At 72.0% G+C, this 115,343-nt stretch carries 96 protein-coding genes, 2 tRNA genes and 3 pseudogenes (2 of these 101 running past the window's edge); 37 read left to right on the top strand and 64 right to left on the bottom strand.

The window, feature by feature from the left end; translation table 11 throughout:
- Positions 1-140: the 5' portion of a coiled-coil domain-containing protein gene (locus tag J5Y05_RS12330; protein WP_210871579.1), read on the bottom strand. 1,312 nt of this gene lie to the left of the window's left edge; only the first 140 of its 1,452 coding nucleotides appear in the window; its start codon is at positions 138-140; its stop codon lies beyond the left edge, outside the window.
- Positions 141-463: 323 nt separating this feature from the next.
- The gene (locus J5Y05_RS12335) at positions 464-1,606 is read right to left on the bottom strand and encodes an alpha/beta hydrolase (protein WP_210871581.1); all 1,143 of its coding nucleotides are present in this window, start codon (positions 1,604-1,606) and stop codon (positions 464-466) included.
- A gap of 233 nt (positions 1,607-1,839) precedes the next feature.
- Here J5Y05_RS12335 and J5Y05_RS12340 point away from each other — a divergent pair, with 233 nt between their 5' ends.
- The 6 genes from J5Y05_RS12340 to J5Y05_RS12365 all read left to right on the top strand — a co-directional run bounded on the left by J5Y05_RS12340 (position 1,840) and on the right by J5Y05_RS12365 (position 7,028).
- Complete coding sequence (locus tag J5Y05_RS12340; RefSeq protein WP_210871583.1) at positions 1,840-3,705, top strand: phosphatidylglycerol lysyltransferase domain-containing protein; 1,866 nt, start codon at positions 1,840-1,842, stop codon at positions 3,703-3,705.
- Positions 3,706-3,791: 86 nt separating this feature from the next.
- Positions 3,792-4,682 (top strand): dihydropteroate synthase, encoded by an 891-nt coding sequence (gene folP / locus J5Y05_RS12345; RefSeq protein WP_210871585.1) that lies wholly within the window; start codon positions 3,792-3,794, stop codon positions 4,680-4,682.
- Positions 4,679-5,182 (top strand): nuclear transport factor 2 family protein, encoded by a 504-nt coding sequence (locus tag J5Y05_RS12350; protein WP_210871587.1) that lies wholly within the window; start codon positions 4,679-4,681, stop codon positions 5,180-5,182. The genes folP and J5Y05_RS12350 overlap by 4 nt, the downstream gene beginning before the upstream one ends.
- Before the next feature lie 299 nt (positions 5,183-5,481).
- Positions 5,482-5,841 (top strand): dihydroneopterin aldolase, encoded by a 360-nt coding sequence (folB, locus tag J5Y05_RS12355; RefSeq protein WP_210871589.1) that lies wholly within the window; start codon positions 5,482-5,484, stop codon positions 5,839-5,841.
- Entirely contained in the window at positions 5,838-6,449 is a 612-nt protein-coding gene (gene folK, locus J5Y05_RS12360) for a 2-amino-4-hydroxy-6-hydroxymethyldihydropteridine diphosphokinase (protein ID WP_210871591.1), read from the top strand. The genes folB and folK overlap by 4 nt, the downstream gene beginning before the upstream one ends.
- 87 nt (positions 6,450-6,536) lie before the next feature.
- Entirely contained in the window at positions 6,537-7,028 is a 492-nt protein-coding gene (locus J5Y05_RS12365) for a DUF3180 domain-containing protein (RefSeq protein WP_210871593.1), read from the top strand.
- A 70-nt stretch (positions 7,029-7,098) separates the two neighbouring features.
- On the opposite strand, the gene folE is transcribed toward J5Y05_RS12365, so the two are convergent.
- The 6 genes from folE to dacB all read right to left on the bottom strand — a co-directional run bounded on the left by folE (position 7,099) and on the right by dacB (position 14,812).
- Positions 7,099-7,704, bottom strand: coding sequence for a GTP cyclohydrolase I FolE (gene folE / locus J5Y05_RS12370; RefSeq protein WP_210871595.1), 606 nt, complete (start codon positions 7,702-7,704; stop codon positions 7,099-7,101).
- 109 nt (positions 7,705-7,813) lie between these two features.
- Positions 7,814-9,853, bottom strand: a complete 2,040-nt coding sequence (gene ftsH / locus J5Y05_RS12375; protein WP_210871597.1) for an ATP-dependent zinc metalloprotease FtsH — start codon at positions 9,851-9,853, stop codon at positions 7,814-7,816.
- A gap of 195 nt (positions 9,854-10,048) precedes the next feature.
- Entirely contained in the window at positions 10,049-10,588 is a 540-nt protein-coding gene (gene hpt / locus J5Y05_RS12380) for a hypoxanthine phosphoribosyltransferase (RefSeq protein WP_247614611.1), read from the bottom strand.
- Between the two features lie 90 nt (positions 10,589-10,678).
- A complete protein-coding gene (gene tilS, locus J5Y05_RS12385) occupies positions 10,679-11,764 on the bottom strand; it encodes a tRNA lysidine(34) synthetase TilS (RefSeq protein ID WP_210871599.1) in 1,086 nt (361 codons plus the stop codon).
- Positions 11,765-11,954: 190 nt separating this feature from the next.
- On the bottom strand, positions 11,955-13,082 hold the full coding sequence (locus J5Y05_RS12390) for an Rv3626c family coenzyme F420 biosynthesis-associated protein (RefSeq protein ID WP_210871601.1): 1,128 nt from the start codon (positions 13,080-13,082) through the stop codon (positions 11,955-11,957).
- Positions 13,083-13,183: 101 nt separating this feature from the next.
- Positions 13,184-14,812, bottom strand: a complete 1,629-nt coding sequence (gene dacB, locus J5Y05_RS12395) for a D-alanyl-D-alanine carboxypeptidase/D-alanyl-D-alanine endopeptidase (protein ID WP_210871603.1) — start codon at positions 14,810-14,812, stop codon at positions 13,184-13,186.
- Between the two features lie 79 nt (positions 14,813-14,891).
- Here dacB and J5Y05_RS12400 point away from each other — a divergent pair, with 79 nt between their 5' ends.
- Together J5Y05_RS12400 and J5Y05_RS12405 are read left to right on the top strand one after the other, a co-directional pair.
- On the top strand, positions 14,892-15,383 hold the full coding sequence (locus tag J5Y05_RS12400) for an inorganic diphosphatase (protein ID WP_210872717.1): 492 nt from the start codon (positions 14,892-14,894) through the stop codon (positions 15,381-15,383).
- 114 nt (positions 15,384-15,497) lie between these two features.
- Positions 15,498-17,198 carry a threonine/serine exporter family protein gene (locus tag J5Y05_RS12405; RefSeq protein WP_210871604.1) on the top strand — a complete coding sequence of 567 codons (1,701 nt, stop codon included), beginning with the start codon at positions 15,498-15,500 and terminating at the stop codon, positions 17,196-17,198.
- A gap of 45 nt (positions 17,199-17,243) precedes the next feature.
- On the opposite strand, the gene J5Y05_RS12410 is transcribed toward J5Y05_RS12405, so the two are convergent.
- On the bottom strand, positions 17,244-18,266 hold the full coding sequence (locus J5Y05_RS12410; protein ID WP_210871606.1) for a DedA family protein: 1,023 nt from the start codon (positions 18,264-18,266) through the stop codon (positions 17,244-17,246).
- 137 nt (positions 18,267-18,403) lie between these two features.
- Between J5Y05_RS12410 and J5Y05_RS12415 the strand changes: the two genes are divergently transcribed.
- The gene (locus J5Y05_RS12415) at positions 18,404-18,778 is read left to right on the top strand and encodes a YbjQ family protein (RefSeq protein ID WP_030422722.1); all 375 of its coding nucleotides are present in this window, start codon (positions 18,404-18,406) and stop codon (positions 18,776-18,778) included.
- 16 nt (positions 18,779-18,794) lie between these two features.
- Here J5Y05_RS12415 and J5Y05_RS12420 read toward each other — a convergent pair whose 3' ends face one another.
- From J5Y05_RS12420 to J5Y05_RS12460, 9 genes are all read right to left on the bottom strand, one after another.
- On the bottom strand, positions 18,795-19,679 hold the full coding sequence (locus J5Y05_RS12420) for an HTTM domain-containing protein (protein WP_210871608.1): 885 nt from the start codon (positions 19,677-19,679) through the stop codon (positions 18,795-18,797).
- A gap of 143 nt (positions 19,680-19,822) precedes the next feature.
- Positions 19,823-20,005 (bottom strand): linaridin family RiPP, encoded by a 183-nt coding sequence (locus J5Y05_RS12425; RefSeq protein WP_210871610.1) that lies wholly within the window; start codon positions 20,003-20,005, stop codon positions 19,823-19,825.
- 226 nt (positions 20,006-20,231) lie between these two features.
- Positions 20,232-20,819: a hypothetical protein gene (locus tag J5Y05_RS12430; RefSeq protein ID WP_307853873.1), complete on the bottom strand. Its 588-nt coding sequence runs from the start codon at positions 20,817-20,819 to the stop codon at positions 20,232-20,234.
- Positions 20,816-21,844: an alpha/beta fold hydrolase gene (locus J5Y05_RS12435; protein ID WP_210871612.1), complete on the bottom strand. Its 1,029-nt coding sequence runs from the start codon at positions 21,842-21,844 to the stop codon at positions 20,816-20,818. The genes J5Y05_RS12430 and J5Y05_RS12435 overlap by 4 nt, the downstream gene beginning before the upstream one ends.
- A 73-nt stretch (positions 21,845-21,917) precedes the next feature.
- Positions 21,918-22,265: a transposase gene (locus tag J5Y05_RS12440; RefSeq protein WP_210871614.1), complete on the bottom strand. Its 348-nt coding sequence runs from the start codon at positions 22,263-22,265 to the stop codon at positions 21,918-21,920.
- A 39-nt stretch (positions 22,266-22,304) separates the two neighbouring features.
- On the bottom strand, positions 22,305-23,096 hold the full coding sequence (locus tag J5Y05_RS12445; RefSeq protein WP_210871616.1) for a class I SAM-dependent methyltransferase: 792 nt from the start codon (positions 23,094-23,096) through the stop codon (positions 22,305-22,307).
- Positions 23,097-23,359: 263 nt separating this feature from the next.
- The gene (locus J5Y05_RS12450) at positions 23,360-24,844 is read right to left on the bottom strand and encodes a phytoene desaturase family protein (RefSeq protein ID WP_210871618.1); all 1,485 of its coding nucleotides are present in this window, start codon (positions 24,842-24,844) and stop codon (positions 23,360-23,362) included.
- A gap of 76 nt (positions 24,845-24,920) precedes the next feature.
- Complete coding sequence (locus J5Y05_RS12455; protein WP_307853876.1) at positions 24,921-26,747, bottom strand: ABC transporter ATP-binding protein; 1,827 nt, start codon at positions 26,745-26,747, stop codon at positions 24,921-24,923.
- 276 nt (positions 26,748-27,023) lie between these two features.
- Entirely contained in the window at positions 27,024-27,785 is a 762-nt protein-coding gene (locus tag J5Y05_RS12460) for a MerR family transcriptional regulator (protein WP_210871619.1), read from the bottom strand.
- Positions 27,786-27,904: 119 nt separating this feature from the next.
- On the opposite strand from J5Y05_RS12460, the gene gad reads away from it, so the two are divergent.
- Positions 27,905-29,323 (top strand): glutamate decarboxylase, encoded by a 1,419-nt coding sequence (gene gad, locus J5Y05_RS12465; protein ID WP_210871621.1) that lies wholly within the window; start codon positions 27,905-27,907, stop codon positions 29,321-29,323.
- A 28-nt stretch (positions 29,324-29,351) separates the two neighbouring features.
- Here gad and J5Y05_RS12470 read toward each other — a convergent pair whose 3' ends face one another.
- From J5Y05_RS12470 to J5Y05_RS12480, 3 genes are all read right to left on the bottom strand, one after another.
- Positions 29,352-29,900 (bottom strand): DinB family protein, encoded by a 549-nt coding sequence (locus J5Y05_RS12470; RefSeq protein ID WP_210871623.1) that lies wholly within the window; start codon positions 29,898-29,900, stop codon positions 29,352-29,354.
- A gap of 240 nt (positions 29,901-30,140) precedes the next feature.
- Positions 30,141-31,601 (bottom strand): aldehyde dehydrogenase family protein, encoded by a 1,461-nt coding sequence (locus tag J5Y05_RS12475; protein WP_210871625.1) that lies wholly within the window; start codon positions 31,599-31,601, stop codon positions 30,141-30,143.
- Between the two features lie 99 nt (positions 31,602-31,700).
- Entirely contained in the window at positions 31,701-32,537 is an 837-nt protein-coding gene (locus tag J5Y05_RS12480) for a Sco1979 family transcriptional regulator (protein ID WP_504740151.1), read from the bottom strand.
- 407 nt (positions 32,538-32,944) lie between these two features.
- On the opposite strand from J5Y05_RS12480, the gene J5Y05_RS12485 reads away from it, so the two are divergent.
- Complete coding sequence (locus J5Y05_RS12485; RefSeq protein WP_247614616.1) at positions 32,945-33,424, top strand: ATP-binding protein; 480 nt, start codon at positions 32,945-32,947, stop codon at positions 33,422-33,424.
- A 135-nt stretch (positions 33,425-33,559) separates the two neighbouring features.
- Here J5Y05_RS12485 and J5Y05_RS12490 read toward each other — a convergent pair whose 3' ends face one another.
- Both J5Y05_RS12490 and J5Y05_RS31780 read right to left on the bottom strand, forming a co-directional pair.
- Positions 33,560-33,829: a DUF397 domain-containing protein gene (locus J5Y05_RS12490; RefSeq protein WP_030422715.1), complete on the bottom strand. Its 270-nt coding sequence runs from the start codon at positions 33,827-33,829 to the stop codon at positions 33,560-33,562.
- A 417-nt stretch (positions 33,830-34,246) separates the two neighbouring features.
- Positions 34,247-34,521 (bottom strand): annotated as a pseudogene (locus J5Y05_RS31780) (CobW C-terminal domain-containing protein); the annotation flags it as partial.
- A gap of 368 nt (positions 34,522-34,889) precedes the next feature.
- Between J5Y05_RS31780 and J5Y05_RS12495 the strand changes: the two are divergent.
- Together J5Y05_RS12495 and J5Y05_RS12500 are read left to right on the top strand one after the other, a co-directional pair.
- Entirely contained in the window at positions 34,890-35,450 is a 561-nt protein-coding gene (locus tag J5Y05_RS12495; protein WP_307853877.1) for a hypothetical protein, read from the top strand.
- A gap of 29 nt (positions 35,451-35,479) precedes the next feature.
- Positions 35,480-36,034, top strand: a complete 555-nt coding sequence (locus J5Y05_RS12500; RefSeq protein WP_210871629.1) for a DUF4232 domain-containing protein — start codon at positions 35,480-35,482, stop codon at positions 36,032-36,034.
- A 676-nt stretch (positions 36,035-36,710) separates the two neighbouring features.
- Here the strand turns inward: J5Y05_RS12500 and J5Y05_RS12505 are convergent.
- Positions 36,711-37,856 carry a DUF2786 domain-containing protein gene (locus J5Y05_RS12505; protein ID WP_210871631.1) on the bottom strand — a complete coding sequence of 382 codons (1,146 nt, stop codon included), beginning with the start codon at positions 37,854-37,856 and terminating at the stop codon, positions 36,711-36,713.
- A gap of 86 nt (positions 37,857-37,942) precedes the next feature.
- Here J5Y05_RS12505 and J5Y05_RS12510 point away from each other — a divergent pair, with 86 nt between their 5' ends.
- On the top strand, positions 37,943-38,716 hold the full coding sequence (locus tag J5Y05_RS12510; protein WP_210871633.1) for a Clp protease N-terminal domain-containing protein: 774 nt from the start codon (positions 37,943-37,945) through the stop codon (positions 38,714-38,716).
- 52 nt (positions 38,717-38,768) lie between these two features.
- Positions 38,769-40,442, top strand: a complete 1,674-nt coding sequence (locus tag J5Y05_RS12515) for a bifunctional 3'-5' exonuclease/DNA polymerase (protein ID WP_210871635.1) — start codon at positions 38,769-38,771, stop codon at positions 40,440-40,442.
- Positions 40,443-41,707: 1,265 nt separating this feature from the next.
- Here the strand turns inward: J5Y05_RS12515 and J5Y05_RS12520 are convergent.
- The 7 genes from J5Y05_RS12520 to J5Y05_RS31785 are packed head-to-tail and all read right to left on the bottom strand — an operon-like array spanning position 41,708 to position 48,309.
- Complete coding sequence (locus tag J5Y05_RS12520; protein WP_210871637.1) at positions 41,708-42,877, bottom strand: GNAT family N-acetyltransferase; 1,170 nt, start codon at positions 42,875-42,877, stop codon at positions 41,708-41,710.
- 17 nt (positions 42,878-42,894) lie between these two features.
- The gene (locus J5Y05_RS12525; protein WP_210871638.1) at positions 42,895-43,431 is read right to left on the bottom strand and encodes a MaoC family dehydratase; all 537 of its coding nucleotides are present in this window, start codon (positions 43,429-43,431) and stop codon (positions 42,895-42,897) included.
- Positions 43,428-44,237, bottom strand: a complete 810-nt coding sequence (locus tag J5Y05_RS12530) for an HpcH/HpaI aldolase/citrate lyase family protein (RefSeq protein ID WP_247614617.1) — start codon at positions 44,235-44,237, stop codon at positions 43,428-43,430. The genes J5Y05_RS12525 and J5Y05_RS12530 overlap by 4 nt, the downstream gene beginning before the upstream one ends.
- A gap of 47 nt (positions 44,238-44,284) precedes the next feature.
- Complete coding sequence (dmpG, locus tag J5Y05_RS12535; protein ID WP_210871642.1) at positions 44,285-45,307, bottom strand: 4-hydroxy-2-oxovalerate aldolase; 1,023 nt, start codon at positions 45,305-45,307, stop codon at positions 44,285-44,287.
- Positions 45,304-46,179: an acetylating acetaldehyde dehydrogenase gene (locus J5Y05_RS12540; protein WP_210871644.1), complete on the bottom strand. Its 876-nt coding sequence runs from the start codon at positions 46,177-46,179 to the stop codon at positions 45,304-45,306. The genes dmpG and J5Y05_RS12540 overlap by 4 nt, the downstream gene beginning before the upstream one ends.
- Before the next feature lie 15 nt (positions 46,180-46,194).
- A complete protein-coding gene (locus J5Y05_RS12545; protein WP_210871646.1) occupies positions 46,195-47,025 on the bottom strand; it encodes a 2-keto-4-pentenoate hydratase in 831 nt (276 codons plus the stop codon).
- Positions 47,026-47,028: 3 nt separating this feature from the next.
- Positions 47,029-48,309, bottom strand: coding sequence for an ATP-binding protein (locus J5Y05_RS31785; protein WP_307853878.1), 1,281 nt, complete (start codon positions 48,307-48,309; stop codon positions 47,029-47,031).
- A 173-nt stretch (positions 48,310-48,482) separates the two neighbouring features.
- On the opposite strand from J5Y05_RS31785, the gene J5Y05_RS12560 reads away from it, so the two are divergent.
- The 3 genes and pseudogenes from J5Y05_RS12560 to J5Y05_RS12570 form a co-directional block, all read left to right on the top strand.
- Positions 48,483-49,754: an NsdA family TPR-like regulatory protein gene (locus J5Y05_RS12560; protein ID WP_210871648.1), complete on the top strand. Its 1,272-nt coding sequence runs from the start codon at positions 48,483-48,485 to the stop codon at positions 49,752-49,754.
- Between the two features lies 1 nt (position 49,755).
- Positions 49,756-50,310, top strand: coding sequence for a GNAT family N-acetyltransferase (locus J5Y05_RS12565; protein ID WP_210871650.1), 555 nt, complete (start codon positions 49,756-49,758; stop codon positions 50,308-50,310).
- Positions 50,311-50,419: 109 nt separating this feature from the next.
- Positions 50,420-50,812, top strand: a pseudogene (locus J5Y05_RS12570) (tyrosine-type recombinase/integrase); the annotation flags it as partial.
- A gap of 113 nt (positions 50,813-50,925) precedes the next feature.
- Here the strand turns inward: J5Y05_RS12570 and J5Y05_RS12575 are convergent.
- The 11 genes from J5Y05_RS12575 to bldG all read right to left on the bottom strand — a co-directional run bounded on the left by J5Y05_RS12575 (position 50,926) and on the right by bldG (position 68,116).
- Positions 50,926-51,002 (bottom strand) — tRNA-Thr (locus J5Y05_RS12575).
- 107 nt (positions 51,003-51,109) lie between these two features.
- A complete protein-coding gene (locus tag J5Y05_RS12580; RefSeq protein ID WP_210871652.1) occupies positions 51,110-52,726 on the bottom strand; it encodes an alpha/beta hydrolase in 1,617 nt (538 codons plus the stop codon).
- Positions 52,727-52,845: 119 nt separating this feature from the next.
- Complete coding sequence (locus J5Y05_RS12585) at positions 52,846-54,051, bottom strand: DNA polymerase III subunit delta' (RefSeq protein WP_210871654.1); 1,206 nt, start codon at positions 54,049-54,051, stop codon at positions 52,846-52,848.
- 276 nt (positions 54,052-54,327) lie between these two features.
- On the bottom strand, positions 54,328-57,648 hold the full coding sequence (gene tmk / locus J5Y05_RS12590) for a dTMP kinase (protein WP_210871656.1): 3,321 nt from the start codon (positions 57,646-57,648) through the stop codon (positions 54,328-54,330).
- Between the two features lie 234 nt (positions 57,649-57,882).
- A complete protein-coding gene (gene topA, locus J5Y05_RS12595) occupies positions 57,883-60,735 on the bottom strand; it encodes a type I DNA topoisomerase (protein ID WP_210871658.1) in 2,853 nt (950 codons plus the stop codon).
- Positions 60,736-61,005: 270 nt separating this feature from the next.
- Positions 61,006-61,203: a hypothetical protein gene (locus J5Y05_RS12600; protein WP_210871660.1), complete on the bottom strand. Its 198-nt coding sequence runs from the start codon at positions 61,201-61,203 to the stop codon at positions 61,006-61,008.
- Between the two features lie 193 nt (positions 61,204-61,396).
- Complete coding sequence (locus J5Y05_RS12605) at positions 61,397-62,911, bottom strand: DUF7059 domain-containing protein (protein ID WP_210871662.1); 1,515 nt, start codon at positions 62,909-62,911, stop codon at positions 61,397-61,399.
- 226 nt (positions 62,912-63,137) lie between these two features.
- Complete coding sequence (locus J5Y05_RS12610) at positions 63,138-63,722, bottom strand: small secreted protein (protein ID WP_210871664.1); 585 nt, start codon at positions 63,720-63,722, stop codon at positions 63,138-63,140.
- A gap of 242 nt (positions 63,723-63,964) precedes the next feature.
- A complete protein-coding gene (locus tag J5Y05_RS12615; RefSeq protein WP_210871666.1) occupies positions 63,965-66,370 on the bottom strand; it encodes a sodium-translocating pyrophosphatase in 2,406 nt (801 codons plus the stop codon).
- Between the two features lie 867 nt (positions 66,371-67,237).
- Positions 67,238-67,666: an ATP-binding protein gene (locus J5Y05_RS12620; protein ID WP_210871668.1), complete on the bottom strand. Its 429-nt coding sequence runs from the start codon at positions 67,664-67,666 to the stop codon at positions 67,238-67,240.
- Positions 67,667-67,774: 108 nt separating this feature from the next.
- Complete coding sequence (bldG, locus tag J5Y05_RS12625) at positions 67,775-68,116, bottom strand: anti-sigma factor antagonist BldG (RefSeq protein ID WP_003975386.1); 342 nt, start codon at positions 68,114-68,116, stop codon at positions 67,775-67,777.
- A gap of 80 nt (positions 68,117-68,196) precedes the next feature.
- Between bldG and sftH the strand changes: the two genes are divergently transcribed.
- On the top strand, positions 68,197-70,743 hold the full coding sequence (sftH, locus tag J5Y05_RS12630) for a DEAD/DEAH box helicase (RefSeq protein WP_210871670.1): 2,547 nt from the start codon (positions 68,197-68,199) through the stop codon (positions 70,741-70,743).
- Between the two features lie 325 nt (positions 70,744-71,068).
- Here the strand turns inward: sftH and J5Y05_RS12635 are convergent.
- The 7 genes and pseudogenes from J5Y05_RS12635 to ssd form a co-directional block, all read right to left on the bottom strand.
- A pseudogene (locus J5Y05_RS12635) lies at positions 71,069-71,464 on the bottom strand (Rv3654c family TadE-like protein); the annotation flags it as partial.
- Positions 71,465-71,658: 194 nt separating this feature from the next.
- Positions 71,659-71,988 carry a TadE family type IV pilus minor pilin gene (locus J5Y05_RS12640; RefSeq protein WP_372450491.1) on the bottom strand — a complete coding sequence of 110 codons (330 nt, stop codon included), beginning with the start codon at positions 71,986-71,988 and terminating at the stop codon, positions 71,659-71,661.
- A 154-nt stretch (positions 71,989-72,142) separates the two neighbouring features.
- Positions 72,143-72,355 carry a DUF4244 domain-containing protein gene (locus J5Y05_RS12645; RefSeq protein ID WP_210871674.1) on the bottom strand — a complete coding sequence of 71 codons (213 nt, stop codon included), beginning with the start codon at positions 72,353-72,355 and terminating at the stop codon, positions 72,143-72,145.
- Positions 72,356-72,458: 103 nt separating this feature from the next.
- A complete protein-coding gene (locus J5Y05_RS12650) occupies positions 72,459-73,253 on the bottom strand; it encodes a type II secretion system F family protein (protein WP_210871676.1) in 795 nt (264 codons plus the stop codon).
- Complete coding sequence (locus J5Y05_RS12655; protein ID WP_210871678.1) at positions 73,250-74,125, bottom strand: type II secretion system F family protein; 876 nt, start codon at positions 74,123-74,125, stop codon at positions 73,250-73,252. Before J5Y05_RS12655 ends, J5Y05_RS12650 begins: the two co-directional genes overlap by 4 nt.
- Positions 74,109-75,308 (bottom strand): TadA family conjugal transfer-associated ATPase, encoded by a 1,200-nt coding sequence (locus J5Y05_RS12660; RefSeq protein ID WP_307853881.1) that lies wholly within the window; start codon positions 75,306-75,308, stop codon positions 74,109-74,111. Before J5Y05_RS12660 ends, J5Y05_RS12655 begins: the two co-directional genes overlap by 17 nt.
- Before the next feature lie 431 nt (positions 75,309-75,739).
- The gene (gene ssd, locus J5Y05_RS12665; protein ID WP_210871680.1) at positions 75,740-76,867 is read right to left on the bottom strand and encodes a septum site-determining protein Ssd; all 1,128 of its coding nucleotides are present in this window, start codon (positions 76,865-76,867) and stop codon (positions 75,740-75,742) included.
- Positions 76,868-77,606: 739 nt separating this feature from the next.
- Here ssd and J5Y05_RS12670 point away from each other — a divergent pair.
- The gene (locus J5Y05_RS12670; RefSeq protein WP_210871682.1) at positions 77,607-78,440 is read left to right on the top strand and encodes an HAD family hydrolase; all 834 of its coding nucleotides are present in this window, start codon (positions 77,607-77,609) and stop codon (positions 78,438-78,440) included.
- Positions 78,441-78,969: 529 nt separating this feature from the next.
- Here the strand turns inward: J5Y05_RS12670 and J5Y05_RS12675 are convergent.
- Positions 78,970-79,794 carry a Fic family protein gene (locus J5Y05_RS12675; RefSeq protein ID WP_210871684.1) on the bottom strand — a complete coding sequence of 275 codons (825 nt, stop codon included), beginning with the start codon at positions 79,792-79,794 and terminating at the stop codon, positions 78,970-78,972.
- Between the two features lie 111 nt (positions 79,795-79,905).
- Between J5Y05_RS12675 and J5Y05_RS12680 the strand changes: the two genes are divergently transcribed.
- The gene (locus J5Y05_RS12680; protein ID WP_210871686.1) at positions 79,906-80,886 is read left to right on the top strand and encodes an ATP-binding protein; all 981 of its coding nucleotides are present in this window, start codon (positions 79,906-79,908) and stop codon (positions 80,884-80,886) included.
- A gap of 25 nt (positions 80,887-80,911) precedes the next feature.
- Here J5Y05_RS12680 and J5Y05_RS12685 read toward each other — a convergent pair whose 3' ends face one another.
- Positions 80,912-82,186, bottom strand: coding sequence for a polysaccharide deacetylase family protein (locus J5Y05_RS12685; RefSeq protein WP_210871688.1), 1,275 nt, complete (start codon positions 82,184-82,186; stop codon positions 80,912-80,914).
- Between the two features lie 489 nt (positions 82,187-82,675).
- Here J5Y05_RS12685 and J5Y05_RS12690 point away from each other — a divergent pair, with 489 nt between their 5' ends.
- From J5Y05_RS12690 to J5Y05_RS31790, 6 genes are all read left to right on the top strand, one after another.
- On the top strand, positions 82,676-85,072 hold the full coding sequence (locus J5Y05_RS12690; RefSeq protein WP_210871690.1) for a bifunctional SulP family inorganic anion transporter/carbonic anhydrase: 2,397 nt from the start codon (positions 82,676-82,678) through the stop codon (positions 85,070-85,072).
- A 432-nt stretch (positions 85,073-85,504) separates the two neighbouring features.
- On the top strand, positions 85,505-87,460 hold the full coding sequence (acs, locus tag J5Y05_RS12695) for an acetate--CoA ligase (RefSeq protein ID WP_210871693.1): 1,956 nt from the start codon (positions 85,505-85,507) through the stop codon (positions 87,458-87,460).
- Positions 87,461-87,905: 445 nt separating this feature from the next.
- Positions 87,906-89,336 (top strand): Na+/H+ antiporter NhaA, encoded by a 1,431-nt coding sequence (nhaA, locus tag J5Y05_RS12700; protein WP_210871695.1) that lies wholly within the window; start codon positions 87,906-87,908, stop codon positions 89,334-89,336.
- 102 nt (positions 89,337-89,438) lie between these two features.
- Positions 89,439-89,927, top strand: coding sequence for a phage holin family protein (locus J5Y05_RS12705; RefSeq protein WP_210871697.1), 489 nt, complete (start codon positions 89,439-89,441; stop codon positions 89,925-89,927).
- A complete protein-coding gene (locus J5Y05_RS12710) occupies positions 89,924-90,874 on the top strand; it encodes an alpha/beta fold hydrolase (RefSeq protein WP_210871699.1) in 951 nt (316 codons plus the stop codon). Before J5Y05_RS12705 ends, J5Y05_RS12710 begins: the two co-directional genes overlap by 4 nt.
- A gap of 128 nt (positions 90,875-91,002) precedes the next feature.
- A complete protein-coding gene (locus J5Y05_RS31790; RefSeq protein WP_078856191.1) occupies positions 91,003-91,191 on the top strand; it encodes a hypothetical protein in 189 nt (62 codons plus the stop codon).
- Positions 91,192-91,240: 49 nt separating this feature from the next.
- Here J5Y05_RS31790 and J5Y05_RS12715 read toward each other — a convergent pair whose 3' ends face one another.
- The 3 genes from J5Y05_RS12715 to nth form a co-directional block, all read right to left on the bottom strand.
- Complete coding sequence (locus J5Y05_RS12715; protein ID WP_210871701.1) at positions 91,241-92,440, bottom strand: MarP family serine protease; 1,200 nt, start codon at positions 92,438-92,440, stop codon at positions 91,241-91,243.
- A gap of 118 nt (positions 92,441-92,558) precedes the next feature.
- The gene (locus tag J5Y05_RS12720) at positions 92,559-93,272 is read right to left on the bottom strand and encodes an NUDIX hydrolase (protein ID WP_210871703.1); all 714 of its coding nucleotides are present in this window, start codon (positions 93,270-93,272) and stop codon (positions 92,559-92,561) included.
- A gap of 55 nt (positions 93,273-93,327) precedes the next feature.
- Positions 93,328-94,440 carry an endonuclease III gene (gene nth, locus J5Y05_RS12725; RefSeq protein WP_210871705.1) on the bottom strand — a complete coding sequence of 371 codons (1,113 nt, stop codon included), beginning with the start codon at positions 94,438-94,440 and terminating at the stop codon, positions 93,328-93,330.
- 478 nt (positions 94,441-94,918) lie between these two features.
- On the opposite strand from nth, the gene J5Y05_RS12730 reads away from it, so the two are divergent.
- Positions 94,919-95,593, top strand: a complete 675-nt coding sequence (locus J5Y05_RS12730; protein ID WP_030422469.1) for a Crp/Fnr family transcriptional regulator — start codon at positions 94,919-94,921, stop codon at positions 95,591-95,593.
- A 298-nt stretch (positions 95,594-95,891) separates the two neighbouring features.
- Here J5Y05_RS12730 and J5Y05_RS12735 read toward each other — a convergent pair whose 3' ends face one another.
- From J5Y05_RS12735 to sp36, 4 genes are all read right to left on the bottom strand, one after another.
- Positions 95,892-96,722 carry an MBL fold metallo-hydrolase gene (locus tag J5Y05_RS12735; protein WP_210871707.1) on the bottom strand — a complete coding sequence of 277 codons (831 nt, stop codon included), beginning with the start codon at positions 96,720-96,722 and terminating at the stop codon, positions 95,892-95,894.
- The gene (locus tag J5Y05_RS12740; RefSeq protein ID WP_210871708.1) at positions 96,719-97,630 is read right to left on the bottom strand and encodes an NUDIX hydrolase; all 912 of its coding nucleotides are present in this window, start codon (positions 97,628-97,630) and stop codon (positions 96,719-96,721) included. Before J5Y05_RS12740 ends, J5Y05_RS12735 begins: the two co-directional genes overlap by 4 nt.
- Before the next feature lie 199 nt (positions 97,631-97,829).
- Positions 97,830-98,297, bottom strand: a complete 468-nt coding sequence (locus tag J5Y05_RS12745; RefSeq protein WP_210871710.1) for a RidA family protein — start codon at positions 98,295-98,297, stop codon at positions 97,830-97,832.
- On the bottom strand, positions 98,294-98,452 hold the full coding sequence (gene sp36 / locus J5Y05_RS12750; protein ID WP_210871712.1) for a Sp36 family protein: 159 nt from the start codon (positions 98,450-98,452) through the stop codon (positions 98,294-98,296). Before sp36 ends, J5Y05_RS12745 begins: the two co-directional genes overlap by 4 nt.
- 106 nt (positions 98,453-98,558) lie before the next feature.
- Here sp36 and bagA point away from each other — a divergent pair, with 106 nt between their 5' ends.
- Together bagA and bagB are read left to right on the top strand one after the other, a co-directional pair.
- On the top strand, positions 98,559-99,536 hold the full coding sequence (gene bagA / locus J5Y05_RS12755; RefSeq protein ID WP_210871714.1) for an ATPase BagA: 978 nt from the start codon (positions 98,559-98,561) through the stop codon (positions 99,534-99,536).
- Positions 99,533-101,176, top strand: coding sequence for an ATPase BagB (gene bagB / locus J5Y05_RS12760; RefSeq protein WP_247614618.1), 1,644 nt, complete (start codon positions 99,533-99,535; stop codon positions 101,174-101,176). The genes bagA and bagB overlap by 4 nt, the downstream gene beginning before the upstream one ends.
- A gap of 275 nt (positions 101,177-101,451) precedes the next feature.
- Here bagB and wblA read toward each other — a convergent pair whose 3' ends face one another.
- Positions 101,452-101,787 carry a transcriptional regulator WblA gene (gene wblA / locus J5Y05_RS12765; protein ID WP_030422463.1) on the bottom strand — a complete coding sequence of 112 codons (336 nt, stop codon included), beginning with the start codon at positions 101,785-101,787 and terminating at the stop codon, positions 101,452-101,454.
- A 777-nt stretch (positions 101,788-102,564) separates the two neighbouring features.
- On the opposite strand from wblA, the gene J5Y05_RS12770 reads away from it, so the two are divergent.
- Entirely contained in the window at positions 102,565-104,868 is a 2,304-nt protein-coding gene (locus J5Y05_RS12770; RefSeq protein WP_210871716.1) for a transglycosylase domain-containing protein, read from the top strand.
- Between the two features lie 169 nt (positions 104,869-105,037).
- On the opposite strand, the gene J5Y05_RS12775 is transcribed toward J5Y05_RS12770, so the two are convergent.
- Entirely contained in the window at positions 105,038-105,502 is a 465-nt protein-coding gene (locus tag J5Y05_RS12775; protein WP_210871717.1) for a GatB/YqeY domain-containing protein, read from the bottom strand.
- 109 nt (positions 105,503-105,611) lie between these two features.
- On the opposite strand from J5Y05_RS12775, the gene J5Y05_RS12780 reads away from it, so the two are divergent.
- From J5Y05_RS12780 to J5Y05_RS12790, 3 genes are all read left to right on the top strand, one after another.
- Positions 105,612-106,535, top strand: a complete 924-nt coding sequence (locus tag J5Y05_RS12780; RefSeq protein ID WP_210871719.1) for a metallophosphoesterase — start codon at positions 105,612-105,614, stop codon at positions 106,533-106,535.
- Between the two features lie 297 nt (positions 106,536-106,832).
- Positions 106,833-107,621: a Pr6Pr family membrane protein gene (locus tag J5Y05_RS12785; protein ID WP_210871721.1), complete on the top strand. Its 789-nt coding sequence runs from the start codon at positions 106,833-106,835 to the stop codon at positions 107,619-107,621.
- A gap of 33 nt (positions 107,622-107,654) precedes the next feature.
- Positions 107,655-107,728, top strand: a tRNA-Pro gene (locus J5Y05_RS12790).
- Between the two features lie 370 nt (positions 107,729-108,098).
- On the opposite strand, the gene J5Y05_RS12795 is transcribed toward J5Y05_RS12790, so the two are convergent.
- Entirely contained in the window at positions 108,099-108,395 is a 297-nt protein-coding gene (locus tag J5Y05_RS12795; RefSeq protein WP_210871723.1) for a hypothetical protein, read from the bottom strand.
- Between J5Y05_RS12795 and J5Y05_RS12800 the strand changes: the two genes are divergently transcribed.
- Complete coding sequence (locus J5Y05_RS12800; protein ID WP_210871725.1) at positions 108,394-108,930, top strand: hypothetical protein; 537 nt, start codon at positions 108,394-108,396, stop codon at positions 108,928-108,930. The two genes, J5Y05_RS12795 and J5Y05_RS12800, sit on opposite strands and share 2 nt — an antisense overlap.
- Positions 108,890-109,822 (top strand): toll/interleukin-1 receptor domain-containing protein, encoded by a 933-nt coding sequence (locus J5Y05_RS12805; RefSeq protein WP_210871727.1) that lies wholly within the window; start codon positions 108,890-108,892, stop codon positions 109,820-109,822. Before J5Y05_RS12800 ends, J5Y05_RS12805 begins: the two co-directional genes overlap by 41 nt.
- Positions 109,823-109,838: 16 nt before the next feature.
- Here J5Y05_RS12805 and J5Y05_RS12810 read toward each other — a convergent pair whose 3' ends face one another.
- Positions 109,839-110,720: a ParB N-terminal domain-containing protein gene (locus J5Y05_RS12810; RefSeq protein WP_210871729.1), complete on the bottom strand. Its 882-nt coding sequence runs from the start codon at positions 110,718-110,720 to the stop codon at positions 109,839-109,841.
- 236 nt (positions 110,721-110,956) lie between these two features.
- A complete protein-coding gene (locus tag J5Y05_RS12815) occupies positions 110,957-111,577 on the bottom strand; it encodes a restriction endonuclease (RefSeq protein ID WP_307853885.1) in 621 nt (206 codons plus the stop codon).
- A gap of 359 nt (positions 111,578-111,936) precedes the next feature.
- On the opposite strand from J5Y05_RS12815, the gene J5Y05_RS12820 reads away from it, so the two are divergent.
- A complete protein-coding gene (locus J5Y05_RS12820) occupies positions 111,937-114,588 on the top strand; it encodes an ATP/GTP-binding protein (RefSeq protein ID WP_247614620.1) in 2,652 nt (883 codons plus the stop codon).
- 120 nt (positions 114,589-114,708) lie between these two features.
- On the opposite strand, the gene J5Y05_RS12825 is transcribed toward J5Y05_RS12820, so the two are convergent.
- On the bottom strand, positions 114,709-115,343 hold the 3' end of the coding sequence (locus J5Y05_RS12825) for an alpha/beta fold hydrolase (protein WP_307853886.1). It continues 877 nt past the right edge of the window; the window shows 635 of its 1,512 coding nt (coding positions 878-1,512); its start codon lies beyond the right edge, outside the window — the gene reads right to left on this strand; its stop codon occupies positions 114,709-114,711.

Raw genomic sequence — 115,343 nt, forward strand, 5'->3', positions numbered from 1 at the left:
ATCGCGGCCAGCAGTCGGAGGGCCGTCGATCCGTCGAACACCCAGGGGCCGAGGGCGCAGACGACGGAGACGCCTGCGATCGCCGACGGGGGAAACAGCCTGTGCAGAGGCGGGGAATGGCGATGACGTCCACGTGGCATGGCCAGAAACTTACCGCGCGTAGGCGAATCGTGGCGCCCCGGGTCGTAAAATCCCGGCCATCTCCGTGCGTTCACACGACAACGGGATTCCACTTTCCTCTCGGTTCGCCCTGGGTTTGTCCGTCCGCCCGCCGGCCGCTTGTCCGCGCCTTTGCCGTTCCGCTTACCGTTCCGCCCGCCGTACTCCCCACCGTCCCACGCGCCGTCCCGCATGCCGTCCCGCATGCCGCCCCACCTGCCCTTCCACCTGCCGTTCCACCTGCCGTTCCGGCCTGGGACGGGAGGTGGACAAATCCAAGATCCTTATCTTGCGGCCCAGGCCCTCACCCCTCCCCCAGCCGCTCACCGAGCCACACGAGCGTCGCCGGGATCTCCCGGCGCCAGGTATGGAAGTTGTGTCCGCCGCTTTCCAGGATGATCGAGGAGATGCGGGCCGTCTTCTTCTCCTTGACCCGTTCCACGAAGGCCAGTGTGTCCTTGTAGGAGGACTCTCCGGACTTGCTGCTGGTGACGAGCAGTGAAGTACCCGGGCGCGGCGGCAGATGGCCGAGGCACCACCACAGATCGGCCCGGTCGCGCAGTTTCCGGTCACCGTGGAAGAGATCGCCGGTCGTGGGATCGGACGGGGCGTCGTAATGCGCGGAGAGTCCGGCGCCGGCCGAGTACACCCCCGGGTGGTGCAGGGCGAGTTTGAGCGCGCAGTACCCGCCGGTCGAGTCACCGACGACGCCCCAGCCGCCCGGCGTCCGGCTCACCCGGTAGTGCGCGCGCACCGCCTCCGGCAGGTCCACGGCGAAGAACGACTCGGCCCGCGGACCGCCCGGCACGTCCACGCACTCGGTGTCCCTCGGCGGCGCGACCGTCGGCCTCAGCATCACCAGGACCATCGGCCCCATCCGGCCCTCCCGGGCCAGCTCCAGCGCCGTGCGCGGGAAGTGCAGCCGGTCCACCAGCGCCTCCGCGGTCCCCGGATAACCGGTCAGGACGACGGCCACGGGGAAGGTCCGCGCACGGTGCCGTTCCTGGAAGTACTCCGGCGGCAGGTACACGTAGGCCGGGGAGGTCAGCCCGGTGGTGCGCCCGGCGAGGGCGATCCGCTCGATCCGCCCGCCGTCCTCCGGCCGCCCCAGCCCCGTGCGCACCGTCCGGGTGCCGGTCACCCGCAGGCCACCGCCGGGGTCGCCGTGGTCGCCGTGGCCGCCGGCCGAGTGGTCGACGACCACGCCCTGTTCGGTCTCCCGGCCGAAGAGGTCGGCCCAGCCCGCGTAGAAGCCGAAGGCCCGGTTGACGGCGAGGCCCGCGGCGGCGAAGACCACGGCCTGCGTGGCGAGGAGCAGCGCGATCCGCCCGGCGACGGGCCCCGCCCCCGGCCCGGCCAGCCGCGGCCAGCCCCACACCGTGCCCGCGAAGAGCAGCACGCCCAACCCGGCCACCGACACCAGTACCGCGTCACTCGTCAGCCCCATGTGCCCCTCGCCCGCCCGCGCTCCGCGCCGCCCACCCGCCCCTCACCGGCCGGAGAGGGGGCCTTCGTCCGTTCTCCGGCCGCCGTGGTCCACGGCTTCCGGACGGGGGAATGAACCTCTTTCCGCCCGGCACCGTCCTAGAGGGCACAATGTCGCCGGACGCCCGGTAAGGGCCCGGAGACACGGTCTCTCGGGGAAACTGCGGTGCGATGTCTGCCAGGACAGATGAGGAAATGTCGGGTGGGGTTCCGAAGCCGGCGGGCATACGCCGGTGGCTGCGCGGTCCGCGCCCCGCGGCCGTTCCCCTCCTCGTCGGCCGGGCCAGCACGCTGGTCGGGCTGCTGGACATCGCCGCCGGGGTCTTCCCGGGGTTCCGGCGGAGCCGGATGCACGCCCTCGCGGAGGTGCTGCCGGGCGCCTTCGGCCCGTTCGCCGCGGCCCTCTCGCTCAGCGCCGGGGTCCTGCTCCTGCTGCTCGCGCACGGGCTCAAACGCCGCAAGCGGCGGGCCTGGCGGGCCGCGGTGGCGCTGCTGCCCGTCGGCGCCCTCGCCCAGTTGAGCTACCGGCACTCCCTGGCCGGAGCGCTGATCTCGCTCGCGCTGCTCGCGCCGCTGCTGCGCCACCGGAGCCAGTTCGCGGCCCTGCCCGACCCGCGCAGCCGCTGGCGGGCGCTGGCCAACTTCCTGCTGATGAGCACCGGTTCGCTGCTGCTCGGACTCGTCATCGTCAGCGCCCACCCGCACCGGGTGGTCGGCGACCCGGGCCTGGCCGACCGGCTCACGCACGTGCTGTACGGGCTGTTCGGCGTCGAGGGACCGGTCGGCTACCGGGGCGGCGCCACCTCCTGGACGGTCGCCTTCTCCCTCGGCGCCCTCGGCCTGCTCACCGCCGTCACCACCGTCTACCTGGCCTTCCGCCCCGAGCACCCGGCCGCCCGCCTCACCGGCGAGGACGAGACGCGGCTGCGCGCCCTGCTGGAGAGGCACGGCGCCCGGGACTCGCTCGGCCACTTCGCCCTCCGCCGCGACAAGGCCGTCGTCTTCTCGCCCAGCGGCAAGGCCGCCGTCACCTACCGCGTGGTCAGCGGCGTGATGCTGGCCAGCGGGGACCCGATCGGTGACGTGGAGGCGTGGCCCGGCGCCATCGAACGCTTCATGGAGGTGGCCCGCGCCCACTCCTGGACCCCGGCGGTGATGGGCTGCTCCGAGACCGGCGGCGAGGTCTGGACCCGGGAGACCGGCCTCGACGCCCTCGAACTGGGCGACGAGGCGGTCGTGGACGTCGCCGGCTTCTCCCTGTCGGGCCGGGCGATGCGCAATGTGCGCCAGATGGTCAACCGCATCGAGCGCGCCGGGTACGAGACCCGCGTCCGGCGCGTGGCCGACCTCGGCGCGGCGGAGCTGGACCGCGTCCGCCACGCCGTCGACGCCTGGCGCGGCACCGACACCGAGCGCGGGTTCTCCATGGCGCTGGGCCGCATCGGCGACCCGGCCGACGGGGAGTGCCTCATCGCCACGGCGCACCTCGCCGAGACCGGGCCGCCGGGCGGGCAGGGGCGGTCGCCGGGGGGCGCGGGCGCCGGGGCGGACGCGGACGCGTACGGGGACCTGAAGGCGGTGCTGCACTTCGTGCCCTGGGGGCGGGACGGGGTCTCGCTGGACCTGATGCGCCGGGACCGGGCGGCCGACCCGGGCCTGAACGAGCTGCTGATCGTGGCCGCGCTGCGGGCGGCGCCGCGGCTCGGCATCGCTCGGGTCTCGCTGAACTTCGCCATGTTCCGCTCCGCCCTCGCCCGAGGCGAGAAGATCGGCGCCGGTCCGGTGCTGCGGGCCTGGCGGGGGCTGCTGGTCTTCCTCTCCCGGTGGTTCCAGATCGAGTCGCTGTACCGGTTCAACGCCAAGTTCCGGCCCCGGTGGGAGCCGCGCTTCGTCGTCTACCGCGCCTCGGCCGACCTGCCCCGCATCGGCATCGCCGCCCTCCAGGCCGAGGGCTTCCTCAGCCTCGCGCCGCCGCTGCCCCGCTTCCTGCGCCGCCGGAGGCCGCCGAGCCGCCCCTGCGCGCACACGGTCGCGGACCACCACGAGGTCCGGGCGGCGTGAGCGACGCCCGCCGCGCACCGGCCCCCGCCGTCCCACCGCCTGGACCGCGCGCGGAAACCGGACCCGGCGGGGCATACGCTGAACATATGAGCAAGCAGACCGGCCGCCTCCCCCTGGCGGGGCTGACCGCATGGGACCGCTGCGCGGTGATGGGGGTCGTCAACGTGACCCCCGACTCCTTCTCCGACGGCGGCCGATTCTTCGACACGACCGACGCCGTCAAACACGGCCTCGACCTGATCGCCCAGGGCGCCGACCTGATCGACGTCGGCGGCGAGTCCACCCGCCCCGGCGCGACCCGCGTCGACGAGGACGAGGAGCTGCGGCGCGTCGTCCCCGTCGTGCGCGGACTGGTCGCCGAGGGCGCCACGGTCTCCGTCGACACCATGCGCGCCTCCGTCGCCGAGCAGGCCCTCGCGGCCGGCGCCGTGCTGGTCAACGACGTCAGCGGCGGGCTCGCGGACCCGCGGATGGTCCCGGTCGTCGCCGGCGCCGGCGCCCCCTTCGTCGTCATGCACTGGCGGGGCCTGCTGGCGGGCGACGCGATCCGGGGCGCGTACGAGGACGTCGTCGCCGAGGTCGTCGACGAACTGCGGGCCCGGGTGGACGCCGTGGTGGCGGGCGGCGTGGCCCCCGAGCGCGTCGTCGTCGACCCGGGGCTCGGCTTCTCCAAGGACTCCGAACACGATCTGATCCTGCTGGCCCACCTGGACGAGTTGCTGACCCTCGGCCACCCGCTGCTCGTCGCCGCCTCCCGCAAGCGGTTCCTCGGCCGGGTCCTCGCCGGTGACGGGGCCGCTCCCCCGCCCGCCCGCGAACGCGACGCGGCCACCGCCGCCGTCTCCGCGCTCGCGGCGGAGGCCGGGGCGTGGGCGGTGCGCGTGCACGAGGTCCGCGCGACGGCGGACGCGGTACGGGTCGCGCGCGCCGTCGAAGGAGCGCGTGCGCCGGGCCGGCGCCCGGAGGGTTCCGGGTGAGCGCGCCGCACCTCGACGTCGAACAGGTCGAGGCCGCCAACACCGCCTTCTACGAGGCCGTGGAGCAGGGCGACTTCGACCGGGTCTCGGACCTCTGGCTCAGCCCGTCCGACCTGGGCATCGACGAGACGTACCACGATCCGGCGGACGCCGGTGTGATCTCCTGCGTGCACCCCGGCTGGCCGGTGCTGACCGGCCGCGGCGAGGTGCTCCGGTCGTACGCGCTGATCATGGCGAACACCGACTACATCCAGTTCTTCCTGACCGACGTGCACGTCTCCCTGACCGGCGACACGGCCCTGGTGACCTGCACGGAGAACATCCTCAGCGGCGGTCCCGCCCCGGCGGACGGCGGGGCGCCCGGCCCCCTCGTCGGGCAGCTCGTGGTCGCCACCAACACCTTCCGCCGCACCCCGGCCGGGTGGAAGCTCTGGTCGCACCACGCCTCGCCGGTGCTGGCGGAGGGCGACGACGAGGAGGACGACGACACCGCCGCCTGAACGGACGGCGCGAAAGCGGACGCAAGGGGCCGAAGGCGGAGACCCCGGACGTCACGCGGGTCACTCCGGCCCCGTCGGGTGGTTGGAATCACGGACCGGCGGGTATGGACGGCTACCAGCCCGTGAGCCGCCGGGGCCGCCGGGGAGAACGCCCGGTGACATTCCCGCGGCCCCGCCCCCTCCGGTGCCCCCGAGGCCCGGCGCTGTCGGCACCCGCGGGTAGATTCGACCAAGGCCGCCGTACCGCCGCACACGGTACGGACCGGTCCGAGACCGACGACTGCACAGGAGTGATTCGCGTGGATCGTGTCGCGCTGCGCGGCCTGAGGGCCCGCGGGCACCACGGTGTGTTCCCCAAGGAGCGCGAGCAGGGCCAGACCTTCCTCGTGGACATCGTCCTGAGCCTGGACACCCGCCCCGCCGCGGCCGACGACGACCTGGCGAAGACCGTGCACTACGGCATCGTGGCCGAGGAGGTGGTGGCCGTCGTCTCGGGCGAGCCCGTCAACCTCGTCGAGACCCTCGCCGAACGCATCGCCCAGGTCTGCCTGAAGCACGAAGCGGTCGAGGAGGTCGAGGTCTGCGTCCACAAGCCCGACGCGCCGATCACGGTCCCCTTCGACGACGTGACCGTCACCATCATCCGGAGCCGTGTATGAACGCCCCCTTCGCCAAAGGTCCCAGCGACCCGACCGTACAGCCCGTTCCGGCCTCCGTCGTGGAGAAGGTGGACGCCGCGGACACGACGCTCTCCAACCCCAAGCGCGCGGTGATCGCCCTCGGCGCCAACCTCGGCAACCGCCTGGAGACCCTCCAGGGCGCCGTCGACGCGCTGGAGGACACCCCGGGCGTCCGCGTCAAAGGCGTCTCGCCGGTCTACGAGACGGAGCCGTGGGGCGTCGAGCCCGGCAGCCAGCCGTCGTACTTCAACGCCGTCGTCGTACTGAAGACCACCCTGCCGCCGTCCTCGCTGCTGGAGCGGGCGCACGCCATCGAGGAGGCGTTCCGCCGGGTCCGCGACGAGCGCTGGGGCCCGCGCACCCTCGACGTCGACATCGTCTCCTACGCCGACGTGGTCTCCGACGACCCGCTGCTGACCCTGCCTCACCCGCGCGCCCACGAGCGCGCGTTCGTCCTCGCCCCCTGGCACGACGTGGACCCCGAGGCGCAGCTCCCCGGGCACGGCCCGGTGGCCGGCCTGCTGGACTCCGTCACGCGCGCGGGCATCGAGCCCCGGACCGACCTGGAACTCCACCTGCCCGAGTAGTCGTTAAGGTCGACAGGAGCGAGAACACGCGACCGGCCGCCGGGCGAGAGGGCCGCGGCCGGACGTCCGGGGGAACGAAGGGGCACCGTGAAAGAGCTGCGCATCAGGACACTGGCCGGCGTCTTCGTCGTCGTCGGGGTCCTGTCCTGGGCGGGCGCCCGCCTGTGGAACTCGCTGGGGTCGCTCCCCGGCGTCCCGCTGGCCGCCCCGGTCGCCCTCGCCGCCATCGCGGCCGTCCTGCTCGCCACGGCGCTCTCCCTGCGCTCCCGGCTCAAGGCCCAGCGGGAGCGGGTGCCCGGCGCCAAGGGCGTCGACCCGCTGATGGCGGCCCGCGCGGTCGTCTTCGGCCAGGCCAGCGCCCTGGTGGCCGCCCTCGTCGCCGGCATGTACGGCGGGACCTGCGTCTTCCTGCTGGAGTTCCTCGACATCCCGGCCCGCCGCGACCAGGCCGTCTACGCCGGTCTCTCGGTCGTGGCGGGCGTCGGCGTGATAGCCGCCGCCCTCTTCCTGGAGCGGGTCTGCAAGCTCCCCGAGGACGAGGACGACGACCACCACCCGGGAGCGGCCTCCGCTGCCTGAGCGGCCGTCCGCCGGGACACCCACGGTGCCCCGGCGGACCGGCGGTTCCTCCCGCGCGGGCCGGACCGGCTCAGCGGGCCATGATCAGGCTCATCGCCTCGTTGCGCGTGGCGGGGTCACGGAGCTGTCCGCGCACCGCCGAGGTGAGGGTCTTCGCACCCGGCTTGCGGATGCCGCGCATCGACATGCACATGTGCTCGCACTCCACCACCACGATCACCCCGCGCGGCTCCAGGATCTCCATCAGGGAGTCCGCGACCTGCGTGGTGAGTCGTTCCTGCACCTGCGGCCGGCGGGCGTAGACGTCGACGAGACGGGCCAGCTTCGACAGTCCCGTGATCTTCCCGGTGGTGGACGGGATGTAACCGACGTGGGCGACACCGCGGAAGGGGACCAGGTGGTGCTCGCAGGTGCTGAAGACCTCGATGTCCTTCACGAGCACCATCTCGTCGTGCCCGAGGTCGAAGGTGGTCGTCAGCACGTCCTCCGGCTCCTGCCAGAGCCCGGCGAATATCTCCTTGTACGCCCGCGCCACCCGCGCCGGGGTCTCCCTCAGGCCCTCCCGGTCCGGGTCCTCGCCGACCGCGATGAGCAGCTCGCGCACGGCGTTCTCCGCGCGCTTCTCGTCGAACTCGCCGATCGGGCCCTCGCCGTCCAGCGTCACGGGGTCGGTCATGTGGTGCCTCGTTCCTGTCTGTCTAGCCTGCGGGCATATGGGAAAGCCGCGTCCCCCAGGCTAGAACCTGGGGGACGCGGCAGGCATTCCGGGCCCGGTCGGGACCGGGTCAGCCCTCCGGACGGTCCTCCGGGGCGTTCTCCTGCCCCGGGGCGGAGTCCGCCGGGGGGCTCTTGGCGATGGAGACCGTCCCCGTGCCGTTCGCCCCGTTGGTCAGCGCCAGCTCCTTCGGGGAGAGCACCGGCGGACGGGTCGACGGCGTGCGCCGCGAGGAGCCCGTCCAGGCGGGCCGCGGCGGACGCTTGACGATGGTGGAGAAGACCTCGGCGATCTGCTCCTTGCCCAGCGTCTCCTTCTCCAGCAGGGCGAGGACGAGGTTGTCGAGGACGTCGCGGTTCTCGACGAGGATCTCCCACGCCTCGTTGTGCGCCGTCTCGATGAGGGTCTTGACCTCTTCGTCGACGAGCGCCGCGACCTCTTCCGAGTAGTCGCGCTGGTGACCCATCTCACGTCCGAGGAAGGGCTCGGTGTTGTCCCCGCCGAACTTGATGGCGCCCAGACGCTCGGTCATGCCGTACTGCGTGACCATCGCGCGGGCCAGACCGGTGGCCTTCTCGATGTCGTTGGCCGCGCCGGTGGTCGGGTCGTGGAAGACCAGTTCCTCCGCGGCCCGGCCGCCCAGCATGTAGGCGAGCTGGTCGAGCATCTCGTTGCGCGTGGTCGAGTACTTGTCCTCGTCCGGGAGCACCATCGTGTACCCGAGGGCCCGGCCGCGCGACAGGATGGTGATCTTGTGCACGGGGTCGGAGTTCGGTGAGGCCGCCGCGACCAGGGCGTGACCGCCCTCGTGGTACGCGGTGATCTTCTTCTCCTTGTCCGACATGATCCGGGTCCGCTTCTGCGGTCCGGCCACCACGCGGTCGATCGCCTCGTCCAGCATGTGGTTGTCGATGAGCTTCTGGTCGCTGCGGGCCGTGAGCAGCGCCGCCTCGTTCAGCACGTTGGCCAGGTCGGCGCCGGTCATGCCGGGCGTGCGGCGGGCGACGGCCGCCAGGTCGACGTCCGGCGCGACCGGCTTGCCCTTCTGGTGGACCTTGAGGATCTCCAGACGGCCCTGCATGTCCGGACGGTCGACGGCGATCTGCCGGTCGAAGCGGCCGGGGCGCAGCAGCGCCGGGTCGAGGATGTCGGGCCGGTTGGTCGCCGCGATGAGGATCACGCCGCCCTTGACGTCGAACCCGTCCATCTCGACCAGGAGCTGGTTGAGGGTCTGCTCGCGCTCGTCGTGACCGCCGCCGAGGCCGGCGCCGCGGTGGCGTCCGACGGCGTCGATCTCGTCGACGAAGACGATCGCCGGGGCGTTCGCCTTGGCCTGTTCGAACAGGTCACGGACCCGGGAGGCACCGACACCGACGAACATCTCGACGAAGTCGGAACCGGAGATCGAGTAGAACGGCACGCCCGCCTCGCCCGCGACGGCGCGCGCGAGCAGGGTCTTGCCGGTGCCGGGCGGGCCGTACAGCAGCACGCCCTTGGGGATCTTGGCGCCGACGGCCTGGAACTTGGCCGGCTCCTGGAGGAACTCCTTGATCTCGTGGAGCTCCTCGACGGCCTCCTCCGAACCGGCGACGTCGGAGAACGTCGTCTTCGGGGTGTCCTTGGTGATGAGCTTGGCCTTGGACTTGCCGAAGTTCATCACCCGCGAGCCGCCGCCCTGCATCTGATTCATCAGGAACAGGAAGACGATCACGATGAGGATGAGCGGGAAGAGGAAGGAGAGCAGGACGCCGACGAACGGGTTCTGCTTGGACGGCGACACCGTGTAGCCGTCGGGGATCTGCTTGTCCTGGTACTTGGCCTGCAGAGTACTGGCGATGGTGACGCCCTGGTCACCGATGTAGCTCGCCTGGACCTTGGAGCTGCCCTTGAGCTTCTCCCCGGCCTTGAGCTGGATCTTGATGGTCTGCTCGTCGCCGGTGGTCAGCTTCGCCGACTCGACCTTGTTGTCGTTGATCGCCTGGACCACCTGGCCGGTGTCCACCGTCTTGTAGCCGCCGGACGAGCCGACGACTTGCATCAACACGACCACGGCGAGGACGGCCAGCACGATCCACATGACCGGCCCACGGAAGTATCGCTTCACGTCCATCCATACGGAGCGGATTCCGCCCCGTCCCTCCTGCCATAGTGAGTTTGATAAGACAGTTCTTCTGACGGTACCCCAGCTTGGTGGCCCGAAGCCGCACAGGACGGCTGGCATTCCCGTCTGCATGCTCCAACGGTGCGAGACCCCCGCGGGTTCCCGCCCGCGCCCCGCGCGTCCCGTGAATTCACCGCGGGCGCGTCAGCCGCCGTACACGTGGGGCGCGAGCGTACCGACGAACGGGAGGTTGCGGTACTTCTCGGCGTAGTCGAGGCCATAGCCGACGACGAATTCGTTGGGGATGTCGAAGCCGACCCATTCCACCTCCAGGGCGACCTTCGCCGCGTCGGGCTTGCGCAGCAGCGTGCACACCTTGAGGGAGGCGGGCTCGCGCGAGCCGAGGTTGGAGATCAGCCAGGACAGGGTCAGCCCGGAGTCGATGATGTCCTCGACGACCAGGACGTGCCTGCCCTTGATGTCGGTGTCGAGGTCCTTGAGGATGCGCACCACACCGGAGGACTGGGTGCCCGCGCCGTACGAGGACACGGCCATCCAGTCCATCGTCACGGGGGTGGACAGCGCTCGGGCGAGGTCGGCCATGACCATCACGGCGCCCTTGAGCACGCCGACGATGAGCAGGTCCTTGCCCTCGTACTCCGCGTCGATCTTCGCGGCCAGCTCGGCCAGCTTCGCGTCGATCTCTTCCTTGGTGATGAGCACCTTCTCGAGGTCGGCACCCATGTCTTTCGCGTCCACCCGCATCACTTTCGGTCGTCCCACCGGCCGCCGGCCCGCCCCGGACCCGGATACGGGTCGGTGGGGGAGCCGGAATCAGCCTTGCCGAATGACCAGTCTGCCACCCTGCCGCTGGGCGACGACCCGGCCGGGGAGGTTGATGGCCCCCTGGCCGCGCCAACCGGTGATCAGCCGGTCGATCTCCTCGATGTGGCGGGCGAACAGCGCGCCGGCCGGAGCACCGGCCTCGATGGCGACGCGGCGCAGGATACGGCGGCGGACGGCGGGCGGGAGGGCGTAGAGCTTGGCGCACTCCAGCCGGCCGTTGGCGTCGCGGACGCCGGTCTCGGCCTGGCGGGCCCAGGAGTCGAGGGCGTCGGCGTCGTCGCGGGAGAGCTGGGCGGTGCGGGCGAGGGCCTCGACGACGCCCTTGCCGAGGGCCTTCTCCAGTGCGGGCAGGCCCTCGTGGCGCAGCCGGGAGCGGGTGTAGGCGGGGTCGGTGTTGTGCGGGTCGTCCCAGACGGGGAGGGACTGGACCAGGCATGCCTTGCGGGCGGTCTGCCGGTCGAGCTGGAGGAAGGGGCGCCGGTAGCGGCCGTCGGCCCCCGAGACCGCGGCCATGCCGGACAGGGAGCGGATGCCGGAGCCGCGGGCGAGGCCGAGGAGGACGGTCTCGGCCTGGTCGTCGCGGGTGTGGCCGAGCAGGACGGCGGCGGCCCCGTGGCGGGCGGCGGCGGCGTCGAGGGCGGCGTAGCGGGCGTCACGGGCGGCGGCCTCGGGTCCGCCGGCGCGGCCGACGGTCACGGCGGCGGCCTCGACGGGGTCGAGGCCGAGGGCGCGCAGGCGCAGCACGACTTCCTCGGCACGCAGGTCGGAGCCGCTCTGGAGGCCGTGGTCGATGGTGACGCCGCCGGCCCGGACGCCGAGCCGGGGGGCCTCGAAGGCGAGGGCGGAGGCGAGGGCCATGGAGTCGGCGCCGCCGGAGCAGGCGACGAGCACGAGGGGCGACGGCGGGCGCGCGCGCGGGTGCTCGGCGGCGGGGCCGGCGGCGGCCGGTCCGGCGGCCGGTCCGGCGGCGGGGCCGGCGGCGGGGCCGGCGCCGAGGGGGTGGTCGGTGAGGATGTCGTGGAGGACGCGGCGGACCGCCAGGCGTATCGCCGCGACCGCAGGATGGGGACCCATGTCCGGTGCCCTTCGGGAAGTGTTCGGGGGGTGACCCCCATTCGGTCACGCAGAGTGTGTAAATGGTGACAGAAACGGGGCGTTCCCCGAGCATCGCACGCCTGCCGAAGCCTCACGGTCCCTCGGACGGGTGATTGGAGGGACGTGCGTGTGCCGTCGGCTGGAACCGTGTGCCGCGCTCCCGGGCGTGTCACGGCTCCGGCGTGCGGTGGACACGGGCGATCCAGTCGGCGGGGGCGGAGATCTCCGCTTTGGTGGGCAGCGTGTTGGGCGAGGTCCACACCCGGTTGAAACCGTCCATGCCGGTCTGCTCGACGACCGCCCGCACGAACCGCTCGCCGTCGCGGTACTGGCGGAGCTTGGCGTCGAGCCCGAGCAGTTTGCGCAGGGCCAGGTCGAGGCGGGAGGCGCCCTTGGCGCGGCGCTGCTGGAACTTCTCGCGGATCTCCGCCACGGTCGGCACGACATCGGGCCCGACGCCGTCCATCACGAAGTCGGCGTGGCCCTCCAGGAGGGACATCACGGCGGTGATCCGGCCGAGGACCTCGCGCTGGGCGGGGGTCTGCACCAACTCGACGAGGGACCGGCCGCCGTCCTCGTCCTCGCCCTCGGGCCGGCCGCCGGCGAGGGCCTGCACGGCCTCGCGGACGCGTTCGAGGACGGTCATGGGATCGACGTCCGTCTGCGCCAGGAACGACTGGATTTCGCCCTCCAGGTGGTCCCGGAGCCAGGGCACGGCGGTGAACTGGGTGCGGTGCGTCTCCTCGTGCAGGCAGACCCACAGGCGGAAGTCGTGGGGCTCGACGTCGAGTTCGCGTTCGACGTGCACGATGTTGGGCGCGACCAGCAGCAGCCGTCCGCCGCCGTCGGCGGCGCCGGGCAGATCACGGCCGGCGGGCGCGAAGGTCTCGTACTGGCCGAGCACGCGGGAGGAGAGGAACGACAGCAGCATGCCCAGCTCGACGCCGGTGACCTTGCCGCCGACGGCGCCGATGACCGCGCCGCCGGGGGTGCCGCCGCGCCGCTCCTCCATCTTGTCGAGCAGGGGCCGCAGGATCTCCCGGAACCCGGCGACGTTGGCCCGGACCCAGCCCGGCCGGTCGACGACGAGGACGGGGGTGTCGTGGGCCTCGTCGGTGGCCAGCCTGGTGAAGCCCCGGACGTGTCCCTCCGACGCCTTGGCGTGGCGGCGGAGTTCCGCGACGACGGCCCGTGCCTCGTCGCGGCTGACCTCGGGCCCGGGTCGTACGAGCCGGGTCGCCGTCGCCACCGCGAGATTCCAGTCGACCATGCCGGAGGATGCGCCGATGCTCGTCATGGTTCAACGGTACGTGAGCCCCGCCGCTCGGGTCAGTCCGTGAACGCCGCCCGGGGCACCGGACCCGGCGGGCGGACGGCCCGGCCGCTCCGTCCGGTCGGTCAGGCGCAGGAGCAGGCGGTCAGCGAGGTCGCCGCCCGGTCGAGGGCCGACTGGGCCGCCTGGGCGTCCGTGGTGCCGGAGGCCAGGAAGGCGAAGGCGAGGAGGCGGCCGTCGGCGTCGACCACCGTGCCGGCGAGGGTGTTGACGCCGGTCAGGGTGCCGGTCTTGGCACGGACGAGGCCGGAGGCGTCGTCGCCGGCGCCGTAGCGGCCGGTCAGGGTGCCGGTGAAGCCGGCCACCGGGAGGCCGGTGAGGACCGGGCGCAGCTCGGGCCGGGCCGGGTCGGCGGCCTTGGCGAGCAGGTCCGTCAGCAGCCCGGCGGTGACGCGGTCGCGCCGGTCCAGCCCGCTGCCGTCGCGGAACACGGTGCCGCCGAGCGGCAGGCCGAGCTGCTTCAGCCGGGCGGTGAGGGCGGCGGAGACGCCGCGGAAGTCGGCGGACTTGCCGGTGGCCAGGGCGGTGTGGCGGGCCAGGGCCTCGGCGAGGTCGTTGTCGCTCTCGGTCAGCATCCGCTCGACCAGGGCGGAGACCGGGGGCGAGGAGACGGTGGCCAGCGTGGTGGCCCGGCCGGTGGCCTTGGAGGGGCCGGGGGCGGTGGTCGTGATGCCGTGCCCGCCCAGCAGGCCCGCGAAGCGCCGGGCGGCCTCGGCCGCGGGGTCCGCCGCGCGGGGCGCCGGTCCGCTGTGGGAGTCGTCGGTGCGGGCCTCGTCCGTCATCAGGGCGGTGACGAGGGCGATGTTGTCGTTGACCCCGATCGGGTGCATTTCGGCGTCCGCGTAGAGGGTCGTGTCGTAGGAGAGCGTGACCGAGCGGGTGCCGCGCTTCTTCAGCGCGGCGGCGGTGTCGGCGGCGAGGGTGCGCAGGCTGGCGAGGTCCCCGGCCCGCTCGCGGGCGGTGAGGGTCGGGTCGCCGCCGCCGACCAGCACGAGTTCGCCGGTGTCGGGCTCCAGCGCGGCCCGGGTGGTGAGGCGGTGGTCGGGTCCGAGCGCGCTCAGCGCGGCGACGGCGGTGGCGATCTTGGTGGTGGAGGCCGGGGTGAGCGCGTCGCCGGAGTTCCGCTCGTACAGCCGCCGCCCGTTCGTGAGGTCGACGACGGCCGCCGTGTACTCGGTGCCGAGCGCCGGGCCGGTGAGCAGCGGGCCGAGGGAGTCGGCGAGGGCAGGCGTGCCGGGGGCCGCCTGGGCGGTTCCCCTGCCGGTCAGGCCGCCGAGCCCGGTGAGGACGGCCGCCGCGCTGGGCGCGGGCCGGGGCGAGCCCGCGGCCGTGCCGGAGCCCGCCGCCGCGCCGCCGTGATCTACGCCACCCGTGCGGGACCCGGCGACGGCCCGCTCCCGCTCGGCCGTACGCTGACCCGTGGAGTCCCAGGGCCCGGCGGCGGTCACCACACCGGCGGCGAGCGCCAGTCCGGCCGTGGCGGCTCCGGCGGTGTACTGCCAGGTCTTCGTCGTGCCCGTCGCCCGGGTGAACCGGACGAGCCGGGGGACCGTGTTCCGGACCGGCCGTGCGATCCGCGGCCAGGCCGCGCGCACGGCGCCCGTGGCGCGGGCGAGGTGCGGGCGTACGGCGTCCGCGGCCCGCACCACGTGCGGTCTCGCGGCCCGCCAAGGCTTCAGCTCTGGCACGAACACCAGCCCCTTTCGCGATCACACACCGGCGTGAGGGACACTTAACCACCAGAACTATGTGCTGATCATGGAGGAGCCACCGGTGGAGTTCGACGTCACGATCGAGATCCCGAAGGGTTCGCGGAACAAGTACGAGGTGGACCACGAGACGGGTCGGATCCGCCTGGACCGTCGACTCTTCACCTCGACCGCCTACCCGACCGACTACGGATTCGTCGAGAACACCCTCGGCGAGGACGGCGACCCGCTCGACGCGCTGGTCATCCTGGACGAGCCCACCTTCCCGGGCTGCCTGATCCGCTGCCGCGCGATCGGCATGTTCCGCATGACGGACGAGGCCGGCGGCGACGACAAGCTGCTGTGCGTCCCGTCGACGGACCCCCGGGTGGAGCACCTGCGTGACATCCACCACGTCTCCGAGTTCGACCGCCTGGAGATCCAGCACTTCTTCGAGGTCTACAAGGACCTGGAGCCCGGCAAGTCGGTCGAGGGCGCCAACTGGGTGGGCCGGACGGACGCGGAGACCGAGATCGAGCGGTCCTACAAGCGTTTCGAGGAGCAGGGCGGCCACTGAGCCGGACTTCCCTCAGGGTGACGGGCCGCACGCCTCGGCGTGCGGCCCGTTCCGCGTTCGGTGCGCATACTGGGGCAACAGGAGGGTGTGTTCGTACCAGGGAGCGCTACGCAAGTGACGGATGCGGAGGACCGCAAGCCGCAGCCGGATGAGGCCCGCAGTGGTTTCCGGCCCCCGGCCGGGGTGGCGGCGCCGGCCGAGAACGAGGCGTCGACGACGTCCGAGTTCGAGATCCCCGAGGGCCTGGCCGTCGCCCGGCCGGCCCAGGCGGAGGCCGAGACCACCTCGGAGTTCTCCCTGCCGGAGGGGCTGGACGCCCCGGCGGCGCACGCGGAGAGCGAGGGCTCGGCGTTCACCGCGCCGAGCACCTACAGCGCCTGGAGCGCCCCGCCGGCGTTCACCCCGGCGGGCGGCGTTCCGGCCCTGACCGGGGACGTGCCCTGGCAGGACCGGATGCGGGCGATGCTGCGCATGCCGGTGGCCGAGCGGCCCGCGCCGGAGACGGTCCAGCGGCACGACGAGACCGGGCCCGCGGTGCCCCGTGTGCTCGACCTCACGCTGCGCATCGGCGAACTGCTGCTGGCGGGCGGCGAGGGGGCCGAGGACGTGGAGGCCGCGATGTTCGCGGTCTGCCGCTCCTACGGCCTGGACCGCTGCGAGCCGAACGTCACGTTCACCCTGCTGTCGATCTCGCACCAGCCGTCCCTGGTGGACGACCCGGTGACGGCCTCGCGGACGGTGCGCCGCCGGGGCACCGACTACACGCGGCTCGCGGCCGTGTTCCAGCTCGTCGACGACCTCAGCGACCCCGAGGCGCAGATCTCCCTGGAGGAGGCGTACCGGCGGCTCGCGGAGATCCGCCGCAACCGGCACCCGTACCCGACCTGGGTGCTGACCGGGGCGAGCGGTCTGCTGGCGGGCGCGGCCTCGCTGCTCGTCGGCGGTGACCTGATCGTGTTCTTCGCCGCGCTGGTCGGCGCGATGCTGGGCGACCGGCTCGCGTGGCTGTGCGCGGGGCGCGGGCTGCCGGAGTTCTACCAGTTCTCGGTGGCCGCGATGCCGCCGGCCGCGCTCGGCGTCGCGCTGAACCTGGCGCACGTGGACGCGAAGGCGTCCGCGGTGATCACCGGCGGTCTCTTCGCGCTGCTGCCCGGACGGGCGCTGGTGGCGGGGGTGCAGGACGGTCTGACCGGCTTCTACATCACCGCGTCCGCGCGGCTGCTGGAGGTCATGTACTTCTTCGTCAGCATCGTCGCCGGGGTGCTGGTGATGCTGTACTTCGGCGTCCAGTTGGGCGCCAAGCTCAATCCGGACGTGGCCCTCGGCACGGGCGAGCAGCCGGCGGTGCAGATCCTCGCCGCGATGATGCTGTCGCTGGCCTTCGCGGTCCTGCTCCAGCAGGAGCGGGGCACGGTGCTCGCGGTGACCCTGAACGGGGGCGTCGCCTGGTGCGTGTACGGGGCGATGCACGTGGTGGGCGGTATCTCGCCGGTGGCGTCGACGGCCGCGGCGGCGGGGCTGGTGGGGCTCTTCGGGCAGTTGATGTCCCGGTACCGGTTCGCCTCGGCGCTGCCCTACACGACGGCGGCGATCGGGCCGCTGCTGCCCGGTTCGGCGACGTACTTCGGTCTGCTGGCAATCGCGCAGAACGAGGTGGACCGGGGGCTGGTGTCGCTGTCGAAGGCGGTGGCGCTCGCCCTGGCCATCGCCATCGGGGTCAACCTCGGCGGGGAGATCTCCCGGCTGTTCCTGCGGATGCCGGGGGCCGCGAGCGCCGCCGGACGCCGGGCGGCGAAGCGGACCCGCGGCTTCTGAGGGGCGGCGTCCGGCGCTCCGGTCCCCGCCGCCCCCCGGGGCGGGTCAGTAGCGCTGGTCGTAGGGCTGCTGGCGGGGGTCCGGGCGGTTGCCGTACTGCTGCCCGCCGTAGCCGCCCCGGTCGCCGTGGCCGGGCGGGTTCCCGTGGCCCGCCTGGTCGCCGTGGCCCGGTCCGGCGTAGCCGTTCCCGGTGCCGCCGTAGCCGCTGTCGCCGTAACCGGCGTCGCCGTAGCCCTGGCCGCCGCCGTAGCCGCCGTCGCCGTAGCCCTGGCCGCCGTACCCCTGGCCGCCGTACGGCTGCTGGGGCTGCTGCGGCTGGTGCTGCTGGTGCTGCTGGTGCTGCTGGTGCTGCTGGGGGGAGTCCACGCGGCGGAGCTGCGTCGTCGCGTCGTCCATGACCGGGTACTGCGGCGCCTGCGGGCCGGCGGCGGGCGCCTCGGCGGCGGCGCGCTTCTTCTTCGCGCGCTCGCGCAGGAACTCGATGATGATCGGCACGACCGAGACCACGACGATCAGGACGAGGATCGCCTCGACGTTGGTCCGGATGAACTCGATCTGGCCGAGCCAGTAGCCCGCGAGGGTGACGCCCGAGCCCCAGGCGATGCCGCCGATGATGTTGTACGTGAAGAACGTGTGGTACTTCATCCGGCCGGCGCCCGCCACGATGGGCGCGAAGGTGCGGACGATGGGCACGAAGCGGGCCAGGACGATCGCCTTGGGCCCGTACTTCTCCATGAACTCGTGGGCCTTCTCCAGGTTCTCCTTTTTGAAGACCTTGGAGTTGGGACGGCTGAAGAGCCTCGGGCCGAAGAACTTGCCGACCATGTAACCGACTTGGTCACCCAGGACGGCGGCGATCACGATCAGCGTGCACACCAGCCACAGCGGCTGGCTGATGTACTGCCCCTGGGCGACGAACAGGCCCGCCGTGAAGAGCAGCGAGTCGCCGGGCAGGAACGCGAAGAAGCCGGACTCGGCGAAGACGATCAGCAGGATGCCGGCCAGGCTGAAGGTCTCGATCAGATAGTCAGGGCTCAGCCACTCTGGGCCGAGCGCAAGCGTGGTCACGGGATTGTGGCTCCTGCACTGGGGGGCGGGCGGGGGCTGGCTGCCCCAACGTATCAACGCAGCCTCATGGTCCCAGGTTCCACCGGGAGGGGACGCCCGGCGTGCGCTGTGGGTCCGTCCGGGGAAGGCTGGGAACCATGGGCATCGAAGAATACGGCGGCGGGCAGGGCCCCGCTCCGGAGGTCCTGGTCGTGACCACCAACGACCTGCCGGGACATCGTGTGCGGGAAGTGCTGGGCGAGGTCTTCGGACTGACGGTGCGCTCCCGGCACCTGGGGAGCCAGATCGGCGCCGGGCTGAAGTCACTGGTCGGCGGTGAGCTGCGCGGGCTCACCAAGACGCTGGTCGAGACGCGCAACCAGGCGATGGAGCGGCTCGTCGAGCAGGCGCGGGCGCGGGGCGCCAACGCCGTGCTGGCGTTCCGCTTCGACGTGACCGAGGCGGCGGACGTGGGCACCGAGGTGTGCGCCTACGGGACCGCCGTGGTCGTCGAGCGGGAACCCGTCGGGTGACCGCCGCCGGGGAGGGCTAGGCCGGGGCGGGCGCCGGTGTGGAGGCCGTCGCCGCCGCCGGGGCGAGGGCCGCCGGGGCCGTGCCGCGCAGTGCGGCGCGCGCGTCGCCCTGGGCGAAGACGTAGAGGAGGGCCGGGTGGGTGGCGCCGAAGGCCAGCACGAAGCGGTTGAGCCCCATGAACTGGCCGATGCCCAGGTGGAAGAGGGTCATCGAGCCGAGGAACGCCTTCGCCGCCGGCCGGGGCAGCACGAAGACCAGCGGGAAGCCGACCTCGGCGGCGATCGTCCCCCAGGTCACGAGCCTGCCGAGCACCGGGTACCGGTGGACGAGCCGGTAGACGCGCCGGTCCCCGTAGTTGTGGGTGCGGATGACCCCGTTGAACGCCTCGCCGCTGAGCCACACCGGGGAGACCAGCTTGACCACGCCGGAGGCGACGTAGGAGAGGGTCGTCTCCAGGGCCAGAGCGCGCATGGCCACGTCGCGGGCCTTCTCGTCGTCCTTGAAGGTGCCGGTCGAGGCGAGCACGACGTTGATCACCTGCTGGAGCTGGTCGGCGCCGTCGCCGCCGAACGGGGAGCGCAGCCGTCCGGCGGCGCCCGTGACCGCCAGCACGGCGCTGCCCGCGGTACGGACGCCGCGCTTGTGGCCCCAGATCAGGGTGGCGGCCGACGCGCCCGCCTGGAGGCCGTACAGGGCGGTCGCGGCCTTCTTGGACTCCAGGGCCCGGGTCAGCCGGGGAAAGCGCTTGGCGAACCCGGGACGCATGGTGGCGACCTGTCCGCTCAGCAGCTCGCCGTCTTCGAACTTGCGCGCCTGGCTCAGCATTTCCAGTGCGGAGACCAGCGTGCCCAGCGAGGCCACTCGGCGTGCCGTGACCTCGGGCGGAGCGCTGAGGAACATGGGTGGGTGCTCCCGGTGGTGTGAGACGAGTACGGTGAAGTCGGACGGCGGCGGCACGGTATGCGTATCGGGCGTACCGTGCCGCCGCCTTTCGTCAGAGTGGGCCGACGCGGCGCATCGGCATCGCCCGCCTGCCCCGTGGATCAGCCCGCGAGGTCGTTGGTGATCTCGTTCAGGGCGTAGGCGGTCGCGGCGGTGACCGCGATGCCCTCCGGGGTGGCCAGGGTGGCCAGCGGGGTCAGCATGGTCGGGGTCGCGTCGTTGCCGATGCGGCCCGGGGTCACGTCGGTCAGCTCGGTGTTGGCGAAGTCGGCCACAACAGACATGGGTCTCCTCATTTCTGGGGTTTCCGGGGTTTCCGGGGTTCCTGGGTTCCTGGGTTCCTGGGTTCCTGGGTTCCTGGGGGAACCCCGGGATTCCCCGGGTTCGGGATGTCTCGCTCCGGGATGCCCCGGCGAGTTCTCCAGCCGTTCGGCGGGAGGGCGCGGGTTCACGCGGCACACGGGTGCCGGGTGAGCCCGCGGCGCCCGGCCGAGGGGGATGGCCGACTCGCTACGCGGCTGCCGGGGACAGCGCCTCGGCGGGGGTGACGTCTCCGTCCAGCGGGAACTCCAGGGAGACGAAGACGGGTTCGATGTGCCGGTCGTCCGGGCTGGTCGGGTAGGAGTGCAGCAGCATGAACTGGCTGTGCGAGGCGCCGTCGGCGTGCGGCACGTGGAGCTGGATGTAGCGGGCCAGCAGCCGGTAGCCGGTCGCCGTCGTCACCGGCAGGACCGCCGATCCGAAGGCGACCGCGTGGGCGAGGGCGTGCTGCGTCGCGTCGAAGAGGGCCTTCGGGCACCGGTTGCGGGCGTTCCAGGCCAGTCCGTACCAGGGCCGGTCCTGGACGACCTGGACCTCGGCCCACTCGCCGGGCTTGCCGTCGGTGAGGTCGCGGTAGAGGAGGTGGTTGTCCTTGACGCCGGGATTGGGCCCGAAGAAGCGCCAGTTGGGGGTCGGGATGCGCAGCTTCCCGCGGCGCAGGAGCCCGTCGAAGCGCTGCTCGGGGATCTGGGCCGCGGCCGTCGCCACCAGCCAGACGGCGAGCGAGGTGGTGACGGCGGCGGTCTTCACGCGCTCGGTGTTCACCTTGAGGATCACGCCGGCTCCTCCTCGCGTTCGGGGGCGCTCTCCGCGGCCCTCCCGGCGCCCCTGCCCCGGGTGGACGGCCGCCAGGACGCTCCCAGCGGCTCGCTGGGCGGTTCCCCGGCGATCACCTCCGCCACCTCCTCGGCGTGCCGGCGCACCGAGAGCAGGGACTCGTGGTCCGAGCCGTCGACGAAGTGGTGGCGGCTCCGCCGGGAGATGACCGCCAGCCGGGCCTGGATACCGGCGTGCAGGGTGTTGTCGCCGATGTTGTTCTCCGCCGTGACGACGGTCAACGGGCAGTCCAGCGCGGTCAGTTCCGGGTAGGTCTGGGCGTCCCGGTACTCCCGGTGGGCGGTGGCCCAGGTGCGGGGGGTGGCCAGGAACGCCCGGTAGCTCCGGTTGACCTCCGGGCGGTACTGCTCGTTCACGTTCATGGCGGGGCGGAAGGCCGACAGCCCCGTGGCCGCGAACACCTGCTCCATGATCATCCGTTGGTGGGACCAGCGGTCGACGTCGGTGCGGCGGGCGTGGCGCAGGCTGATCACCTCGGTGGCGTCGACCATCACCACGTGGGTCACGCCCCGGGCCGCTTCCGGGTGGAGCGCCGCGTAGGCGGCGACGAAGTAGCCGCCCAGCGAGTGGCCCGCCAGGACGACCGGAAGGCCGGCCGTGTAGGTGTCGCGCAATTCCCGCAACAACTCGAACCGCGCTTCCAGCCCGTACCGGGTGTCCGGTGTGCTGAGCCCGTATCCGGGGCGGTTGAACCGCACGTATCCCATGGTTTCGGGAAGGGCGCCGCAGACCCAGTCCCAGTATTCCTGCGGGGCGCCCATTCCGTTGTCGAGAAGGACGACGCGCCGCACCCGCGGAGGAATGTGGACGTCGATTTCGACGAGACTTCCGTCCGGCCTTTCGTGCAGCAGAAAGCGGCGCGCACGCTCCCGCTTTCCCATGAACCGCGTGACCGCACCGGTCAGCAGACTCACGCCCGCGAGACCGGTGATACCGGCGGCGAACTGGCGCTCCAAAGACGCCACATTCCCTCCCCCGTGATGTCAGGTGACTGTCTGTTCGAAACGCTAACACGTGATAGGCGGATCAATTAACGAGTTAATTGACCAGCCGTCCCGGGCGGGTTCTGCCTCGGGGCTGCGGCGGGCGGACGACGGTGCTCCGGCCGTATTTCCGCAGTTCCAGGCAGAGTTCCGCGATCATCGTCTTCAGCATGGCGTTCTCACTGGTCAGCTCGGCCAGTCTCGACGCTTCCTCGGTGTCCTTCCCGGCTTCGCCGGCCAGGCCGGTACGGCCTCCCTCGATGAACTGCCGGCGCCAGTTCGACACCGACTGCTCGGACACCCCCGCTTCCCGCGCGGCCTCCGCCGCGGTCAGTTCGCCGCTGATCACCCGGACCACGAGGCCGAGTTTCTTGTCGACCGGAAGGATGGGCGGACGCCCCACGTGCAACCCCCTCATTGCCACCGCGTGTGTGAAGTGCGTTCAAGCCCTGACGTAGCTGCACATGAACAGGGGGGCCGCTTCGCTGTAGGGGGTGCCGTCCCACCGCGACATCCGGGCCTCGGGCTCCAGCCCGGCCGCGCGGGCATGGCCGTCGACCTCGTCGGGCGTGGTCAGCCGGGTGAGTTCGCTGCCCACCCTGGTGGTGCCGTCGCCCTGGTACAGGATGTGCGAGCACTGCCACAGGGAGCCGTCGAGCAGCGTGGAGTGGGTCTGCACGCCCGTCCCGGGCTCCGGGTAGGGGACGAAGTACGTGGTGCGGGTCCGGCCCTCGTGGAGGGCGACGATCGCCGGCTTGTTGTGGGTCTCGATCACCAGCCGGCCGCCGGGAAGCAGCAGGTCGGCGGCGCGGCGGACGGCCCGCCGCTGGTCCTCGGGGGTGGTCAGGCACGACAGGGTCGCGCAGACGCAGTACACGAGCGCGTAGCGGGAGGGCGAGGTGTGGGTGCGGATGTCCCCGTGCACCGGGGTGACGTCCCCGCCGTCCTTCAGCTTGACGCGCAGCGCGTCCAGCATCTCCGGGGAGGAGTCGACGCCGGTCACGGTGCCGACCCGCGAGGAGAGCGGGATGGCGATCCGTCCGGTGCCGACACCGAATTCGAGAGTGCCCGACCCTGGATCGGGATGGCGGGCGTGCAGCGCCTTTACGGCTTCGGCGGTCACGGTGCCGTCCGGGATCAGCCGGTCGTACCACCCGTCGAACTGCCTGCCGTAGCCTATATCTTCCACTCCGGTATCCACAGATATTCCCCCTCGTTCATTCCCCACTGCCATACCGATGGGAGCGTCATGAAGCCGAGGAAGCTGGAACCGGCCAGGACCTGATATGCCGGTCACACCGGCCACGGAATATGCCGGGACCGTCCGCGTGATGGGTCAGATATACGCGGTAACGCCTCAACGGAGCCTGTGGGGTGACTTCGTTGTCTTCACCGTATCAAAGGAAATATGCGCTTACCATGGACAGCGGGCGCGAATTTACCACGCCGGGCCGGGATGGCCTGATCGCACGCCGCCCGCGACGAACACGCCCCGTATTAACCGGAACGCCCGAATGCGAGCGGCGGCGAGCCGGCCGCAAGGTCGGGGACGTCCCGTGTCCCGAAGGAGTGCCGGAGCGCGGAGAGCGCGGCCAGGTACCCCGGCATTCCGTGCACGCTGGGCCCCGGCGGGGTGGCCGCCGAGCACAGGTAGACCCCGGGCAGCGGCGTCCGGTGGGGATCGAGGCGCGGTACGGGCCGCGCGAGGCTCTGGTAGAGCGTCATCGCCCCCGAACCGATGTCCCCGCCCACGTAGTTGGGGTTGTACGCCTCGTACGCGGCGGCGGCGACCGACCGGTGGGCCACGACGGTGTCGCCGAAGCCGGGGGCATGGCGCTCGATGCGCGCCCGGACCAGCTCGTACGGGTCGGTGGGGTCGCCGTGGGGCACGTGCGCGTACGCCCACACCGGCCGCTTTCCGGGCAGGGCCCGGCCGGGGTCGGTCACCGCCGGGTCCACCACCAGTACGAACGGCTCCCCGGTGCGCACGCCGCGCGCGGTCGCCGTCTCCTGCCGCACCATCTCGGCGTGCGTGCCGCCCAGGTGCACCGTCCCGGCGCGGCCCACCCGCGGATCGGCCCAGGGGATCGGCTCGCAGACCAGGAAGTCGACCTTGGCGGCGCCGGGTCCGTAGCGGAACCGCTCCAGCGACCGGGCGTAGCGGCGGGGCAGCCGGCCGCCCGCCAGGGACAGCAGGCCCTTGACGCTGGTGTCGAGCAACACGGCGCGGGCGCCGCCCAGTTCGGCCAGGTCCGTCACATGGTGCCCGGTGTGGAAGACGCCGCCGTGCGCCCTGATGTCCTCGGCCAGCGCCTCGGCGATGCGCCCGCTGCCCCCGCGCGGCAGCGGCCACCCGGTGCCGTGCGCCAGATGGCCCAGCAGCAGGGCGACGGTCGCGGAAGCCAGGCTGGGCAGCTTGCCGACCGCGTGCGTGGCGACCCCGGTGAGCAGGGCGGGTGCCTCCTCGCCCCGAAAGCGCGCCGCGCCGAGCCCGCTGCCGTGCACCGCCGCCCGGGTTGCCAGCAGCAGGGCCGCCGCCGGTGACCTGGGCGGACGGCGCTGCCCGGAGAGGACGAGGTCGACGACGGCCTCGCTGTGCTCCAGCAGCGGGCCCATCAGCCGGCGCCAGCGGGGGCCGTCGGCGCCCAGGTGCTCACAGGTCTTCGCCAGGGAGCGGTGGGCGAGGGCGGCCCGGCCGCCGTCCAGCGGGTGGGCGTAGCTGATCTCGGGGTGCAGCAGCTCCACCCCGCGCTCGGCGAGGCCGAAGGCGCGGAAGAAGGGGGAGGCGGCGGCCATGGGGTGGACGGCGGAGCAGAGGTCGTGCAGGACGCCGGAGTCGAAGAGCGGGGCGGTGCGCAGCCCTCCCCCGATGGTCTCGGCGGCCTCGTGCAGGGCGACCCGGAGGCCGGCGCGGGCCAGGACCACGCCGGCGGCGAGTCCGTTGGGTCCGGTGCCCACGATGGCGACGTCGGTGGTGCTCACCACAGCTCCTCACTCCGGGCGGGACGGGACGGTGCTCGGTGCGCGCGGGGGACGGCCGCGCTCGGGGCCGGGCGGCTCACGGGGCCGCCCGGCCGGGGCCGGCCGCCGGGGCGGCGAGGCCGGGCCCGGGGCGCGGTCGCGCGCCGGCGAGGCGCCGGTACAGTTCGTCGCGCTCCATCAGTTCGTGGTGGGTGCCGGTGGCGCGGACCCGGCCGCCGTCCAGCACGACGATCCGGTCGGCGTCGACCACCGTGGAGATCCGGTGGGCGACCGCGACGACCGCGCACCGGCGGGAGACGCGGCGCAGCACCTCGCGGACGTCCCGCTCCGCGTCGGAGTCCAGGTGGGCGGTGGCCTCGTCCAGCAGCATCACGGCCGGCCGCTGGAGCAACGTACGGGCGATGCACAGCCGTTGGCGCTGGCCGCCGGACAATCCGATGCCCTGGTCGCCGAGTTCGGTGTCGAGGCCGTGCGGGAGGCGGGCGATCACCGAGGTGAGGCCGGCCATCTCCACGGCCTCCCGGACGGCGTCGTCACCGGCGTCGGGGCGGGCGTAGGTCAGGTTCTCGCGGATGGTGCCGCGCAGGGCGGCGCTGTCCTGCTGGACGTAGCCGACCAGTCCGCGGACCGTGTCCAGGGGCAGCGCCTCGATGTCCCGCCCGCCGAGCAGGACCCGGCCGGCGTCCGCCGGGTAGAAGCGCTCGACGAGTTGGAAGAGGGTGGTCTTGCCCGCGCCGGACGGGCCGACCACCGCCGTCAGCCCCCGCGCCGGGACGCTGAACGAGACGCCGTCGAGGACCCGCTCGGCCTCCGCCCGGCCCCGGCCGCGGTAGGCGAAGCGGACGTCCCGGAACTCGACCGCCGGCGCGTGCCCGGCGAGCGGTGCGAGGGGCTCCCGGCCGGCCGGGCCGTCGCTCTCCTGGGGCAGGCGGGCCAGTTCGTCCACCCGCTGGACGGCGGCCCGGCCCTGGACGAACTGGCCCACGCCCGTCACGAACATCACCAGCGGCGACACCAGGTGGAAGAGGTACATGACGAACGTGGTCAGCGCGGCCATGTCCATCTCGCCGCGGGCCACCCGGGCCATCCCGGCGCCCACGGCCACGGCGAGGGCGCCCTGCGTGCCGACGTTCACGGACGGCGTCAGCAGCGCGCTGGAGGCGGTGACCCGCAGGCCCGAACGCCGTGCCCTGGCGGCGAGTCCGCCGATGCCGGCCGCCTCGCGGGTCTCGGCGCGGGACGCCTTCACGGTGGGCAGGGCGGACAGCACCCGCTGGAGGGCGGCGGCGAAGGCGCCGGTGTCCTCCCGGTTCCGCAGGGCCGCCCGGCGCAGCCTGCGGGCGAGCGTGACGCAGAGGAGGCCGGCGGCGCCCAGACAGCCCAGGGTGAGGGCCATCAGCCACGGGTCGATGAGGACCATCAGCACCACGCCGCCGACGACGCCGGCACCGCTGACGATCAACTGGGCGAGGCTCTGCGAGAGGGCGATCCGCACCAGGGAGGTGTCGGTCACCGCGCGGGTGAGGATATCGCCCTGCGAGGAACGCCCGAACGCGGTGAGATCGGCGCGCAGAAGCCGCCCGACCAGGACCTCGCGGACATCGAGGACGATATTCTCCCCGGCCCGTCCGATGACATACGCCTGGAGCGAGGAGAAAAGCGCGCCCGCGCAGAAAAGGCCGGCGATCCGGGCGATGGGAACGGTCAGCGCAGCACCCTCGCCCGCCGCCACGATCAGTTCGCCGACGGCCCAGGGCTGGGCGAGCGAGGCCGCCACGCCCAGCAGGCCGAGCAGTACGCCGCCGAGCAGCAGACCGGTGTGGCGCCGGGCGATCCCCGCGACCGACCCCGGGTCCCGTACCGCCCCGGCGGCCGGGCACGGCTCCTGCGTACGACTCGCCACGAGCGCTCCCCCCGCTTTGCCTCCGGCCACGGCCGATGCGCCCGCATCAGAAGGATGGCCCTGCCAACGAGTCCCTTCGCCAAGGTGTGCAAAGCTAACACGCCGTCCGGCCTCAAGTTATGAGTAAATTGACCGGCGGGCGGGGGTCTCCGGACGCCGGAAAAGAATGCGGGAACCGGCGCCAATTTATGCGCGTATATTCATTTGACGCTTTCCCTTGTGGACGTTCCACGGCCCCGGCCGGCCGTCCCGGCGGACGGCCGGCCACCGGCCACGTCACCCCCGGTGGCGGGCCGCGTTGGCGTGGATGGCCGCGCGCAGGTGCTCGGCGACGCCCGCGCCGAGCGCGTCGTAGTACGCCGTGAAGCGCTCGTCGGCCACGTACATGTCGCCAAGACACGTGTGCGTCTCGTACGAACACGCGTAGTACCACCGGCCGATGTGCAGGCGGTGTTCCTCGGCCAGGTCCATGGCACGCCGGCCGGAGGGCGGCTCGCCCGCGGCCACCAGCGCCGCGTACCGCCCGTTCCAGTCGTCCACCTGGGCCTGGGCGCGCTTCCAGTCCTCCTTGGTGTAGCGGGCCGTGCGCCGCCGCGACTCGGCGTACGCCTCGGTGCCGCCCCAGCGTTCCTCCGCCTCGTCGGCGTACCGCCCGGGGTCCTGGTCCCCGAACACCTCGAAGCGTTCCTCCGGCGTGAGTTCGATGCCCATCTCGCGTGCCTCCAAGGCGCGTTCCACGGCCGCCGCCATCCTCCGGAGCTGCTCGATCCGGGCGGTCAGCAGGTCGTGCCTGCGCCGCAGGTGCACCCGCGGGTCCACGTCCGGATCGTCGAGCAGGGCGGCGACCTCGTCGAGCGGAAAGCCCAGCTCCCGGTAGAACAGGATCTGCTGGAGCCGGTCGAGGTCGGCGTCGCCGTACCGCCGGTGCCCGGCGTGGCTGCGCCCGCCCGGCACGAGCAGACCGATGTCGTCGTAGTGGTGCAGGGTGCGCACCGTCACTCCGGCGAAGCCGGCGACCTGTCCCACGGAGTAGTCCACTTCCGCTCCTTCCCTTACCGACGTCCCCCAGGCTGGGGCCTCACGCGGCGTGAGGCGCAACTCCGCCGGAGCGCCCGCGCGAGGTGCGGGTCCGGCACGGCCGACCTACGGTCGATGGCATGCCACTGCACACCGGGCCGCGACCGCCGCGGGACGACCACAGCGACCGGCGCCTCGCCGTGAACCCCTTCTTCGGCGAGGCCGACCCCGTCGGGGGCATGACACAGGCGCCGCCCGTCCACCGCCTCCCCGACGCGCCCATGCCGCCCGCCACCGCCTACCAGCTCGTCCACGACGAACTGATGCTCGACGGGAACGCCCGGCTGAACCTGGCCACCTTCGTCACCACCTGGATGGAGCCGCAGGCCGGGGTGCTGATGGGCGAGTGCCGCGACAAGAACATGATCGACAAGGACGAGTACCCGCGCACCGCCGAACTGGAGCGGCGCTGCGTGGCGATGCTCGCCGACCTGTGGAACGCGCCCGACCCGGCGGCGGCAGTGGGCTGCTCGACCACCGGGTCCAGCGAGGCGTGCATGCTCGCCGGGATGGCGCTCAAACGGCGCTGGACCCGGCGCAACGCCGACCGCTACCCGGGGGCGCGGCCCAACCTGGTCATGGGCGTGAACGTGCAGGTGTGCTGGGAGAAGTTCTGCAACTTCTGGGAGGTGGAGGCCCGGCAGGTGCCGATGGAGGGCGAGCGCTTCCACCTCGACCCCGAGGCCGCCGCCGCGCTGTGCGACGAGAACACCATCGGCGTCATCGGCATCCTCGGCTCCACCTTCGACGGCTCCTACGAGCCCGTCGCCGACCTCTGCGCCGCCCTGGACGCCCTCCAGGAGCGGACCGGCCTGGACATCCCGGTCCACGTCGACGGGGCCTCGGGCGCCATGGTCGCGCCGTTCCTCGACGAGGAGCTGGTGTGGGACTTCCGGCTGCCGCGGGTCGCCTCCATCAACACCTCCGGGCACAAGTACGGGCTGGTCTACCCGGGCGTCGGCTGGGCGCTGTGGCGGGACGCGGAGGCGCTCCCCGAGGACCTGGTCTTCCGGGTCAACTACCTGGGCGGCGACATGCCGACCTTCGCGCTGAACTTCTCCCGGCCCGGCGCCCAGGTGGTCGCGCAGTACTACACCTTCCTGCGGCTGGGCCGCGAGGGGTACCGGGCCGTCCAGCAGACCGCGCGGGACGTCGCCATGAAGACGGCCGGCCGGGTCGAGGCGATCGGCGACTTCACGCTGCTCACCCGGGGCGACCAGTTGCCGGTCTTCGCCTTCACCACCGCGGACCACGTGACGGCGTACGACGTCTTCGACGTCTCGCGGCGGCTGCGGGAGGGCGGCTGGGTGGTCCCGGCGTACACCCTGCCGCCGCACCGGGAGGACCTGTCCGTACTGCGCGTGGTGTGCCGCAACGGCTTCTCGACCGACCTCGCCGACCTCCTGATGGACGACCTGGAACGGTTCCTGCCCGAACTCCGCCGCCAGCCACACCCCCTGACCCGGGACAAGGGGACGGCGACGGGGTTCCACCACTAGGACCGGGCAGCCTGCCGCTCCCGGGCCACTAGGACCGGGCCGCCTCCTGTTCCCTCGCCACCAGGTCCCAGGCGGAGGCGCCGTCCAGCGATTCGCGGATGATGTCCGCGTGTCCGGCGTGCCGGGCCGTCTCGCGGATCAGGTGCAGGCAGAGCCAGCGGACGGAGACGCGCTCGTCCGGCGGGAACCAGGGGGCCTTCGGCAGCGGGAAGGTGTCGTCGAGGCTGGGCACGCCGCGGACGTACGCCTCCGTCTCGGCGGCGACCTCCTCCCAGTACGCGAGCTGCGAGGCGACCGTCTCGCCGCCGGTCAGCCGGAAGCTCTCGTGCCAGGTGGACTCGTCCCGGTGGACGGCCGGCGGCACCTGCCGGGCGCGGGCGATCCAGGTCTGCTCGGTCTCGGCCACGTGCTTGACCAGTCCGGCGAGCGACAGCTCACTGGCGCTCGGCCGCGACGTCGCCTGCTCCTCGGTGAGGCCGAGCACGGACCGCCGGATTCCGCCCCGCTGCTCCGCCAGGAAGGACAGGAGCGCCCCTCGTTCGTCGCCCTTCGCCTCGGCTCGCACGTGCGCGACCATGACCGTCCGCCTTTCGTCGGGCCCGCTCCGGGAGCGGGTCTTCCCTGCTGACACCGACGACGTTAGGGGCCCATGCGGTCAGCTTCTGTCCGCATGGGCCCGCACGAGGGTAAAGGTCTCAGAAGTCCCCGAAGGCTCAGGAGGCGCCGAGGCTCAGAAGTCCCAGAGGCTCAGAAGGCGCCGAGGGCTCGGAAGTCCCGAGGGCTCAGAAGTCCCGAGGTCTCGGAAGTCCCCGAAGGCTCAGAAGGGGAAGCCGCTGCGCCCGTGCTGCACCGAGATCCACTTCTGGGTGGTGAACGCGTCCAGCATCGCCTCGCCGTTGAGCCGGCCGATGCCGGAGTGCTTCTCCCCGCCGAACGGCACGATCGGCTCGTCGTGCACGGTGCCGTCGTTCACGTGGAACATGCCGGTGTCGATCCGCTTGGCGAAGGCGACCCCGCGCTCGACGTCCGCGGTGTGGACGGCGCCGCTCAGCCCGTACGGGGTGTCGTTGACCAGGCGGACGGCCTCCTCCTCGCCGTCGAAGGGGACGAGGAAGGCGACCGGGCCGAAGACCTCCTGGCGCAGCAGCGCCGAATCGGCCGGGAGGCCGGTGAGCACCGAGGGCTCGACGAGGTTGTCCGTGGTCGTGCCGCGCACCAGGGCGGTCGCGCCCTCGGCGAGGGCCTGCTCGACGACGCCGTTCAGGGCGTCCGCCTGCGAGGCGTTGATCACCGGTCCGATCACCGTCTCCGAGTCGCGCGGGTCGCCGGCCTTGAGGGAGCGCACCTTGGCGACGAACTTCTCGGTGAACTCCTCGGCGACCGACCGGTCGACCAGGACACGGTTGGCGGCCATGCAGACCTGGCCCTGGTGGACGTAGCGGCTGAAGACGGCGGCGTCGACCGCGTAGTCGAGGTCGGCGTCGTCGAGGACCACCAGGGCGCTGTTGCCGCCGAGTTCGAGGACGGAGCGCTTGAAGAGGGAGGCGCAGACGGTGGCCACGTGGCGGCCGACCTTGTCGGAGCCGGTGAAGGAGATCACCTTCGGCACCGGGTGCTCCAGGAAGGCGTCGCCGATCTCCGCGATGTCGGTGACGACCACGTTGAGCAGCCCGCCCGGCAGGCCGGCGTCCTCGAAGATCTTGGCGATCAGGGTGCCGCCGACCACGGGCGTGTTCTGGTGCGGCTTGAGGACGACGCCGTTGCCGAGGGCGAGGGCCGGGGCGACCGACTTCAGCGAGAGGAGGAAGGGGAAGTTGAAGGGGCTGATCACGCCCACCACACCGACCGGCACCCGGTAGACGCGGTTCTCCTTGCCGTCGACCGGCGAGGGGATGATCCGGCCCTCGGGGCGCAGGGCCAGGTTGACGGCCTCGCGCAGGAACTCCTTGGCCAGGTGCAGTTCGAAGGCGGCCTTCAGCCGCGTACCGCCGAGTTCCGCCGCGATGGCCTCGGTGATCTCCTGCTCCCGCTCCTCCACGAGGCGCAGGGCCTTCTCGAACACGGCGCGGCGGGCGTAGGGGTTGGTCGCGGCCCACTGCTTCTGGGCGCGCTCGGCCGCGCGGTACGCCTCGTCGACCTCCTCGACGGTGGCTATCGTGATCGAGGCGAGCTTCTCGTTGTCGTACGGGTTGAAGTCGATGATGTCCCAGGAACCGTTCCCCGGGCGCCACGTGCCGTCGATGTACTGCTGGGCGAGGTCGGTGAAGCAGGACGTCATGTGATCCCTCAATCCCCTGCCGCCGAGGCAGACGAAGCCGAACGGTCGCTCGGCTTCACGGTCCGGTCATATCTGATCGGACGTCATCCTACTGACGGGTCAGATGAGTTGGAGGAGTCCGCGCATAAGGTCGCGGCTCTCCTCGGGCGAGGGGCTGTCCTCCTGGAGTTCCCGGATCGCCGTCTCGTACTGGGCGACGTCCTCGCGCTTGTCCAGGTAGAGGGCGCTGGTGAGCTGTTCCAGGTAGACGACGTCCGAGAGGTCGGACTCGGGGAAGCTGAGGATGGTGAAGGTGCCGCTCTCCCCGGAGTGGCCGCCGAAGCCGAACGGCATGACCTGCAACCGGACATGGGGCCGCTCGGACATGTCGATCAGGTGCTGGAGCTGCCCGCGCATCACGTCCCGGCCACCGTAGGGGCGGCGCAGCGCGGCCTCGTCGAGGACGATGTGGAACTCGGGCGCCATCTCGTCGACCAGGTGTTTCTGCCGCTCCAGGCGCAGCGCCACGCGGCGCTCCACGTCGGCCTCGTCGGCGCCCTGCATACCGCGCGAGACCACGGCGCGGGCGTACTCCTCGGTCTGGAGCAGTCCGTGGACGAACTGCACCTCGTACACCCGGATCACGGAGGCGGCGCCCTCCAGGCCCACATAGGTGGGGAACCAGCTCGGCAGCACGTCGGAGTAACTGTGCCACCAGCCCGCGACGTTGGCCTCCCGGGCCAGGGAGAGGAGGGAGGCGCGCTCCTGCTCGTCCGTGATCCCGTAGAGGGTCAGCAGGTCCTCGACGTCCCGGGTCTTGAAGCTCACCCGGCCCAGTTCCATCCGGCTGATCTTCGATTCCGAGGCGCGGATCGAGTACCCCGCCGCCTCGCGCGTGATCCCCCGCGTCTCCCGCAGCCGCCTGAGTTGTGATCCGAGCAGCATGCGCCGCACCACCGATCCGGGCTCTCCCACGCTCACCTTCGCCAGCCTCCCCAACTGTCTTCAGGGGCCGAAGTCTGCCACTAAAACACTTCGAGCTGTACTCGTCCGGTTACGGAAACGGAATCAGGCCATCGGGCTCCGTCGGCGCCGGTACGGCAGGGGCGGGCGAGTACGCGCGGGGACGGAGTGACGAGGGGCGAAGCGGGGTGATGCGTGGTGAAGCGGGGGCTGTTGGCGCACGAAGATGATGGAAAATTTAACCAAGAAGCGGTACGGGCAGCCGCAATTCGGTCACGTGCACGTGCATCTGCCCTTGCATCTGCGGAACGCATCCGAAACCATGGTCCCGCACCACCGCGCCGCATCGCTACGACCGCGAATTACCGGGAGTGCCTCGCATGGGGACGAATCGATCGACCATGCTCGAGCCGTTACGGCAGGGCCTTCCACCACTGGACCCCGCGGCCGTGTCGAGCGCCGCCTCCTGCGCCCTGCCGCCTCGTTACGAGGCGGTGCGCGAGGCCCGCCGCTTCACCCGCCGGACGCTGGACACCTGGGAGACCGGCGACCGCTTCGACGACGTGTGCCTGGTGGTCTCCGAGCTCGTCACCAACGCCCTGCGGCACGCCCTCCCGGCGGACACCCCGCGCCGGACCGAGCACGACGGGCCGGTACGGCTCCACCTGATGCGCTGGACCGGCCGTCTGGTGTGCGCGGTGCGCGATCCGAGCCACGACGGCCCGGTCGCCCGCGAGAGCGAGGACTTCGCTGCGGAATCGGGCCGCGGCCTGTTCCTCGTCGACTCCTTCAGCGACAGTTGGGGCTGGCACCCGCTCGCGGGCACCCTCGACGGCAAGGTGGTCTGGGCGCTGTTCCGGCTGGGGCCGACGACGCCGTGACGGGGCGGGCGGGGTGAGGCCGGGCCGCCGGGTGCCGGGCGGGGCGGGTCCTCGCCGGGGCGTGCCGGGCGGGGCGGCTGCCGGCCGGGTCGCGCCGGGCGGGGCGGTTCCTCCGGGCAGCGTCCCCCGTACGGGTCAGCTCGCCACCAGATGGTCGAACTCGCCGTCCTTCACCCCGAGGAGCATGGCCTCGATCTCGGCCCGGGTGTAGACGAGCGCGGGACCGTCCGGGAAGCGGGAGTTGCGCACCGCGACGCCCCCGTCGGGCAACCGCGCGAACTCCACGCAGGAGCCCTGCGAGTTGCTGTGCCGGCTCTTCTGCCACACCACGTCCGACAGCCGTGTGGCGGCCATGCCGTTGTACACGGCGGACGCGTCCTCAGCGTCGTACACGTCGTGGTCCACAGGCGCTCCCCGGGGTGCACTGGCTGGTATGGCCATTGATGCAACGGTCAACTGATCCGGATCATAACCCTGTTCACGTGCAAAGGCGTGAGCATATGCACGTGCACGTGCGGTGTTCCTGCGGTTACAGCCTCCGGCCGTCACGGTCCGGTCCGCCTCCGCGCCGGGAGCCTTGTCCTCAGGGACGCCCCCGCCACGAAAGCCGTTCCCGCGTCTTCCCCCGGATTCGCCGAACATGCCGGTCCGTGGGGGGAGGGGGCACGCATACGCGGAGGCGGAGGGCGGAGGACGGAGGGCGGAGGTCGGAGGGCGGAGTGTGGAAGGCGGAATGTGGAAGGCGGCGGGCGGCGGGCAGCGGGCGGAGGCGGTGCCGCAGGCGCGGGGTCACCCCGAACCGGTCGGAGCCCTGTCCGCCCCGTCCCAGGCCGCGTCCGGCAGCGAGGCGAGCCAGGGCCCGGCCCCCCTCGACGCACAGGGCGCGGCCCGCCGCGTCCCGGCGGAGCAGCATGTCCGGCTCGTCGGCGAGCCGGAAGCGGCCCCGGCTGCGGACGGCGGGGCGGGTCAGGTCAGGTCAGGTCCTCCAACGCCGCGTAGAGGCGGCCCGGACGGAAGGGGCGGCGCCGGCTCCAGACGACGGTGGCGACGCCGCGCGCGTCGGCCTGCCCCGGCGGGCAGCAGGGCGCATGCCGGGCATCCGACGGGGGCGCACACGGCATCCTGGTAACTTGCGCCTGTCCTCGGCCGACCCCGGCCGTCCGGCTACCGCTTGGAGCTACCGGTGACACGGGTGACCGCGAGCAACTACGCCAGGAGTACGGGGAGTACGGGAAGTACGGGGCGTACGGGGCGTACGGGAAACGGGAGGAAGACGGGGAAGACGAGCAAGATAGCGAGGGCGGGAAGTCGGGGGCTTCCCTGGCTTCCGGGAAGCTCGGCGTACGGGGCCGTGCCGGATGCCTCCGACGGGGGCCCGGCGGAGGGACGCACAGGCCGTACCGCCCGAACGGGTCGCGCCGGCGGCGCTGGTAGCGAGGCGCGGGAAGCGAGGCGCACTCCGGGCGTGCTGCGGTCCGTTCGGTGCCTTGCGCCTGCCCCGGCCCCCCGTCGCAGCCGAACCGTATCCCTGACCCTGGCCCTGTCCGCCGTACTGGCGGGCGCACTGACACTCACCGCGTGCACCGGAGACGGGACCACGGGGAACAACACTCCCCCGACCGCCTCCGACGCACCCGGCACCTCCGCGAACGGCTCCCCGGGCGCGGCCTCGGGGGACGGCACCGCCGGCGGCTCACCCTCGGCCGACTCCTCTGACCTGGACGGCAGTTGGCTGGCCACGACCGACGGCCACGCCGTCGCCCTGATGGTCACCGGCGACCGGGCCGCGCTCTTCGCCACGGGTGGCACGATGTGCAGCGGCGCCGTGGACGAGGACTCCGGCGTCCGCACGATCCGCCTGACCTGCACCACCGGCCAGGGCGACCGGACCTCCGGAACCGTCGCGTCCGTCGGCCGGGCCTCCCTGACGGTGACGTGGCAAGGCACCGTCGGCGAGGAGACGTACACCCGGTCCGAGGGCGGAACACTCCCCTCCGGCTTCCCAACCCCCGGGCTCGGCACCTGAACCCCTTCTCTCCACAAGGAACTTCACCGATGCGCACCACCGGCCGCACCCGCGCCGCCACCACCGCTATCACCCTCGCCGCGACCTTGCTGCTGACCGCCTGCGGGGGAGGCGACGCCGACCGCGCCGACGCCTCCGCCGCCGGCACCGACGACCGAGGCGGCGCGGCCTGCCGTACCGGCGACATGGACGTGAGCGTCGAGGCGAGCCCCGCCCCGGCCACCGGCGACACCGGCACCGTCACCGTCAACCTCGCCAACCAGGGCGGAACCTGCACCCTCGACGGCTTCCCGCCCGTCACCCTGGCCACCGACGACACCTCGGCGCGACTCGTCCCGGCCGAGGCCGCCGCGCCCCAGCGACTGACCCTCTCCGCCGAGGCCACGGCCTCCTTCACCATCACCTACGTACGGGGCGAGGCGGGCGCGGCGTCCGGCTTCACCGCACAGACCGCGGAGTTCGCCCTCCCCGGCGACAAGACCACCCACCGCTTCCCCTGGACCTACGGCGACGTGGCGCCCAAGGCCGACGGCGGCGAGGGCCCGGACGCGACGGTGGGAGCCTTCCAGGCGGCGGGCGACTGAGGAAGCCCAGCCGGGGTCACGACGTCAGGACCACCGCGCGCGACACGCCCGAGTACGGGCTCGGCACGCATACGTACGCCACGCCCGGCGTGTCGGGGCTGCATCGGTGCGACACGCCCGGCGTGGCGCGGGCGCATCCGTCCGACACGGCGGGATGACGGAGACGCGGGCTCGGCACGTCGGCGTGTCGTACCCGCATCCGTACGACACGCCCCGCGCGTCACGGCGGCATACGTACGACACAGGAGCACGGCGACACGACGGGATCAGGGCTACGGCCCACCGGCGTGTCGCACCCGCATCCGTACGACACGCCCCGCGCGTCACGGCGGCATACGTACGACACAGGAGCACGGCGACACGACGGGATCAGGGCTACGGCCCACCGGCGTGTCGCACCCGCATCCGTACGACACGCCCCGCGCGTCACGGCGGCATACGTACGACACAGGAGCACGGCGACACGACGGGATCAGGGCTACGGCCCACCGGCGTGTCACGACCACATCCGTACGACACGCCCGGCGTGTCACAGGGGCATCCGTACGACACGGCGCGGCCCGACCGCATCCACACCACCCACCGGCACCACCCACCGGCGTGTCACAGCCCCGGCCCCGGCCCGCCAAGAGCGCGCCCCACCAGCCCCTCCACCCTCACCCCTCACCCCTCCCCGTCACCCCAACGGCCGCCGAGGCACCACCCGCGCGTCGTCGGCCGCGCGGGTGCCCTCCGTCCAGCCCGCCAGGTCGGCGGCGCCGCGCAGGCGGGTCGTGGTCGTCTCGGGGAACATCCGCTCCAGCCGGTCCGTGACGGCGGCCTCGCGGGAGGCGAGCACGGGCAAGGCGTCGGCATGCTCCGTACCGGCCCCGGCGGTGGTGCGTTCGGCGACGGCACGGAGGTGCGTCCCGGCCCGGTGGGCGTAGGCCGCCAGGAAGGACTGGCGGAAGGACTTGGTGCGCCGCCGTCCGCCGGCCCGCTGGGCGGCCTCCGCCTTGGTCATCGCGGACTCGGCCTGCACGAGGAGGGAGGTGTAGAGGAGTTCGACCGCTTCCAGGTCCGCTTCGAAGCCGACGACGGTGGAGAAACCCAGGGGTTCGTTCCACACGGCACGGCAGTGGTTGGCGTCGGCGACCGCGTCCAGGAGGACCGCCTTGGCCTGCTCGTACGGCGGCTCGACCCCGATCCGGCAGGCACCGGGCGCGTGCGGCGCGGGGGCGCCGGCCGACAGCAGCGCCTCGTCGACGCTGTGCCGGGCCATCAGTTCCTGGGCCTTGGCGCTGAGCGCCTCCGCCTCCCGCGGATACCCGGTCGCCTCGGCCTTGGCGAGCAGCGCGCGGATGCGGGCGAGGGCGCGCGACTCGGGCCGTGACTCCCGGCCCTCCCGGCCCGCTCCCCCGGGCGCCCCGAACCCCTCCAGCGGTTCCAGTACGGGCAGGCGCAACAAAAGCCGGTACAGCTCCAGGACGGCGGTGGCGTACGAGAAGCGGTCGGTGCGCGGCGTCGGCGCGTCGGGGAGGGCGGCGAGCTGCGCCGTCCAGCGCGGGCCCCGGGGCCGGTCGTGGGCCGCCTGGGAGCGGACGAGGGCGGCGAGGAGCCGGACGTGGGTGTCGTCCAGTTCACGCCGGACGATCCGCAGGACGTCGGCGGGCTGCCAGCCGCGCCGCCAGGCCGTGTCGACGAACTCCTCGCCGCGGCGCCCGAGTTCGGCGTCGGCCGCGGGGTCGGCGGCGAGGAGGGAGGCGGCGGTGTCGAGGGCGGTGTCATCGGTGCCGTAGAGGCCGGTCTCGAAGGCGCGCTCGACGGTGCGGGACGTACTCACCCGCCGATGGTGCCACGCCGGAAAACAAGAACCCCACTGTCAACCTTCGGTTGACACTCCCACGCCATGCAACCTACGGTTGACACATGACGACGAACCCGAGCATCACGTCATCCGTACGCCTCGACGAACTCATCACGGCCATCAAGAAGGTGCACGCGGAGCCCCTCGAACAGCTCCAGGACGCCGTCATCGCCGGCGAGCACCTCGGCGAGGTGGCCGACCACCTCATCGGACACTTCGTGGACCAGGCCCGCCGCTCCGGCGCCTCCTGGAGCGACATCGGCAAGAGCATGGGCGTCACCCGGCAGGCGGCGCAGAAGCGCTTCGTGCCGAAGGAGTCCGCCGACCTGGACGCGAGCCAGGGCTTCAGCCGGTACACCCCCCGCGCGCGTGCCGTCGTGATGGCCGCGCACAGCACGGCGGTGGCCGCCCGCGCCGCCGAGGGCCTGCCCGAACACCTGGTCCTCGGCCTGCTCACCGAGCGCGAGGCCCTCGCGGCCCACGCCATCGCCGCGCAGGGCGTGACCCTTCAGGCCATCCAGGACGCGGCCACCGCGGCACTCCCGCCGGCCGCCGACGACGCCCCCGACCTGGTCCCCTACGGACCCGCCGCCAAGAAGGTCCTGGAACTCACCTTCCGCGAGGCCCTGCGCCTCGGCCACAACTACATCGGCACCGAGCACATCCTCCTCGCCCTGCTGGAGCACGAGAACGGCGAGGGCGTCCTGCACGGCGTCGGCCTCACCAAGGACGCCACGGAACGCTACGTCACCGAGGCCCTGGCGAAGTTCCTGGAGGCGACCGAGCAGACCCCCGAGGCGGGACGGGCGGAGGAAGAGCAGCACGACGAAGGCTGACGTCCCCCGCGCGCACCGGGCCGTTGTCGGACCCCCCTGCGACACTCGCGGTGTGGCCGATCGGTGGGCGCTCGCCGTGGCCGAGGACGGAGGCGCGGAGGTCGCCCCCCTCGGCCCCGACGGGCTGCCCGCCGCCCCGGTGCGGCACGAGCCCGACCTCGCCGCCGCCGTCCGGGAGCGGCCCGGCGTCGGCCGCTGGGTCTGGCGGTCCACCGCCGAGGTCTACCCACGCCTGCTCGCCGCCGGCGTCCGGGTCGAGCGGTGCTACGACGTGGAGGACGCCGAGACGCTCCTCCTCGGCCACGAGGGCCGCTCCGGCGAACCCCGCTCGGCAGCCGCCGCCCTGGCCCGGCTGCGCGGCGGCCCCGTACCGCCCGATCCACCGCAGCGCTCCGCCGACCCGGGCGGACAGCCCTCCCTGTTCGAACCACGGGAGGCGCCGCTCCCCCTCGCCGGCCTCCTCGCGGTCTACGCCGAGCAGCAGCGCCGCCACGACCGCGCCGAACACCCCGACCGGATGCGGCTGCTGACGGCGGCCGAGTCGGCGGGGACCCTGGTCGCCACCGAGATGAACCGGGCCGGACTGCCCTGGCGGGCCGACGTGCACCGCGAGGTACTGCACGACCTCCTCGGCGAGCGGTACGCGGGCGGGGGCGAGCCGCGCCGCCTGGCGGAGCTGGCGGAGGAGGTGTCGGCGGCGTTCGGGCACCGGGTGCGGCCGGACCTTCCGGCGGACGTGGTCAAGGCGTTCGCGCGAGCCGGGATCACCGTCGGCTCCACCCGCCGCTGGGAGCTAGCCTCGGTCGACCATCCCGCGGTCAGGCCGCTGATCGAGTACAAGAGGCTGTACCGGATCTGGGTGGCGCACGGCTGGTCCTGGCTCCAGGACTGGGTGCGCGACGGACGCTTCCGCCCCGGCTTCCTGGCCGGCGGCACCGTCACCGGCCGCTGGGTGACCAACGGCGGGGGCGCGCTCCAGATCCCCCGCGTGCTCCGCCGGGCCGTGGTCGCCGACCCGGGCTGGCGGCTGGTGGTCGCCGACGCCGACCAGATGGAACCTCGCGTCCTCGCCGCGATCTCCCGCGACCCCGGCCTGATGGAGGTCGCCGGCCGCCCGGACGACCTGTACCAGTCGGTGTCCGACCGGGCCTTCTCCGGCGACCGCGACCAGGCCAAACTCGCCGTGCTCGGCGCCGTCTACGGCCAGACCTCCGGCGACGGCCTGAAGAACCTCGCCGCCCTCCGCCGCCGCTTCCCGAAGGCCGTGGCCTACGTCGACGAAGCCGCCCGCGCAGGCGAAGAGGGCCGGCTCGTCCGCACCTGGCTGGGCCGCACCTGCCCACCCGCCGCCCAGGCGTCCGACGCCACCGACGAAGCGGGCCTCCCCCAGGACGCCCCCGACCGGGAGTGGACGCCGGGCCACACCTCCACCGACGCCCGCGCCCGGGGCCGCTTCGCCCGCAACTTCGTCGTCCAGGGCAGCGCCGCCGACTGGGCCCTGCTCCTCCTCGCCGCCCTCCGCCGCTCCTGCGCGTCCCTCTCGGCGGAGCTGGTCTTCTTCCAGCACGACGAGGTCATCGTCCACTGCCCCGAGGAGGAGACGGCCCAGGTCATCGAGGCCATCCACCACGCCTCCACCCTCGCCGCCCACCTCACCTTCGGCCCCACCCCGGTCCACTTCCCCTTCACCACGACAACAGCCCAGTGCTACGCGGACGCCAAGTGACAACCGGGCGCGGAGACCTGGGCAACCCCCATTGACCACCGCGAGCCTGGGCGTCCGAAGCACCGTTGCTCTGCCGTCACCACCTGTCGTTCGTCTCCCACCAGCCCGGGGAACGCTCGGGCAACTTCTCCGGAGGCGGCTTGAGAGCACGCACTTCAGGCACCGGCGGGGCCCAAACAATCGCCGGCTTCGGCCTGTTCTCGGACGGCCTGGTGCCAATCGATGGCGCCGAGCGAACCGGACGCAGGGCACCCCTCGTGGCGGAACCCTGCCTTCCTTGAGGGACCGTCGCACGATCCTTCTGTCGCAGGGGGGCGTCCCGGGAAGTCGCCCCCCTGCCGCAGGAGACGCACCGGGCCACGGCATCCTCCACGGCAACGCCGCAAGGCTTACAGACCCAGTACGTCCGCGGCTTTCTCTTCGGCTTCTTCCGCTTCCCGTCACCGGCCGGACGAGCCGCAGCCTTCGTTTCCTGGGGCGTGCGCTGCTTCTGGCGTCCGCTCCGCCGGGAAGCAGGACCCTTCACCGTGGTGGACCGCCCAGCACCCTTGGGCCCCTTACCCTGCTGTTTGGCCGGCTCCCGGCGCCTCACCCGCTCGGCTTGCGCGGCCACCCGTTGCTGCGCGTGCTGGTCGGCCCTATGGCAGTGGTAGCAGTAGTCGTAGCCAGGAAACGTCGGGCTACCGCATTCGACGGTGACGCATACCCCCACTTGCACCCCTGTCCCCCTTGTCGCGCCCTTTCGCGGCTACGCCTGGCCCGGACTTCGCCAGGGCCATCGGCAACCCGCCCGGTCACAGAGCCGCAATCGCGTGACTGCGGTGACGACCGCGGACTCTCAGGACAAGTACAGGCCATTTCCCCAGCCGGGGGACGGGATTCGAGAACTTGATGTTCCTTTGGCCATGCATTGCGAGCACCCCGAAGTCCGGACCAAGATCAAGGACATCCCGGCATTCAACGCTCACACCGCCAAGCCCAGGGCCCCCGCCCTGGCCCCACCAAGGCCACGACCACACCTCGACGGCACAACAAAAACCCCAGGCCATCAACACATAGCCTGGTGTTCCGAAAGAAGCCGCCTTCGGGATTCGCGCCCGGGACCTACGGCATTACGAGTGGGGTCGAATCCGTGCCGCGCTGTTCCAGACCATGTCGCGCAGTGCTGTTCTTCCTGGTCAGCGTCGCGTGGCACGGCGTCCGATCCTGCGTGTGTTGCCTGGTGCTGGCCCGTCCGCTCACGAACCGTGCGCACGGAGGAGGCGTCAGATGTGGTCGGGCAACCACGGCTCCGTGTCTGCCGTAGCGCGGATCAGATGGGTGAGGGCGTCGTCGGATCTGGCGGCGACGCCGGCGAGGTGAGCTGTGGCCGCCGTTCGGTAACCGCCCGCGTACCAGACAGCGAGCTGACCGCGAGTGAGTCGGACGTCGCCAGGGGCAGGGGTCTCGACGATGCGGCCGACGCCGTCCTTCACTTCCAGCAGGTACGACTGCCAGGCGGCACCGGTCTCGTTTTCGATCTCCAGGCGCACGGAGATCTCCAGGCCAGGAGACCAGCCGCGCAGTCGGACGGCTTCGGCGATGTCGAGGATGCGGAGCATCCAGGGGTGCCATGCCTCCGCCGTCAGCCGGTAGCGGTGCAGGTTGTGCAGCAGGGTGGGACAAGGCGGGAGGGCGGAGCGCCGGAAGTGGATGGCCGGAGCCCGGGTGTGGTGGCTGCCGAGAAAGGCCATCATCTCGCTCGCGGTCGCCGCGTCGGCGGCCCAGAGGTCATGCACGGTCAGGTCCATGCCGTGCCGCGGATGTCGCTTCATGACGTAGGACAGCAGACCGGTCGGTGTCCGCGGCGGCCCGAACCGATAGGTGGTCAGGCCGTGTTTGTCGTCCAGCCAGGCGGGCCACCAGTCCGGGCGCTGGAAGGGTCCGTTCCACTGCCGGGCCAGGTGGCGCTGCAGTTTCTCTCCCTCCTGCGCCCGGCCGTGCTCGATGTCCACTCCGGACCGGGTGAAGGCTCGCTTGAGGTCCTCGGTGGCGATCGACCAGGCGAAGACGGGGACGGGCGCTTGCCAGCCGAGACGGCGCAGATGGCCGTTCGAGGTCGTCCAGACGGTGGAGATCACCGCACCGTTCTCGCACAGCGGGCGTAGCCGTTCGGCGAGGAGGCGGCTGGAAAGGTGGTCGCCCCGTTCCTCGGGGGCGACGGCGCCGGCACTGATGATGGCCGACGGGACGGGTGCCCCGCCGAAGAACTGGTGGAGAAGGAGGCCGAGGCCACCTGCGACGACGCGGCCGTCGCGGACCGCGACGCGGAGGTCCGCGTGGTCGCGGAGGCGGGTGATGTCTCCGACGGTGTGGCCGTACGCACGGGTGGCGAGTTCCTCGTACTCCTGCCACAGCGCCTCGTCGGCCTTCGTGATCCGAATCGGTTCAGGCATGCGGTGTCCCCTCCTTCCTAGTAGTTGGTGCGGTCGCGGACAGCATCGGCATCGACGGGTACGAAGAAGCTGCGGGTGAAGGTGACGACAGTGTTGCCGTCCTGGTTGTGGCCGGTGGTGCGGCAGGTGACGATCCCCGTGTCCGGCCTGCTTCTGGACAGGCGGCGGCCGGTGATCTCCGTTGTCGCGTAGAGGGTGTCGCCGACGAACACCGGGTCGCGGAAGCGGACTTCCTCAAAGCCAAGGTTTCCGGTGGTGAGGCCGCTGGTGCTACGCACTGTCACCCCTCCGACGAGGTGGAGGGTGATGCTGCTGCACACCAAGGGGCGTGCCCACACGGTGCGGCTGCTGTAGTGGGCGTCGGTGTGGATCGGTGCCGCGTTGCCGCCAAGTACGGTCAGCCAGGTGTTGTCGGCCTCAGTGACGGTGCGGCCGGGCCGATGCTCAATGACCAGGCCCACCGCCAATTCGTGGTAGCCGAGCCCGACGACCTCCCGGTAACGGTCATCTGCGATCCGCCGATAGCCGGCGGGCATCGGGATGCGCGTGGTCATGAGGGCGCCTCGCTCGGTGTGAGGGCCGCGGCGCGAGCAAGCAGGGCCCGTGCGGCGGCGACCATCGGCGGGCCGACCATGTGCCCGTCGACGCGGACGATGCTCCCACCGGCGTTCTCGGCGGCGGCCACGATGGCGTGGGCCGCAGCGATCTCCTCCTCGCGCAGCCGGAACACGGCGTCGATGACGGGGAGATGAGCCGGGTGGACGCAGCTCTTGCCGGTGAAGCCGAGGGCCTTGGCCCGCTCGGCTTCCGTGTGCAGTCCGCCCAGGTCGTCCAGGTCGAAGTACGGCGCGTCGATGGCGGGAATGCCGGCCGCGGCGGCGCTGGTGACCAGGGCAGCCCTGGCGTGCTGGAGAGACTCCCAGGTACGGCTGCATCCGGTGGCGGTCGCGTAGTCGGCCGTCCCGAACAGAACGCCGGCTATGCGTTCGGCCCGCACGATCGAGGGCAGTTTCTCCAGCGCGCGGGGGGTCTCGATCAGTGCGTACAGGTGCGGCGTGTAGCCGGGAGTGTCGAGGGCGCCGGAGACGATCTCGAAGTCGCGGCCTGACTCGACCTTGGGGATCAGGACGATCTGAGGTTTTGCCTCGTAGTGGTGGAGGGCGATGAGGTCGCGAATGCCGTCGCGGGAGGTGGGTGAGCTGATGCGCACCCCGAGCACGGATCGGGCCGACGGGTTGGTGAAAAACGCACGCGCGGCCTCGCGGGCGGCCGGTTTGACCTCGGCCGGCACGGAGTCCTCCAGATCGACCAGCGCGACGTCCGCACCACAGCCGTGGGCGGCCGGAAACCGGGCGTCCATGTGGCCTGGTGTGATGATCCACGTTCCGGCTGGGGCTGGTGGCCGGTTCATCGCGGGACCCCCTGAGCCGCCAGGTCGCGGGCGGCGTCCGGGATCACGTCCTCCTGCCCGGCGGTCACCCTGCGGCGACCGAGTTCGGCGAACAGGTCCCAAGGGTGCACGCCCGCCAGTTCGGCAGCCGCGAGAGCGGGCTTCTTGAACCCGGAGAACACGCCAGACAGCCCGGAGGCCAGGCTGACGGAATCGATCGTCGGCGGGGTCGGCATGAGGACCCGCTCCGCCAGGTCGGCGGCATCGGCCAGGAGGCGCAGGTCGATGCCAGTGCCGTGGCCCAGGCGCTCGAGCACGGCAACCAGGACCTCCAGCTGTGTGTTGCCCGCGCCCGCTCCGAACCCCCGGGCGCAGGCGTCGATCACCCGGGCGCCGGCCTCGACCGCCGCGATCGAGTTCGCCACAGCCATACCGAGGTTGTTGTGTCCGTGGAAGGCGACCGGCACGTCCACGGCCGCGGTGATGGCGGCGATGCGGGCGCCGACGTCCTGCGGCAGGTAGTGGCCGGCGCTGTCGAAGACGCAGACGCCTTGCGCGCCGTATTCGACCATCAGCGCACATTGCTCGGCGAGCTGGTCGGGGTCGGCCATGTGGCTCATCAACAGCACGCCCTGGGCTTCGGCGCCGAGTTCGCGGATCACGCCGAGGTGGCGTTCGGTGACAGTGGCCTCGGTGCAGTGCGCGGCGACGCGGACCACGTCCACCCCGTGGCGGACGGCGTTGCGCAAGTCGTCGCTGGTGGCCCAGCCGGGCAGCATGAGGGCGGCCATCTTGCTTCGGGTCAGGACCTCACGGGCGGTGGAGAGCATCTCCTCGTCGCTGATTTTGCTGTGGCCGACCTGGTACGAGGAAGCTCCCAGCCCGTTGCCGTGGCCGACCTCGACGACGGGTACACCGGCGGCGTCGGCCGCTGCGGCGTAGGCACGGATCTGTTCGGCGTCGAGCTGATGACGGATGGCGTGCTGGCCGTCGCGCAGGGTGGGGTCGTGCACGATCACGACAGGGCCGGTCTCAGTCATGGGGCCAACTCCTTCGGTTCGGAGGTCGCGGCGGCGTGCTGTTCGGCTGCGTGGATGGCGGCGGCGCTGATCACTTCGAGGTTCCCGGCGTGCACCGGGATGCGGCCACGGGTCGCAGCGATCTCCACGACCACGCGGACCGTGGTGTTGTCGACGACGGTGCACGCGATGACCCGATAGCCGGGCACGATGGCCCGCACAGCCGCCTCGGCGGCATCAACCACCTCGCCGATCGGGCCCTGCTCGACACCGTTGGCCACCACCGTCATGGCGATCCGGAACGGCGGCGCCGGCATGGCGGCCGAGATATTCAAGATCGCCTTGGCCTGATCGGCGCCGGTGAACTGTCCGAGCGCATGACGGGTGATGGAGACGTACTCGTCGAGGTTCAGGCGGCTCGCCCGGCCCACGCCGGCGGTCGCGGCCGTGGCCACCATCTCCACGTACGAGGGCCGGTAGGACTGCGCGAGGGCGTGGAGGACGGGGATCGATGCCTGGCCGCCGCAGGAGACCAGGCCGATGTGCCTGTGGCTGGCGGCCTGGTGACCATTGACGGTCGGCACGATCAGGGCGCCGGTACTGGTGGGCGTCAGGTCCACCAGCACCGCCCCGGTGGCGGCGAGCTTGTTGTGGTGCTCCGGGTGGTCGAAGGCGTTGGTCACGTCGAAGACGACGTCGAAGCCGCCCGCGTCCAGCAGGGCGTCGATGCCGCCGACCGCGGTGGTGCAGCCCAGCTCCGCGGCCTGGGCCAGGCCGCGGCTGCCGGGCGTGCGGCCGACGACGAGCCCGCACTCCAGGTGCGGCGACTTCTGGACCCGGTCGATCAGGTCGAGACCGAGGAGCCCGGTGCCGAGAACGGCAGTGGTCAGCATGCTCGCTCCGATTCGTTAGGCAGGTAAAAGCCGCAGGTGGATGGCGGGAAGCCGGGTGGAGGTGGCGCGAAAGTCCGTGCCCGGGGTCAGCGGGATGCCGGCGTGTACTGATCCGGCCAGGACGATGTCTCCGGCACGCAGTTCCGTACCGAACCCGTGCAGGCGGTGTGTCAGCCAGACCAGGGCCTGGAGCGGATCGCCGAGGATGTCGCGGCCCCGCCCGGTCCCGGCCAGGGTCCCGTTGGCCGTGGTCGTGATGTCCTCGTCGCTGAGGTTCCAGGGCGGAGTGAACGGAAGTGGGCTGCCGGTGATCACACCAGCGCAGGCGGCGTTGTCGGCGATGCTGTCGACCAGTGTGATGTCCCAGCCGGTGAAGCAGGTGTCGAGGATCTCGAAGGCGAGGAACACCTCTGCCACCGCTGCCCGTACGGTGTCCAGGTCCGCAGGGCCGGTCAGGTCGCGCCCGAGCCGGAAGGCGATCTCGGTTTCGATCCTCGGGTTCATGAAGTCGGTCGCGCGCAGGGTGCTCCCGCCGGCGGCGACCATGTGGTCCAGCACGATGCCGGAGTCCGGCTCGTGAATGCCCATCTGCTCCTGCATCGCGGCCGAGGTCAGTCCGACCTTGTGGCCTGCGATTCGCGCCCCGGCCTCCAAGTGCCGCACCGTGCGGATCTGCTGGATGCGGTAGGCGTCCGCCAGGGTCAGTTCCGGGAAGCGCCGGGACAGCGGCGTGGCGGCGACCCGGGTCCGTGCCGCCTCGTCCAGTTCCTCGGCGAACCGGCAGAGGGCTTCCTCACTCGTGCCAAGCGTCGTCGGATGCTCGGCGGGACACTGGCGCTTGGGCATCGGCTACCTTTCGCTGCCCGGCCGACCGACCACGACCGCCCCGGAGTGCAGGTCGGCGAGCACCGGCAGGAAGTCGGCCGTGGGACCGCCGAGGCCGGCGATGTCGGCCTGGGACCGGATGAAGTCGATCCTGTCCAACTCGGGAACGCGGCCCTGTTCGATGTCGCTGGAGACGAGCGCCGCGTAGGCGCCCTCAAGCGTTTTGGCCGACCGCGCGGGCGCCCGGAAGTGAAGGCCGATATTGCCCCAGTTCCCGCGGGTCACGGCCCACAGCGCCAGGTCGCCGTGCGGAACGTCGAGCCCGATCTCCTCGGCCAGTTCACGAGCGGCATGCCGGGACAGCGCGTCCACGTCCAACCCGGCGTCTCCCTCGGGCGGCTCGATCGTTCCACCGGGCAGCTGCCAGCGTCCGGCTCCGACGGTCGACGCCGCCATACGGCCCACCAGCAACTGTCCGTCGTCCGTGGGCTGGGCGACAGAGACGAACACGGAGGGCGCCGGTACAGCGTGGTCGGGGTCCAACCGGAGGACAAGGAGCCGGTACGTGGCGCGACACCACGAAAGGATCACCGTCTCCAGGTCTTTCCACTCCACTCCGGTGCACACCACCACCGGTCCGTCGAAGAGCGCCGGGTTGGCCGCGGTGAGTTCCTCCCACTTACGGTTCATCGCAGAGGTCTGGATGTTCGTGAGTTTCGGCGGTGCCGTCTCCACAAGGTGGAGGCGGCGGACGTTGAGGAGTTCGACGGCGGGGTCGGACGGGTTGGTGGTCAATGCGACCTCCATTCGTGCGCACGGACACAGGCTGTCAGCGGAACGGTAAAGCTGGTCGTCGTGAGAGGGTGACCGCCCCACCGACGCGTGGAGATGCGCGCGTACGGTCTTGCCCTCGGCACGCAGAAACCACGACAGGTCGACGCCGAGCTGCCGCAGAAGGAGCAGGCCACGCCCCCTCTCCTCTCCAGGGCCGGCCTCGCTCCGGTCACCGAAGGCGGGGAAGCCGGCGAGCGGATCGGACACATCGACCTGAAGGCCGCCATCCTCCAGAAGGGCCAGCCGGATGCCCAGCAGACGGCCGGGGACGTGAGCGTGGCTGATCGCGTTGGCGACGAGTTCGGAGGTGGTCAGGACGGCGTCCTCGACATCTCCGTTCCAACTCCACATGGTCAGTTGGCGTCGCACGTGGAGGCGGGCCAGCGAGACGACCTTGTGGACCATCGTGTAGTCCATCGACCATTCACGCATCACTGGCGCCACCACATTCGGCATGACGGATGTGGCCACGTCTCCCCCTTCGGGCTCGGGCCGGCCCCTGCGATTGAAGGCACGTACTCAGGTAACCGGCCGCCCCGGCCGAACGGTCAGGAAAATCACGTGCTCTGTTCGCGGGTGGCACCCGGAAACTTCCTTCCGGCGGAGAGCAGGCAACCGCCAGTTGACATGACTACGGTGTGACCATGGCGCCGAACGCTCTGTTATCGGCTCGGATGCGGGCGGCGGGGCACACTCAGCAGTCCCTCGCCGATGCACTGAACGCCCGTATCGAGGAAGCGACCGGCATGCCGGGTACCGTGTCGGACCGCACCGTGCGGAACTGGCTCACTGGAAAGAGCCGTACCCCACGCGCGCGACAAGCGGCAGCGTTGCGGGCAGAGTTCGGGTGTGCCGTCGAGAACCTCGGGTTCGCGGCACCCGCCCGAACAGATCACGCACCAGCCCCGGAGGACCCCGTGCGGCGCCGCACCTTCGCCGGTTCAGGAGCGGCGGCACTCGTCTCAGCCGCCCTGCCCGCCCCCAGCTCGGCCTCGCCCCGCGTCGGAATGACCGATGCGGCCCGCCTGGAGACGGCCTTCACCGAAGTCACCCGAACCGACAACGAACTCGGCGGTCATATCAGCCTGGAGACCCGCGCTCTGGCCTTCGCCGAGCACGCCATGGAACTGCAGAACGTCGGCTCGGCCCCGCCCCGTGTCCGGGCCCGCCTCTACTACCTGGCCTCTGCCTTCACCGGCACCGCCGCCTGGTCCGCGATCGACGCCAACGAGCCGGCAAGAGCCGGGCGTCACCTCGACCGCGCCCTGCATCTCGCCCAGCTCGCCGGATCCTCCGAGATGCGCCTACGCCTCATGGGCCACGCCTCGGTACTCGCCCTCCAGCTGCACCGCCCCCATGACGCCCTCGCCGCCGCCGAGGCAGGCAGGAACACGTATGCCTGCAGCCGCGATCCCCTCTACCGTTCCCTCGCCGCCGCCCGGCTGGCGGGAATCCAGGCCGGCAGCGGACAGGCCCGCGCCGCACGCCACTCCTTCGACACCGCCATCACCGCCTTCTCCCAGGTCGATCACATGGCGCCTCGCCCGACCTGGGTGGGCTTCTACGACACCAGCGAACTCACCGGTCTCGGCTCTCTGATGATGTCCCGCCTCGGAGAACACGCCGAAGCCGAAAGCCTCCTGCACCGCACCCTGGCGACTCTGCGCCCCGACTACGTCCGCAACCGCCGCTACTACACCGCCCACCTCGCCATCACTCAACTCCGGCAAGGCGAACCCGAACTGGCCGCCCGAACAGCCGCCTCTGTACTGCCCTCTCAGGCCGGTGATTCACTGACCGGGCGAACCAGCCAACTCATGACCGACTTCACCCAGGGAATGGCCAGTTTGGCGCCCTCCACCCGGAGCACCACCGACTGGCTGGACCGCTACACCGCCTACCGCCAAGGGAGTTGACATGACCGTCGAGGTCAGGCACTACACCTCCGCCACCCTGTCCGAGGTCCGCGAACACATCCTCGACGTGCACGTCGAAGTCCGCCATCACGACTTCGGACTCACCGGTCCCTTCTACCACCGCGACCGCTTCGACGAACGCCTCACCTCCTACGCCGCCCGCCCCGGCTGGACCGCCGTCCTCGGCTGGGAGAACGACGAACCGGTCGGCTTCTGCTTCGGCGTCACTCTCGGCGCCGACTCACGCTGGTGGTCTTCGATGACCGAGCCGCTTCAGGTCGCCTTCACCCACGAGACGGGTGAACGCACCGTCGCTCTCAACGAGATCGTCGTCCGCAAACCCTGGCGTGGTCGCGGCATCGCCTGGCAACTCCATGAAGCATGGCTCGCCCAGCGCCCCGAGGAACGCGTCACCCTCCTCGTCAACCCGAAGGCCGGCGAAGGCCGCGTCCAGGCCCGCTACGAGGCATGGGGCTACCGCAAGGTCGGCGACCAGCAACCCTTCCCCGACAGCCCCGTCTTCGCGGCGATGGTGCGGCCCGTGAAGCCCGCTTAGCAGAACAAATGGCGGGCAGGAAGCGACCTCACCGCCGTCGTCGTGACCGCCGGTCAGAGGGAATCGCCGCGCCTGCCTGCAGGAGTCGGACCGCGCGGAGTAAAGGCCGGCCCAGATCGAGACCGGACTCGTCTTCACTCAGGAAGACGGCTCCTGGCTGCACCCCGGCAAGGTCACCGACCTCTTCGAACGGCTCGTCGCGGCGTCCGGTCTCCCGCCGATCCGCCTGCACGACCTCCGGAACGGCACGGCCACCCTCATGCTCGCCGCCGGCAGCGACGTCAAGATCACGTCGGGCGCCCTCGGGCACAGCGACACCCGGATCACGCGGGACATCTACCAAAGCGTCCTCCGTCACGTCGGCAAGAACGCCGCCGAAGCCACCGCCAAGCTGGTCCCGCTCCGGCAGAAGGCAGAGGAGGAAGACGCACGCAAGGCGGAGAAGGCCCGGAAGAAGGCCAAGCGCGCCAAGAAGGCCGGGGAGAAGAAGCCCAAGAATTAGGGCCGAGCCCCCTCCGCTCACGCAAGCGAAGTCACGGCACCTCGGCCAGGCGACACATCACGCCCTGAGAATACAAAACCCCAGGTCACAGACTATGTGACCTGGGGTTCCAGTGGAGCCGCCTTCGGGATTCGAACCCGAGACCTACGCATTACGAGTGCGTTGCTCTGGCCATCTGAGCTAAGGCGGCGTGCCGTGTGCACCATGGTGCGATCAGCGACGCCGGTAAGTCTACACAGTTTCCGGGGGTGCTTCGTACCCGCCCCGGGGCCTGGGCGCCGGGGCGGGCGAGGAGCCCTACGAGCAGCGTTTTCCGTCCTGGGGCGGGGTGCCGCGCAGCAGGTAGGTGTTGATCGCGGAGTCGATGCAGGCGCTGCCTCGGCCGTAGGCGGTGTGGCCGTCGCCCTCGTAGGTGAGGAGGTGGGCGGAGGAGAGCTGGGCGGCGAGGGCCTGGGCCCAGCGGTACGGGGTGGCGGGGTCGCGGGTGGTGCCGACCACGACGATCGGGTCGGCGCCGGCGGCCTCGATGCGGTGCGGTTCGCCGGTGTGCCGTACGGGCCAGTAAGCGCAGTTCAGGGAGGACCAGGCGAGGCCCTCGCCGAAGACGGGGGACGCCTTCTCGAAGGCGGGCAGGGCCTCGCGGACCTGGTCGGGGCTGGTGAAGGCGGGCGGGAGGTCGAGGCAGTTCACGGCGGCGTTGGCGGACATCAGGTTGCTGTAGCGGCCGCCGGCCTCGCGCTCGTAGTAGCTGTCGGAGAGGATCAGCAGGCCGGCGCCGTCGTTCTCCTTCATCGCCGAGGTCAGGGCCTCGCGCAGTTGCTGCCAGGCGGCCTCGTCGTACATCGCGGCGATCACGCCGGTGGTGGCGAGGGACTCGGTGAGTTCGCGCCCGTCGGCGTCGCCGGTGGGGATCGGCTGGGCGTCGAGCTTCTCGAAGAACGCCTTCAGGTTCCGGCCGACCTGGTCCGGGGTGGTGCCCTTGCCTCCCAGGGAGCAGTCCGGCTGCCGTACGCAGTCCTCGGCGAAGGACTGGAACGCCGTCTCGAAGCCCTCCGTCTGCTCCAGGTTGAGCTGTCGCGCGGGCAGCGAGGGGTCCATCGCGCCGTCCAGCACCAGCCTGCCCGCCCGGTCCGGGAAGAGCCCGGCGTAGGTCGCGCCGAGGAACGTCCCGTACGACGCGCCCACGTAGGTCAGCTTCTCGTCGCCCAGCACGGCCCGCAGGACGTCCATGTCCCGGGCCGCCTCGACGGTGGAGACGTGGCGCAGCAGCTTCGGCGCGTCCGCTCCGCAGGCTTCGGCGAACTCCTTGTAGGCGTCGACGAGTTCGCCGGTCTCGCGTTCGTCGTCCGGTGTGATGTCGGTTGCGGTGTAGGCGTCCATCCGGCGGCCGGCGAGGCATTCCACGGGCTCGCTGCGGGCCACCCCGCGCGGGTCGACCGCCACCATGTCGTACCGGGCGCGGACCTCGGCCGGGTAGCCGATCCCGGCGTACTGCTGGAGGTAGCCGATGGCCGAGCCGCCGGGTCCGCCCGGGTTGACCAGCAGGGAGCCGAGCCGCTTGCCGGGGCCGGTCGCCTTCTTGCGGGCCACGGCGAGGGAGATGTCGCCCCGCGACGGCTGCGCGTAGTCGAGCGGCGCCTTCACGGTGGCGCACTGGAAACCGGGGGCGCCGCAGTCGCGCCAGCTCAGCTTCTGCCCGTAGTACCCGGTCAGCTCCGACGGCGTGGCCTCGGGCAGCGCGGCCAGGGTCGCCGTCGACGCCTCCGTGGCCCCGGCCGCGCGGGGCGCCTCGGGACCGGCGGAGGTCGAGGCGCCTCCGGCGGAGCAGGCCGTGGCGAGCAGCGAGGCGGCGAGGAGGACGGCCGCGGTACGGGCCCGGGTCCGGGTGCTGCGGTGGGTGCGCCTTGTGTGCATTCAGGGAGCGTAACTCTCCGCAATCCCCTGGATGCCGTGTGTGCCGGACGTGGCGCGTACGGGTGAAACCGGGGGGTACGTGGGTGACGTGGCGTGGGCTCCGGGCGGCCGGAGCCCGGTCAGCCCCCTCTGAGCGCCATCGTCATCGCCTCCACCGCGAGCAGCGGCGCCACATTGCGGTCGAGGGCGTCGCGGCAGGCGCCGATGGCCTCGATGCGGCGCAGCGTCGCCTCGGGGGTACCGGCGCGGGCCAGCCGCTCCAGGGCGTCCTCGGCGTCGGCGTTGGCGATGGCCACGCGGGAACCGAGCTGGAGGGCGAGGATGTCGCGGTAGAAGCCGGTCAGGTCGGTGAGGGCCAGGTCGAGGCTGTCGCGCTGGGTACGGGTCCTGCGGCGCTTCTGCATGTCCTCCAGGTCCTTCATGATGCCCGCCGTGCCGCGCGGCATCCGTCCGCCCTGGACCGCGCCGAGCGCCGCCTTCAGCTCCTCGGTCTCCTTGCCGTCCATGTCCTCGGCGAGCTGCTTGGCGTCCGCCGCCGCCGCGTCGACCAGCTCCTGGGCCGCCCTGAGCGCGCCGCCGACGTCCTCGACGCGCAGCGGGAGGCGCAGCACGGAGGCCCGGCGCTCGCGGGCGGCCGGGTCGGTGGCCAGGCGGCGGGCCCGGTCGACGTGGCCCTGGGTGGCGCGGGCCACGGAGGCGGCGACGTCCGGCTCGATGCCCTCGCGGCGCACCAGCATGTCGGCGACGGCGCCGACGGAGGGGGTGCGCAGGTTCAGGTGGCGGCAGCGGGAGCGGATGGTGGGCAGCACGTCCTCGATGGAGGGGGCGCACAGGAGCCAGACGGTGCGGGGGGCCGGCTCCTCCACGGCCTTGAGGACGGCGTTGGCGGACTTCTCGTTCAGCCGCTCGGCGTCCTCGACGAGGATGATCTGCCAGCGGCCGTTCGCCGGTGAGGTGAAGGACTTGCGGACGGTGTCGCGCATGTCCTTGACGAGGATCTCCGCGCCGACGGCGGCGACGGTGCTGACGTCGGCGTGGGTGCCGACGAGCGCCGTGTGGCAGCCGTCGCAGAAGCCGCAGCCCGGGACGCCGCCGAGGGCCCGGTCGGGGCTGACGCACTGGAGCGCGGCGGCGAACGCCCGTGCCGTCTGCGTCCGGCCCGCGCCCGGCGGCCCGGTGAAGAGCCAGGCGTGGGTCATGCGGGAGGTCTCGGGCCGAGGGGTGTCGGTCGCGGCGGCGGTGACGAGGGCGTCGGCGTCCCGGGCGGCACCGGCGAGCTGCTCGCTCACCTTCTCCTGCCCGACCAGGTCGTCCCACACGGTCATGGGTCACGCCGCCCTTCCGTCACGCTCCGCCGCACTCTGCGCCGCGTCCTCCATTGTGCGGGTCCCCACTGACAGCGATGCGGGGCACCGCTGACAGCCATGCGGGACACCGCCGGCTTCCGGTCCGGGCCGCCCGCCCCGAAGGGGTGCCGGGCCACCCACCGGGGCCGCCCGGTCAGCGGGGTCGGAGGCTCCCGGTGCGGGCCCCGTTCCTCACCGACGGACCGGGCCGACGGCCGACGGCCGACGGCCGGGTCGGCCGGCCCGGCCGGTCCGTCACCGCTGTCCCCGGCCCCCGCCGCGGCGCCCGTCGCCGTCGTCCCGCTCGTCGTCCCGCGGGCCGAGCAACTCGTCCGCGAGGGTCGGCAGATCGTCCAGCGGGGTCTCCTCGGCCCAGTCGGGCCGCGGGCGGCGGGTACGCGCCTGCTCGGCGTCGATCCGGGGCATCTCGCGCGTACGGTCCTCGGGCTCGCGGGAGGCGCCGGGCCGCGCGGCCGGGCCCTCGTCGCGGAAGTAGCCGCGCGGGAACCGGTCGGCGGGGTCGTCCCCGCGTACGGGAGGCAGTACCGCCGTCTCGTCGGCGGCGCCCGGCACCGCGGGCGGCAGGAGCGTCGTCTCGTCCTCGGACCTCGGCGACACCGCCGGCAGGACGGTCGTCTCGTCGGCCGCGCCCGGCGGCACCGGCGGCTGCGGCAGCTCGGCCGTCACCTCGGCCTCGGACGGCCGCGCACCCCGGCCCCCGCCGCGCGAGTCGGGCGTGTCGCGCGTGTCGCGGTTGCGGTCACGGTCTCGGTCGTCCCGTACCGGAGGCAGGACCGCCGTCTCGTCCGCCGCGCCGGCGGGCGGCAGACTCGCCGGGTCCACGACCGGGGTCGGCCTGGTCGTCGCCTCGGGCGTGTCGGACGGCTTCCGCGTGCTGGAGGGCTTCCGCGTGTCGGCGGGGCGGCGGGACGCGGCCTCGGGGGCGGTCGTCCGCGGGCCGGCGGCTGCCGCTGCCGCCGCCGCTTCGGCGGCCCGGCGGGCCTCTTCGGCGCGGACCAGGGCCTCTTCGGCCCGGCGCTGCTTCTCCAGGCGCTGTGCCTCGGCTTCCGCCCGCAGCCGGGCCTCCTCCTCGGCCTGCCTGCGGCGCCGCTCCTCCTCCGCCTTGCGGCGGGCCTCCTCCTCGGCGCGTGCCTTCTCCTCGGCGAGCAGCCGCGCCCGCTCCTCCTCGGCCTTGCGGCGGGCTTCCTCGGCGCGTCGGCGAGCCTCCTCGGCCTGCCGCTCGGCCTCGCGGCGCTGGGCCTCCTCCAGCTCGCGCCGCTTGCGCTCCTCCTCCTCGGCGCGCAGCCGCTCCAGCTCTTCCTGGCGCTCGCGCTCCAGGCGCTCTTCCTCGGCCTTGCGGGCGGCCTCTTCCTCCGCCTTGCGGCGGGCCTCCTCCTCGGCCTTGCGCCGCGCCTCCTCACGGGCCCGGATCTCGGCCTCGGAGAGCGGCAGCACCTGGTCGAGCCGGTGGCGTACGACGGCGGTGACGGCCTCGGGCTCCTGGCCCGCGTCGACCACGAGGTAACGCCCCGGGTCGGCGGCGGCCAGCGCGAGGAAACCGGAGCGCACGCGCGCGTGGAACTCGGCGGGCTCGGACTCCAGCCGGTCCGGTGCCTCGGTGAACCGCTCGCGGGCGGTCTCCGGGGCGACGTCCAGCAGGACGGTCAGATGCGGGACGAGCCCGTCGGTCGCCCAGCGGTTGATACGGGCGATCTCGGTCGGCGACAGGTCCCGCCCGGCGCCCTGGTAGGCCACCGAGGAGTCGATGTAGCGGTCGGAGACGACCACCGCGCCGCGCTCCAGGGCGGGCCGGACGACGGTGTCGACGTGCTCCGCGCGGTCGGCGGCGTAGAGCAGCGCCTCCGCGCGGTGCGACAGCCCGGCGCTGGAGACGTCGAGCAGGATGGACCGCAGCCGCTTGCCCACCGGCGTGGCGCCGGGCTCGCGGGTGAGCACCACCTCGTGCCCCTTGCTCCTGATCCACTCGGCGAGGGCCTCGGCCTGGGTGGACTTGCCGGCGCCGTCGCCGCCCTCCAGGGCGATGAAGAAGCCGTTCGTCGCGGGGGTGGGGACCGGGTCGTCGCCGCCGAGCAGCGCGTCGCGCAGGTCGTGCCGGAGCGGGACCCCGGAACGGTCGTCGACCTTGGCCAGCACCAGCGCGGCCACCGGCAGCAGCAACGCGCCGACCAGCATCAGGGTGAACGCGGCCCCGCCGTGCGCGAAGACGAACTTGCCGTTCTCCAGCCGGTGCGGCCCGATGCCCGCCGCCACCAAGGGCGCCACGATCACCCCGAGGCCGACACACAGCCGCACGCACGCGTGCAGGTGCTCGGTGACCCGGGCGCGTCGCCCCTCCTCGGTCTCCTGGTCGAGCAGCGCGTGCCCGGTGTTGGCGGCGGCGCCCGCGCCGACACCGGTCAGCGCGAGGAGCAGCAGCACGCTGGTGTCGTCCGGGACGAGCCCGGCGGAGAGCAGGGTGATGCCGGCGAAAGCGATCACCAGGGCGAGCAGGCGCCTGCGGGACAGGGAGGGCAGCAGGGCGGGGGCGGTGCGGATGCCGACGACGACACCGCCGGTGAGCGCGCCCGTCATGAGCCCGAACAGCACGGGGCCACCGTGCAGGTCGATGGCGTGCAGCACCGCGACGGCGACCGTGGCGGCGACCGCCCCGGCGACCGCGGTGCAGGCGAGGACGAGCAGCGGGATCGCACCGGTGCGGCCGGCGTCCGCGCCGCTGCCGCTCTTGGGGCGGCGCAGTCCCTCCAGCGGCGACCGCGCGCGGGGGGTGCGGGCGGAGGGCAGCTCCAGGAAGGTCACCAGGGACAGCGAGGCGGCGAAGAGCCCGGCCGCCACGTACGAGCCGAGCGCCGCCTGGTGCTCGGCGAACCAGGCGATGCCGGCGCCCAGCAGGTTGTTGAGCAGGCCGGCGACGACGAGCGCGACGGCGGCCAGCGGGACGGCGACGAAGCCGGTGCGCAGGGAGAGGCGGCGCAGCGCGTCCATGTGGTCCGGCAGCGGGCGTACGGCGGCGCCCTCGGGCGGCGGGGCCGGCAGCAGCGCGGGGGCCGCGCCCTCCCGGCACACCGTCCAGAAGCGTTCGGCCACTCCGGTGACGAAGACGGTCACCAGGAGGACGGCGAGGGCGCTGTCCCGTGTCCAGTCGATCCACAGGGGCGCGACGAGCAGCAGCGCGGCCCGCACCCCGTCGGCGCCGACCATCGTCCAGCGGCGGTCGAGCGGACCGTCCGGGGAGGTGAGCGAGGTGAGCGGGCCGAGGAGGACGGCGCCGAAGAGCACCGTCGCCAGGACGCGCACCGCGAAAACGGTCGCCACAGCGAACGCCACGCCCCGGTAGCCGCCACCCAGCGCGCCCGTGGCGATGGCGGACTGCACGGCGAGGAGCACCAGCACCAGCAGGGCGAGGATGTCGCCGACACCCCCCACGAGCTGCGCACCCCACAGGCGCCGGAGCTGCGGCCGGCGCAGCAGGGCGCGGACGGCGCGCTCGCGGGAGTCCGCGACGAGTGCGTCGTCAGGGGCGGGGTGAGGGGCCGTTGGCTGCTCGGCTCGCGTCATGCGTTCAGCCTATCGGGCGTCGACGACAGGCCGGTGTACCCGGCCGAACGGACGAACGCCCCGACACCGAAATGATGCCGAGGCGTTCTGTTCGTCGATCCCGGACGGGCCCGGAGGCACCGGCGGGCGGCATCTCACGGGGAACCGGAAGACGGGCCCGTGCCGTGCGGTGGCGGCGCACCGCCCACCCGCCAGGACCCGGAAGGGCCCGGCAGGCGGGGGGCAGGCCCGCGCTCAGTCCGTCCCGGACTCCGAGGCCGCCGTCTTCTTGGCGGTGCTCTTCTTCGCCGTGCTCTTCTTCGCCGCGGCCGTCTTGCTCGTGGCCGTCTTGGCGGCGGCCTTCTTCGCGGTGGTCTTCTTGGCCGCCGTCGTCTTCGCCGCCGTCTTCTTGGCGGGCGCCTTCTTGGCGGCCTTCTTCGCCGTCTTCTTGGCGGGCGTCTTGGCGCGCTTCTCCGCGAGCAGCTCGAAGCCGCGCTCCGGGGTGATCTCCTCGACGCTGTCGCCGGAGCGCAGGGTCGCGTTGGTCTCCCCGTCGGTGACGTACGGACCGAAGCGGCCGTCCTTGACCACGACCGGCTGGCCGCTGACCGGGTCCGCGCCCAGTTCCTTCAGCGGCGGCTTGGCCGCGGCCCGGCCCCGCTGCTTGGGCTGGGCGTAGATCGCCAGCGCCTCTTCCAGGGTGATGGTGAAGAGCTGGTCCTCGGCCTGGAGCGACCGCGAGTCGGTGCCCTTCTTCAGGTACGGGCCGTAGCGGCCGTTCTGCGCGGTGATCTCGATGCCCTCGGCGTCGGTGCCGACGACCCGCGGGAGCGACATCAGCCGCAGCGCGTCGTCCAGGGTGACCGTGTCCAGCGACATCGACTTGAACAGCGACGCCGTACGCGGCTTGACCGCGTTCTTGCCGGTCTTCGGGGTGCCCTCGGGGAGCACCTCGGTGACGTACGGACCGTAGCGGCCGTCCTTGGCGACGATGGTGTGGCCGGTCGCCGGGTCGGTGCCGAGTTCGAAGTCGCCGCTGGGCTTGGCGAGCAGTTCCTCGGCGAGTTCGACGGTCAGCTCGTCCGGCGCGAGGTCCTCCGGGATGTCGGCGCGCTGGTGGTTCTCGGCGTCCTTCTCCCCGCGCTCGATGTACGGACCGTAGCGGCCGACGCGCAGCACGATGCCGCTGCCGACGGGGAAGGAGGAGACCTCGCGGGCGTCGATCGCGCCGAGGTCGGTCACCAGCTCCTTGAGGCCGCCGAGGTGGTCCCCGTCGCCGTTGCCGGCGTCGGCGGCACCGCCGGAGCCGGAGCCCTCGCCGAAGTAGAAGCGGCGCAGCCACGGCACGGCCTGGGCCTCGCCGCGGGCGATGGCGTCGAGGTCGTCCTCCATCTTGGCGGTGAAGTCGTAGTCGACGAGCCGCCCGAAGTGCTTCTCCAGGAGGTTGACCACGGCGAAGGAGAGGAAGGACGGCACGAGCGCCGTGCCCTTCTTGAACACGTACCCGCGGTCCAGGATCGTGCCGATGATCGACGCGTACGTCGAGGGGCGGCCGATCTCGCGCTCCTCCAGCTCCTTGACCAGCGACGCCTCGGTGTAGCGGGCCGGGGGCTTGGTGGCGTGACCGTCGGCGGTGATCTCCTCGGCGGTGAGCGCGTCGCCCTCGCCGACCTGCGGCAGCCGGCGCTCGCGGTCGTCCAGCTCGGCGTTCGGGTCGTCGGCGCCCTCGACGTACGCCTTGAGGAAGCCGTGGAAGGTGATCGTCTTGCCGGAGGCGCTGAACTCGACGTCCCGGCCGTCGGCCGCGGTGCCGCCGATCTTCACGGTGACGCTGTTGCCGGTCGCGTCCTTCATCTGGGAGGCGACGGTCCGCTTCCAGATCAGCTCGTAGAGCCGGAACTGGTCACCGGTGAGCCCGGTCTCCGCGGGCGTGCGGAAACGATCACCCGAGGGGCGGATGGCCTCGTGCGCCTCCTGGGCGTTCTTGACCTTCCCGGCGTAGGTCCGCGGCTGCGCCGGGAGGTAGTCGGCGCCGTAGAGCTGCGTGACCTGGGCGCGGGCGGCGGAGACGGCCGTGTCGCTCAGTGTCGTCGAGTCCGTACGCATATAGGTGATGAAGCCGTTCTCGTACAGCTTCTGGGCGATCTGCATCGTCGCCTTGGCCCCGAAGCCGAGCTTGCGGGAGGACTCCTGCTGAAGCGTCGTCGTACGGAACGGCGCGTACGGCGAGCGGCGGTACGGCTTGGACTCGACGGAGCGGACCGTGAACCGCGTCTCCGCCAGGGCGGCGGCCAGCGCGCGGGCGGTCGCCTCGTCGAGGTGGAGGATGTTCGCGGACTTGAGCTGCCCGAGGGAGTCGAAGTCGCGGCCCTGGGCGACACGCCGTCCGTCGACACTCTGCAGCCGCGCCACGAGGGAGGCGGGGTCGGAGGCGTCACCCGGGCGGCCCGTGGCGAAGGTGCCGGTCAGGTCCCAGTACGAGGCGGAGCGGAACGCGATGCGCTCGCGCTCCCGCTCGACCACCAGGCGGGTCGCCACCGACTGGACCCGGCCTGCCGACAGCCGCGGCATGACCTTCTTCCACAGCACCGGGGAGACCTCGTAGCCGTAGAGGCGGTCGAGGATGCGGCGGGTCTCCTGGGCGTCGACGAGCTTCTGGTTGAGCTGGCGCGGATTGGCCACGGCGGCCCGGATCGCGTCCTTGGTGATCTCGTGGAACACCATCCGCTTGACCGGGATCTTCGGCTTGAGGACTTCCTGGAGGTGCCAGGCGATGGCCTCGCCCTCGCGGTCCTCATCGGTGGCGAGGAAGAGTTCGTCGGAGTCCTTCAGCAGGTCCTTGAGCTTCTTGACCTGGGCCTTCTTGTCGGCGTTCACCACATAGACGGGCTGGAAGTCGTGGTCGACGTCCACACCGAGGCGCCGCACCTCGCCGGTGTACTGCTCGGGCACCTCGGCGGCGCCGTTGGGAAGGTCACGGATGTGCCCGACGCTCGCCTCGACGACGTAACCGGGCCCGAGGTAGCCCTTGATCGTCTTCGCCTTGGCAGGCGACTCGACGATGACGAGTCGGCGGCCGCCCTTCGCGGTCTCGCTGGTCGGGGACAACTTCGCTCTTCTCTCCGGTCGACGCTGGGGCCTCCCCAGGCGGTGGTCCCGGGGTCGGGTCGTTCTGTGTTTCGGCGGTGACGCTGCGGAGTGTGACGGTACCTCCCGCCCCCGTGTCAAACGGGAAAAGCCCGCAACGGCCACTCGAACGGTAACCCGACGAACCCTGTTCCTGCCGCCCGGAGTGCCGACCGGCCCCTGAGCGCGTATCCGGAGCGCCACTTCGCGACTACCCGGTCCGCACCGGCCATGTGGCCAAAAAGCCGTGGCTCACAGGCGGGTCAGGCACCACACCGCGAGGCACAGAGCGACCACCGAGGCGATGCCGGCGACGGTCGCCGATGCGACCGGGTTCACACCGTCCGCGACGGGACGGCCCTGCCGCACCCGGGTCGCGGTCCACACCAGCAGACAGCCCCCGAACAGGGCGAACACCATGCCCGCGAAGATCGCGGGTCCACTTTCCATGACCGCCGTGCCCCCTTCTCCCCGGGCGCGGGTGCCCGGACCCAGCGAGGCTGACACGCGCGGGCGGCGGGCAGACGAACCCGAGGTGAACGGGGGCCCGGCGCCGCCCCTCCCCTGTCGACGGGACCGGGGAGGGGCGGGCTCGGGGCACGCTCCGGGCCGCCGCCCGCCGCGAAGATCGGTGCGGTTTTCCCTACGCCGGTTCGAGGAAGCCCTGCTCCACCAGGAGCCGGATCTGCGCGGGCGTGCGGTCGCGCAGCGCCACCGGGTCCTCGCCGACGAGCTGGGCGATGGCGTCCAGGATGCGGCCGGCGGTCATCGTGCCGTCGCAGACTCCCGCGAAGCCGGCGCCGACCGTGTCGACGCGGGTGGCCCGGCGCATGCCGCGGTTCTGCCGCAGGACGACGTGCTCGGGGTCCTCGGCGCCGGGCAGTCCGACCTGCTCCTGGACGACCTCGCCGGCCAGCGTGAAACGGGCCGCGAGCAGCGCCGCGTCGTCGTTCTCGCGCAGGTAGTCGAGGCGGTCGAAATGGGCCCGGACCGTCTCGCCGAGCGGCTGCTCGACCGGGTGCGGCCACTCCTCCACCGTGACCGAGGGTTCGGCCGCCGCGGTCCGGCGCAGCGTGATCCAGCCGAAGCCGACGGCCTTGACGCCGCGCGCCTCGAACTCGTCCAGCCACGCGTCGTAACGGGCCTCGTACGCGGCGACGTCACCCCGGTGGTCCCCCGCGTCCCTGAGCCACAGCTCGGCGTACTGCGTGATGTCCTGCACCTCGCGCTGGACGATCCACGCGTCGCAGCCGTCCGGCACCCAGGAGCGCAGCCGCTCGGTCCACTCCTGCCCCTCCACGTGCTGCCAGTTCGCCAGGAAGTGCGCGAAGCCGCCCTCGGCGAGCCGCCGGCCGGTCTGCCGGACGAGCGTGCGGCACAGGTCGTCCCCGGCCATCCCGCCGTCCCGGTACGTGAGCCGGGCCCCGGGCGAGATCACGAACGGCGGGTTGGACACGATCAGGTCGTACGTCTCCTCGCCGACCGGCTCGAACAGCGAGCCCTCCCGCAGATCGGCGGCGGGCGCCCCGGACAGGGCGAGCGTGAGCGCGGTGATGTGCAGGGCGCGCGGGTTGACGTCGGTCGCCGTCACGCGCGTGGCGTGCCCGGAGGCGTGCAGCGCCTGGATGCCGGAACCGGTGCCCAGGTCGAGGGCGGCCCGGACGGGCGTGCGCACGGTGAGGCCGGCGAGCGTGGTCGAGGCGCCGCCGACGCCGAGGACGACGCCCTCGGCCCGGTTGCCGATGCCGCCGGCGCCGCCGACGGCGCAGCCCAGGTCGGAGACGATGAACCAGTCCTCGCCGTCCGGTCCGCCGTACGGGCGTACGTCGACGGTGGCCGCCACCTCCTCCCCGTCGGTGCGCACGAGCCACCCGTGCTCCAGGCAGTCGCCCAGGGGCAGGACGTCTGCCACGCGCGCGTGGGGCACGGGTTGCTGGAGCAGGAACAGCCGCACGAGCAGTTCCAGCGGCGTGTCGCCCCGGGTGGCGCGGAGCGCGGGCACGGTCTCGCTGCGGGACAGCGCCGCGTAGGCGGGGGCGCCGAGCAGCTCCAGCAGTCCGTCGGCGGTGAAGGACGCCCCGAGCAGGGCCTCCCGCAGTCGGGCGGCGACGTCGGGGCGGTCGGCGGAGGGAAGGGGAGAGAGGCTGGCGTTACTCACGCCCCCATTGTGGCCCTCGTCCCGCTCCTCGGCCGTGGGGTGGGACGAGGGGTGCGTCGCTGTGGGTGGGTGCGTCGCGGGGTGGTGCGGGCGAGGGGGTGTCGCGGGAGCGGGGGTGTCGCGGGAGCGGGGTGTCGCGGGAGCGGGGGCGGACCTGCGCGGCGGGGCGGGACGCGGCGGGGCGCGGCGGTGGCGGGTGTCAGCCTCGCGTGGCCGGGATGCGGTGTCAGCCCTGCGCGGCCGGGGCGGTGGCCGACTTGCAGCTCGGCTGCTTGGCCATCGCCTTGCCGACGTCGCCCTCCTCCAGGGTCCTGAGCGCGTCGCTGCCGTTCTTGCCGAGCTTGTTCAGCTCGGTGGCGATGCCCTTGAGGCCGTCGGCGAACTTGGCCTGGTCCTTGGTGTCGAGGTCCTCCACCTGTGTCTTCAGGGAGGCGTACGCCGAGGAGAGCGTGTTGAGTTCCTTGACGGCGTCCTTCTGCTTCTTCTCGCCGTCGTCGACGTTCGGCGGGCCGGCCTTCTGGACGGCCGCGCCCATCGCCTTGTAGGCGTCGGACATGTCCTGGAACGCCTTCGCGTCGGTCTTCTGGACCTGCTCCGGCGTGCTGTTGTCCGAGGTCTCCTTCTGGATCGCGGTGTTGGCGTCCGCGATCTTCTTGGCCTGCGGCTGCACCGCGTCGCAGACCTGCTTCGCCCAGGCGTCCAGCTTCTCGTTGCCGTCGTCGCCGCCGCATCCGGTCAGCGCCAGTGCCAGTACCGCACCGCCGGACAGCGCGGCCGCGAGCTTCTTGTTCACCGGTTTGGTCCCTTCCATGGCTCTCGGCCCCGGAACATACACGCCGGATGGAGGACACAGGCAGGACGGGCATCCGTTAAGAGTGTGTCTGACGCCATTTGCACCAAGAGAGAGAAGCCTCACCACGCGCGGGCGTGTCCGCGCCGCGCACACCGACGACACGGGTGAACACCAGGGCACGCGACACGGGCGGACGGCGTGTCAACACACGCCGCCCGCCCACGTCTTGGCAGGCTCTCGCCGGTCCGGAGGCCGGGCGGCTAGGGCACCACCGCCGGGTCGGGTGACCTCGGTGTGCGACCGGGGTCGTCCCCGTCGTCCACGGCGATACCGCGCCGCTTGGACACGTACACCGCCGCGGCGATGACGAGGAACGCGACGACCGCGACCAGTACCCGTACGCCGATGCTCCGGTCGGCGCCGTAGGAGAACTTGATGACCGCGGGCGCGATGAGCAGCGCCACCAGGTTCATCACCTTCAGCAGCGGGTTGATGGCCGGTCCGGCGGTGTCCTTGAAGGGGTCGCCGACCGTGTCGCCGATGACGGTCGCCGCGTGGGCCTCGCTGCCCTTGCCACCGTGGTGGCCGTCCTCGACGAGCTTCTTGGCGTTGTCCCAGGCGCCGCCGGAGTTGGCGAGGAACACCGCCATCAGCGTGCCCGAGCCGATGGCCCCCGCCAGGAAGGCCCCGAGCGCGCCGACGCCGAGCGTGAACCCGATGAAGATGGGCGCCATCACGGCGAGCAGTCCGGGCGTGGCCAGTTCGCGCAGGGCGTCCCGGGTGCAGATGTCGACGACCTTGCCGTACTCCGGGGTCTCGCTGTAATCCATGATCCCGGGCTTCTCACGGAACTGGCGCCGCACCTCGAAGACCACCGAACCCGCCGACCGTGACACCGCGTTGATCGCCAGCCCTGAGAAGAGGAAGACGACCGCCGCGCCGGCGATGAGCCCGACCAGGTTGTTGGGCTGTGAGATGTCCATCATCAGGTTCATCGGAGCGCCCGGCCCGGTCAGCTTCTCCCCCACCTCCCGGGCGCCGGTGGTGATGGCGTCCCGGTACGAGCCGAACAGCGCGGACGCGGCGAGGACGGCCGTGGCGATGGCGATGCCCTTGGTGATCGCCTTGGTGGTGTTGCCGACGGCGTCCAGCTCGGTGAGCACCTGCGCGCCGGCGCCCTCGACGTCGCCGGACATCTCGGCGATGCCCTGGGCGTTGTCGGCGACGGGGCCGAAGGTGTCCATCGCCACGATCACGCCGACCGTGGTGAGCAGGCCGGTGCCGGCCAGCGCCACCGCGAACAGCGCCAGCATGATCGAGGTGCCGCCGAGCAGGAACGCCCCGTAGACGCCGAGACCGATCAACAGGGCGGTGTACACGGCGGATTCGAGGCCGACCGAGATCCCCGCGAGGATGACGGTGGCGGGACCGGTGAGCGAGGTCTTGCCGATGTCCCTGACGGGGCGCCGGGTGGTCTCGGTGAAGTAGCCGGTGAGTTGCTGGATCAGGGCGGCGAGCACGATGCCGATGGCCACCGCGACCAGGGCGAGGACCCGCGGGTCGCCGCTCTTGCCCACGATCGCCGCGTCGGTGACCCCGTCGAGGTCGGCGTACGAGCCGGGGAGGTAGACGAAGACGGCCACCGCCACCAGTACCAGCGAGATCACCGCGGAGAGGAAGAAACCCCGGTTGATCGCGCTCATACCGCTGCGGTCGGAGCGCCGGGGCACCACCGCGAAGATCCCGACCATGGCCGTGATCACGCCGATCGCCGGGACCAGCAGCGGGAAGGCGAGCCCCGCGTCGCCGAAGGCGACCTTGCCGAGGATCAGCGCGGCGACCAGGGTCACCGCGTAGGACTCGAAGAGGTCGGCGGCCATGCCCGCGCAGTCGCCGACGTTGTCGCCCACGTTGTCGGCGATGGTCGCGGCATTGCGCGGATCGTCCTCCGGAATGCCCTTTTCCACCTTGCCGACCAGGTCGGCGCCGACGTCGGCGGCCTTGGTGAAGATGCCGCCGCCGACCCGCATGAACATGGCGATCAGCGCGGCGCCCAGGCCGAAGCCCTCCAGCACCTTCGGCGCGTCGGCCGCGTAGACGAGCACCACGCAACAGGCGCCCAGCAGGCCGAGCCCCACGGTGAACATGCCGACGACGCCGCCCGTCCTGAAAGCGATCTTCGTCGCCTTGTGCGAGACGAGAGTGAGATCCTTTTCCGGCTCTCCCGGCGCCGGTGTCGCTTCCCGCGCCGCCGCGGCGACGCGCACGTTACTGCGGACGGCGAGTCGCATTCCGAAATATCCGGTCGCCGCCGAGAACGCCGCACCTACCAGGAAGAAGATCGACCGTCCGGCGCGCTGATTCCAGTCGTCCGCGGGCAACAGCATGAGCAGGAAGAACACCACGACGGCGAATACGCCGAGCGTGCGCAACTGCCTGGCCAGATAGGCGTTCGCACCTTCCTGGACCGCCTCCGCGATCTTCTTCATACGGTCGGTGCCCGCGTCCGCCGCCAGCACCTGACGCACCAGGACCCCCGCCAGTACCAGAGCGGCCAGGGCGACGACCGCGATGACCGCGATCAGCACCCGGTTCCCGTCGGTCAGCACCGCGGCGGCGAGGTTCGGGGATGCGCCCCATTGATGAGGGATGGGAAGCTCCGCCATTCGTCCTCCTTGACGCTTGGGCTGAGCTCACGATGTGGACGGGATTGTAGGTACGGGAACCCGATCAAAACAGAGCGCGACAAATAGATGTGCACTGTCAACCGAAAAGCGATGCTCGCGGTAATGCCTTTCGGGCGTTAAAACCGGCTGACGGAGATCATTTTTCGTGATCCATTCACAGCACACGAGGAACGTGAAGGAATTCACGTGGCGCACTGGACCACTGTAGGCGCGCGACTCCCCTCCCGCACATGCCGAAAAGCCCCCTGCCACAGGGCCTTTCGGGTGACGCGAGGCCGCGTGATGGGGCGTGGGAGCACTCGGGTGAAGTGGGGAAGCGGTGGGGGGCGGGCCGGCACCTGGCGGAGGGATGGAGGACTGGGGGTGGGGCGGGCGTGGACGGGTGCTCGGCGAGGTGTGGGGGCGCGGGTGGGTGCCGGGGGAACGCCGGGGGAGGTGACCGACAGGGGGCGGCGTGGAGGAGCCCGAGGGGGCGTGGGTGGGGTGGCGATGCGCCGGGTGGTCAGCGGGCGGTATCGCGGATCAGGGCGGGAGCGGGGCGTGACGGCGGTGCTGCAGGGGCGCCTGCCGCCAGAGGCCGGGGCCCCGGGGCGGGGCAGGGGCCTCGGGGCAGGGGCAGTGACCTCGTGGCAGAAGCCCCGGGGCGAAGGCGAGGGCGGAGCCGTCGCGGAGCCGTCGCGGAGCCGTCGCGGAGCCGTCGGCCAGCCGGCCGACCCTGCCGGGCCCGGCCCGGAACAACGCCCGGGGATTGCCGAAGTGACGCCCCTCGGGTCAGCCCGGAAAGCGCGGCCGAAAGCCACGCCACCGAGGCCGACGCCCTGGGGCAGAGCGAACGGTCGACAAAAATCAGGCGGTCGGCAGGTCCGCGGGAGCGGTCGGCCAGGTCATGCGGATCAGGCCACCGTCCTCGTCCGCCGTGACCTTCACGTCGTCGACAAGACCGCTGATGACCGCGAGGCCCATCTCGTCCTCCTCGGCCTCCGTGTCCGGGGCGGCGCCGCCGGCGGCGCCGCCCGTGACGGCGTGCGGTGCCTCGTCACCGACCTCGATGGAGAACTGCTTCTCCTCCTCGATCAGCGCCACCGTCACCGGTGCCGTGATGCCCACGTTCCTGTGCAGGCCCACGGCCCGGCTGCACGCCTCACCGACGGCGAGCCTGACCTCGTCGAGGACCGCCTCGTCCACTCCGGCCCGGCGTGCCACGGCTGCCGCCACGAGACGGGCGGTGCGGACATGCTCGGGCAGCGCGCTGAAGCGGAGTTCAACGGTGGCCATGCATCCCCCTCGGAGCTACGGGCGTGCTGTCGAGGGTCCGGGCGGACACCGGCCCGGACCCCCCTGGTTCTGCGGGCGCCCCGGGCCGGGGCGGGCCCGGGATGGACGTCAGTCGGTGGCCGCCACCGCCTCCTCCACCGAGGTGTGAATCGGGAACACCTTGGTGAGGCCGGTGATACGGAAAATCTTGAGAATGCGCTCCTGGTTGCAGACCAGGCGGAGCGAGCCCTCGTGGGCACGCACACGCTTCAGGCCACCGACCAGCACACCGAGCCCGGTGGAGTCGAGGAAGTCCACGCCCTCCATGTCGACGACGAGGTGGAAACTCCCGTCGTTCACCAGCTCGACCAACTGCTCACGCAGCTTGGGCGCGGTGTATACGTCAATTTCGCCACCGACCTCGACGACCGTACGATCGCCGACGGTACGGGTCGACAGGGACAGGTCCACGGATCCTCCAGCACCTTGCTATCGAGCGGTCGCCCCTCAGGGCTTCGGCTTGAAGCCCCCAGGACGGTTCGCCAGCCGCGATGGCATTCAATCACTTACCGGCAGGCGTGCACGACGCCTTGGTCCCATTGTCCGTCACGCCAGTGACACACTCGGTGCCGATGGCCAAGAATCACCGATCCGATCGACCCCTGGCCGGGCCCGCCTCCCAGGCGTTTCCGGGCACGATCCTGCACCGGCTCGCCGCGGGACCGAGCCGGTCTGCGCGCATCACTCATACGGAGCACTTGCCCCCGCGCGCGGGCCGTCATGCCGCCTGGCCCGACCGGATTCGCCCGGAGGTGGTCGACGCCGTGCGGGCCGCCGGCGTCGAACGCCCCTGGGTCCACCAGGCGCGCGCCATCGAGCACGCGCTGGACGGCGATTCCGTGGTCGTGGCCACCGGCACCGCCTCCGGCAAGTCCCTGGCCTACCTGGTCCCGGTGCTGTCCGCCCTGCTGGACGGCGCCGGTCCCCTCGCGCCGCGGGCCGGGCGGGGCGCGGCAGCGGATCTCGGCGCCGGTGCGCGGAGGGCGGGAGGGCGCGGCGCCACGGCCCTCTACCTGGCCCCCACCAAGGCTCTCGCCGCCGATCAGTGCCGGGCGGTGAAGGACCTCGCCGAGCCGCTCGGCACGCCCGTACGCGCCGCGGTGTACGACGGCGACACCCCGTTCGAGGAACGCGAGTGGATTCGCCAGTACGCCACGTACGTCCTGACCAACCCGGACATGCTGCACCGCGGCATCCTGCCCTCCCATCCCCGCTGGTCGTCGTTTCTGAAGTCGCTCAAGTACGTCGTGATCGACGAGTGCCACACCTACCGGGGCGTCTTCGGTTCGCACGTCGCCCAGGTGCTGCGACGGCTGCGCAGGCTGTGCGCCCGCTACGGCGCCTCCCCGGTCTTCCTGCTGGCCTCCGCCACCGCCGCCGAGCCCTCGGTGGCGGCCCGCCGGCTCACCGGAGTGCCGGTGGTGGAGGTCGCCGACGACGCCTCGCCCCGCGGTGAACTGGTGTTCGCCCTCTGGGAGCCGCCCCTGACCGAACTCCGGGGCGAAAAGGGAGCACCCGTACGGCGTACGGCCACCGCCGAGGCCGCCGATCTGCTCACCGACCTCACCGTGCAGGGTCTGCGCTCGATCACCTTCGTCCGTTCCCGGCGCGGGGCCGAGCTGATCTCGGTGATCGCCCAGGAACGCCTGGCCGAGGTCGACCGGTCCCTGTCCCGGCGTGTCGCGGCCTACCGGGGCGGCTATCTCCCGGAGGAGCGCCGGGCCCTCGAAGGCGCCCTGCACTCGGGTGAACTCCTCGGGCTCGCGGCCACCAACGCCCTCGAACTCGGCGTCGACATCTCCGGCCTGGACGCGGTGGTGATCGCCGGCTATCCGGGCACCCGCGCCTCGCTGTGGCAGCAGGCCGGCCGTGCGGGCCGGTCCGGTGAGGGCGCCCTCGCGGTGCTGGTCGCCCGGGACGACCCGCTGGACACCTTCCTGGTCCACCATCCGGAGGCCCTGTTCGACCAGCCGGTGGAATCCACCGTCCTCGACCCCGACAACCCGTACGTCCTCGCCCCGCACCTGTGCGCCGCGGCGGCCGAACTGCCGCTGACCGAGGAGGACCTGCCGCTCTTCGGCCCCACCTGCGAGAAGGTGATCCCCCAACTGGAGGCGGCGAAGCTGCTGCGCCGGCGGACCAGGGCCTGGCACTGGACGCGCCGCGAACGGGCCGCCGACCTGACCGACATCCGCGGCGAGGGCGGGCAGCCGGTCCAGGTCGTGGAGGCCGGTACAGGCCGGCTGCTCGGCACGGTCGACGCCGGTGCCGCCCACACGACCGTCCACGAGGGCGCCGTCCACCTCCACCAGGGCCGTACGTACCTCGTGCGCTCCCTCGACCTGGAGGACTCCGTCGCCCTCGTCGAGCAGGCCACGCCGTCGTACTCGACGGTCGCCCGCGACACCACGTCGATCTCCGTCCTGGAGACTGACACCGAGATCCCGTGGGGCGACGGCCGCCTGTGCCACGGCTCGGTCGAGGTCACCAACCAGGTGGTCTCCTTCCTGCGCCGGCGCCTGATCACCGGTGAGGTCCTGGGCGAGACCAAGCTCGACCTGCCACCGCGGACGCTGCGCACGCGCGCGGTGTGGTGGACGGTCACCGAGGACCAACTCGACGCGGCCCGGATCGGTCCGGAGATCCTCGGCGGCGCCCTGCACGCCGCCGAGCACGCCTCGATCGGCCTGCTGCCCCTCTTCGCGACCTGCGACCGCTGGGACATCGGCGGCGTCTCGGTGCCGCTGCACCCGGACACGCTGTTGCCGACGGTCTTCGTCTACGACGGCCATCCCGGCGGGGCGGGCTTCGCCGAGCGTGCCTTCCACACGGCCCGCGACTGGCTGGCGGCCACGCGCGAGGCCATCGCGTCCTGCGAGTGCGACGCCGGCTGCCCGTCCTGCATCCAGTCCCCCAAGTGCGGCAACGGCAACGATCCGCTGCACAAACGGGGCGCGGTCCGCCTGCTGACGGTCCTCTTGCGAGGCGCGGAAGGCGACGGGGGCAGTGGTGGCCCACCTCCCGTGACGGACCGGTAGTGCTTCGCCAGGGTGTCTCGCCACCCGCCGCGTCCAGGAACGGGCGTGATGGGCCCTCCCGGGCGCGAAGGGCTTCGCGCCGGGCTCAGGGGCCGTCACCGGGGGCCCGGGCGGCAGGCCGGGGGTCCAGGGCCGCGTGCCGGTGCTCTGCGACGGGTTCAGGGGCCACCGCCCCGCGCACCCGGGCCCGGACGGCAGGGCCGAGGTCCGTCGCCACACGCACCGAGGGCTCGGCGAAAGGTCCCGTGGCCTCAGCCCCTCGCACCGGAGCCTTCACGGCACGCCCCGCCGTGCCGACCGGCTCCGCCCGCCCCGCCGTCGGCACAGGGCCTCCTGGCCACTCACCCGGCCCCGGGCCTGGGGGCCCCGCTCTCGCACGGACCTCCGCCGCGAAGGGGCCCCGGCCCGACGACGCCGTCACGTCCGAGATCTGCCCGACGAGCACGCACCGTACGAGCCGCGTGCCCTGGGCCCGCGCGATCCGGTCCGCCTGCTCACAGGCCGCCGTATCGCCACGCGCCCAGTGGTCCGCCGCCGCGAGCGCCGCGAGATCGGCGCCGCCCGCCGCACGATGGCGGGCCACGACGGCCTGTCCCAGGGCCAGCACGACGCCGAAGACCAGGCACAGTACGGCGATGGCGACGACGCTCCAGACGGTGGCCGACCCCCGATCACGCCCCGGGCCGGTCCCGGAACCAGGAGCCGGGGACTCCCGCCCCAGGCCGGTCCCGGAACCAGGAGCCGGGGACTCCTCCGACGCCTCCGACTCCTCCGGAGCCACCGCCGCACCGTGCCGTAGCGGCGCACCGCGCCCCGCCTCCGTCCCCGAGCCCCCCACGGGGCCTGTACGCGGCCCCGAGGCCCTGCGGAGGCGCGGGGACGCCCGCATCGGCCACCAGAGGATGCCGCGGCCCTTCATGCCCCGGTGCCCGTCTCTCGGGCCGACCCGGACCCCGTGCCCCGGGCCATCGCCGGGTCCGGCGCTTGTTCCGCCGCCGCCACCGCCTCCTCGCGTACCTCGAAGGGCAGGCCACCCAGCACCGGCGGTCGGGCCACCACGACCACACGGACCCGGTCCGCCTCCCGGCTGACCGTGATCCGGGCGCCACGCGGCGCCGCCTCACGGGCGACCTCGATGACCGCGTCGGGCGGGTCCTGGCGGGCGGCGGCGCGGGCGCCCGCCCGAGCCGCGTCCACACACTGGATCTGGGCGGCCACGACCAGGAGCACCCACACCAGGGCCATCGCGAACGCCACCAGCACCGGCAGCACCACGGCGGTCTCCGCCGTCACGAACCCCTCATCACCCGAGCCCGCGGCCCGCCTCCCGGCCCGTTGGCCGCATCGCCCCCTCTCCCCCGCTTTACCGGCTCCCCGATCCGACCGGCTCGTCTTCCGCTCACATCCGCACACTGAGCGCCTGCTTCACGATGCGCTGCAACTCGGTGCTGACCGCCCCGCTCGTCACCACCTTGTAGAGGACCACCGCGAACGCCACGGCCGCGACGATGCCCATCGCGTACTCCGACGTGACCATCCCCGCGTCCCGTCGCCGCGCCGTCCGTGCCCTGATCGCCAGGGCACGCAGCCGTGCCCGTGCCGCCTGAAACATCACAACCCCCGTAAGGTCCGTTCCCACCGCTCGCTTGCTCTTGCTCGTACCTCGGCCGTCGGTCGCCCGCCTCAGTGGCAGGGTGCCGCGCGGTCCCGTCCCGTCAGCGACCACCTCCTCCGCCCAGCACTCCGCCCGCGAGGCCGATCACGACGGGGAGGACGCCCACCGCGACGAAGGCGGGCAGGAAGCACAGCCCCACCGGAGCGGTGACCATGACGGCCGCCCGGCGGGCCCTGGTCGTCGTCGCCCGTGCCCGGTCGGCGCGTGCCTGCGCGGCAAGACGGGCGACGGGAGCGGCGGCGGGCAGCCCGGAGACGTCGGCCCGTTCCAGCAGCCGGGCGAGCGGGCCGGCTCCGGGAAGCTCGGCCAGGGCGTGCCAGGCGCCGCCCGGCTCTCCGCCGAGCCGCACTTCCGCCGCGCCACGGGCCAGAGCGTCCCCGAGCGGTCCCCCGAGGGCGTCACCCACCGCCCGCGCCGCGACGACCGGGCCGGCGCCCGCGGCGACGCAGGCCGCCAGGAGGTCGGCGGCGAGCGGCAGTTGGCGGGCGGCTTCCTCCGCGAGGGCCTTCTCCGCATCCCCGCCTGTCGCCGCTCTCCGGGTCTGCCAGCGCCACAGGCCCGCCGCGAGCAACAGCCCCACCAGGGCTCCGGCCGCTCCCCCGATCAGGGCCCACCCGGCTCCCGCCGTGCCCAGCAGGGGCAGCCCCCGACGAACGGCGCCCACCACTTCGGTGCGCCGGGTGCCGGGGCCGGACAGCTCCGGCGTCAGCAGTGCGGTGAGCCGTCCGCGTGCCTTCCGGTCCCGCCGGGCCGCTCCCGCCCAGTGCGCCAGCGCTCCGGCCGCCGCTACCGTCCCCAGCACCGCCCCCAGCCTGTGGACAACCTCCCCGCTCATGCCACCGCCTCCGCTCCGCGCACGATCCGCGTCACCCACCACACGCCGAGGCCCTCCAAGACGCCGCCGGCCAGCAGACAGCCCAGTCCCGCTCCGGTGTGCAGCAGCACGTGCAGCGGGTCGGAACCCAGGGCGACGCCCAGGAGGAGCCCCAGGGCCGGAAGGCAGGCGAGCATCACCACTGTCGCGCGGGCACCGGCCAGTTGGGCACGCAGGTCGGCCCGCTGGTCCCGTTCGGCGCGCAAAGCGGTCTCCAGCCGGTCGAGTCCGGCCGCGAGTCCGGCGCCCTGGTCCACGGCCACCCGCCAGCACGCCGCGAGGCCCCGCAGCCCCTCGGCGCCCGGCTGCCGTGCCGCCGCGGTCAGCGCGCCCGGGACGTCCCCGCCGAACCTGGCCGCCGCCAGCAATCCCGCCCGCGCCTCCCCGAGCCCGCGGAAGTCCCGTGCGGCCCACACCAGCGCCTCGGCCGGCTGCCGTCCCGCCCGCACCTCACCGGCGAGAGCCCCGCACAACGCGATCACCGCGTCCTGCCGGCGTTCACCATCGCGCCGGACGCTCCCGGCCCGCCGCACCCCGCGCAGTACCGGCACCCCGGCCGCCCCCGCGACGACCGGCAGCACCGAACCGCCCAGCACCGCCAGCAGCGCTCCGGCGACGAGGCACCACCACTCGGGGCGCACCCTGCCGTGGGCCCGCAGCAGGGCCTCCCGCAGCCGGTGCGCCGGGGGCGGCGGACCGGTCCCGGCCGTGCCTCCGTGGGCGAGCAGCAGCCTCGCGCGCCGTACCCCGGGATGTCCTCCGCCCGCCAGCCACCCGGCCACCCCCAGACACACCAGGGCCAGTCCCACCGACAACTCACCGATGGTCGTCACCGGCGCACCTCCCTTCCCGCGGCCCCGCTTCGATTCCGTCGCCGCGCAGCAGTTCCCGCAGCCGCGCCCAGCCCCGCTCCGCCACGAACGCCCCCGGACCCCACCGCAGCGCCGGCACCGTCCGGACCAGGCCCGACGGGTCCCGTTCCAGGACGTGGACCTCGGCGATGCGGCGCCGCCCGGCCCGGTCGCGTACCAGGTGCAGGACCACCGACAGGGCCGCCGCCAACTGGCTGTGCAGCGCCGCCCGGTCGAGCCCCGCGGCCGTGCCGAGCGCCTCCAGCCGGGCCGGGACGTCGGCGGCGGCGTTGGCGTGCACGGTGCCGCAACCGCCCTCGTGGCCGGTGTTCAGGGCGGCGAGCAGGTGGACGACCTCGGGGCCGCGCACCTCCCCGACGACAAGGCGGTCCGGTCGCATCCGCAGTGCCTGTCTGACCAGGTCCTCCAGGCTGACCAGGCCCGCGCCCTCCTGGTTCGCGGGCCGGGTCTCCAGGCGGACGACGTGCGGATGGTCGGGTCGCAGCTCGGCCGAGTCCTCGGCGAGGACGATGCGTTCGCCGGGCCCGACGAGGCCGAGCAGGGCGCTCAGGAGGGTCGTCTTGCCGCTGCCGGTGCCTCCGCTGACGAGGAAGGACAGACGTGCGTGCATGAGGGCCCGGAGCACCCCGTCCCCGCCGGGCGGCACCGTGCCGGCCGCCGCGAGTTCGCCGAGTGTGAAGGCGCGGGGCCGCGCCACCCGCAGGGACAGGCAGGTGCAGCCGACGGCGACCGGGGGCAGTACGGCGTGCAGCCGGGTCCCGTCGGGCAGCCGGGCGTCCACCCAGGGCCGGGCGTCGTCGAGCCGCCGTCCGGCGACCCCGGCGAGACGCTGCGCGAGGCGCCGCACCGCACCGGCGTCCGGGAAGGAGACGGGCGTCAACTCCAGTCCGCCGCCCCGGTCGACCCAGACCCGGTCCGGCGCGGACACCAGGACGTCGGTCACCGCGGGGTCGGCGAGCAACGGCTCCAGGGGGCCCGAGCCGACGAGTTCCGACCGCAGTTGTTCGGCGGCGCCCAGGACTTCGGCGTCTCCGAGCACCCGTCCCTGATCGCGCAGGGCCTGCGCCACGCGGGCCGGTGTCGGTTCCGCCCCGCGATCGGCCAGCCACCGCCGTACGCCGTCGAGCAGCCCTGGAGCCGCCACGGGAGTCTCTCCGGCGTCCGTCCCCGAGGACGTCGACGAAGCGCCACCCGACGCCCCGGCCGTCCCGTGCCCCGGCAACTCGGAGACACCCGCCCCCGCAGCCAGGGGCCTCAGCTCACCGGCGCCGGTCGACCGGTCGGTCCCCGCGTAGGGTCCGGGGTCGGTCTCCCTGCTCTCCCTCTCCACCGCAGCCCACGACGGCCGCCGCCGCGCAGGGAGTCCAGCCGTGGCCGAGCCCGCCGGGCTCTGAGACGCCGCCCCTGCGGCAGTGCCGGCGGGGAGCCCCGTGGAAGGCACCGTGCCGCCTCCCGGCACCCCGAAAGCCACGCCCGCAAGCCGTCCGAAGGCCACCCCCGTGGGCCTCCCGACCGTCACCTCCTCATCCTCCGACGCGACGTACCGCACGGCCGCCTCGCCGCTCGCCTGCGTCCTCATGCGGCCCCGCCCCCGTCCGCGACCAGCGCGCGTTCCCAGAACTCCCGGCAGAAGCGCGCCAGTGGCCCCCGTCCGGCGGCACCCGGCGGCCGACCGCCCTCCGTCCCCCGCAGCAGCCCGGCCTCGACGGGTACCTCGCCCACCAGCGGCAGCCCGAGCAGCCGGGCCACCTCGCGGTCGTCGAGCCCGGCGCCGTACGGCCCCCGCACCGCGACACGCAGGTCCCGCAGGACCATGCCGACGGCGGAGGCCACCCGCCCCGCCGCCGCGACCGCGCGCAGTTCGGCCGGGACGACGAGCAGGCCGACGTCGAGCTGGGCGAGGACCTCGGCGGCCCCGTCGTCGATGCGGCGGGGCAGATCGACGACGACCGTGCCGCCCCTGCGCCGAGCCGCGGCCAGCACCGCCCGTACCGCCTGGGGCGGCACCGCGACGCAGTCGCCCCTGTCCCAGCTCAGCACCCGCAGCGAGTGCAGTTCGGGCAGCGACTCCTCCAGGGCTCCGCCTCCGACCCGGCCCCGTGAGCCGGCGAACGCGGGCCACCTCAGTCCCTCGGCCGTCTCACCTCCGAGCAGCACGTCGAGCCCGCCGCCCAGCGGATCGGCGTCCACCAGCAGGCTGCGCAGCCCTTGGTGTGCGGAGGTGACGGCGAGCGCGCAGGCCAGTGTGGAGGCCCCCGCCCCACCCCGCCCACCGATGACGCCGACGGTGAGGGCGGGGCGGCCGACGCCCTCGGCGACGTCCGCGATGCGGTCGACGAGCCACTGTTCGCCGTCGGGGAGCATCAGGACGTGGTCGGCGCCGATCTCGACGGCACGGCGCCAGATCCCCGGGTCGTCCTGGTCTCGGCCGACCAGCACCACACCGCGTCTGCGCGGGGTCCCCCGGACGCGGCCGGCGGCGTCGTCACCGACCAGGACGAGTGGTGCCGCCTCCCAGCTTCCGGGCCGTCCGGACCCCGGCGGGGACGCGGGCGGGCAGTGGTGCACCTCGGGTGTGGCCCCGGCCGCCGCGCACAGGCGCAGCAGGTCGTCGAGGAGTTCGGCGTCCTCGGTCACGATCAGCGGTCCGCCGTGCCTCTCTCCGGCCCCGGACGGCGGGCCATGAGCGGTGATTCCCGCCATGACTGCATCCCCCTTCGACATGTCTCTCGTCATCTCTCGATCCCTCTCGGTCTTCCGGTCCCTGGACTCGGACGTCCCGGTACCGAGGGCCCGGTACCGGTACCAATGGCCCGGTGCCGGTGGTTCGGTACCGCCGGCCCGGGGTCGGTCTCCGGTGGCGAGTCCCGGCAGCGCGTTCTCCCGGTCTCCCGGTGCGCCGGTGGCTCGATCTCTCTCGCACCCGATCTCTCACGCACCCGACGGCATGCGGCACCTCGCCGCACCGCCGTGCCTCGTACCGCGAAGTCGGCCGGCGATGGCGTTGCGTGGGAATCACGATGCGGGGAACGCGAAAATGATGTGGATCTTGGTGGAAAACTGTGGACAAGTCCCGGGCCTGTGAATATCGCCGTCACCCGTACAGGTGAGCGCCACCGCGAGAACACCCCCACCCGAGGGAGGTTTCTTCCACAGAGCAGCGCGATCACTACGGACGGTTATAAATCATGGGCATGACAATGCACCGGGACCGGGCCACGCCCGTACCGCACCATCACTGACCACAAGAGGAAAAACCCACCCGGACATGCGACGACCCCCGCCGGGGGGGAGAGCGGGGGTCGTCTCCACGGCCGACTCGGGGGGGGAGGAGTCGGGCCGGGTTAGCACGGTCGCGAACGATCCGTGACTTCCATGGTGTACCCGAGAGCCCTCTCAGGCAAACCCACGCGCCACACCTTACGCCGAATGGGCTGCGCCTATGCTCGGAGTCGTGGAAAACCACTCCTTGCCCCGCACAGCGGCCTTCTTCGACCTGGACAAGACGGTCATTGCGAAGTCGAGCACTCTCACCTTCAGCAAGTCCTTCTACCAAGGCGGGCTGATCAACCGCAGGGCCGTCTTGCGTACCGCATATGCCCAGTTCATCTTCCTCGCCGGCGGCGCCGACCACGACCAGATGGAGCGGATGCGCAAGTACCTGTCCGCGCTGTGCCGCGGCTGGAACGTCGAGCTGGTCAAGGAACTCGTCGCGGAGACCCTGCACGACCTCATCGACCCGATCATCTACGACGAGGCGGCCTCCCTGATCGAGGAGCACCACATCGCCGGCCGCGACGTGGTGATCGTCTCCACGTCCGGCGCCGAGGTCGTCGAGCCGATCGGCGAACTGCTCGGCGCGGATCGCGTGGTGGCGACCCGGATGGCCGTCGGCGACGACGGCTGCTTCACGGGGGAGGTTGAGTACTACGCGTACGGCCCGACCAAGGCCGAGGCCGTCCGGGAGCTGGCCGCGTCGGAGGGGTACGACCTCGCCCGCTGTTACGCCTACAGCGACTCGGTGACCGATCTGCCGATGCTGGAGTCGGTCGGACATCCGCACGCCGTGAACCCGGACCGGGCCTTGCGCCGCGAAGCCGTGGCGCGGGAGTGGCCGATTCTCGATTTCCACCGGCCCGTGCGGCTCAAGCGGCGCATTCCCGCATTCTCCGTACCGCCGCGTCCGGCGCTCGTTGCCGCCGCGGCACTGGGCGCCGCGGCGGCAACGGCGGGACTCGTCTGGTATGCGAGTCGACGCCGGGCAGCAGTTGCCTGAGCAACCTTTTCACCCGCTTTTGGGCGCAAAAGTAAAGAAGTGAGACGACCCCTTCCCCTTACCGCGCGGCGGTAGTACAAAGGATTCAACGGCCCGCGAGACCAGGGACATCCGAAAGGATCACCTCACACAACGCACATGGCCCCACGGACCGAGCATGAACACCGGGCACCCACGCGACGTCGACCCGTCGATTACGGGCCAGCCGCACCAGGTGACGGGCAAAGTCCCCGGCCTGATGGGCAATATTTCGAGGACGCTTGGTACCCCGATGCTCATGCCAGCGGCGGTACGAAATCTCGTACCGCCGCATCACCGTGAAATGTCGTCAACGACCGCCATGAGGCCCCCGGGCGGGGGCCTTTCCTCTGCCCGCCATGCCGCGCCCACCACTGGCCCCGCCACCCGACCCCGGCACCGCACGCCGTCCGCCACCCGACCCCGCCACCGCACGCCGTCCGCATCGCGCACCCGCGGCCCCGACGAGTTCGGGCCACGGCACGGCAGCCTCCCAGCGAGCCCGACCGCCCTACGCCGCACCGCGCTGGAGCGCCTCGCAGACCGCCATCGACTCGCGTGCGCCCAGCCCGACCGCCCGGCCGCAGTGGGCGATCCACTCGGCCATCCCCTCGGGCGTACCGGAGGCGTAGCCTTGGAGCGCCTTCAGGTAGCCCTCGTGGCCCGGTTCCGCGTGGCCCACCTCGGCGGGGCAGACCGACTTCGGGTCGAGTCCGCTGCCGACCAGGACGACCCGCTCGGCCGCGCGCGCGACCAGGCCGTTGTGCGAGGTGAAGGGACGCAGGGTCATCAGCTCGCCGTGGACGACGGCCGCGATCACCAGCGCGGGCGCGGAACTGCCCGCGACGACCAGGTCGGCCAGCCCCTCCAGACGGGCATGCGCCTCGGCCGCGGTCGGCAACGGCAGGTCCACGAAGGGCTCGTCCACCGGTTCGCCCTCCTGACGGGGGCGTCCCACCAGGTCGGACTGTTCCGCGGCGGCCACCAGGTGGAGGCGGGCCAGCACCCGCAGCGGCGACTGCCGCCAGACGGACAGCAACTGCCCCGCCTCGGCGGTGAGCCGCAGCGCCGCGCCCACCGTGCGGGCCTCGTCGTCGCCGCCGAAGTCGCTTCGCCGGCGCAACTCCTCCAGGGCCCAGTCCGCGCCGGACAGCGCCGCGGAACCCCGGGCTCCGCGCAAGGCCGCCTCGGAGGTGATCTGGTTGCTGCGCCGTCGCATGACCCGGTGACCGTAGACCCGGTCCACGGCCTTGCGTACGGACTCCACGGAATCGGCCACGCCGGGCAGTGCGCCCAGGGCCGCGAGCGGATCGGCGGTCGCGCCTGTCGTACTCATGAGTACGACAGTACGCACCCTGCCGGCCCGCCCCACGAAGGAGTGGTCTTCTTCACGTAGCGGCAGACTCCCGTGACACCCACCGCGACGGCGCCACTACGCTTGGTGAACATGAAAATTGCTTTCGTGGGGAAGGGCGGCAGCGGCAAGACCACGCTGTCCTCCCTGTTCGTCCGCCATCTCGCCGCCACCGGGGCGCCCGTCGTGGCGATCGACGCCGACATCAACCAGCACCTGGGGGCCGCTCTCGGCCTCGACGACCAGCGCGCGGCCGGGCTGCCCGCGATGGGCGAGCACCTGCCGCTGATCAAGGATCACCTGCGCGGCACCAACCCGCGCATCGCCTCCGCCGACAAGATGATCAAGACGACGCCCCCGGGCGAGGGCTCGCGGCTGCTGCGGGTGCGTGAGGACAACCCGGTCTTCGACGCCTGCGCGCGACCGGTGGAACTCGACGACGGCGCCGTTCGTCTGATGGTCACCGGGCGCTTCACTGACGCCGACCTGGGGGTCGCCTGCTACCACTCCAAGACGGGAGCGGTGGAGCTGTGCCTCAACCACCTGGTCGACGGCCGTGACGAGTACGTCGTGGTCGACATGACGGCCGGCTCGGACTCGTTCGCCTCCGGCATGTTCACCCGCTTCGACATGACGTTCCTCGTCGCCGAGCCGACCCGGAAGGGGGTCTCGGTCTACCGCCAGTACAAGGAGTACGCGCGGGACTACGGCGTCGTCCTCCGCGTCGTCGGCAACAAGGTGCAGGGGCCGGACGACCTCGACTTCCTGCGCGAACACGTCGGCGAGGACCTGCTGACGACGGTCGGGCACTCGGACTGGGTGCGCGGCATGGAGAAGGGCCGGCCACCCCGGTTCGGCCTCCTGGAGGACGCCAACCGCCGCGCGCTGGAGACGCTGCACACGGCGGCCGACGCGACGTACGAGCTGCGGGACTGGGAGCGCTACACCCGCCAGATGGTGCACTTCCACCTCAAGAACGCCCAGAGCTGGGGCAACGAGCGCACCGGGACCGACCTGGCCGCGCAGGTCGATCCCGGTTTCGTGCTCGGCGAAGGGGTCGCCGCCCCCGCCTGACCGCCGGCTACTGCCTGACCGCCGGCTACTGCTTGGCCGCCGGTGCCCCGGGCACGCCCTTCGGCGCAGGCGCGGGCGCGGCCGACAGGAAGGACGCCCAGCCCTGCTTCGGCGCCTCGCCGACGTTCAGGGTGCGCAGCTTGTCGAGCGTCTTCGGGTCCTGGGCGTCCAGCCAGTCGGCGAGCTGCCGGAAGGAGACGCAGCGCACCTCCTCCTTGGTGCACACCGACTTGACGACCTCTTCGATGGCGCGCATGTAGGTGCCGCCGTTCCAGGACTCGAAGTGGTTGCCGATGATCAGCGGCGCGCGGTTGCCGTCGTAGGCGCGCTGGAAGCCCTGGAGCAGGCTGTCCCGCATCTGGTCACCCCAGAACTCCCGCTTGGCGGGATCGCCCTGGGTGGCGGTGCCGGACTGGTTGACCATGAAGTTGTAGTCCATGGTGAGTTGCTCGAAGGTGTGCCCGGTGAAGGGCACGAGCTGCATCGACAGGTCCCAGAGCCCTTCCTTCTTCGACGGCCAGACCTGGTTGTTGACACCGCTGCTGTCATAGCGGAAGCCCATCTGGCTCGCCGCCCGCATGAAGTTCTTCTGGCCTTCCAGACACGGGGTGCGGGCGCCGATCAACTCCTTGTCGTAGTCGAAGGGGAGCGGCGCGGCCTCCTTCATGCCGGTGTTGGTCTTCCAGGTCTTCACGAACTGCTTGGCCTGGCTGATCTCGTCCTTCCACTCCTCGACCGACCACTCGCCGACCCCGCCGCCGGCACCGCAGAAGTGGCCGTTGAAGTGGGTGCCGATCTCGTTGCCCTCCTGCCACGCCAGCCTCAGTTGCTTGACGGTGTCGGAGATGCCCTGCTCGTCGTTGAATCCGATGTCGGAGCGGCCCGGGGAGTGCTGGGGCGGCTGGTACTGGTCGCGCTTCTCCTCCGGCAGCATGTACACGCCGCTCAGGAAGTACGTCATCGTGGCCTTGTTGTCCTTGGCGACCTGACGGAAGTGCGAGAACAGCTTCTGGCTGTCCTCGCCCGCCCCGTCCCAGGAGAACACCACGAACTGCGGGGGTTTCTGGCCCGCCTTGAGCCGTTCCGGCCGGGGCAGGTGCGGCTGGGCACCGGTGTACGCGGTGGAGCCGTCGCCGATGAGCCGGACCGCGTTCTTGGGTGCGGGTGCGGCCTTGCCCTTCTCCTTCTGCTGGCTGTCGCCGGCCTGGTCGCCGTCGGTGCCGATCGCGCAACCGGCGAGCGACGCGGCGCAGATCGCGGCGACCACGATCCGTGTGGCGGTCCTGTGGGTGGCGGCCATGTTCCGCCCACCTTCTTCCTTCTCTCGGGCCTACGCCGACGCGGGCGCTTCGGGTGCTGTGCCGGGCGTGCCGTCAGCGCGGCCAAGGTGGCACGGGAGAGAGAAGGAATTAGTACGACAAGCCGATGAAAAGACCGATTCACCCACGTGAGCGGTCTTCTCCTCCTCTTGCACGGAAAGTCTATGCCTTTCCTTTACTCCGAATTACCATTTGTTTACTGAGTGCGATCGCCGCCGGGCTCCCGCCACCGCGGCTCGCAGCCCCCACACCCCGTGCCCCGCTGCCCACGCACCCCCAGGCCACCACTCGGTTCCCGCCCCCTCGGCCGAGCCCGTGACCTGCGCAAACTCCACCCACTACCCGACCGCGTCCAACCAACACGACCGCCCGGCCGACCCCACCCCTCCCCACGGGCCGACCGTCGGCGGGGCAAAGGAGCAGCGCCACCCAGCAGTTACGAGCACTCAGCACCCGACGAAGGGAGAGCCATGCCGGCTCGCGTCCCCGCCCATGCCCGTTCGGCCCGGACGGAGCAGTTCCATCCGGCCCACAGTCCACCGTCCGGCCCACCGCGGCGCTTCCACCTGGCCGGTGCCGATCTCTCTGCCTCGGTGGCGGTCTTCCTGATCGCACTGCCGCTGTCCCTGGGCATCGCCCTCGCCACCGGGGCTCCCCTCCAGGCCGGCCTCGTGGCCGCCGCGGTGGGAGGGATCGTCGCGGGACGGCTCGGCGGCAGCCCGCTCCAGGTCAGCGGCCCCGCCGCCGGACTGACCGTGGTCACCGCCGACCTCATCCAGCGCTACGGATGGCGCACGACCTGCGCCATCACCGTCCTCGCCGGTCTCGTCCAGCTCGCCCTGGGCTGCCTGCGCGTGGCCCGCGGCGCCCTCGCCGTCAGCCCCGCCATCGTGCACGGCATACTCGCCGGCATCGGCGTCACCATCGCCGTCGCCCAGATACACATCGTGCTCGGCGGCACCCCGCAGAGTTCGGTACCGGACAACCTGCGTGCGCTGCCCGCCCAGTTGGCGCATCCCCAGCCGGCCGACCTGGCGGCCGGCGCGCTCACCCTGACCCTGCTCCTGCTCTGGCCGCGTCTTCCCGGGCGGGCCGGCCGGCTCCTGGGGAGAGTCCCCGCCGCCCTGATCGCCGTCACCGGGGCCACCGCCGTCGCCCTGCTCACCGGGCTCCGGCTGCCCAGGGTCGACCTGCCGTCCTGGAGCAGCCACGCGCTGGCCTCCCTGCCCGAGGGCCCGGTGCTCGGCCTCGCCGCCGCCGTACTCACCACCACGCTGGTGTGCAGCGTGCAGTCCCTGCTCGGCGCGGTCGCCGTCGACAAGCTCGTCGCCGCACGGCCGGGGTCGGCCGGGCGGGCCGGGCGGTCCGACCTCGACCGGGAACTGCTCGGCCAGGGCGCCGCCAACATCGCCTCGGGGGCACTCGGTGGACTGCCCGTCGCCGGGGTGGCCGTACGCAGTTCCGCGAACATCGCCGCGGGGGCCGTCAGCCGGAACTCCGCGGTGCTGCACGGCGTTCTCATAGTGATCGCCGCCCTGTTGCTGGTGCCCGTTCTCCAACTGATCCCGCTGGCCTCGCTCGCCGCGCTGGTCATGGCCGTCGGCCTCAAGATGGTCTCCCTGAACCACGTGCGCACGGTGACCCGCCACCGTGAGATCGCGGTCTACGCCGTCACCACCGGCGGCGTCGTCTTCCTCGGCGTCCTGGAGGGCGTGGCACTCGGCATCGCCGTGGCCGTGGCCGTCGCGCTGCACCGCCTGACCCGCACCCGCATCACCCACGACGAACGGGAAGGAGTCCATCACGTCCGTGTCCGCGGCCCGTTGACGTTCCTCGCCGTGCCCCGGCTCAGCCGGGTCCTGCACCAGATCCCTCACGAGGCCGGTGCGGTCGTGGAGTTGGGCGGTTCGTTCATCGACCACGCGGCACACGAGGCACTCCAGGACTGGCGGCGGACGCACACCGCGCGCGGCGGCCGGGCCGAGATCCTGGGCCGCCCACCAGGCACCCGCACCGGCCAACGCCCCGAGTCCGACGGGGACGGCGACCGGTCGGCGCCCTCCGACGGGAGTGGCACCGCCGCCGGCCGCCCCACCGCCCGCGTGCCCACGAGACCCGGGGCGATACGCCCGGCCGCGGGCACAGAAGCCGCTCCGCCCGATACCGGCACGCCAGGACGGCGGACACCAGGACGCCGGAGAGCCGGCCCGGCCCACCTACTCCTGATCTGCGCCGACGCGCGCGAGGCCATCCCGGTGACCAGCGCCGCCGGCCCCGACGAGGTCTTCGTGGTGTGCAACGTGGGCAACCTCGTGCCACCGCCCGGCGAGGAGAGCGGGGACGACTCGGTGGCCGCCGCGATCGAGTACGCGGTCGACGTGCTCAGGGTGCGGTCCATCACCGTGTGCGGACACGGGAGGTGCGGGGCGATGGGCGCCCTGCTCCGTACGTCACCCTCGGGTGCGCGGACGCCGCTCAGGCGGTGGCTGCGGTACGGGCGGCCGAGCCTGGACCTCGCGGCGGACACCGAGGCGTCCTGGGCCCGGCTGCCCGGCGGCGGACCCGTGGACGCGATCGAGCGCCTCGCCCTGGCCAACGTGGTCCAGCAGGTCGAGCACCTGCGGGCCCACGAGGCGGTGTCCCGTGCCGTGCGGGAGGGACGCCTGGAACTGCGCGGCCGGTACGCCGCGCCGGACGGGACGGGGGCGTACTCGTTCCGCGGGACCCAGCGCGCCCACGGGACGCCCCCACAGTGGGCCGTCGAGCCCGGCGATCCTGTCCGGAGCGCCATCGAGCCCTCCCAGGAGCCCGAGGACCCCGTCCGAAAGGCTGAGGAACCTGCCCCGGAGCCCGGCCCCTCCACCTGACCGGCAGGTGGCCGTCCAGCCCGCACCGGGCCCGCCGGGACCCACCCACCCCCACACCACCGGCGCCCCAAATCCGGCGCCGGTCATCCCGGCCCCCGTACCCGGCCCCCGACACCTGGCACCCCGCACCCCGCACCCCGCACCCTGCGGCACCCGGCACCCGGCACCCGGCGCCCCAGCTTGGGTCGGCTGCCCCGCGGCGGGGGTTCCCGGCCGCGGAGTGTGAGAGGCGTTACAAAGGGTGAACTCCGTACGGTCCGCGTCCGTGGGTACGAATGACCGCCGGTCACGGCAGCAGTCGACCAGCGTCCGAGTGGCCCCCAGGGCCTCAGAAAGGTCTACACCAATTGATCATCGCCCCTTGTCAGCGGCCCCCGGGTCTGATGAGCTGTGGCCTGGGACACAACGGACACCCCGAGAAAGGGAGATGTCGTGAGCAATGACAGCTTGGCCAACCTTCTCAAGGAGGAGCGACGTTTCGCGCCGCCCGCTGACCTGGCCGCCCACGCCAACGTCACCGCGGAGGCGTACGAACAGGCCAAGGCTGACAGGCTCGGCTTCTGGGCCGAGCAGGCACGCCGACTGACCTGGGCGAAGGAGCCGACCGAGACTCTCGACTGGTCCAACCCGCCGTTCGCCAAGTGGTTCAAGGACGGCACGCTGAACGTCGCCTACAACTGTGTGGACCGCCATGTGGAGGCCGGGCACGGCGACCGCGTCGCCATCCACTTCGAGGGCGAGCCCGGCGACAGCCGCGCCATCACCTACGCCGAGCTGAAGGACGAGGTCTCCCGGGCGGCCAACGCCCTGCTGGAGCTGGGTGTGCGGAAGGGCGACCGGGTCGCCGTCTACATGCCGATGATCCCCGAGACGGCGATCGCCATGCTGGCCTGCGCCCGGATCGGCGCCGCCCACTCGGTCGTCTTCGGCGGTTTCTCCTCGGACGCGCTCGCGACCCGTATCCAGGACGCCGACGCCCGCGTCGTCATCACCGCCGACGGCGGCTACCGGCGCGGCAAGCCGTCCGCGCTCAAGCCGGCCGTCGACGAGGCGGTCGAGCGCGCCGGGATCGTCGAGCACGTGCTCGTGGTCCGCCGCACCGGCCAGGACGTCGCGTGGAGCGACTCCCGCGACCTGTGGTGGCACGACGTGGTCGGCCGGCAGTCGGCGGAGCACGCACCGGAGGCGTTCGAGGCGGAGCACCCGCTGTTCGTGCTGTACACCTCGGGCACGACCGGCAAGCCCAAGGGCATCCTTCACACCTCCGGCGGCTATCTCACACAGGTGGCCTACACCCACTCGGCCGTCTTCGACCTCAAGCCGGAGAGCGACGTCTTCTGGTGCACCGCCGACGTCGGCTGGGTCACCGGGCACTCGTACATCGTCTACGGCCCGCTCGCCAACGGAGCGACGCAGGTCATGTACGAGGGCACCCCGGACACGCCGCACCAGGGCCGGTTCTGGGAGATCGTGCAGAAGTACGGCGTGACGATCCTGTACACGGCGCCGACCGCGATCCGGACGTTCATGAAGTGGGGCGACGAGATCCCCGCCAAGTTCGACCTGTCGTCCCTGCGGGTCCTCGGCTCGGTCGGCGAACCGATCAACCCCGAGGCGTGGATCTGGTACCGCAGGACCATCGGCGCGGACCGCACGCCGGTCGTCGACACCTGGTGGCAGACCGAGACCGGCGCCATGATGGTCTCCCCGCTGCCCGGCGTGACCGAGGCCAAGCCGGGCTCCGCCCAGCGCGCGCTGCCCGGCATCGAGGCCACCGTCGTCGACGACGAGGGCAACGAGGTGCCGAACGGCGGTGGCGGCTACCTGGTCATCACCGAGCCGTGGCCGTCGATGCTGCGCACCATCTGGGGCGACGACCAGAGGTTCATCGACACGTACTGGTCGCGTTTCGAGGGCAAGTACTTCGCGGGCGACGGTGCCAAGAAGGACGACGACGGCGACATCTGGCTGCTGGGCCGGGTCGACGACGTGATGCTGGTCTCCGGCCACAACATCTCCACCACCGAGGTCGAGTCGGCGCTGGTGTCCCACCCGTCGGTCGCCGAGGCGGCCGTGGTCGGCGCGGCGGACGAGACCACCGGCCAGGCCATCGTGGCCTTCGTGATCCTGCGCGGCACCGCCTCGGAGTCCGACGACCTCGTCGCGGAGCTGCGCAACCACGTGGGCGCGACGCTCGGCCCGATCGCCAAGCCCAAGCGAATCCTGCCGGTGGCCGAGCTGCCGAAGACCCGCTCGGGCAAGATCATGCGGCGCCTGCTGCGCGACGTGGCGGAGAACCGGCAGCTCGGGGACGTGACGACGCTGACCGACTCCACCGTCATGGACTTCATCCAGGCGAAGCTGCCGTCCTCGTCGAGCGACGACTGACCCGGCCGGTCCCACCGGCCCACCGGCCCACCGGCCCCACCGCTCCAGCCAGCCCGGCCGGTCCGGTTCAGCCAGTCCGGCCCCACCGGCCCCACCGGTCCAGCCAGCCCGGTCGATCCGGTTCATCCGATCCATCCAGCCGCCCCGGTCCATCCGACCGGGGCGGCCGGCACCGTCCGTCCGCCCCGGTGCCTCCGTCCGGGCTCCGTACCGTCGGCCCCGGCTCCTGCCCCTGAGAATTCCGTGCCGGCGGACGGTTTCCGCCCCTGAACCCCTGCTGTCGGCCGGTGTCTCTTCGCGGGGACCGCGTGCCGCGCGCTCGCGTTCTGTAAGCTGAGAGACGCGTAAGCGATACGGCAAGATCAACAACACAGTTCCTCATGGTGCGCCGGGAAGTCTGGTCGGCACGTGTTCCGTGCTGCCCACCGACCGGAGGTTCTTCCCCGTGACCGCGCCCCGCACCCCCCGCAAGGCCCTCGGACGTCTGTCCCTCCCGGAGCGGACCTACGTCACCGACGCCCTGCGCACCGAGACCGTCGGGGGCGTCCTCCTCCTCGTCGCCGCGGTCGCCGCGCTGGTCTGGGCCAACGTACCGGCGCTGCGGTCGAGCTACGCGAGCGTCAGCGACTTCCACCTGGGCCCCTCCGCCCTCGGCCTGGACCTGTCGGTCGCGCACTGGGCCGCCGACGGTCTGCTCGCGGTCTTCTTCTTCGTGGCCGGCATCGAGCTCAAACGGGAACTCGTCGCCGGCGACCTCAAGGACCCGAAGGCCGCCGCACTGCCGGTGGTCGCCGCACTGTGCGGCATGGCGGTGCCGGCGCTCGTCTACACGGTCACCAGCGCGGCGGGCGGCGGTTCGCTCGCGGGGTGGGCGGTGCCCACCGCGACGGACATCGCGTTCGCGCTCGCGGTGCTCGCCGTCATCGGCACCTCCCTGCCGAGCGCGCTGCGCGCCTTCCTGCTGACGCTCGCCGTGGTCGACGACCTCTTCGCCATCCTGATCATCGCCGTCTTCTTCACCGACACGCTGAACTTCGCCGCGCTCGGCGGCGCCGTCGCCGGGCTCGTCGTCTTCTGGCTGCTGCTCCGCAAGGGCGTCCGCGGCTGGTACGTATACGTCCCTCTCGGCCTCGCCATCTGGGGGCTGATGTACAACAGCGGCATCCACGCCACCATCGCGGGCGTGGCGATGGGCCTGATGCTGCGCTGCCACACCCGTGAGGGTGAGTCGCGGTCTCCCGGCGAGCGCATCGAGCACCTCGTGCGTCCCCTGTCGGCGGGGCTGGCCGTCCCGCTCTTCGCCCTCTTCAGCGCGGGCGTGGCCTTCTCCGGCAGTGCGATCGCCGACGTGTTCACCCGTCCGGAGACCCTCGGTGTCGTGCTCGGGCTCGTGGTCGGCAAGACGCTGGGCATCTTCGGTGGTACGTGGCTGACGGCGCGTTTCACGCGGGCCTCGCTCAGCGAGGACCTCGCGTGGGCCGACGTGTTCGCGGTGGCGACCCTGGCCGGCATCGGGTTCACCGTCTCCCTGCTCATCGGCGAGCTGGCCTTCACCGACGACCCCGCGATGACCGACGGCGTCAAGGCGGCCGTCCTGACCGGCTCCCTGATCGCGACGGCCGTGGCCACGGTGCTGCTGAAGATGCGGAACGCCAAGTACCGCCGGATGACGGAGGAAGAGAACCGCGACGACGACCTCAGTGGCGTCCCGGACGTCTACGAGGAGGACGACCCGGCGTACCACCTGAGGATGGCCGTCATCCACGAGCGGAAGGCCGCCGAGCACCGCCGACTCGCCCGGGAGAAGGCCGACGGGCGGCACGGGCTTGCCGAAGTGACGGGCGGGGCAGGCGAGGAGGGCGACGGTCCGGCATGATCTGACGAGACGGTACAAAAGACGGGACCGTACGCAGTCAGGCAGAAGACGACAGGCAACGGACTCGTACGCACATCAGCCAGTAGGAAGAGGGAGACCGCGATGAGCGCACCCGACGGCGGCCCGGTCGGCACCGAACGCAGCATCGGCCATCTGTTCGCCTCGGCGACCACCGAGATGTCCGCGCTGGTGCACGACGAGATCGCCCTGGCCAAGGCGCAGCTCAAGCAGGACGTCAAACGGGCCGTCACCGGCGGCGGGGCCCTCTCGGTCGCGGCCGTGCTCCTGCTCTTCTCGCTGCCGATGCTGAACTTCGCGCTGGCCTACGGCATCCGGACGTGGACCGGCTGGAACCTCGCGCTCTGCTTCCTGCTCTCCTTCGCGGCGAACGCGCTGGTCGCCCTGGTCCTGGCGCTGATCGGCCTGGTCTTCGCCAAGAAGGCGAAGAAGGGCCGCGGCCCGCAGAAGGTCGCCTCCTCGGTGAAGCAGTCGGCGGGGGTCCTCCAGCACGCCAAGCCGCACCCGCGTCCGGAACTGCCCCAGGACCGCGCCCCCGAGGCCATCGAGGCTGTGGCACGCTCGTCCTCATGACGGACCCCGCCACTCCTTCGGCCCAACCCGCCTCGGTCGTACGCCAGGGCGTCCCCGGCGGACGCGAGGTGACCCACCGGGACGTCGCCGCCAACGGCGCCCGCTTCCACATCGCCGAGCTGGGCGAGGGGCCGCTGGTGCTGCTGCTGCACGGCTTCCCGCAGTTCTGGTGGACCTGGCGACACCAGTTGACGGCGCTCGCCGACGCCGGATTCCGCGCGGTCGCCATGGACCTGCGCGGCGTCGGCGGCAGTGACCGCACCCCGCGCGGCTACGACCCCGCGGGACTCGCCCTCGACATCACCGGCGTGATCCGCTCCCTCGGCGAGCCGGACGCCGCGCTGGTCGGCCACGACCTGGGCGCCTACCTGGCCTGGACGGCCGCGGCGATGCGGCCCAAGCTGGTGCGCCGGCTGGCGGTGTCGTCGATGCCGCACCCCCGGCGCTGGCGTTCCGCGATGCTCGGCGACCTGCGGCAGACCCGGGCGGGTTCCTTCGTCTGGGGCTTCCAGCGCCCCTGGGTACCGGAGCGCCAACTGACCGCGGACGACGGCGCGCTGGTCGGCCGTCTGATCCGGGAGTGGTCCGGGCCCAAGCCGGTGGACGACGAGGCGGTGGAGGTCTACCGCCGGGCCATGTGCATCCCCTCGACGGCGCACTGCTCGATCGAGCCGTACCGCTGGATGGTGCGCTCGCTGGCCCGGCCCGACGGCGTCCAGTTCTACCGGCGGATGAAGCGGCCGGTGCGGGTGCCCACCCTGCACCTGCACGGTTCGCTGGACCCGGTGATGCGCACGGGCAGCGCGGCGGGATCGGGACGGTACGTCGAAGCGCCGTACCGCTGGCGGCTGTTCGACGGGCTCGGACACTTCCCGCACGAGGAGGCCCCGGTCCTTTTCTCCACAGAACTGATCAATTGGCTGAAAGATCCCGAGCCCGATCGGTGACCGGACGGACGCTCCCGGTGTCCGACCGCGGAACACTCGTCGTATGAACGGCCACTTGCCGCACGCATAGGCCAATTGGGGACCCGGGAAACGGTTATGGACCTTGGGGCGGGGGCACACGTCCGGGTATGGGCTGGACGCACGACTACAACGACGTAGCACGCGACGGCCGCTCCACGAGCGGCGTGAACCCCCATCCGCGAGGCGGCACGACCGCGCGATGGGCGAACGCGGACGATCCCCGGGTGGGCATTCCGCGCATCCTGCGCCGCCGGGCCCGCTGGGTCTCCGTACGGCTCCGCCATCCCCGGGGCTGAGCCCCGCACAGGCCGGGGCGTCTGACTCCCACTCCCGCACGCCGCACCCCTAGAGAGCGCAGCTATCGCTGTCCACCTGCTGGTTGGCGGTGCGGCCCTTCTCGATGTCCTCGCGGATCTCGTCCACGGTGAGCGCGTAGCCGGTGTCGGGGTCGTCCAGGGACTTGGCGAAGACCACGCCGTACACCTCGCCCTGGGGCGTGAGCAGGGGGCCGCCGGAGTTGCCCTGACGGACGGTCGCGTACAGGGAGTACACGTCGCGGCGGACGGTGTCGCGGCGGTAGATGTCCGGGCCGTTGGCCGTGATCCGGCCGCGGACGCGGGCGGCGCGGACGTCGTACGCCCCGTTCTCCGGGAAGCCGGCGACGATGGCGCTCGTCCCGCTGCTCGCGTCCTGGTCGGCGAAGCGCAGCACGGGCGCCTTCATCTCGGGCACGTCGAGGACGGCGATGTCGCGCCGCCAGTCGTAGAGGACGACGGTGGCGTCGTACTTCCGGCCCTCGCCGCCTATCTGGACGGTGGGTTCGTCGACGCCGCCCACGACGTGGGCGTTGGTCATCACCCGGCGGTCGGCGAAGACGAAGCCGGTGCCCTCCAGGACCTTGCCGCAGCCGGGGGCGGTGCCCATCACCTTGACGATGGAGCGCTGGGCCCGGGTGGCGACCGCGCTGTTGGCGAGGGCCGGGTCGGGCGGCTGCACGCTGGTGATGGGCTCGTTGGAGAACGGGCTGAAGACCTGCGGGAAGCCGTTCTGCGCGAGGATCGAGGAGAAGTCGGCGAACCAGGTGTCGGCCTGGGCGGGCAGCGCCCGTGACACGCCGAGCAGCACCTTGGAGCTGCGGACCTCCTTGCCGAGCGTGGGCAGGGTGGTGCCGGCCAGGGCGGAGCCGATCAGCCAGGCGACCAGCAGCATCGCCACGACGTTGACCAGGGCGCCGCCGGTGGCGTCCAGGGCGCGGGCCGGGGACCAGGTGATGTAGCGGCGCAGCTTGTTGCCGAGGTGGGTGGTGAGGGCCTGGCCGACGGAGGCGCAGACGATCACGACGACGACCGCGACGACGGCGGCGACCGTGCTCACCTCGGCGTTGTCCGTCAGCGCGTCCCACAGGACCGGCAGCAGGTAGACGGCGACGAGACCGCCGCCGAGGAAGCCGGTGACGGACAGGATGCCGACGACGAAGCCCTGTCGGTAGCCGACGACGGCGAACCAGACGGCAGCGAGCAGCAGCAGGATGTCCAGCACGTTCACTAGTGGGGGCCCTCGCCTCGTCCTCTTCCGCTCACGTCGGACCGGCCGGGCGTCGGACCGCCGCGGCGGCAACAGGACACGGCGTCCCCCGGAACGACACAGTACGCGGGCCAGCCTGTCATGAGCGCCGGTCCAGCGGGACCTGCTTCTCCCGGTCCCAGGGCCGCTCCCAGCCCGCGAAGTGCAGCAACCGGTCGATGATCCCCGCCGTGAAACCCCAGACCAGGGCCGATTCGACCAGGAATGCCGGGCCTCGGTGGCCGCTCGGGTGGGAGGCGGTGACGCGGTTGGCCGGGTCCGTGAGATCCGCCACCGGCACGGTGAAGACGCGGGCGGTCTCGCGGGGGTCGACCACGCCGACCGGGCTCGGCTCGCGCCACCAGGCCAGCACCGGCGTGACGACGAAGCCGCTGACCGGGATGTACAGCTTGGGCAGGGCGCCGAAGAGCTGGACGCCGGACGGGTCGAGCCCGGTCTCCTCCTCGGCCTCGCGCAGCGCGGCCCGCAGCGGGCCCTCGCCCTGCGGATCGCCGTCCTCCGGATCGAGGGCGCCGCCGGGGAAGGCGGGCTGTCCGGCGTGCGAACGCAGGGTGCCGGCCCGCTCCATGAGCAGCAGCTCGGGCCCGCGACCGCGTCCGCCCTCGCCGCGGGGCGTGCCCTCGCCGAAGAGGACCAGAACGGCGGACTGCCGCCCCTCCCCGTTCTCCGGGGGGAGGAAGCGGCTGAGCTGCCCCGGCCGCACCGTCCGCCCGGCCCGCGCCACCGGCTCCAGCCAGCCGGGCAGGCCCGACTCGCTCAGTCTCACGTCGCGGATCTCGCCCGCCCTCGTCATCGCCGCCTCCCCCGTCCTGCACCGTCCAACGCCCGACGCCCCCGCGTTCGTTCCGTCATCCGGCCCCCAGCGGGGGTGCGGGGATGCCGCCCGCCTCCAGGTAGGCCCGCGGCGGGTTGAGGCGCTGGCCGGGATAGCCGCCCTTCTCGTACTTGAGCAGCTTCCTCGCCTTCTCGGGGTCGGTCTCGCCCTCCCCGTAGGCGGGGCAGAGCGGGGCGACGGGGCAGGCGCCGCAGGCCGGTTTGCGGGCGTGGCAGATGCGGCGGCCGTGCCAGATGACGTGGTGGGAGAGGTCGGTCCACGCGGTCTTGGGGAAGAGCGAGCCGACGGCCGCCTCGATCTTGTCCGGGTCGGTCTCGTCGGTCCACCGCCAGCGGCGCACCAGGCGCTGGAAGTGCGTGTCCACGGTGATGCCGGGGCGGCCGAAGGCGTTGCCGAGCACCACGAAGGCGGTCTTGCGGCCGACGCCGGGCAGCTTCACCAGGTCCTCCAGGCGCCCGGGGACCTCGCCGCCGAACTCCTCCGTGAGGACCTTGGACAGCCCTATCACGGACCGCGTCTTCGCCCGGAAGAACCCGCAGGGCCGCAGGATCTCCTCGACCTCCTCCGGGTTGGCGGCGGCCAGTTCCTCGGGGGTGGGGTACTTGCCGAAGAGGCCCGGGGTGGTCTGGTTGACGCGCAGGTCCGTGGTCTGCGCGGACAGCACCGTGGCCACCAGCAACTGGAAGGGGTTCTCGAAGTCCAGCTCCGGGTGGGCGTACGGGTAGACCTCGGCCAGTTCGCGGTCGATGCGGCGGGCTCGGCGGACCAGGGCGGTACGCGACTCGCCGCCGGGAGGCGCCGGGGCGAGGGTCCTGGCGGGGGCGGCGCCCTTCACGGCGGCGGCCCTGCCGGGCACGACGGCGGGCGTCCTGGCGGGGGCGAGGCGCTTGGCGGGGGGCTTCCCGGCGGACGTCTTCTTCTGTGCGGGGGCCTTCTTGGCGGGGGCCTTCTTGGCGGCGGGCTTCTTGGCCGGCGCCTTGGCGGCGGCTTTCGCGGCGGCCTTCTCGGCGGGCGCCTTCGCGGCGGGCTTCCGGGCGGCGGCGCGCTTCCCACCGCCGGCCGTCTCCGTGGGGGTCGTCTCCGCGCCCGCCTCGGCGGCGGGTTTTCTCTCGTCCGGGCTCGTCATCGCGTCCGGGTCCTTCCGGGGTCCGCGGCCGTCCGCGCGGGGCTCTTCCGCGGGGCCGTCTTCCTGGCGGGGGGCGTCTTCCTTCCGGCGGGTCCGGCCGGGCCGCGGGCGGGGCCCTGCGCTGCCGGCGCCCGCTCGGCGGACACCGCCCCTTTTGCCGCTTTCGCCGTTTCTTTACCGCCATCGGGGCCTTGTTCGCCCACGGCGGAATCCCGACGTGCAACCACCCGCGCAGCTCCCTATGCCTGTGCTCTCACCGGCGATTTGGACACCCGGCCAGCCTACGGCCCGGCACCGTCATCCGCCCCGGACCTCGAAGATCGGCGCCCAATTGGACCCCTGCCGCGTACCCCAGCACATCAGTGCGGCATCCTTGTGACAGATCACACTGTTTGGACTGTCCGGCAAAATGGGCACCACGGTCCCCTGGTAGACGGGGGAGCACGATCCCCTGAGCAGGTCGACAAGGAGAGAACTCGTGGACGACGTTCTGCGGCGCAACCCGCTCTTCGCGGCGCTCGACGACGAGCAATCCGCGGAGCTCCGCGCCTCCATGAGCGAGGTCACGCTCGCTCGCGGCGACTCGCTGTTCCATGAGGGCGACCCCGGAGACCGCCTGTACGTGGTCACGGAGGGCAAGGTCAAGCTGCACCGCACCTCCCCCGACGGCCGCGAGAACATGCTGGCCGTCGTCGGTCCCGGCGAGCTGATCGGCGAGCTGTCGCTGTTCGACCCGGGCCCGCGGACGGCGACCGCCACCGCGCTGACCGAGGTCAAGCTGCTCGGTCTCGGCCACGGCGACCTCCAGCCCTGGCTGAACGTGCGCCCCGAGGTGGCCACGGCCCTGCTGCGCGCCGTCGCCCGGCGCCTGCGCAAGACCAACGACGCCATGTCCGACCTGGTCTTCTCGGACGTCCCCGGGCGGGTCGCCCGCGCGCTGCTGGACCTCTCCCGGCGCTTCGGCGTGCAGTCCGAGGAGGGCATCCACGTCGTGCACGACCTGACGCAGGAGGAGCTGGCCCAGTTGGTCGGCGCCTCCCGCGAGACGGTCAACAAGGCCCTGGCCGACTTCGCCCAGCGCGGCTGGCTGCGGCTGGAGGCCCGCGCGGTGATCCTGCTCGACGTGGAGCGGCTGGCCAAGCGCTCCCGCTGACCCACCCCGGCACGAGCACGGGAGGGGCCTGGATCACCCCGGCACGAGCACGGGAAGGGTCCTGAACCCCCCTCGGCACGAGCACGGGAGGGGCCCTGGGCCAACCCCCGGCACGAGCAGGGGAAGGGTCCTGGACCACCCCCGGCACGAGCAGGGGAAGGGCCCTGGGCCCACCCCCGGCACGAGCAGGGGAAGGGTCCTGGACCACCCCGGCACGAGCACGGGAACGGTCCTAGATCACCCCCGGCAAGAGCACGGGACGGTCCTAGATCACCCCCGGCAAGAGCACGGGACGGTCCTAGATCAGCCCGTGCTCGCCGAGGTACTCCAGTTGGGCCCGTACCGACAGCTCGGCGGCGGGCCACAGCGAGCGGTCGACGTCCGCGTAGACGCGGGCGACGATCTCCGACGGCGTGCGGTGGCCGTCCTCGACGGCCGTCTCCACCTGGGCGAGCCGGTGCGCCCGGTGGGCGAGGTAGAACTCCACGGCGCCCTGGGCGTCCTCCAGGACGGGCCCGTGCCCCGGCAGCACCGTGTGCACGCCGTCGTCGGCGGTGAGCGACCTGAGCCGTCGCAGCGAGTCCAGGTAGTCGCCCAGACGCCCGTCCGGATGCTCCACGACCGTCGTACCGCGCCCCAGGATGGTGTCGCCCGTCAGCACGGCCCGGTCGGCCGGCAGGTGGAAGCACAGGGAGTCGGCCGTGTGCCCGGGGGTCGGGACGACCACCAGTTCCAGGCCGCCGGTGGTGATGACGTCCCCCGCGGCCAGCCCCTCGTCGCCCAGGCGCAGCGCCGGGTCCAGGGCGCGCACCTTGGTGCCGGTCAGCTCGGCGAACCGCGCGGCGCCCTCGGCGTGGTCCGGGTGCCCGTGGGTCAGCAGGGTCAGCGCGACACGCCGGCCCGCCTGCTCCGCGGTCTCCACGACACGCCGTAGGTGTGCCTCGTCCAGGGGGCCCGGGTCGACGACGACGGCAAGGTCGGAGCCGGGTTCGGCGAGAAGCCAGGTGTTCGTCCCGTCCAGCGTCATGGGGGACGGGTTGGGCGCGAGGACGTTCACCGCGCGCGGGGTGGCCGCTCCGGAACGAACGACGCCCCGGGGCCGGCCGGGCAGGGAGGCCGCGTCGGTCATCGGGCCGCTCCCCCGGTCGCTCCGCCCGATGTCCCGGTGCCGTCCGGCGGCATCCCGGTGGCGACGTACTTGGTGAACTCCTCGTGGCCCGGCCACGAGAGCACGATCTCGTCGCCGTCCAGCCGGGCCCGCGCCAGGACGGGCTCCAGATCCTGTTCCGGCGCCGCCGCGAGCGCCTCGGCGGCGGTGGGGTGCGCCGACAGCGAGCGCAGGGTGGCGACGGTCGGCGGCATCATCAGCAGATCGCCCCGGTCGTACCCGGCCACCGCCTCGTCGGGCGTGATCCACACCGTGCGGTCGGCCTCGGTGGAGGCGTTGCGCGTGCGCTGGCCCTCGGGGAGGGCGGCCACGAAGAACCAGGTGTCGTAGCGCCGGGCCTCGAACTCCGGCGTGATCCAGCGGGCCCAGGCGCCCAGCAGGTCGGAGCGCAGGACGAGGCCCCGGCGGTCCAGGAACTCCGCGAAGGACAGGTCACGGGCGACCAGGGCGGCCCGCTCGGCCTCCCAGTCCGCGCCCGTGGTGTCGCGGACGACCGTGTCGGGGCCCGGCCCGGCGAGCAGGACGCCGCTCTCCTCGTACGTCTCCCGTACGGCGGCGCAGACGATCGCCTGGGCGGTGTTCTCGTCGACGCCGAGCCGACGCGCCCACCACGCGCGCGTGGGGCCCGCCCAGCCGACGGCCCGGTCGTCGTCGCGGGGGTCGACCCCGCCGCCGGGGTAGGCGTACGCGCCCCCGGCGAAGGCCATGGAGGTGCGGCGGCGCAGCATGTGGACGACCGTCCCGGTGCCGGTGTCCTTCAGGAGCATGACGGTGGCCGCGCGCCTCGCGTCGACCGGCGTCAGCGTGCCGGCCGTGAGCGCGCGGATGCGGTCGGGCCACTCCGGGGGGTACCACTGACCATTCGCCATGGCCGGAGGCTATCCGCTGGCGGGCGGATGTTCGAGTGGTCCCCGGGGCGGGAGCGGACTCCCGCCCCGGACACCGTACGAGCACGGGGGCGGCGTCCGTGCGCAGCCATACGTGGCCCGCCCGGCTCGCGGGTCCCGGCCCGGCCGGACGCCCGCCCCGTACGGGTCGTACGGGCCGTGCGCGATCGGCGCGGAGCCCCTACGCGTCGGTCAGCTCGACCTGGATCTCGACCTCCACCGGCGCGTCCAGCGGCAGCACCGCCACGCCGACGGCGCTGCGGGCGTGCACGCCCTTGTCGCCGAGGGCCTGGGCGAGGAGTTCGCTGGCCCCGTTGATCACGGAGGGCTGGCCGGTGAAGTCGGGCGCGGAGGCGACGAAACCGACCACCTTCACGACACGCGCGATGCGGTCGAGGTCACCGGCGACGGACTTCACGGCGGCCAGGGCGTTCAGCGCGCAGACGCGGGCCAGGTCCTTGGCCTCCTCCGGGGTGATCTCGGCGCCCACCTTGCCGGTGACGGGCAGCGTGCCGTCCACCATGGGGAGCTGGCCGGAGGTGAAGACGTAGGAGCCGGACCGCACGGCGGGCTGGTAGGCGGCCAGCGGCGGGACGACCGCGGGAAGGGTCAGACCCAGTTCGGCGAGCTTCTCCTCGACGGCGCTCATGCCTGCTTCTCCCGCTTCAGGTAGGCCACGAGCTGCTCGGGGTTGGGCCCGGGAACGACCTGGACGAGCTCCCAGCCGTCCTCGCCCCAGGTGTCCAGAATCTGCTTCGTGGCATGGACGAGCAGCGGCACGGTTGAGTATTCCCACTTGGTCATGTGGCCGACTCTAGCCGTTGCGGGCGGGGCCTCAGGCGGCCGACCGGGGCCACGTTGTCCACAGCCTCCCGCGTGAGCGGCGCGCGAACTGGTTACGCTCGAATACGTGAGCAGGCTCCAGGTCGTCAGCGGCAAGGGCGGTACCGGCAAGACCACGGTGGCCGCGGCCCTCGCGTTGGCCCTGGCCACCGAGGGGAAGCGCGCGCTTCTCGTCGAGGTCGAGGGCCGCCAGGGCATCGCGCAGCTCTTCGAGACGGAGGCGCTGCCTTATGAGGAGCGGAAGATCGCCGTCGCTCCCGGGGGCGGGGAGGTGTACGCCCTCGCCATCGACCCCGAGCGGGCCCTGCTGGACTACCTCCAGATGTTCTACAAGCTCGGCAGCGCCGGACGGGCCCTGAAGAAGCTCGGCGCGATCGACTTCGCCACCACCATCGCCCCCGGGCTGCGGGACGTCCTGCTGACCGGCAAGGCGTGCGAGGCGGTGCGCCGCAAGGACCGCGACGGACGGTTCGTCTACGACCACGTGGTCATGGACGCCCCGCCCACCGGCCGCGTCACCCGCTTCCTCAACGTCAACGACGAGGTGGCCGGCCTCGCCAAGGTCGGTCCGATACACCATCAGGCGCAGTCCGTGATGCGGGTGCTGAAGTCGCCGCAGACCGCCGTGCACCTGGTGACGCTGTTGGAGGAGATGCCGGTCCAGGAGACCGCCGACGGCATCGCCGAGCTGCGCGCGGCCCGCCTCCCGGTGGGCCGGGTCGTGGTCAACATGGTCCGGCCCGAGATCCTCGACGGGGACGGCCTGGAGCTGGTGCGGAGCACGCCCCGCTCGGCCATCGCACGGTCCCTGTCCGGGGCCGGGCTCGGCGGGGCCCGGCGCGGCGGACACGCCGAGCGGCTGGTGGACCCGCTGCTGGAGCAGGCGGAGGAGTACGCCGAGCGGTACGCGCTGGAGCAGGAGCAGCGGGCGGCGCTGGGCGAGCTGGGCCTGCCGCTGCACGAGCTGCCGCTGTTCGCCGAGGGGATGGACCTGGCGGGGCTGTACGAGCTGGCCGCCGAGTTGCGGAAGCAGGGGATCGCATGAGCCAGGACCCGGCCCGCGCCGAGGCCCGTACCGAGAAGACCGACGCGAGCCCCGGGGAGGCGGGCGCCCCGGGGAGATCCGGCACCGGGTCCGCAGCGCGGGAGGCCGCCGGCCGGCCGCTCTCCCCCGCGCGCGTGCTCCGCGTCGATCCGCTGCTGGACGACCCGGCGACGCGGATCGTGGTGTGCTGCGGCTCGGGCGGCGTCGGCAAGACGACCACCGCGGCGGCCCTCGGCCTGCGCGCGGCCGAGCGGGGTCGCAAGGTGGTCGTCCTCACCATCGACCCGGCCCGGCGGCTCGCCCAGTCCATGGGCATCGACTCGCTCGACAACACCCCGCGCCGGGTGAAGGGCGTCGACGACACGGCCGGCGGCGAACTGCACGCCATGATGCTCGACATGAAGCGCACCTTCGACGAGATCGTCGAGGCGCACGCGGACCCCGACCGGGCCACCGCGATCCTGGGCAACCCCTTCTACCAGTCGCTCTCGGCGGGCTTCGCGGGCACCCAGGAGTACATGGCGATGGAGAAGCTGGGGCAGCTCCGCGCGAAGGACGAGTGGGACCTCATCGTCGTCGACACGCCGCCGTCCCGTTCCGCGCTGGACTTCCTGGACGCGCCCAAGCGCCTCGGGTCCTTCCTGGACGGCAAGCTGATCCGCGTCCTGCTCGCCCCGGCCAAGGTGGGCGGCCGGGCCGGCATGAAGTTCCTCAACGTCGGCATGTCGATGATGACCGGCGCCCTGGGCAAGCTGCTCGGCGGACAGTTGCTGAAGGACGTCCAGACGTTCGTCGCCGCGATGGACTCCATGTTCGGCGGCTTCCGTACGCGCGCGGACGCCACGTACAAGCTGCTCCAGGCGCCCGGGACGGCCTTCCTCGTGGTCGCGGCGCCGGAGCGGGACGCGCTGCGCGAGGCGGCGTACTTCGTGGAGCGGCTGGCCGCCGAGGACATGCCGCTGGCCGGACTGGTGCTCAACCGGGTGCACGGCACCGGCGCCGACCGGCTGTCCGCCGAACGGGCGATCGCCGCCGCGGAAAATCTTGAGGATTCCCGCATTGTGGATCAGGTCGGTGGGAAAGCTGGAGTTCGTAACTCTCCCGACACGTACGGCAGTTCAGACCCTTCCGATTCCCGGTCGGCAGACCCCCGGACCACGGCCGACTCCGGCGCCCCCAGCTCCCCGGCCCCGGCTCCGGACACGGCGTCAGCCCCGGCTTCGGACAGGACTTCGAACCAGACCCCGGACCAGCTTCCGGATCAGACCGAGCAGACCGAGCAGACCACGGATCAGGCCGCGGATCAGGCCGCGGACACGACTTCAGACAGGACTTCAGGCAGGACGACGTCGAACACCGCATCAGACACGGCCGCGGGCACCGCTGCGGAGGAGCACCCCGGGACACCGGAGAACTCCGTGGACCGGCTCACCGCCGGCCTGCTACGGCTGCACGCGGACCGGATGCACCTGCTCGCCCGCGAGCAGCGCACGCGCGACCGCTTCACGGCGCGTCACCCCGAGGTGGCGGTCACCGAAGTGGCCGCGCTGCCCGGCGACGTGCACGACCTCGCGGGCCTGCGGGACATCGGGGACCGTCTCGCCACGGACCACCCGGAGCTGCCCGAAGCACAGAGCTGACGCACACCCAGCGCACGCCCCGGCGTGAGCCCAGCGCACACCCGTACCTCCCGGCACCGAGCGGACACCCCGTCAGGCACCGTACGCACCACCACCGCACACGTCGAACACCACACCCGTCGACCACCGCGCACGCACGTCCGCGCACCACCCGCGTCCGGCACCACTCGTGCCCCGGCGCCGGTGTCCGGCCCGGGACCGGCGCCTGATCCGGCGCGGTCCGGCGGGAGCCGGGCATCTGGTCCGGCGCGGGTGTCCTGGCGGGGCCGCCGGTCTCAGCCGACGGCCGCGTAGTCCTCGTAGACCTCGTCGTCGAGGGGCACGATGCCGGCCCCTCGCTCGTACTCCGTCCGCGCCGTCTCCAGCAGGCGGCGCCAGGAGGTCACGGTGGGCCGCCGGCGCAGCAGTGCGCGGCGTTCCCGTTCCGTCATGCCTCCCCACACGCCGAACTCGACGCGGTTGTCGAGCGCGTCGGCCAGGCACTCGGTCCGCACCGGGCACCCGGTGCACACCGCCTTGGCCCTGTTCTGCGCTGCTCCTTGAACGAACAGTTCGTCCGGATCGGTAGTGCGGCAGGCGGCCTGCGCACTCCAGTCGGTAACCCAGCCCATACCGGCGCCGTCCTCTCCCGAATCGAGGCTCCCCCACGGCGGCAGCGGCATATTCACCGCCGCCAGTTGAGGACGTTACGGAAGGCGGGCACAACACAACACCCCCTTCGGGCCCAATCTTGGATGGCCCGAACGGACTATGGGTAAGCGGCAGATCACCCGGGGGAGTGAGCTGGCGACATGCGTGACGATCCCGGCATTCAGGTCATCTCTGCTGCGCCACAACGGACACCAGGCATCACACAAGGCGGTATCGGACACGAATCCACCACACCGCACTCGCACCGGCACGCATCAACGCGCCCCCGCCAAGGGGCCGCCCGGAAAAAAATCGAGCGGGTCCGGAACGATTCGGGGTCGCCGGACGTATTGATACGTGGCCTCACTGCTGTGACAGTTGGGAGCAGCTTAGGCCAAGGCATATACGCGTGTCCGGCGAATGAGAACGTAGACATCTCCTGTTGCCGTACACCGTCACGTTCGCGGGATGAGTCCCGCCGGCCCCGTTCCCGGCACCGAGTGCCAGGGGAGGCGAGCGACCGGCGGTTCCCTGAAGCGGTCGCCGCGGACCGGACGGCGTCCCCCCGAGCGGACCCCGCGGGCACGGCGGCGCCCCTCCGGAACACCCCTCACGCACCGGCCGGTCACCCGACCGCACCCCTTCCCCGTGGCGGTGTCTGCCGTCCGGCGGCCCCCGGATGTCACGATCGGGCACTGAACCTCGCGGGACCCATCCGCTCCCTCAGGGCGGCCCCGGCGAGGGATTAGGCTGCCCCCATGCCAAAGAAGCGCTCGGGCGGCGGTCTGTCCCCCACGCAGCAGGCCGCCAAGTTCCTCGGTGTCAGTGTCCTCTCGGGGGCTGTCCTGGCGGGCATCGCACTGCCCGCCGTGGGCGCGCTGGGACTGGCCGCCAAGGGGTCGGTGGAGAGTTTCGACGAACTCCCGGCCAACCTGAAGACGCCTCCGCTCAGCCAGCGCACGACCATCCTCGACGCCGAGGGCGGCACCATCGCGCAGGTGTACTCGCGGGACCGCACGGTGGTCGGCCTCAAGGACATCTCGCCGTACCTGCAGAAGGCGATCGTCGCCATCGAGGACTCGCGCTTCTACGAGCACGGCGCGGTCGACATGAAGGGCGTGCTGCGCGCGGTCAACAAGAACGCCCGCAGCGGCGGCGTCTCCCAGGGCGCGTCCACGCTCACCCAGCAGTACGTGAAGAACGTCTTCGTCGAGGAGGCCGGCGACGACCCGACCAAGGTCGCCCAGGCCACCCAGCAGACCATCGGCCGCAAGATCCGCGAACTGAAGTTCGCCATCCAGGTCGAGGAGGAACTGGGCAAGAAGAAGATCCTCGAGAACTACCTGAACATCACCTTCTTCGGCCAGCAGGCGTACGGCGTCGAGGCGGCGGCCCAGCGGTACTTCTCCAAGCCCGCCAAGGACCTCAGCCTGCCGGAGTCCGCCCTCCTGGCCGGCATCGTCCAGTCGCCCACCCGCTACGACCCGATCAACGACGAGGCCGAGGCCGTCAAGCGGCGCAACACCGTCCTCCAGCGCATGGCCGAGGTCGGCGACATCTCCCCCGCGGAGGCCGACAAGGCCCAGAAGGCGCCGCTGGAGCTGAAGGTCAGCCGGCCCAAGAACGGCTGCATCACCGCCGTCAAGGGCGCCGGATTCTTCTGCGACTACGTCCGCCAGGTCTTCCTGACCGACCCGGTCTTCGGCAAGACCAGGAAGGCCCGCGCCAAGGTCTGGAACCAGGGCGGCCTCACCATCCGCACCACCCTGGACCCGCAGGCGCAGGAGTCGGTGCAGAGTTCCCTGAAGAACCACGTCAACAAGAACGACTCGGTCGCCGCGGCGATCACCCTCGTCGAGCCCGGCACGGGCAAGGTCCTCGGCATGGGCCAGTCGAAGCCGTACGGCTACGGCAACAACGAGACCGAGATCAACTACTCCGTCGACCACAGCGCGGGCGGCTCCAACTACGGCTTCCCGACCGGCTCGACGTTCAAGCCCTTCGTCGCGGCGGCGGCCCTGGAGCAGGGCAGGCCCCCGACGCAGGAGTACTCGTCGCCGTACGAGATGCCCTACCCGGACCCCGTACAGACGTGCAGCGGCAAGCCGTGGGTGAACACGGACGGCGAGACCGTCCCCAACGAGGACAAGTCCGAGGTGGGTCCGTACCGGCTGAACGAGGCGATGGCCAAGTCGGTCAACACCTACTTCGTGCAGATGGTCGCCGACATCGGCCTGTGCCCCGTGGTGAAGCTGACGGACGCGCTGCACGTGGTGCAGGGCAGCGGCGACAAGCTCCCCGAGGTGCCCGCCGTCTCCCTCGGCTCCCTGGGCGTCTCCCCGCTGACCATGGCGTCCGCGTACGCCGCCTTCGCCTCCCGGGGCATGTACTGCACGCCGATCGCCATCGAGTCGATCAGCCAGAAGGTCGGCGAGCGGCAGAAGTCGCTGGACGTGCCGAAGTCGACCTGCTCTCGGGCGATGAGCGAGAAGACCGCGGACACGGTCAGCACGCTCCTCCAGGGCGTGGTCGACTCCGGAACGGGTCAGCAGGCCGGCCTCCAGGACCGCGCCAACGCCGGCAAGACCGGTACGACGGACGAGCGCAAGAACGCCTGGTTCGTCGGCTACACGCCGAACCTCTCGGGCGCGGTCTGGGTCGGGAGCGCCACCCAGCAGGTCAAGATGGTCGACATCAGCATCGGCGGTACGTACCACCCCAAGGTCTACGGCGGATCGGTGCCCGGTCCCATCTGGCGCGACGCCATGACCAACGCCCTCGTGGGCAAGCCCGCGGGCTCCTTCAACCTCGTCGACATCCCGGACCCCGACAAGGACAAGGAAAAGGAAAGGGAGAAGGAGAGGGACAAGGACAAGGACCGTGACAAGGGCCGTGACGACGGGCGCAACGGTGACGAGGGCTTCATCGGCGGTCTGATCGACGGCGGCACCGAGAACGGCGGCAACAACGGGGACGGCGGCCCCACCTTCCCGGGCAACGTCATCCAGGGCCAGGGCAACGGCGGCAACAACGGAAACGGCCCCGGCGGACGCCGCGGCTGACCGGGCCGCCCGGAGCGTCCGGGCCCGCACGGAACACTTGGCGACGGCCCCCTTCCTGTCGAGGAAGGGGGCCGTTGTCGTTGTGGGGGGGGTGGGGGTGGGGCGCGGGGCGGGCCCAGGGTGCGGGCCCTGAGGTGCCACCCGGCGCTTCACCCTTGGTGCCGGGGTTTCACCCGGCGAGGAGCTTCTTCACCGCGGCGGCGACCCGGCCGCCCTCGGCCCGCCCGGCCACCTTCGGGTTCACGATCTTCATGACGGCGCCCATGGCCCGCGGCCCCTCGGCGCCGCCCGCCCGCGCCTCCTCGACGGCCCCGGCGACGATCGCGTTCAGCTCCTCGTCGGAGAGCGGCTGGGGCAGGTACGCGGCAAGCACCTCGCCCTCCGCCTTCTCCCGGGCGGACTGCTCGGGCCGGCCGCCCTGGGCGAAGGCGTCGGCGGCCTCACGGCGCTTCTTCGCCTCGCGGGCGATCACCTTCTGGACCTCGTCGTCGGAGAGCTCCCGCTTCTCCGTCCCCGCGACCTCTTCCTTCGTGATCGCGGTGAGCGTCAGCCGGAGCGTCGAGGAACGCAGCTCGTCCCGCCCCCGGATCGCGGTGTTGAGGTCGTCGTGCAGCTTCGCCTTGAGCGTGGTCATACGACCGATTCTCTCAGGTGGAGGGGGACCGGCGCCTGTCCATTTGGCCCCTGCCCGCCGGGCCCGGCGGGTGGTCGGCGTGCGGCACCGCTTCTGACACGATGGACACATGCGCGCGCGATACAAAGTGCCCCTGGGAATCACGGCGGTTGGCGTCGCCGGTGTGGCCTACGCGGGCCTCGAAGCCCGTTCCTTCCGCCTCCGACGGGTGACCGTCCCCGTCCTTCCGCCCGGGATGCGCCCCCTGCGCGTCCTGCACGTCTCCGACATCCACATGGTCGGCGGCCAGCGCAAGAAGCAGCGCTGGCTGCGCTCCCTGGCCGGGCTCCGCCCCGACTTCGTGATCAACACCGGGGACAACCTCTCCGACCCGGAGGCCGTCCCGGAGACCGTGGACGCCCTGGGCCCGCTGATGGAGTTCCCCGGCGCCTACGTCTTCGGCTCCAACGACTACTACGGCCCCAAGCTCCGCAACCCCGCCCGCTACCTGCTGGAGAAGGTCCAGGGCCGGCACGGGCTGAACGGCAACGCCCCCGCCGTCGGCGCCATCCACAACCCGTGGGAGGACCTGCGCGACGGCTTCGACGCCGCCGGCTGGCTGAACCTGACCAACACCCGCGGCACCCTGAAGATCGAGGGCGTCTCGGTCGAGCTGACCGGAGTGGACGACCCGCACATCAAGCGGGACCGGTACGCGGAGGTGGCCGGCGGCCCGTCGGGCTCGGCGGACGTCTCGATGGGCGTCGTGCACGCTCCGTACCTGCGGGTGCTGGACGCGTTCACGGCGGACGGCTACCCGCTGATCCTCGCCGGTCACACCCACGGCGGCCAGCTCCGCGTGCCCTTCTACGGCGCCCTGGTCACCAACTGCGACCTGGACACCGACCGGGCGAAGGACCTCTCCACGCACACGGCGGAGGGCCACACGTCGTACCTGTACGTCTCGGCCGGCTGCGGCACGAACCGCTACACCCCGGTCCGCTTCGCCTGCCCCCCGGAGGCGACACTGCTGACGCTGGTGGGGCGGGAGTAGGGGCTGAGGCGGGGGACACCGTCGGCGGAGGGTCCCGGGGGCGTGCCGCGGAGCGGCCGGGTGCCGGAGCGGCCGGGTGCGGGGGCGGCCGGGTGCGGGGGCGGCGTGGCACGCGAGCAGGGGGTACGGCGAGGGGCCGGACGGGGAGGGACGTGACCAGCGGCAAAGGCCACGACCGGCGGCGGTCTCCGGCAAAGCCCTGACCAACGAGGGTGGTGAGCATCCGGCCCGTCCGCCCGTCCCCCACCCGGCCCCCTCACACTGGCCCGACATACCCGGTCTGCCTAGCGTGAACGCATGACAGCCCCGATACCCAGGGACATGCCGGACGTGCCCGCGCTCCCCCAGCCGCCGGCCCTCCTCCCCTCCCCGGTCCCGGCGACGGCCGTCGTACCCCCGGTGCGCCGCCGCCTGGCAGCGGCGTACCGCCTGCTCACGGCCCTGCTGGCCCTGACGGGGGTGACACTCGGGCTCCTCTCGGCCGACCCGGCGGGCCGCACCCTGAGCCAGTTCGTGATCCAGGCGAACCTGCTGCTGGCGCTGATCATGCTGGCCTCGGCCTGGCGTGCCTGGCGCGCACGCCCACCACTGCCGGCCTCGGTGACCGGAGCGGCCCTGCTCTACGTGGCGATCGCCGCCCTGGTCCACCACCTGCTCCTGGCCAACGCGGCGAGCCCCTTCGCCCTCCCCGAGGCGATGGCGACGCCGACCGGCGAACCGGCGGTGGCGAGCCGCATCCTCCATACGGCCACACCGCTCGCGGCCACGGTGAACTGGCTCCTGCTCACCACCCCGGGCCGGCTGCACCTGCGGCACATCATGACGTGGCTCCTGTACCCCCTGGCCTACCTGGGCTTCTCGCTGGCCCGCGGGGAACTCCTCCTGCCGGGCGCGCAGGGGCGGTACCTCTACCCCTTCCTGGACGTGGAGCACCACGGCTACCGCGGCGTTCTCGGCGACGCGCTCCTCATCGGCCTCGCCTGCTACGCCCTCGCCGCCCTGGTCGTCGCCACCGACCACATCCGCCCCGACCCGGCCCGCCACCTCCCCGTAACCGGATTTCGCCTCCGGCCCCCAGTGGGCTAAAGTAAACGACGTCGCCGCGACGAGCAGCGACATCGGGGTGTGGCGCAGCTTGGTAGCGCGCTTCGTTCGGGACGAAGAGGTCGTGGGTTCAAATCCCGCCACCCCGACAGAGAAGTACCAGGTCAGGGGCCTGATCCGCTCAGCGGGTCGGGCCCCTGAGTGGTTTCCTGGGGATCGCGTTTTCACACCTCACGCCGCAGCGCGGTCAACTCTCCCTTCTCCTTGATGGTGAGCAAGGCGGTGCCCCCGCCGGCATGGACTCGGCCTGCCGGATCCAGCCGCCGCACAGGTCGTACGGGTGCACACCAAGTTCCTCGGCCATACGGCGGAGCACGGGCTTGACTCAGCGAAGCGGTATATCCGCACCGCACGCTCATCCACTTCCAGCGCGTACTTCTTCGGGACAGGCATCGTTGGGGCTCCTTTCGTGAGACTCAACTGACGCCCCATCACACATCCCCGCTATCCCAAGGAAGCTCAGATGAAGGACAGATCGGTCCGGAGACTGATCAGCACTGTGACCTCGTCGACGAGGATGAGTCCGTCGTCATCGCTTCCCACGCCATTGCGAAAGATGAATCCACCACAGCAATAGTCGGAAAATACTACCAACCAAGCCTTCGTGACTGTCAGTTTCAATTCCGCAAGAGCACTGGTCACAAGGTGGCGGGAGCCTCCTCCACCATGCTTCAATACCACGCAAAGCGGCACCCGGGAGACTCCGATGATCGCAGCAACAGTAACGGCGTGCGCCAGCGTCTTGATTGCCATCATGGCCTACTGGCTGAACCATCAAGGAGAAACGCGCAGATCTCAGAGGAAAGCGCGAATCGACCGGGTAAGTAGTCAATTAAAAGATCTATACGGCCCACTTCTCGTTCTCACGGAAACAAATGAGAAGGCATGGACCGAGTACTGCAGATCCTACATCCTACCCATTGGTGTAGGCCCAGCGGAGTTTCCGCTGTCGGAACTGGAGGAAGCGCGATGGCGCACATGGGTGGAGGCGGTATTCGCCCCCACAGCCCAGAAGATACGGGAGATCATCACGGCCCGGGGTGACCTGATCATCGGCGGAGAAATGCCGCCGGTGGTCCTGGAGTTCTGCGCGCACGCAGCGACCTATGACGCTCTTCTGGCGAACTGGGACGGAGCCGACCCAAGCAAATCTACCCTCATTCGGCACCCAGGAAGAAGTTTCCTGACATACGTCCGAGAGTCGTACGGATCATTGAAGGCGGAACAGGCAACCCTACTCAAAGCGGCCCGTGAGACCGGTCGAACTGACTTCAATCAATCAGCGCACTGATCGAAAACAGGAGACTGCTATCAAACTATTCCTGAGCTGGTCCGGAGAACGCTCTAGGGAGGCCGCAGAAACCCTGCGGTCTTGGTTGCCTGACGTCCTCCAATACATCAATCCCTGGCTCTCCAGTGTGGACATTTCCGCAGGGAGAAGAGGCGTTCGGGAGATCACCGATGAGCTTTCTGAAACCGATTTTGGAATCATCTGCGTAACCCCGGAAAACCAATCTTCCACTTGGATTAATTTCGAGGCCGGCGCTCTTTCTAAGCAGGTTAATGGCGGCTACGTTGTCCCCTTCTTGATCGGCATGAAAACTACAGATCTCATCAGCCCTCTCAGTCAGTTCCAAGCCATCATCGGGGATAGCAAAGGAGACGTTCAGAAGCTTCTTTTTGACATCAATTCCGCCTCGGGTGACCCGGCAATTTCGCGCGAAAGGCTGGAGCGCTCCCTGCAGAAAAATTGGCCGGAGTTCGAGAGTAAAATGAGGACCATCACTGCAGCCTCTTTGAGAGATGACGGGTCCAACACGGTACATCGATCCGAAGCCGATAAGACGGAGGAGATCCTTCTTATTGCTCGACAACTCGACCACCGTATGGCGGAGATCGAAAGGTACACGCTCAGGGACGACGAAACACCGAGGAGACCTTCTCGAGAAATTCGCCGGATCAGCGAAGAAAAGTTCATTGCCTCTTCATTCGCGAAGATCGGCTGGGAGGCCATCCGTTCCTCTTGGGAGGGCAACATTGTCATCAATGTAGCGCAGAGGTCAGGCGAGTCCTCACAACCGATTTCGCGCGATTTCGTCGAGCGGCTGGCAAAGTCCCTAGGCCGAGAGGTAGTAGTATTGGGGGAGACGGGGAAGGTGATTGTTCGCAGCAACCTCTCGTGAAGCTGCCAACACATTCTTAACGGTCGAATTTCACCTCGATCGGCATCGGCATCTTCTCGCCCTTCCTCAAACGTCGGAGACGCAATTCACCAACCTTCCCCGGCTCGACCCAGGCATTCCATGCCTTGATATAGATTGACACCTGATCCCGCATTCCCATCCTGCGCCTAGAACCCCTCTTCGGCGCATCCCTCGGCACCTCTCTCAGAGCGAGCCTCGCATCGCCTGGATCTAGACTCGCACCCGACTTGAGACCTGAGATCCATTCGTCGATATCTGCGGCGGGCGCTACCTCAGTGGTCAAAAAGAAACCGACGGCCACCGCCGTCTGACTCGCGAACAAGTGCTTGGAAAGCTCACGACCAATGGTCACCGCCTCCTCGTACCTGTCTTTGTCCCCGTTGTATGCAGCCAGGATCTGGTCGTTTGACACGTAAGCCCGGGCACCACTCCAGGGATCGTTCGGCATCGTCTTGAAAAGAATCACGTGACGGATGGTGGAGGAAAGCAGTGGCAGGTACTTCGCACCGGTCGACAGCAGCGTATCCGCTGCACTCCGACGCTTCCCGGTGTCCAGAACCGGGAAAACATCTTTTGACAGACCGTCGAAAACGAGCATCTCTACAGGAGTGTCGGCCTCGATAATCGCATGGAGGCGATGCTGACCGTCGAGAAGTGCGCCGACCTCGTCGAAGGCAATCCCCTGGTGGGTCAACTTCCATTCGCCACGAATGATGGTGTCGGCCAGTGCACTCACGCGCCCCTTGTCCAGGCGTCTATTAACCGAAGCTCGAGACAGAAAAGTCCTGGCTATTTCAGGTGTCACCTTGGCGATTCGCGAAACCAGTTTCCCCTCAGGCTGCTCAGGCTCCTCAGGCTCGGCAAAAGCGATAGTCATCCCCTGATCCTAAGGTCACCGACACCTAGCTTCAGGCTTTTGATCGAAAATGGCGGCTTTTGATCACGAAATCACTATCTTGCCCCCATCAATGCCTGAATTTATATTCTCAGAAATAAGTTGATCTGTGACTTGCAGGCAGGACGCTGCACAGCGTGCGAGTTGACCTTGTTCCCGACAGGTTAGGGAACCGAGGGGCGCCGCTTCTGCCTCCTCGGCAGCGGTGTCTCCGCCATTCAGCGGGTGTGGTGGTGGGGGTCGCCCTGGCCGGTGCCGTTGAGTTCGGCGAGGGTCGTGAGGGGGGTGCCGTTGTTCCACAGGCCCAGGTGGTCGCGGTGGACGGCCAGGATGCCGTTCTGCACCGCGAACCGCTCGGAGGGCCCGCTGAACCGCGTGGTCGTTACGAACACGGCCACGTCGGCGCCGAAGTGCACCCTGGCGCCGAGGAGATCGCGCAGTTCGCGGCTGGCGATGGCGCTGGTCGGCCGGTACCGCTTGCACTGGATCACCATGGTCCGGCCGTCCGGGAGGCGGCCGACGACGTCGGCTCCGTTGTCGTGGGAGCCGCCGACCCGGCGCACCTCGGTACAGCCGTCGCGCCGGCACAGGTCCGCGACCAGTTCCTCGAACTCGGTGCCGGTCATCGCGTCCACCTCGGTCAGGGTCCTGCGCCCGGCGGCGATCAGGTCGGACCGCAGACGCCGGCGCTCCTGGGCACGGGCCAGACGGTCGGTGCGCCACAGCCACCAGCCCGCCGCGCCCGCGGCCCCCAGCAGGAGCGTCGCGGTGACGTACGGCCAGATCCGCGACCAGTACATCGTCAGGAGGAGGGCCGCGAGGGCCCCGGCCGCCGTCACGTGCTTCCGCCGGGCCGTGCTGCGGCGTCGGGCGGCGGCGCTCCGACCGCGCCGCGCGGCGGCCGTGGGCCTCCTGGTCGTGCGTCTCCTGGTCGTGGGCCGTGCGGCCATGGGCCTCGCCTCCCCCGTGGTGGTGCCGTACCGAAGTGTGGTCGGTCGCGCGGTGGACGAGGTAGGGGACCACTCCGGCCAGTGGCCGAATCGGACATCCTGGTCCGGCGGCTCAGCGCCGATGCCGCGCGACGGCGGGGCGGGCGGCCGGATGGGGCCTTGTCAGGGTGGGGGTGGGGGCGGGTAGATGGGGGTCGGTGAACGTGCGTGTCAGGGGGAGTGCGGTGGCGGGGCGGGATCTACGGACGTTGTTCGGCTCGAACGACCGGAGCATCGCGGCCGGGGAGGTGTTCACCAACCGGCAGGCACAGTGGCGGGCGGTGACGGCCGGTCTCGCCGAGCACCTGCGGTACGTGGGCGGGCCCGGCTTCGACGTGGAGGACCTGGAGGCCCCGCGCCGTAACGTCCTCGTCTTCCACGGCGTGGGCGGCATCGGCAAGTCCACGTTGTCCCGCACGATCGAGGCGTCGCTCACCGGCGGCGAGCGCCGTCCCGCGCAGTGGGCGTCGCCGTTCCACCCGGTGGAGCGGACGCTGCCGGTCCGTATCGATCTCGCGCGGGCCGCGGGCATGGACTTCGAACGCGTCGTCCTCACCATCCGCCTCGCCATCGCCTCGCTCGGGCGTCCGATGCCCGCCTTCGACCTGGCACTGCGCCGCTACTGGGAGCAGAACCACCCGGGCGAATCGATCGAGGAGCACCTGCGGCGGGGTGGGCTGCTGAGCCGTTTCAGCAGTGCCGCCGCCCTGCCCGACCAGATGCAGTCGGCCCTGGCGGACGTCGCGCAGGCCCTGCTGCTGCCCGGCACCGTCGGAACCGCGCTCGGGCAGGGCGTCGGGGTGCTCGTCACGGCGTTGCGGGAGCGGCGCCGGTCGGTGCGCGCGCTCGCCGGCTGCTCCCGCCTGGCAGATCTGCTGGAGGCCGAGCCCGACGTGGAGGCGCTGAGCTTCTACCCGCACCTGCTCGCCTGGGACCTCGCCCAACTCCCCCCTGACAAAAGGGTGGTGCCCGTGATCCTGCTGGACACCTTCGAGGACACCGGCGACCGCACCCACCGCGACGTGGAGCGGCTCCTCCAGCGCGTCGTCTGGCTCATGCCGAACGCCTTCTTCGTCGTCACCGGGCGCAACCGCCTCCAGTGGGCGGAACCGAGCCTGGAAGGGCAGCTCGACTGGACCGGGCCGGACGCCTGGCCCGGCCTCGCCCCGGACACCCCGTCCACCCGGCCGGGCGGGGCCGACGGGGCCGGCGGGCAGATCCTCATCGGGGACTTCTCGCCCGAGGACTGCGAGGACTACCTCGCCCGTCGGCTCCGGCACGGCGGGCAGCCGCTGATCGAGGCGCCGATCCGCCGGACCATCGCCGAGCGTTCCCACGGGCTGCCGCTCCACCTGGACCTGTCCGTCATGCGCTACCTGGAGCTGCGGCGCCGCGGCAGACAGCCCCGGGTCACCGACTTCGACCACGCCTTCCCGGCGCTGATCACGCGTACCCTCGGCGATCTGACCACCGGGGAACGCCACGTCCTGCGCTCGGTCAGCCTGCTCAGCTCCTTCTCCGTGCCGCTGGCCACCCGGGCGGCCGGCATGCCGCAGGACGCGCCCGCGCTGCGGCTGGCCGAGCGGCCCTTCATCCGGCAGTCCGACTCCGGCGTGTGGCCCTTCCACGTGCACGACCTGATCCGCGACGCCATCCGGCACGCGGACGACAGCAGTGACGACCGCTGGTCACCACGGGACTGGCAGCGCGCGGCCCACCGCGCCTTCGACGCCCTCGGCGCGGAGTGGCGCGAGGACCGACGGGGCGACCGTGCCGTCCTGGTCGGCTGCCTGCGCCAAGGGCTGCTCCTCGCCCGTGACTTCGGTCTCGGCCTCGACTGGCTCGGCGACGCGGCCTTCCGGTACGTGGACGACTCGATCTGGGAGCCCCTGACGCTCCCCGCGCCCGGTGGCGGCGGCACGGAGGGACTGCGGACCGCCGCGGACGCCCTCGTGGAGACGCTCGGCGCCATCGCCCGTCGCCAGCACGAGCACCGCGAGCGCACCGCCGCCCGGCTCTCCGCCGTCCTCGGCTCGGGGCTGCTCCCCGAAAACCTGGTCGAACTGGCCGCGTACTACCTGGCGAAGGCGCAGCGCGACCTCGGGCTGACCGACTCCTCGCGCCGCGGCATGCGGCGGGTCGCGGAGGCCGACGGCCGGCTCGCCTCCTCCGCCCGCCGGGGCCTGGCGCATCTGAGCCGTCTCTCCGGTGACTTCCCGGCCGCGGTGGAGGCCGCGGGGCGGCTGGGCTGGGAGGGGCGGCACCACCGGGTCCTGGGGGACGTGTGGTGGGTGCAGGGCGACATGGACCGGGCCACCGCCGCCTACCGGGCGGGCCGCGACGAGGCCGAGGAACACGGCGCGGCCGGCGAGAGGGCGATGGTCCAGGCGCACCTCGCCTTCGCCGCCGCCTTCACCGACCCCGTGCAGGCAGGCGCCGAACTCGATTTGGCGCAGGTGCTGTTGGCGCCGCTCAGTCTGCGCTCCAGTGAGATGACCGCCCGGATCGGCGTCCTGGTCCGCGACGCCGGGGCGGACGCGGACCTGCCCCGCCGGGCGGCCGTCCTGCGGACCGAGATCGATGTCTCCGGCATCGCGTACGCCGCCGCGAAGCTCCAGTTGGCGCTCTGCTTCCACCACGCCGTGCTCGACGCCCCGGAGGACCTCGCCCCCGCCCTCGCCCGCCTGCGCGACCTCACCCACGGCGACTACGCCTACTACGTCGAGATCGCCCACCACATGGCCGGACTCCCGCTCCCCGAAGGCGCCGTACGGGCCCGGTGGATCGACGGGGAGGAGCGGACCCGCGAGCGGTGGCGGGAACTCGTCCTGGCACGGCGACGGCGTCTGCGGGTGGGGTGAGCGTGTTCCGGCGGCGGGGCCGGGGTCTTCTCTCCCGTTGCCGGTCTGACGATCCGGGCAGTCCGTCGGACACGGTGATGGTCAGACCGGGGTGACGAGAGACGCCGGTGCCGCCCGTGCTCAGTCGACCGACGGCAGTCCCGGGCCGGGGCAGTGGGTCGTTGGGGGTGGGAGGGTGCCGGTGGTCAGGTAGGTGGCGGTCGGGGTGTCGACGCAGGGGGCGCCGCGGCTGGCGAAGACGCCGTGGGAGTGGTCGTCGTCGAGGGTGATGAGGCGGGAGCCGGGCAGGAGGGCGCGCAGGGCGTGGGCGCCCCGCACCGGCGTCACCGGGTCGTGGGCCGAGGCGACCAGCAGCACGGGTGGCGCCGCCGGACTGCCCAGCGGCGTACGGGTGGTGGGCCGGTGCTGCCAGTAGGCGCAGGACGCCGCCTCCAGGCCGGTCAGCAGGGGCCGGGCGTCCAGGCGGCGCAGGGCGCGCACGTCGGCCAGGACGCGGCCCGGGGTGGGGGCGGGGGAGTCGGCGCACTTGACGGCGCGGTTGGCGGCCTCGTAGGTGCGGGTGGCGGGGTCGTCGGAGCCGGCCTCGGGGCGCAGGCCGCCGGGGTCGCCGTCGCGCAGGTAGGCGCGGAGTCCGTCGGCCAGGCCCGCCCAGCGTTCGGTGCGGCCCAGGGCGCGGTAGACGGCGCGGTCGAACTCGGCGGGGCCGACGCCCTCGGCGGGGCGGTCGGCGAGGCGGGCCCGCGCGTCCAGGTAGG

This window comes from Streptomyces tagetis (assembly GCF_018069565.1).
GTDB classification, from domain to species: Bacteria; Actinomycetota; Actinomycetes; order Streptomycetales; family Streptomycetaceae; genus Streptomyces; species Streptomyces tagetis.

Excerpts from the sequence above, each read along its gene's own strand:
- J5Y05_RS12335 (WP_210871581.1), bottom strand. The coding sequence starts at position 1,606 with ATGGGGCTGACGAGTGACGCGGTACTGGTGTCGGTGGCCGGGTTGGGC.
- J5Y05_RS12340 (WP_210871583.1), top strand. The coding sequence starts at position 1,840 with ATGTCGGGTGGGGTTCCGAAGCCGGCGGGCATACGCCGGTGGCTGCGC.
- folP (WP_210871585.1), top strand. The coding sequence starts at position 3,792 with ATGAGCAAGCAGACCGGCCGCCTCCCCCTGGCGGGGCTGACCGCATGG.
- folK (WP_210871591.1), top strand. The coding sequence starts at position 5,838 with ATGAACGCCCCCTTCGCCAAAGGTCCCAGCGACCCGACCGTACAGCCC.
- folE (WP_210871595.1), bottom strand. The coding sequence starts at position 7,704 with ATGACCGACCCCGTGACGCTGGACGGCGAGGGCCCGATCGGCGAGTTC.
- ftsH (WP_210871597.1), bottom strand. The coding sequence starts at position 9,853 with ATGGACGTGAAGCGATACTTCCGTGGGCCGGTCATGTGGATCGTGCTG.
- hpt (WP_247614611.1), bottom strand. The coding sequence starts at position 10,588 with ATGGGTGCCGACCTCGAGAAGGTGCTCATCACCAAGGAAGAGATCGAC.
- tilS (WP_210871599.1), bottom strand. The coding sequence starts at position 11,764 with ATGGGTCCCCATCCTGCGGTCGCGGCGATACGCCTGGCGGTCCGCCGC.
- J5Y05_RS12390 (WP_210871601.1), bottom strand. The coding sequence starts at position 13,082 with ATGACGAGCATCGGCGCATCCTCCGGCATGGTCGACTGGAATCTCGCG.
- J5Y05_RS12415 (WP_030422722.1), top strand. The coding sequence starts at position 18,404 with ATGGGCATCGAAGAATACGGCGGCGGGCAGGGCCCCGCTCCGGAGGTC.
- J5Y05_RS12420 (WP_210871608.1), bottom strand. The coding sequence starts at position 19,679 with ATGTTCCTCAGCGCTCCGCCCGAGGTCACGGCACGCCGAGTGGCCTCG.
- J5Y05_RS12425 (WP_210871610.1), bottom strand. The coding sequence starts at position 20,005 with ATGTCTGTTGTGGCCGACTTCGCCAACACCGAGCTGACCGACGTGACC.
- J5Y05_RS12445 (WP_210871616.1), bottom strand. The coding sequence starts at position 23,096 with ATGGCAGTGGGGAATGAACGAGGGGGAATATCTGTGGATACCGGAGTG.
- gad (WP_210871621.1), top strand. The coding sequence starts at position 27,905 with ATGCCACTGCACACCGGGCCGCGACCGCCGCGGGACGACCACAGCGAC.
- J5Y05_RS12470 (WP_210871623.1), bottom strand. The coding sequence starts at position 29,900 with ATGGTCGCGCACGTGCGAGCCGAGGCGAAGGGCGACGAACGAGGGGCG.
- J5Y05_RS12475 (WP_210871625.1), bottom strand. The coding sequence starts at position 31,601 with ATGACGTCCTGCTTCACCGACCTCGCCCAGCAGTACATCGACGGCACG.
- J5Y05_RS12485 (WP_247614616.1), top strand. The coding sequence starts at position 32,945 with ATGCTCGAGCCGTTACGGCAGGGCCTTCCACCACTGGACCCCGCGGCC.
- J5Y05_RS12500 (WP_210871629.1), top strand. The coding sequence starts at position 35,480 with ATGCGCACCACCGGCCGCACCCGCGCCGCCACCACCGCTATCACCCTC.
- J5Y05_RS12510 (WP_210871633.1), top strand. The coding sequence starts at position 37,943 with ATGACGACGAACCCGAGCATCACGTCATCCGTACGCCTCGACGAACTC.
- J5Y05_RS12520 (WP_210871637.1), bottom strand. The coding sequence starts at position 42,877 with ATGCCTGAACCGATTCGGATCACGAAGGCCGACGAGGCGCTGTGGCAG.
- J5Y05_RS12525 (WP_210871638.1), bottom strand. The coding sequence starts at position 43,431 with ATGACCACGCGCATCCCGATGCCCGCCGGCTATCGGCGGATCGCAGAT.
- J5Y05_RS12530 (WP_247614617.1), bottom strand. The coding sequence starts at position 44,237 with ATGGACGCCCGGTTTCCGGCCGCCCACGGCTGTGGTGCGGACGTCGCG.
- dmpG (WP_210871642.1), bottom strand. The coding sequence starts at position 45,307 with ATGACTGAGACCGGCCCTGTCGTGATCGTGCACGACCCCACCCTGCGC.
- J5Y05_RS12540 (WP_210871644.1), bottom strand. The coding sequence starts at position 46,179 with ATGCTGACCACTGCCGTTCTCGGCACCGGGCTCCTCGGTCTCGACCTG.
- J5Y05_RS12545 (WP_210871646.1), bottom strand. The coding sequence starts at position 47,025 with ATGCCCAAGCGCCAGTGTCCCGCCGAGCATCCGACGACGCTTGGCACG.
- J5Y05_RS12560 (WP_210871648.1), top strand. The coding sequence starts at position 48,483 with ATGGCGCCGAACGCTCTGTTATCGGCTCGGATGCGGGCGGCGGGGCAC.
- J5Y05_RS12565 (WP_210871650.1), top strand. The coding sequence starts at position 49,756 with ATGACCGTCGAGGTCAGGCACTACACCTCCGCCACCCTGTCCGAGGTC.
- J5Y05_RS12580 (WP_210871652.1), bottom strand. The coding sequence starts at position 52,726 with ATGCACACAAGGCGCACCCACCGCAGCACCCGGACCCGGGCCCGTACC.
- J5Y05_RS12585 (WP_210871654.1), bottom strand. The coding sequence starts at position 54,051 with ATGACCGTGTGGGACGACCTGGTCGGGCAGGAGAAGGTGAGCGAGCAG.
- tmk (WP_210871656.1), bottom strand. The coding sequence starts at position 57,648 with ATGACGCGAGCCGAGCAGCCAACGGCCCCTCACCCCGCCCCTGACGAC.
- J5Y05_RS12600 (WP_210871660.1), bottom strand. The coding sequence starts at position 61,203 with ATGGAAAGTGGACCCGCGATCTTCGCGGGCATGGTGTTCGCCCTGTTC.
- J5Y05_RS12610 (WP_210871664.1), bottom strand. The coding sequence starts at position 63,722 with ATGGAAGGGACCAAACCGGTGAACAAGAAGCTCGCGGCCGCGCTGTCC.
- J5Y05_RS12615 (WP_210871666.1), bottom strand. The coding sequence starts at position 66,370 with ATGGCGGAGCTTCCCATCCCTCATCAATGGGGCGCATCCCCGAACCTC.
- J5Y05_RS12620 (WP_210871668.1), bottom strand. The coding sequence starts at position 67,666 with ATGGCCACCGTTGAACTCCGCTTCAGCGCGCTGCCCGAGCATGTCCGC.
- sftH (WP_210871670.1), top strand. The coding sequence starts at position 68,197 with ATGGCATTCAATCACTTACCGGCAGGCGTGCACGACGCCTTGGTCCCA.
- J5Y05_RS12640 (WP_372450491.1), bottom strand. The coding sequence starts at position 71,988 with ATGGCCCTGGTGTGGGTGCTCCTGGTCGTGGCCGCCCAGATCCAGTGT.
- J5Y05_RS12645 (WP_210871674.1), bottom strand. The coding sequence starts at position 72,355 with ATGTTTCAGGCGGCACGGGCACGGCTGCGTGCCCTGGCGATCAGGGCA.
- J5Y05_RS12650 (WP_210871676.1), bottom strand. The coding sequence starts at position 73,253 with ATGAGCGGGGAGGTTGTCCACAGGCTGGGGGCGGTGCTGGGGACGGTA.
- ssd (WP_210871680.1), bottom strand. The coding sequence starts at position 76,867 with ATGGCGGGAATCACCGCTCATGGCCCGCCGTCCGGGGCCGGAGAGAGG.
- J5Y05_RS12670 (WP_210871682.1), top strand. The coding sequence starts at position 77,607 with ATGCTCGGAGTCGTGGAAAACCACTCCTTGCCCCGCACAGCGGCCTTC.
- J5Y05_RS12675 (WP_210871684.1), bottom strand. The coding sequence starts at position 79,794 with ATGAGTACGACAGGCGCGACCGCCGATCCGCTCGCGGCCCTGGGCGCA.
- J5Y05_RS12680 (WP_210871686.1), top strand. The coding sequence starts at position 79,906 with ATGAAAATTGCTTTCGTGGGGAAGGGCGGCAGCGGCAAGACCACGCTG.
- J5Y05_RS12685 (WP_210871688.1), bottom strand. The coding sequence starts at position 82,186 with ATGGCCGCCACCCACAGGACCGCCACACGGATCGTGGTCGCCGCGATC.
- J5Y05_RS12690 (WP_210871690.1), top strand. The coding sequence starts at position 82,676 with ATGCCGGCTCGCGTCCCCGCCCATGCCCGTTCGGCCCGGACGGAGCAG.
- J5Y05_RS12705 (WP_210871697.1), top strand. The coding sequence starts at position 89,439 with ATGAGCGCACCCGACGGCGGCCCGGTCGGCACCGAACGCAGCATCGGC.
- J5Y05_RS12710 (WP_210871699.1), top strand. The coding sequence starts at position 89,924 with ATGACGGACCCCGCCACTCCTTCGGCCCAACCCGCCTCGGTCGTACGC.
- J5Y05_RS31790 (WP_078856191.1), top strand. The coding sequence starts at position 91,003 with ATGGGCTGGACGCACGACTACAACGACGTAGCACGCGACGGCCGCTCC.
- J5Y05_RS12720 (WP_210871703.1), bottom strand. The coding sequence starts at position 93,272 with ATGACGAGGGCGGGCGAGATCCGCGACGTGAGACTGAGCGAGTCGGGC.
- nth (WP_210871705.1), bottom strand. The coding sequence starts at position 94,440 with ATGACGAGCCCGGACGAGAGAAAACCCGCCGCCGAGGCGGGCGCGGAG.
- J5Y05_RS12735 (WP_210871707.1), bottom strand. The coding sequence starts at position 96,722 with ATGACCGACGCGGCCTCCCTGCCCGGCCGGCCCCGGGGCGTCGTTCGT.
- J5Y05_RS12740 (WP_210871708.1), bottom strand. The coding sequence starts at position 97,630 with ATGGCGAATGGTCAGTGGTACCCCCCGGAGTGGCCCGACCGCATCCGC.
- J5Y05_RS12745 (WP_210871710.1), bottom strand. The coding sequence starts at position 98,297 with ATGAGCGCCGTCGAGGAGAAGCTCGCCGAACTGGGTCTGACCCTTCCC.
- sp36 (WP_210871712.1), bottom strand. The coding sequence starts at position 98,452 with ATGACCAAGTGGGAATACTCAACCGTGCCGCTGCTCGTCCATGCCACG.
- bagB (WP_247614618.1), top strand. The coding sequence starts at position 99,533 with ATGAGCCAGGACCCGGCCCGCGCCGAGGCCCGTACCGAGAAGACCGAC.
- wblA (WP_030422463.1), bottom strand. The coding sequence starts at position 101,787 with ATGGGCTGGGTTACCGACTGGAGTGCGCAGGCCGCCTGCCGCACTACC.
- J5Y05_RS12770 (WP_210871716.1), top strand. The coding sequence starts at position 102,565 with ATGCCAAAGAAGCGCTCGGGCGGCGGTCTGTCCCCCACGCAGCAGGCC.
- J5Y05_RS12775 (WP_210871717.1), bottom strand. The coding sequence starts at position 105,502 with ATGACCACGCTCAAGGCGAAGCTGCACGACGACCTCAACACCGCGATC.
- J5Y05_RS12780 (WP_210871719.1), top strand. The coding sequence starts at position 105,612 with ATGCGCGCGCGATACAAAGTGCCCCTGGGAATCACGGCGGTTGGCGTC.
- J5Y05_RS12785 (WP_210871721.1), top strand. The coding sequence starts at position 106,833 with ATGACAGCCCCGATACCCAGGGACATGCCGGACGTGCCCGCGCTCCCC.
- J5Y05_RS12800 (WP_210871725.1), top strand. The coding sequence starts at position 108,394 with ATGGCCTACTGGCTGAACCATCAAGGAGAAACGCGCAGATCTCAGAGG.
- J5Y05_RS12795 (WP_210871723.1), bottom strand. The coding sequence starts at position 108,395 with ATGATGGCAATCAAGACGCTGGCGCACGCCGTTACTGTTGCTGCGATC.
- J5Y05_RS12810 (WP_210871729.1), bottom strand. The coding sequence starts at position 110,720 with ATGACTATCGCTTTTGCCGAGCCTGAGGAGCCTGAGCAGCCTGAGGGG.